Annotated in this window: 104 protein-coding genes, 1 other RNA gene, 4 pseudogenes and 1 riboswitch (2 of these 110 running past the window's edge); of the genes and pseudogenes, 39 read left to right on the forward strand and 70 right to left on the reverse strand. The window is 67.1% G+C overall.

The genetic code is table 11. The annotated features are described in order from the left end of the window. From pilB to HIV01_RS09820, 3 genes are all read left to right on the forward strand, one after another. Positions 1-1,672 carry the 3' portion of a type IV-A pilus assembly ATPase PilB gene (gene pilB / locus HIV01_RS09810; RefSeq protein ID WP_200606762.1) on the forward strand. The gene continues 53 nt to the left of window position 1, outside the view, so 1,672 of the gene's 1,725 nt are visible here — the last part of the coding sequence; its start codon lies beyond the left edge, outside the window; its stop codon occupies positions 1,670-1,672. Between the two features lie 141 nt (positions 1,673-1,813). Further along, on the forward strand, positions 1,814-3,070 hold the full coding sequence (locus tag HIV01_RS09815) for a type II secretion system F family protein (RefSeq protein WP_200606764.1): 1,257 nt from the start codon (positions 1,814-1,816) through the stop codon (positions 3,068-3,070). A gap of 37 nt (positions 3,071-3,107) precedes the next feature. Next, on the forward strand, positions 3,108-3,971 hold the full coding sequence (locus HIV01_RS09820) for a prepilin peptidase (RefSeq protein WP_200606766.1): 864 nt from the start codon (positions 3,108-3,110) through the stop codon (positions 3,969-3,971). 28 nt (positions 3,972-3,999) lie between these two features. Here HIV01_RS09820 and HIV01_RS09825 read toward each other — a convergent pair whose 3' ends face one another. Further along, positions 4,000-4,749: a class I SAM-dependent methyltransferase gene (locus HIV01_RS09825; protein WP_200606767.1), complete on the reverse strand. Its 750-nt coding sequence runs from the start codon at positions 4,747-4,749 to the stop codon at positions 4,000-4,002. A 153-nt stretch (positions 4,750-4,902) separates the two neighbouring features. On the opposite strand from HIV01_RS09825, the gene coaE reads away from it, so the two are divergent. Continuing rightward, the gene (gene coaE, locus HIV01_RS09830; RefSeq protein WP_200606768.1) at positions 4,903-5,526 is read left to right on the forward strand and encodes a dephospho-CoA kinase; all 624 of its coding nucleotides are present in this window, start codon (positions 4,903-4,905) and stop codon (positions 5,524-5,526) included. Here coaE and HIV01_RS09835 read toward each other — a convergent pair whose 3' ends face one another. From HIV01_RS09835 to HIV01_RS09845, 3 genes are all read right to left on the reverse strand, one after another. Continuing rightward, the gene (locus tag HIV01_RS09835; RefSeq protein WP_200606769.1) at positions 5,527-6,528 is read right to left on the reverse strand and encodes a Nudix family hydrolase; all 1,002 of its coding nucleotides are present in this window, start codon (positions 6,526-6,528) and stop codon (positions 5,527-5,529) included. 159 nt (positions 6,529-6,687) lie between these two features. Next, the gene (secA, locus tag HIV01_RS09840; RefSeq protein ID WP_200606770.1) at positions 6,688-9,420 is read right to left on the reverse strand and encodes a preprotein translocase subunit SecA; all 2,733 of its coding nucleotides are present in this window, start codon (positions 9,418-9,420) and stop codon (positions 6,688-6,690) included. Between the two features lie 260 nt (positions 9,421-9,680). Next, a complete protein-coding gene (locus tag HIV01_RS09845; RefSeq protein ID WP_200606771.1) occupies positions 9,681-10,604 on the reverse strand; it encodes a M23 family metallopeptidase in 924 nt (307 codons plus the stop codon). A 5-nt stretch (positions 10,605-10,609) separates the two neighbouring features. On the opposite strand from HIV01_RS09845, the gene HIV01_RS09850 reads away from it, so the two are divergent. After that, entirely contained in the window at positions 10,610-11,047 is a 438-nt protein-coding gene (locus tag HIV01_RS09850; RefSeq protein WP_245156769.1) for a DciA family protein, read from the forward strand. A 236-nt stretch (positions 11,048-11,283) separates the two neighbouring features. Here the strand turns inward: HIV01_RS09850 and lpxC are convergent, their stop codons facing one another. The 18 genes and pseudogenes from lpxC to rsmI form a co-directional block, all read right to left on the reverse strand. After that, complete coding sequence (gene lpxC / locus HIV01_RS09855) at positions 11,284-12,198, reverse strand: UDP-3-O-acyl-N-acetylglucosamine deacetylase (protein WP_200606773.1); 915 nt, start codon at positions 12,196-12,198, stop codon at positions 11,284-11,286. A gap of 350 nt (positions 12,199-12,548) precedes the next feature. Next, a pseudogene (gene ftsZ, locus HIV01_RS09860) lies at positions 12,549-13,777 on the reverse strand (cell division protein FtsZ). A 13-nt stretch (positions 13,778-13,790) separates the two neighbouring features. Next, on the reverse strand, positions 13,791-14,723 hold the full coding sequence (gene ftsA / locus HIV01_RS18365) for a cell division protein FtsA (RefSeq protein ID WP_425600276.1): 933 nt from the start codon (positions 14,721-14,723) through the stop codon (positions 13,791-13,793). Positions 14,724-14,772: 49 nt separating this feature from the next. After that, positions 14,773-15,195, reverse strand: a pseudogene (gene ftsA / locus HIV01_RS18370) (cell division protein FtsA); the annotation flags it as partial. Beyond that, positions 15,192-15,932 (reverse strand): cell division protein FtsQ/DivIB, encoded by a 741-nt coding sequence (locus tag HIV01_RS09870; protein ID WP_200606780.1) that lies wholly within the window; start codon positions 15,930-15,932, stop codon positions 15,192-15,194. The pseudogene ftsA (HIV01_RS18370) and the gene HIV01_RS09870, both read right to left, overlap by 4 nt. Further along, on the reverse strand, positions 15,929-16,930 hold the full coding sequence (locus HIV01_RS09875; RefSeq protein WP_200606782.1) for a D-alanine--D-alanine ligase: 1,002 nt from the start codon (positions 16,928-16,930) through the stop codon (positions 15,929-15,931). Before HIV01_RS09875 ends, HIV01_RS09870 begins: the two co-directional genes overlap by 4 nt. After that, the gene (gene murC / locus HIV01_RS09880) at positions 16,927-18,420 is read right to left on the reverse strand and encodes a UDP-N-acetylmuramate--L-alanine ligase (protein ID WP_425600224.1); all 1,494 of its coding nucleotides are present in this window, start codon (positions 18,418-18,420) and stop codon (positions 16,927-16,929) included. The genes HIV01_RS09875 and murC overlap by 4 nt, the downstream gene beginning before the upstream one ends. Positions 18,421-18,490: 70 nt before the next feature. Next, positions 18,491-19,591, reverse strand: a complete 1,101-nt coding sequence (gene murG, locus HIV01_RS09885; protein WP_245156770.1) for an undecaprenyldiphospho-muramoylpentapeptide beta-N-acetylglucosaminyltransferase — start codon at positions 19,589-19,591, stop codon at positions 18,491-18,493. Beyond that, the gene (gene ftsW, locus HIV01_RS09890) at positions 19,588-20,907 is read right to left on the reverse strand and encodes a putative lipid II flippase FtsW (protein WP_200606784.1); all 1,320 of its coding nucleotides are present in this window, start codon (positions 20,905-20,907) and stop codon (positions 19,588-19,590) included. The genes murG and ftsW overlap by 4 nt, the downstream gene beginning before the upstream one ends. Beyond that, positions 20,907-21,992, reverse strand: coding sequence for a phospho-N-acetylmuramoyl-pentapeptide-transferase (mraY, locus tag HIV01_RS09895; RefSeq protein ID WP_158733401.1), 1,086 nt, complete (start codon positions 21,990-21,992; stop codon positions 20,907-20,909). Before mraY ends, ftsW begins: the two co-directional genes overlap by 1 nt. Further along, entirely contained in the window at positions 21,982-23,376 is a 1,395-nt protein-coding gene (locus HIV01_RS09900) for a UDP-N-acetylmuramoyl-tripeptide--D-alanyl-D-alanine ligase (RefSeq protein ID WP_200606785.1), read from the reverse strand. The genes mraY and HIV01_RS09900 overlap by 11 nt, the downstream gene beginning before the upstream one ends. After that, positions 23,373-24,845, reverse strand: a complete 1,473-nt coding sequence (locus HIV01_RS09905; RefSeq protein ID WP_200606787.1) for a UDP-N-acetylmuramoyl-L-alanyl-D-glutamate--2,6-diaminopimelate ligase — start codon at positions 24,843-24,845, stop codon at positions 23,373-23,375. Before HIV01_RS09905 ends, HIV01_RS09900 begins: the two co-directional genes overlap by 4 nt. Then, positions 24,842-26,776, reverse strand: a complete 1,935-nt coding sequence (locus tag HIV01_RS09910; protein ID WP_200606789.1) for a peptidoglycan D,D-transpeptidase FtsI family protein — start codon at positions 26,774-26,776, stop codon at positions 24,842-24,844. The genes HIV01_RS09905 and HIV01_RS09910 overlap by 4 nt, the downstream gene beginning before the upstream one ends. Continuing rightward, complete coding sequence (gene ftsL / locus HIV01_RS09915) at positions 26,773-27,036, reverse strand: cell division protein FtsL (protein ID WP_200608443.1); 264 nt, start codon at positions 27,034-27,036, stop codon at positions 26,773-26,775. The genes HIV01_RS09910 and ftsL overlap by 4 nt, the downstream gene beginning before the upstream one ends. A gap of 2 nt (positions 27,037-27,038) precedes the next feature. Then, positions 27,039-27,980, reverse strand: coding sequence for a 16S rRNA (cytosine(1402)-N(4))-methyltransferase RsmH (gene rsmH, locus HIV01_RS09920; RefSeq protein WP_200606791.1), 942 nt, complete (start codon positions 27,978-27,980; stop codon positions 27,039-27,041). Between the two features lie 11 nt (positions 27,981-27,991). Next, the gene (mraZ, locus tag HIV01_RS09925) at positions 27,992-28,438 is read right to left on the reverse strand and encodes a division/cell wall cluster transcriptional repressor MraZ (RefSeq protein WP_200606793.1); all 447 of its coding nucleotides are present in this window, start codon (positions 28,436-28,438) and stop codon (positions 27,992-27,994) included. A gap of 510 nt (positions 28,439-28,948) precedes the next feature. Continuing rightward, an RNA gene (gene rnpB, locus HIV01_RS09930) (RNase P RNA component class A) lies at positions 28,949-29,304 on the reverse strand. A gap of 207 nt (positions 29,305-29,511) precedes the next feature. After that, positions 29,512-30,366: a 16S rRNA (cytidine(1402)-2'-O)-methyltransferase gene (gene rsmI / locus HIV01_RS09935; protein WP_200606795.1), complete on the reverse strand. Its 855-nt coding sequence runs from the start codon at positions 30,364-30,366 to the stop codon at positions 29,512-29,514. A 213-nt stretch (positions 30,367-30,579) separates the two neighbouring features. On the opposite strand from rsmI, the pseudogene HIV01_RS09940 reads away from it, so the two are divergent. After that, positions 30,580-31,827 (forward strand): annotated as a pseudogene (locus HIV01_RS09940) (penicillin-binding protein activator); the annotation flags it as partial. After that, entirely contained in the window at positions 31,811-32,191 is a 381-nt protein-coding gene (locus tag HIV01_RS09945) for a YraN family protein (RefSeq protein WP_200606799.1), read from the forward strand. The pseudogene HIV01_RS09940 and the gene HIV01_RS09945, both read left to right, overlap by 17 nt. Positions 32,192-32,198: 7 nt before the next feature. Here the strand turns inward: HIV01_RS09945 and HIV01_RS09950 are convergent, their stop codons facing one another. Genes HIV01_RS09950 through HIV01_RS09960 form a run of 3 tightly spaced genes read right to left on the reverse strand, consistent with a single transcriptional unit; the run spans position 32,199 to position 34,892 of the window. Continuing rightward, complete coding sequence (locus HIV01_RS09950) at positions 32,199-32,657, reverse strand: response regulator (protein ID WP_200606801.1); 459 nt, start codon at positions 32,655-32,657, stop codon at positions 32,199-32,201. 1 nt (position 32,658) lies between these two features. Beyond that, the gene (locus HIV01_RS09955; RefSeq protein ID WP_200606802.1) at positions 32,659-33,099 is read right to left on the reverse strand and encodes a response regulator; all 441 of its coding nucleotides are present in this window, start codon (positions 33,097-33,099) and stop codon (positions 32,659-32,661) included. Further along, entirely contained in the window at positions 33,096-34,892 is a 1,797-nt protein-coding gene (locus HIV01_RS09960) for a sensor histidine kinase (protein ID WP_200606803.1), read from the reverse strand. Before HIV01_RS09960 ends, HIV01_RS09955 begins: the two co-directional genes overlap by 4 nt. 212 nt (positions 34,893-35,104) lie before the next feature. Between HIV01_RS09960 and HIV01_RS09965 the strand changes: the two genes are divergently transcribed. Continuing rightward, complete coding sequence (locus HIV01_RS09965; protein WP_200606804.1) at positions 35,105-36,076, forward strand: MBL fold metallo-hydrolase; 972 nt, start codon at positions 35,105-35,107, stop codon at positions 36,074-36,076. Positions 36,077-36,094: 18 nt separating this feature from the next. Here the strand turns inward: HIV01_RS09965 and HIV01_RS09970 are convergent, their stop codons facing one another. Continuing rightward, positions 36,095-36,367 (reverse strand): hypothetical protein, encoded by a 273-nt coding sequence (locus HIV01_RS09970; protein WP_200606805.1) that lies wholly within the window; start codon positions 36,365-36,367, stop codon positions 36,095-36,097. Positions 36,368-36,440: 73 nt separating this feature from the next. Next, entirely contained in the window at positions 36,441-36,881 is a 441-nt protein-coding gene (locus HIV01_RS09975) for an Ohr family peroxiredoxin (RefSeq protein ID WP_200606806.1), read from the reverse strand. 475 nt (positions 36,882-37,356) lie between these two features. Between HIV01_RS09975 and HIV01_RS09980 the strand changes: the two genes are divergently transcribed. Further along, the gene (locus HIV01_RS09980; RefSeq protein WP_200606807.1) at positions 37,357-38,076 is read left to right on the forward strand and encodes a phosphatase PAP2 family protein; all 720 of its coding nucleotides are present in this window, start codon (positions 37,357-37,359) and stop codon (positions 38,074-38,076) included. Positions 38,077-38,100: 24 nt separating this feature from the next. On the opposite strand, the gene HIV01_RS09985 is transcribed toward HIV01_RS09980, so the two are convergent. Both HIV01_RS09985 and HIV01_RS09990 read right to left on the reverse strand, forming a co-directional pair. Continuing rightward, complete coding sequence (locus HIV01_RS09985; RefSeq protein WP_200606808.1) at positions 38,101-38,535, reverse strand: EamA family transporter; 435 nt, start codon at positions 38,533-38,535, stop codon at positions 38,101-38,103. A gap of 53 nt (positions 38,536-38,588) precedes the next feature. After that, positions 38,589-38,852: a hypothetical protein gene (locus HIV01_RS09990; protein WP_200606809.1), complete on the reverse strand. Its 264-nt coding sequence runs from the start codon at positions 38,850-38,852 to the stop codon at positions 38,589-38,591. Between the two features lie 127 nt (positions 38,853-38,979). Between HIV01_RS09990 and HIV01_RS09995 the strand changes: the two genes are divergently transcribed. From HIV01_RS09995 to HIV01_RS10015, 5 genes are all read left to right on the forward strand, one after another. Next, positions 38,980-39,345 carry a hypothetical protein gene (locus HIV01_RS09995; RefSeq protein WP_200606810.1) on the forward strand — a complete coding sequence of 122 codons (366 nt, stop codon included), beginning with the start codon at positions 38,980-38,982 and terminating at the stop codon, positions 39,343-39,345. A 126-nt stretch (positions 39,346-39,471) separates the two neighbouring features. After that, positions 39,472-40,842 (forward strand): DUF3300 domain-containing protein, encoded by a 1,371-nt coding sequence (locus HIV01_RS10000; RefSeq protein ID WP_200606811.1) that lies wholly within the window; start codon positions 39,472-39,474, stop codon positions 40,840-40,842. Positions 40,843-40,854: 12 nt separating this feature from the next. Beyond that, complete coding sequence (locus HIV01_RS10005) at positions 40,855-41,769, forward strand: DUF2950 domain-containing protein (RefSeq protein WP_200606813.1); 915 nt, start codon at positions 40,855-40,857, stop codon at positions 41,767-41,769. Positions 41,770-41,818: 49 nt separating this feature from the next. Beyond that, positions 41,819-42,274, forward strand: a complete 456-nt coding sequence (locus HIV01_RS10010) for a hypothetical protein (RefSeq protein WP_200606815.1) — start codon at positions 41,819-41,821, stop codon at positions 42,272-42,274. A gap of 43 nt (positions 42,275-42,317) precedes the next feature. Then, a complete protein-coding gene (locus HIV01_RS10015) occupies positions 42,318-43,712 on the forward strand; it encodes an FAD-binding oxidoreductase (protein ID WP_200606817.1) in 1,395 nt (464 codons plus the stop codon). Positions 43,713-43,718: 6 nt separating this feature from the next. Here the strand turns inward: HIV01_RS10015 and thiL are convergent, their stop codons facing one another. The 9 genes from thiL to glyA form a co-directional block, all read right to left on the reverse strand. Next, a complete protein-coding gene (gene thiL, locus HIV01_RS10020; protein ID WP_200606819.1) occupies positions 43,719-44,678 on the reverse strand; it encodes a thiamine-phosphate kinase in 960 nt (319 codons plus the stop codon). A 57-nt stretch (positions 44,679-44,735) separates the two neighbouring features. Beyond that, the gene (nusB, locus tag HIV01_RS10025) at positions 44,736-45,197 is read right to left on the reverse strand and encodes a transcription antitermination factor NusB (RefSeq protein WP_200606821.1); all 462 of its coding nucleotides are present in this window, start codon (positions 45,195-45,197) and stop codon (positions 44,736-44,738) included. Continuing rightward, entirely contained in the window at positions 45,194-45,661 is a 468-nt protein-coding gene (gene ribH / locus HIV01_RS10030; protein WP_158733423.1) for a 6,7-dimethyl-8-ribityllumazine synthase, read from the reverse strand. The genes nusB and ribH overlap by 4 nt, the downstream gene beginning before the upstream one ends. A 79-nt stretch (positions 45,662-45,740) precedes the next feature. Then, positions 45,741-46,865: a 3,4-dihydroxy-2-butanone-4-phosphate synthase gene (gene ribB / locus HIV01_RS10035; protein WP_200606823.1), complete on the reverse strand. Its 1,125-nt coding sequence runs from the start codon at positions 46,863-46,865 to the stop codon at positions 45,741-45,743. 9 nt (positions 46,866-46,874) lie between these two features. Continuing rightward, on the reverse strand, positions 46,875-47,465 hold the full coding sequence (locus HIV01_RS10040) for a riboflavin synthase (RefSeq protein ID WP_200606824.1): 591 nt from the start codon (positions 47,463-47,465) through the stop codon (positions 46,875-46,877). Between the two features lie 124 nt (positions 47,466-47,589). Then, positions 47,590-47,777: riboswitch (FMN riboswitch) on the reverse strand. Between the two features lie 110 nt (positions 47,778-47,887). Beyond that, entirely contained in the window at positions 47,888-48,667 is a 780-nt protein-coding gene (locus tag HIV01_RS10045) for a class I SAM-dependent methyltransferase (protein ID WP_200606825.1), read from the reverse strand. Between the two features lie 28 nt (positions 48,668-48,695). Further along, positions 48,696-49,817, reverse strand: a complete 1,122-nt coding sequence (gene ribD / locus HIV01_RS10050; RefSeq protein WP_200606826.1) for a bifunctional diaminohydroxyphosphoribosylaminopyrimidine deaminase/5-amino-6-(5-phosphoribosylamino)uracil reductase RibD — start codon at positions 49,815-49,817, stop codon at positions 48,696-48,698. Continuing rightward, positions 49,817-50,338 (reverse strand): transcriptional regulator NrdR, encoded by a 522-nt coding sequence (gene nrdR, locus HIV01_RS10055; RefSeq protein ID WP_207526916.1) that lies wholly within the window; start codon positions 50,336-50,338, stop codon positions 49,817-49,819. The genes ribD and nrdR overlap by 1 nt, the downstream gene beginning before the upstream one ends. A 72-nt stretch (positions 50,339-50,410) precedes the next feature. Next, positions 50,411-51,664 (reverse strand): serine hydroxymethyltransferase, encoded by a 1,254-nt coding sequence (gene glyA, locus HIV01_RS10060; protein WP_207526917.1) that lies wholly within the window; start codon positions 51,662-51,664, stop codon positions 50,411-50,413. A gap of 145 nt (positions 51,665-51,809) precedes the next feature. On the opposite strand from glyA, the gene lpxO reads away from it, so the two are divergent. From lpxO to HIV01_RS10080, 4 genes are all read left to right on the forward strand, one after another. Continuing rightward, positions 51,810-52,718 (forward strand): lipid A hydroxylase LpxO, encoded by a 909-nt coding sequence (gene lpxO / locus HIV01_RS10065; RefSeq protein ID WP_200608445.1) that lies wholly within the window; start codon positions 51,810-51,812, stop codon positions 52,716-52,718. A gap of 123 nt (positions 52,719-52,841) precedes the next feature. Beyond that, positions 52,842-54,506 carry an energy-dependent translational throttle protein EttA gene (ettA, locus tag HIV01_RS10070; RefSeq protein ID WP_200606829.1) on the forward strand — a complete coding sequence of 555 codons (1,665 nt, stop codon included), beginning with the start codon at positions 52,842-52,844 and terminating at the stop codon, positions 54,504-54,506. Positions 54,507-54,665: 159 nt separating this feature from the next. Beyond that, complete coding sequence (gene pyrF / locus HIV01_RS10075) at positions 54,666-55,481, forward strand: orotidine-5'-phosphate decarboxylase (protein ID WP_200606830.1); 816 nt, start codon at positions 54,666-54,668, stop codon at positions 55,479-55,481. A gap of 62 nt (positions 55,482-55,543) precedes the next feature. Then, positions 55,544-56,878: an NCS2 family permease gene (locus tag HIV01_RS10080; protein ID WP_200606831.1), complete on the forward strand. Its 1,335-nt coding sequence runs from the start codon at positions 55,544-55,546 to the stop codon at positions 56,876-56,878. 3 nt (positions 56,879-56,881) lie between these two features. Here the strand turns inward: HIV01_RS10080 and HIV01_RS10085 are convergent, their stop codons facing one another. The 16 genes from HIV01_RS10085 to xerD all read right to left on the reverse strand — a co-directional run bounded on the left by HIV01_RS10085 (position 56,882) and on the right by xerD (position 75,641). Beyond that, a complete protein-coding gene (locus HIV01_RS10085; RefSeq protein ID WP_245156994.1) occupies positions 56,882-57,769 on the reverse strand; it encodes a glycosyltransferase family 2 protein in 888 nt (295 codons plus the stop codon). Beyond that, complete coding sequence (locus tag HIV01_RS10090; protein ID WP_200608449.1) at positions 57,756-58,592, reverse strand: glycosyltransferase family 2 protein; 837 nt, start codon at positions 58,590-58,592, stop codon at positions 57,756-57,758. Before HIV01_RS10090 ends, HIV01_RS10085 begins: the two co-directional genes overlap by 14 nt. A 5-nt stretch (positions 58,593-58,597) precedes the next feature. After that, complete coding sequence (gspD, locus tag HIV01_RS10095) at positions 58,598-60,847, reverse strand: type II secretion system secretin GspD (protein ID WP_200606833.1); 2,250 nt, start codon at positions 60,845-60,847, stop codon at positions 58,598-58,600. Between the two features lie 9 nt (positions 60,848-60,856). Beyond that, on the reverse strand, positions 60,857-61,681 hold the full coding sequence (locus HIV01_RS10100) for a general secretion pathway protein GspN (protein ID WP_200606835.1): 825 nt from the start codon (positions 61,679-61,681) through the stop codon (positions 60,857-60,859). After that, positions 61,671-62,306, reverse strand: a complete 636-nt coding sequence (gspM, locus tag HIV01_RS10105) for a type II secretion system protein GspM (RefSeq protein ID WP_200608451.1) — start codon at positions 62,304-62,306, stop codon at positions 61,671-61,673. The genes HIV01_RS10100 and gspM overlap by 11 nt, the downstream gene beginning before the upstream one ends. A 10-nt stretch (positions 62,307-62,316) precedes the next feature. Then, the gene (locus HIV01_RS10110; RefSeq protein WP_200606836.1) at positions 62,317-63,510 is read right to left on the reverse strand and encodes a PilN domain-containing protein; all 1,194 of its coding nucleotides are present in this window, start codon (positions 63,508-63,510) and stop codon (positions 62,317-62,319) included. Beyond that, positions 63,507-64,430, reverse strand: coding sequence for a type II secretion system minor pseudopilin (locus tag HIV01_RS10115; protein ID WP_245156772.1), 924 nt, complete (start codon positions 64,428-64,430; stop codon positions 63,507-63,509). Before HIV01_RS10115 ends, HIV01_RS10110 begins: the two co-directional genes overlap by 4 nt. Continuing rightward, entirely contained in the window at positions 64,427-65,080 is a 654-nt protein-coding gene (locus HIV01_RS10120; RefSeq protein ID WP_200608455.1) for a prepilin-type N-terminal cleavage/methylation domain-containing protein, read from the reverse strand. Before HIV01_RS10120 ends, HIV01_RS10115 begins: the two co-directional genes overlap by 4 nt. Beyond that, the gene (gene xpsI, locus HIV01_RS10125) at positions 65,071-65,493 is read right to left on the reverse strand and encodes a type II secretion system protein XpsI (RefSeq protein WP_200606837.1); all 423 of its coding nucleotides are present in this window, start codon (positions 65,491-65,493) and stop codon (positions 65,071-65,073) included. Before xpsI ends, HIV01_RS10120 begins: the two co-directional genes overlap by 10 nt. Further along, positions 65,490-65,951, reverse strand: a complete 462-nt coding sequence (gene xpsH, locus HIV01_RS10130; protein ID WP_245156773.1) for a type II secretion system protein XpsH — start codon at positions 65,949-65,951, stop codon at positions 65,490-65,492. Before xpsH ends, xpsI begins: the two co-directional genes overlap by 4 nt. A gap of 43 nt (positions 65,952-65,994) precedes the next feature. Then, positions 65,995-66,429, reverse strand: a complete 435-nt coding sequence (gspG, locus tag HIV01_RS10135) for a type II secretion system major pseudopilin GspG (protein ID WP_200606838.1) — start codon at positions 66,427-66,429, stop codon at positions 65,995-65,997. A gap of 100 nt (positions 66,430-66,529) precedes the next feature. Next, positions 66,530-67,747 carry a type II secretion system protein XpsF gene (gene xpsF / locus HIV01_RS10140; RefSeq protein WP_200606839.1) on the reverse strand — a complete coding sequence of 406 codons (1,218 nt, stop codon included), beginning with the start codon at positions 67,745-67,747 and terminating at the stop codon, positions 66,530-66,532. A 102-nt stretch (positions 67,748-67,849) separates the two neighbouring features. Further along, on the reverse strand, positions 67,850-69,565 hold the full coding sequence (gene gspE, locus HIV01_RS10145) for a type II secretion system ATPase GspE (protein ID WP_200606840.1): 1,716 nt from the start codon (positions 69,563-69,565) through the stop codon (positions 67,850-67,852). A 109-nt stretch (positions 69,566-69,674) separates the two neighbouring features. Next, the gene (gene purL, locus HIV01_RS10150) at positions 69,675-73,604 is read right to left on the reverse strand and encodes a phosphoribosylformylglycinamidine synthase (RefSeq protein ID WP_200606841.1); all 3,930 of its coding nucleotides are present in this window, start codon (positions 73,602-73,604) and stop codon (positions 69,675-69,677) included. 95 nt (positions 73,605-73,699) lie between these two features. Next, a complete protein-coding gene (locus tag HIV01_RS10155; RefSeq protein WP_200606842.1) occupies positions 73,700-74,539 on the reverse strand; it encodes a DsbC family protein in 840 nt (279 codons plus the stop codon). Positions 74,540-74,687: 148 nt separating this feature from the next. Then, positions 74,688-75,641 carry a site-specific tyrosine recombinase XerD gene (xerD, locus tag HIV01_RS10160; RefSeq protein ID WP_200606843.1) on the reverse strand — a complete coding sequence of 318 codons (954 nt, stop codon included), beginning with the start codon at positions 75,639-75,641 and terminating at the stop codon, positions 74,688-74,690. A 45-nt stretch (positions 75,642-75,686) separates the two neighbouring features. On the opposite strand from xerD, the gene HIV01_RS10165 reads away from it, so the two are divergent. Further along, complete coding sequence (locus HIV01_RS10165; protein WP_200606844.1) at positions 75,687-76,157, forward strand: RDD family protein; 471 nt, start codon at positions 75,687-75,689, stop codon at positions 76,155-76,157. Positions 76,158-76,222: 65 nt separating this feature from the next. On the opposite strand, the gene lptG is transcribed toward HIV01_RS10165, so the two are convergent. Beyond that, positions 76,223-77,323 (reverse strand): LPS export ABC transporter permease LptG, encoded by a 1,101-nt coding sequence (gene lptG / locus HIV01_RS10170; RefSeq protein WP_200606846.1) that lies wholly within the window; start codon positions 77,321-77,323, stop codon positions 76,223-76,225. Next, positions 77,320-78,426: an LPS export ABC transporter permease LptF gene (lptF, locus tag HIV01_RS10175; protein ID WP_200606848.1), complete on the reverse strand. Its 1,107-nt coding sequence runs from the start codon at positions 78,424-78,426 to the stop codon at positions 77,320-77,322. Before lptF ends, lptG begins: the two co-directional genes overlap by 4 nt. Positions 78,427-78,641: 215 nt before the next feature. On the opposite strand from lptF, the gene HIV01_RS10180 reads away from it, so the two are divergent. From HIV01_RS10180 to HIV01_RS10190, 3 genes are all read left to right on the forward strand, one after another. Beyond that, positions 78,642-80,120 carry a leucyl aminopeptidase gene (locus tag HIV01_RS10180; protein WP_207526918.1) on the forward strand — a complete coding sequence of 493 codons (1,479 nt, stop codon included), beginning with the start codon at positions 78,642-78,644 and terminating at the stop codon, positions 80,118-80,120. Between the two features lie 4 nt (positions 80,121-80,124). Next, complete coding sequence (locus tag HIV01_RS10185) at positions 80,125-80,547, forward strand: DNA polymerase III subunit chi (protein ID WP_200606850.1); 423 nt, start codon at positions 80,125-80,127, stop codon at positions 80,545-80,547. 146 nt (positions 80,548-80,693) lie between these two features. Next, positions 80,694-83,471: a valine--tRNA ligase gene (locus HIV01_RS10190; RefSeq protein WP_200606853.1), complete on the forward strand. Its 2,778-nt coding sequence runs from the start codon at positions 80,694-80,696 to the stop codon at positions 83,469-83,471. Between the two features lie 52 nt (positions 83,472-83,523). On the opposite strand, the gene HIV01_RS10195 is transcribed toward HIV01_RS10190, so the two are convergent. The 4 genes from HIV01_RS10195 to pssA all read right to left on the reverse strand — a co-directional run bounded on the left by HIV01_RS10195 (position 83,524) and on the right by pssA (position 85,819). After that, positions 83,524-84,051, reverse strand: a complete 528-nt coding sequence (locus HIV01_RS10195; protein ID WP_200606855.1) for a hypothetical protein — start codon at positions 84,049-84,051, stop codon at positions 83,524-83,526. Positions 84,052-84,159: 108 nt separating this feature from the next. After that, positions 84,160-84,597, reverse strand: coding sequence for a ribosomal protein S18-alanine N-acetyltransferase (gene rimI / locus HIV01_RS10200; RefSeq protein WP_200608459.1), 438 nt, complete (start codon positions 84,595-84,597; stop codon positions 84,160-84,162). Between the two features lie 53 nt (positions 84,598-84,650). Beyond that, entirely contained in the window at positions 84,651-85,046 is a 396-nt protein-coding gene (locus HIV01_RS10205) for an alanine acetyltransferase (RefSeq protein ID WP_200606856.1), read from the reverse strand. Then, a complete protein-coding gene (pssA, locus tag HIV01_RS10210) occupies positions 85,043-85,819 on the reverse strand; it encodes a CDP-diacylglycerol--serine O-phosphatidyltransferase (RefSeq protein WP_207526919.1) in 777 nt (258 codons plus the stop codon). Before pssA ends, HIV01_RS10205 begins: the two co-directional genes overlap by 4 nt. A gap of 82 nt (positions 85,820-85,901) precedes the next feature. On the opposite strand from pssA, the gene HIV01_RS10215 reads away from it, so the two are divergent. The 3 genes and pseudogenes from HIV01_RS10215 to HIV01_RS10225 form a co-directional block, all read left to right on the forward strand. Continuing rightward, the gene (locus HIV01_RS10215; RefSeq protein ID WP_200606860.1) at positions 85,902-86,312 is read left to right on the forward strand and encodes a DUF4124 domain-containing protein; all 411 of its coding nucleotides are present in this window, start codon (positions 85,902-85,904) and stop codon (positions 86,310-86,312) included. Between the two features lie 82 nt (positions 86,313-86,394). Further along, on the forward strand, positions 86,395-88,107 hold the full coding sequence (locus HIV01_RS10220; RefSeq protein ID WP_200606862.1) for a proline--tRNA ligase: 1,713 nt from the start codon (positions 86,395-86,397) through the stop codon (positions 88,105-88,107). Positions 88,108-88,388: 281 nt separating this feature from the next. After that, positions 88,389-88,751, forward strand: a pseudogene (locus HIV01_RS10225) (H-NS histone family protein); the annotation flags it as partial. Between the two features lie 94 nt (positions 88,752-88,845). Here the strand turns inward: HIV01_RS10225 and HIV01_RS10230 are convergent. Next, positions 88,846-90,096 carry a threonine/serine exporter family protein gene (locus tag HIV01_RS10230; RefSeq protein ID WP_200606866.1) on the reverse strand — a complete coding sequence of 417 codons (1,251 nt, stop codon included), beginning with the start codon at positions 90,094-90,096 and terminating at the stop codon, positions 88,846-88,848. On the opposite strand from HIV01_RS10230, the gene HIV01_RS10235 reads away from it, so the two are divergent. The 4 genes from HIV01_RS10235 to HIV01_RS10250 are packed head-to-tail and all read left to right on the forward strand — an operon-like array spanning position 90,095 to position 93,785. Beyond that, the gene (locus HIV01_RS10235; RefSeq protein ID WP_425600225.1) at positions 90,095-91,333 is read left to right on the forward strand and encodes an ABC transporter permease; all 1,239 of its coding nucleotides are present in this window, start codon (positions 90,095-90,097) and stop codon (positions 91,331-91,333) included. The genes HIV01_RS10230 and HIV01_RS10235 overlap by 2 nt on opposite strands. 2 nt (positions 91,334-91,335) lie before the next feature. Then, positions 91,336-92,160, forward strand: coding sequence for an ABC transporter ATP-binding protein (locus tag HIV01_RS10240; RefSeq protein ID WP_200606868.1), 825 nt, complete (start codon positions 91,336-91,338; stop codon positions 92,158-92,160). A 45-nt stretch (positions 92,161-92,205) separates the two neighbouring features. Continuing rightward, positions 92,206-93,132: an MlaD family protein gene (locus HIV01_RS10245; protein WP_200606870.1), complete on the forward strand. Its 927-nt coding sequence runs from the start codon at positions 92,206-92,208 to the stop codon at positions 93,130-93,132. Beyond that, positions 93,129-93,785: an ABC-type transport auxiliary lipoprotein family protein gene (locus HIV01_RS10250; RefSeq protein ID WP_200606872.1), complete on the forward strand. Its 657-nt coding sequence runs from the start codon at positions 93,129-93,131 to the stop codon at positions 93,783-93,785. Before HIV01_RS10245 ends, HIV01_RS10250 begins: the two co-directional genes overlap by 4 nt. 15 nt (positions 93,786-93,800) lie before the next feature. Here HIV01_RS10250 and HIV01_RS10255 read toward each other — a convergent pair whose 3' ends face one another. Further along, a complete protein-coding gene (locus HIV01_RS10255; RefSeq protein ID WP_200606874.1) occupies positions 93,801-94,391 on the reverse strand; it encodes an alpha-ketoglutarate-dependent dioxygenase AlkB family protein in 591 nt (196 codons plus the stop codon). Positions 94,392-94,505: 114 nt separating this feature from the next. Here HIV01_RS10255 and HIV01_RS10260 point away from each other — a divergent pair, with 114 nt between their 5' ends. Then, positions 94,506-96,134 carry an electron transfer flavoprotein-ubiquinone oxidoreductase gene (locus tag HIV01_RS10260; protein WP_200606876.1) on the forward strand — a complete coding sequence of 543 codons (1,629 nt, stop codon included), beginning with the start codon at positions 94,506-94,508 and terminating at the stop codon, positions 96,132-96,134. Between the two features lie 60 nt (positions 96,135-96,194). On the opposite strand, the gene HIV01_RS10265 is transcribed toward HIV01_RS10260, so the two are convergent. Both HIV01_RS10265 and HIV01_RS10270 read right to left on the reverse strand, forming a co-directional pair. Beyond that, a complete protein-coding gene (locus HIV01_RS10265) occupies positions 96,195-96,821 on the reverse strand; it encodes a CoA transferase subunit B (RefSeq protein WP_200606878.1) in 627 nt (208 codons plus the stop codon). Between the two features lie 27 nt (positions 96,822-96,848). Continuing rightward, positions 96,849-97,577, reverse strand: coding sequence for a CoA transferase subunit A (locus HIV01_RS10270; RefSeq protein WP_200606880.1), 729 nt, complete (start codon positions 97,575-97,577; stop codon positions 96,849-96,851). Between the two features lie 130 nt (positions 97,578-97,707). Between HIV01_RS10270 and HIV01_RS10275 the strand changes: the two genes are divergently transcribed. Further along, positions 97,708-98,628 carry an ATP-grasp domain-containing protein gene (locus tag HIV01_RS10275; RefSeq protein ID WP_200606882.1) on the forward strand — a complete coding sequence of 307 codons (921 nt, stop codon included), beginning with the start codon at positions 97,708-97,710 and terminating at the stop codon, positions 98,626-98,628. Positions 98,629-98,646: 18 nt separating this feature from the next. On the opposite strand, the gene HIV01_RS10280 is transcribed toward HIV01_RS10275, so the two are convergent. Continuing rightward, the gene (locus HIV01_RS10280) at positions 98,647-100,059 is read right to left on the reverse strand and encodes a mannose-1-phosphate guanylyltransferase/mannose-6-phosphate isomerase (protein WP_200606884.1); all 1,413 of its coding nucleotides are present in this window, start codon (positions 100,057-100,059) and stop codon (positions 98,647-98,649) included. A gap of 218 nt (positions 100,060-100,277) precedes the next feature. Here HIV01_RS10280 and HIV01_RS10285 point away from each other — a divergent pair, with 218 nt between their 5' ends. Genes HIV01_RS10285 through HIV01_RS10320 form a run of 8 tightly spaced genes read left to right on the forward strand, consistent with a single transcriptional unit; the run spans position 100,278 to position 108,585 of the window. Continuing rightward, positions 100,278-101,024, forward strand: a complete 747-nt coding sequence (locus HIV01_RS10285) for an electron transfer flavoprotein subunit beta/FixA family protein (protein ID WP_158733478.1) — start codon at positions 100,278-100,280, stop codon at positions 101,022-101,024. Continuing rightward, entirely contained in the window at positions 101,024-101,965 is a 942-nt protein-coding gene (locus HIV01_RS10290) for an electron transfer flavoprotein subunit alpha/FixB family protein (RefSeq protein WP_200606886.1), read from the forward strand. The genes HIV01_RS10285 and HIV01_RS10290 overlap by 1 nt, the downstream gene beginning before the upstream one ends. A gap of 17 nt (positions 101,966-101,982) precedes the next feature. Then, positions 101,983-103,329 carry a phosphohexomutase domain-containing protein gene (locus tag HIV01_RS10295; RefSeq protein WP_200606887.1) on the forward strand — a complete coding sequence of 449 codons (1,347 nt, stop codon included), beginning with the start codon at positions 101,983-101,985 and terminating at the stop codon, positions 103,327-103,329. Between the two features lie 51 nt (positions 103,330-103,380). Continuing rightward, on the forward strand, positions 103,381-103,998 hold the full coding sequence (locus HIV01_RS10300) for a NeuD/PglB/VioB family sugar acetyltransferase (RefSeq protein WP_200606895.1): 618 nt from the start codon (positions 103,381-103,383) through the stop codon (positions 103,996-103,998). Beyond that, on the forward strand, positions 103,998-104,423 hold the full coding sequence (locus tag HIV01_RS10305) for a GtrA family protein (RefSeq protein ID WP_200606897.1): 426 nt from the start codon (positions 103,998-104,000) through the stop codon (positions 104,421-104,423). The genes HIV01_RS10300 and HIV01_RS10305 overlap by 1 nt, the downstream gene beginning before the upstream one ends. A 3-nt stretch (positions 104,424-104,426) precedes the next feature. After that, a complete protein-coding gene (locus HIV01_RS10310; RefSeq protein ID WP_200606898.1) occupies positions 104,427-105,548 on the forward strand; it encodes a DegT/DnrJ/EryC1/StrS family aminotransferase in 1,122 nt (373 codons plus the stop codon). Continuing rightward, entirely contained in the window at positions 105,545-106,465 is a 921-nt protein-coding gene (locus HIV01_RS10315; protein WP_200606899.1) for a glycosyltransferase family 2 protein, read from the forward strand. Before HIV01_RS10310 ends, HIV01_RS10315 begins: the two co-directional genes overlap by 4 nt. Positions 106,466-106,506: 41 nt before the next feature. Beyond that, positions 106,507-108,585, forward strand: coding sequence for a hypothetical protein (locus HIV01_RS10320; protein WP_207526920.1), 2,079 nt, complete (start codon positions 106,507-106,509; stop codon positions 108,583-108,585). A gap of 48 nt (positions 108,586-108,633) precedes the next feature. Here the strand turns inward: HIV01_RS10320 and HIV01_RS10325 are convergent, their stop codons facing one another. The 5 genes from HIV01_RS10325 to HIV01_RS10345 all read right to left on the reverse strand — a co-directional run. Then, positions 108,634-110,427 (reverse strand): DUF4214 domain-containing protein, encoded by a 1,794-nt coding sequence (locus tag HIV01_RS10325; RefSeq protein ID WP_200606901.1) that lies wholly within the window; start codon positions 110,425-110,427, stop codon positions 108,634-108,636. Positions 110,428-110,945: 518 nt separating this feature from the next. Beyond that, positions 110,946-112,112 (reverse strand): nucleotide sugar dehydrogenase, encoded by a 1,167-nt coding sequence (locus HIV01_RS10330; RefSeq protein ID WP_200606902.1) that lies wholly within the window; start codon positions 112,110-112,112, stop codon positions 110,946-110,948. Positions 112,113-112,366: 254 nt separating this feature from the next. After that, the gene (locus HIV01_RS10335) at positions 112,367-112,966 is read right to left on the reverse strand and encodes a hypothetical protein (protein ID WP_200606903.1); all 600 of its coding nucleotides are present in this window, start codon (positions 112,964-112,966) and stop codon (positions 112,367-112,369) included. After that, positions 112,963-113,340: a GtrA family protein gene (locus HIV01_RS10340; RefSeq protein ID WP_245156775.1), complete on the reverse strand. Its 378-nt coding sequence runs from the start codon at positions 113,338-113,340 to the stop codon at positions 112,963-112,965. The genes HIV01_RS10335 and HIV01_RS10340 overlap by 4 nt, the downstream gene beginning before the upstream one ends. Before the next feature lie 4 nt (positions 113,341-113,344). After that, on the reverse strand, positions 113,345-113,349 hold the end of the coding sequence (locus HIV01_RS10345; protein WP_200606906.1) for a glycosyltransferase. It continues 949 nt past the right edge of the window; the window shows 5 of its 954 coding nt (coding positions 950-954); its start codon lies off the right edge, out of view; the stop codon is at positions 113,345-113,347.

The raw sequence follows: 113,349 nt of genomic DNA on the forward strand, positions 1-113,349 counted from the left end.
CCTTGTGCTGGACGGCGTGCTGGACGATTCGGCCGCCCGCCAGGCCTTGGCTTCCGCCACCGGTCTGAAGCAGCCTATTGCCGCCTATCTGGCGGAGAAGCGCCTGGTGACGCCGGCGCAGTTGGCCGCCGCCAACTCGATCGAGTTCGGCGTGCCGCTTCTGGATGCGTCTGCCTTCGACCCCAGGCAAACCGCGATCAAGATCGTCAACGAAGCCCTGGTCCGCAAGCATTCGGTGCTGCCGCTATTCAAACGCGGCAATCGCCTTTTCATTGGCATCGCCGATCCGACCAACAACCAGGCCCTGGAAGAGATCAAGTTCCAGACCAACCTGGCGATCGAGCCGATCCTGGTCGACGAAGAGCGGATCAAGCGCTGCATCGAAACCTGGCTGGAGGCCAGTGATGCACTTGGCGATGCGGTCGGCGATTCGGAGGGCCTGGAGTCCCTCGACGTCTCTGGCGGCGAAGCCGACCTGGCCAACGAAAGCGGCGTGGACGTCAAGACCGACGACACGCCCGTGGTCAAGTTCGTCAACAAGGTGCTGGTGGATGCGATCCGCAAGGGCGCGTCCGACATCCACTTCGAGCCCTACGAAACGGAATACCGCGTGCGCCTGCGCATCGACGGCCTGCTCAAGCAGGTGGCCAAGGTGCCGCCGAGCCTGCAGGCCCGTATCGCCGCGCGCGTGAAGGTGATGGCGCAGCTCGACATCGCCGAGAAGCGCGTGCCGCAGGACGGCCGCATCAAGCTCAACATCTCCAAGACCAAGCAGGTCGACTTCCGCGTCAGCACCCTGCCGACCCTGTTCGGCGAGAAGGTGGTGATGCGTATCCTCGACGGCAGCGCGGCCAAGCTGGGCATCGACAAGCTCGGCTATGAAGACGCACAGCGCGCGCTCTACGAGCAGGCGCTGGCCAAGCCCTACGGCATGGTGCTGGTGACCGGCCCGACCGGCTCGGGCAAGACGGTTTCGCTCTACACCGGCCTGAACATCCTCAACGACGAACAGCGCAACATCTCCACCGTCGAGGACCCGGTCGAAATCCGCGTACCGGGCATCAACCAGGTGCAGATGAACGTCAAGCGCGGCATGACCTTCGCCGCTGCGCTGCGAAGCTTCCTGCGCCAGGACCCGGACGTGATCATGGTCGGCGAAATCCGCGACCTCGAAACGGCCGAGATCGCCATCAAGGCCGCGCAGACCGGCCACATGGTGCTGTCCACCCTGCACACCAACGACGCCCCGCAGACCATCGCACGCTTGATGAACATGGGCGTGGCGCCGTTCAACATCACTTCGTCAGTGACCCTGGTCATTGCCCAGCGACTCGCGCGCCGTCTGCATGACTGCAAACGGGAAGTGACTCTGCCCGAGCACGCGCTCCTCGCAGAAGGGTTCAAGGCCGAGGAAATCGCCGATGGCATGAAGATATTCGAAGCCGTCGGCTGCTCCGACTGCACCGAGGGCTACAAGGGCCGAACCGGTATCTATCAGGTCATGCCCATGACCGACGAGATCCAGGCGATCGTGCTGGCAGGCGGCAACGCGATGCAGATCGCGGAGGCGGCCCGCCGCTCAGGCGTCAATGACCTGCGTCAGTCGGCGCTGCTGAAAGTCAGGAATGGCGTCACCAGTCTGGCGGAGATCAACCGCGTGACGAAGGACTGACCATGTCGACCTTGAACGCCAATCCAGGAACGGCCGTCCCAGGCGAAAGCAAGGGAGTGGCTGTGGCTTCCCCCACTCGGTACGTAGCGAACGGCAAGATCTTCGCTGCGCTCGGAATGACAACGACAAAGGACTAGACCCATGTCCGCGACCCGCACCGCCACCAAGCCCGCCACCGTGCGCCGCACCGATGCCATGCCCTTGTTCGTCTGGCAGGGCGCGGACAAGCGCGGCAAGATCATGAAGGGCGAAACACCGGCCAAGAATGCCAACTCGCTGCGCGCCGAACTGCGCAAGCAAGGCATCACCCCGAAGGTGGTCAAGCCCAAGGGCAAGCCGCTGTTCGGCGCCGCCGGCAAGCGCATCACCCCGCTCGACATCGCGATCTTCAGTCGTCAGATCGCCACGATGATGAAGTCCGGCGTGCCCATCGTCGGCGCCATGGAAATCATCGCCAACGGCAACAAGAATCCCCGCATGGTGACGCTGGTCAATGCGGTGCGCGCCGATGTCGAAAGCGGCTCCTCGCTGTATGAAGCCCTGTGCAAGCATCCGGTCCAGTTCGACGAGCTGTACCGCAACCTGGTCAGGGCCGGCGAAGCAGCCGGTGTGCTCGAGACGGTTCTCGATACGGTCGCGACCTACAAGGAAAACATCGAAGCCCTGAAGGGCAAGATCAAGAAGGCGATGTTCTATCCGGCAATGGTCATGGCCGTTGCGATGATCGTCAGTTCGATCCTCCTTGTCTTCGTGGTGCCGCAATTCGAGGAAGTCTTCAAGGGTTTCGGCGCGGACCTGCCGGCCTTCACCAAGATGATCGTGGCGCTCAGCCGCTTCATGGTTGCCTGGTGGTTCGTGGTACTGCTGATCGTCGTGGGAACGATCGTCGCGTTCATCATGGCCAAGAACCGCTCGGTGGCCTTTGCGCGGCTGCTCGACCGCCTGATCCTGAAGTTGCCGGTCATCGGCCAGATCATGCATAACTCGGCGATCGCGCGTTTCTCGCGCACGCTGGCCGTCACCTTCAAGGCCGGCGTGCCGCTGGTCGAGGCGCTGGACACTGTCGCAGGCGCCACCGGCAACGTCCTGTACGAGGACGCCGTGCGCAATATTCGCGATGACGTCGCGGTCGGCTACCCGGTCAACGTGGCGATGAAGCAGGTCAACCTGTTCCCGCACATGGTCACCCAGATGACCGCGATCGGCGAAGAGGCCGGCGCGCTCGATGCCATGTTGTTCAAGGTCGCCGAGTTCTACGAGCAGGAGGTCAACAACGCGGTCGACGCACTGGCGAGCCTGCTGGAACCGCTGATCATGGTGTTCCTGGGCGTGATCGTCGGCGGCATGGTCATCGCGATGTACCTTCCGATCTTCAAACTGGCGGCGGCGGTCGGCTGATCGCCAGCCGAGCACTACTTAGGCCACAATCCGACGCATGGCATTCCTAGATCAGAACCCCGCCATCGGTTTTCCGCTGGCGGCCGGGCTCGGCCTGTTGGTCGGCAGCTTCCTCAACGTGGTGATCCTGCGGCTGCCCAAGCGGCTGGAGTGGCAGTGGCGGCGTGACAGCCGCGAGGTCCTCGGCGAGCCGGAGACCTACGATCCGCCACCGCCAGGCATCGTGATCGAGAGATCGCACTGCCCGCATTGCAAGCACCAGCTGTCCTGGTACGAGAACATTCCGGTGTTCAGCTACCTGGCGCTGCGCGGCCGTTGCCGCAGCTGCAAGACGCCGATCTCGCCGCAGTACCCGCTGGTCGAGTTGCTGACCATGCTGCTGGTGGTCGCCTGCGTCTGGCGTTTCGGCTTCGGCTGGCAGGGCTTCGGTGCAATCGTCTTCACCTGCTTCCTGATCGTGCTGTCGGGCATCGACCTGCGCACGCAGCTATTGCCCGACCAGCTGACATTGCCGTTGATGTGGCTGGGGTTGATAGCCGCTTCGGACAATCTCTATTTCCCCGCCAAGCCGGCCCTGCTCGGCGCGGTTGCGGGCTACCTGAGCCTTTGGACCGTCTGGTGGCTGTTCAAGCAGCTCACCGGCAAGGAAGGCATGGGCCACGGCGACTTCAAGCTGCTGGCCGCCATTGGTGCCTGGACCGGCCTCAAGGGCATCCTGCCGACCATCCTGCTCTCATCGCTGGTTGGCGCGATCATCGGCTCGATCTGGCTGGCGATGAAGGGGCGCGATCGCGCCACGCCGATTCCGTTCGGCCCCTACCTGGCCATTGCCGGCTGGATCGCCTTCTTCTGGGGCGAGCAGATCGTCGGGACCTACATGCGGGTTTCAGGCCTCCGCTAGGGCCGGGCGAAGTTCGAGCGCGTCTGCGCTAGGCAGTTTCGCGATGGGCGTACAGGAATGTGTTCCGGAACTCCGCCCACGGTTCGTCGTGGTGGCGACAACTGAACCCACGTGCCTCAAGATCGCGGAGCACGACGTCGAGGTGGTAGACGTGCAGTTGCATGGCCGGTTCGAAGACCGGTCGCCCGCGAAGGATGTTGCGCAACCAGTTCGCCGGCGGAAACGCATAGCGAAGCCGTACGAGACCGCGGACGATCGGCGAATCGTTATGACCAGTCAGTATCTGCACCGCCAGGCAGCCTCCAGGACTGACCCGATCTGCAAGGGACTGCAGGATCACACGACCGCGGCGCCAGGGAATGTGCTGCAGAACGATATGCGAATGCACCAGGTCGAATTCGCCCGAGGCGCGGGACAAGCCGTCGTCGGATTCAATGAAGGTGACATTCGACACCCCGGCTGCGTCGCAGTTGCGCCGTGCTTCGGCAATCATGGACGGCGAGATGTCGACAGCGGTGACGCGATCAGCACGCCGGGCCAACGGGATGACCAGACGACCGACGCCGCACCCGAAATCCAGGGCCGATCCTGGCTCGAATCCGGAGCCGAATGCATCTTTGAGGTTCCGCACGGTCCTGGCGATGTGCTCCTCGCCGGACGCGAAAAACTCACTCTTGGCCTCGCCGGTCATCGAATCCGTACGAAAGCGTTCGCTGCTGCACACTCCGAAATACGGGTCGGCTGCGCCCCATTGCTCCCAGTCTCGATCCGTACCCATGTGGTGACTCCCCTTCAGCAAGGCTCCATCTTACCCGGACGCCGCCGCCCGCCGAACCGCATCCGGGCATCGCTGGACCGTGTCATAGGCGGACTCTGACCGCCTTCACTGTTCGCATGTAGCGTCAGCGGAGCTTGCCTATATGATCCGCGCATGAGCGATTTCATCATTGGCGTCACCGGCGGCGTCGCCTCAGGCAAGAGCGTCGTCACGCGCCGGTTCGAGGAACTTGGGGTGGTCGTGGCCGATGCCGATGTCGCCGCCCGCGCCGCGGTGGCGCCCGGGTCGGCCGGGCTGGCCGAAGTCGTTGCCGCGTTCGGGGTCGAGGTCCTGGCTGCCGACGGGGGCCTTGATCGCGCGGCCATGCGCAAGCGGGCCTTTGGCGACGAGGCCGCGCGGCGACGACTGGAAGCGATCATCCACCCGCGCGTGCGGATCGCACTGCATGAAGCCTGCCTCGCGGCCCCTGGACCTTATGCAATCGCCGCCATCCCGCTGCTGACCGAGGGCGGTGGCCGCGAAGCTTATCCCTGGCTGGCGCGGATCCTGGTGGTCGACGTGCCGGTCGCCGTGCAGCGTGCGCGGTTGATGGCGCGCGACGGTGTCGATGCCGGGCTGGCTGAGCGGATGATCGCGGCGCAGGCGACGCGTTCGCAGCGCCTGGCTGTTGCCGATGATGTACTGGTCAATGACGGCGCGCTGGACGCGCTCGACGGGCCCATCGCGGCCCTTGATCGCTGCTATCGCGCCCTGGCCGCGGTCGTCGACCGCAGCTGATCACGCCGGCCAGAGGCTGCGAATCGCGGCCACGCCCTGTGCGCCGTGCGCACGGGCTTCATCGAGGTCTTCAGGGGTCAGCCCGCCGATCGCATAGATCGGCAGCGACACATGCTCGCGCAAGGCGGCGAACGCGTCCCAGCCGATGCCGGCAATTCCCGGATGGCTGGGCGTCGCCCTGACACTGCCCAGCACCGCGAAGTCGCAGGCCAATGCCTCTGCCGCTATCAGGTCCTCGAGGACATGGCAGGACGCCGCGAGCGGCAGCCCGGGCGGTAGCGGCCGCTCACGCTGTGCGTGCAGAAGCGTGGACGGGAGGTGCAGGCCGGTACCCAGTTCCCGGGCGAGATCGGCATCGGCATTGATCAGTACTTCGGCACCGGCGTGCCGGCACCGCTGCACTGCCTGGGTCGCGAGCGATCGCCAGCGTGCCGGATCCAGCCCGGGCGCACGCAGCTGGACGCGGCGAACACCGGCCGCCAGCGCGGCTTCCAGCTGCAGCAACCAGAGTGCATCGTCGTCTTCGGGTGTCGGAGTGACCAGGTAGTGTGATGGCTGCAACAGCGCGGCCACCACCGGCCGATCCGCCGGCGGCATCGCATAACTGGCGAGCTTGTGCGGCGGCACCCACACCAGCGCCTGCCCCTCGCGTCCACGCGCGTTGCCGCGCCATTGGGCGACGATGCGCACGTCCAGGCGAAGGCGCTTGTCCGGATAGAGCTGCGGCACCGTGATCAGGGGCGCGCCCAGTTCGACGTCGATGCCGAGTTCTTCGTGGAGTTCGCGCACCAGCGCGTCCTCGGCCGACTCGCCGGGTTCGTGTTTGCCGCCGGGGAATTCCCACAGACCTGCCAGGTCGCGGCCTTCGGTGCGTCGCGCCAGCAGGATGCGGCCGCGGGCGTCGCGGATGACGCCGGCCATGACTTCGACGATACGGGTCGGCGCCGACCGCTCAGGGCCAGGCGGATGGGTAGAAACGGCTGGAGGGGGGTGGCCGGTCATGGTGTGCGCGCTTTTGGCGCCCTGCCCTCACCCCAACCCGCACTCCGGCCCGAGCGCATAGCGCTCGGGCGTTCGAGGACACGCGAGCCAATGGCTCGCAAGCTGTGTCCTCTCACCCCGCATTCGGGAGAGGGACTTTTTGAGCAATGCAACCGAAGGTCAGGCGATCTGCCCATGGCAGTGCTTGTACTTCTTGCCGCTGCCGCACGGGCACGGATCGTTGCGACCGACATTGGCGAAGGCATCGTTGCCACCGGTCAGCGCGCGCGCCTGCGCGGCTTCCTCGTCGGCACCGTAGCCGCCGACATCGGCGTGCTGGAACTGCATCTGCCGGGCCTGGGCCTCGGCGGCGGCGCGTTCCTGCGCTTCCAGCGCGGCGACTTCGTCCTCGCTGCGGATGCGCACGCGCGCCAGCAGGGTCACCACTTCGCGCTTGACCTTCTCCAGCATCTCGCTGAACAGCTCGAACGCTTCCTTCTTGTACTCCTGCTTGGGCTGCTTCTGCGCGTAACCGCGCAGGTGGATGCCCTGGCGCAGGTAGTCCATGCGCGCCAGATGCTCCTTCCAGTTCTGGTCGAGCACGTTGAGCATGATGTGCTTTTCCAGCATGCGCATGGTCTCGGCGCCGAGCTGGGTCTCGCGCTCGGAGAAGTGGCCCAGCACGGCCTGCTGCACGCGCTCCTCGATGGTCTCGGCGTCGAGCTCGTCGCTCTCCTTCGCCATCGCCACCAGCGGCACGGCCACGCCGAAGTCCTGCTCCAGCGTCGCTTCCAGGCCCGGCAGGTCCCACTGTTCGTCGATCGAGTTGAGCGGGACGAAGCGTGCGACGGTGTCGGCGACGACGTCGCTGCGCAGGCCTTCGATGTTCTCTTCGACGTTCTCGGCTTCGAGCAGTTCGTCGCGCTGGGCGTAGATCACCTTGCGCTGATCGTTGTTGACGTCATCGAAGTCGAGCAGGTTCTTGCGGATGTCGAAGTTGTGGGCCTCGACCTTGCGCTGCGCGTTGGCGATCTGCTTGGACACCAGCGGGCTTTCGATGATGTCGTCTTCCTTCAGGCCCATGCGCGCCATCACGCGCTGCACCCAGTCGGCAGCGAAGATGCGCATCAGGTTGTCTTCGAGCGACAGGTAGAAGCGGCTCGAACCCGGGTCGCCCTGGCGACCGGCGCGACCGCGCAGCTGGTTGTCGATGCGGCGGCTCTCGTGACGCTCGGTGCCGACGATGTGCAGGCCACCGGCGGCCTTCACGGCCTCGTGGCGTGCCTGCCATTCCGACTTCAGGCGTGCCTTGGTGACTTCGTCCAGCTCGCCGCCGTTGCTGGCTTCGAGCAGGGCCACTTCGTTCTCGAGCGAACCGCCGAGCACGATGTCGGTACCGCGGCCGGCCATGTTGGTGGCGATGGTGATCGCACCCGGGCGTCCGGCCTGCGCCACGATCTGGGCTTCGCGCTCGTGCTGCTTGGCGTTGAGCACTTCGTGGTGGATGCCGGCGTCGCGCAGCTGCTGGCTGAGCATTTCCGACACTTCGATCGAGGTGGTACCCACCAGCACCGGCTGCTTGCGCTCGTTGGCGTCCTTGATCTCGGCCAGCACCGCGCGGTACTTGCCGGCGCGGTTGAGGAACACCGCGTCGGCGTGGTCTTTGCGCTGCACCGGCTTGTGGGTCGGGATCACGATGACTTCCAGGCCGTAGATGCTCTGGAACTCGTACGCCTCGGTGTCGGCCGTACCGGTCATGCCCGACAGCTTGTTGTACATGCGGAACAGGTTCTGGAAGGTGATGCTCGCCAGCGTCTGGTTCTCGCGCTGGACCGGCACGCCTTCCTTCGCCTCGACCGCCTGGTGCAGGCCGTCGGACCAGCGACGACCGGCCAGGGTACGGCCGGTGAATTCATCGACGATCACCACTTCACCGTCGCGGACGATGTAATCGACGTCGCGCTGGTAGATGGCGTGCGCGCGCATGGCGGCGTTGAGGTGGTGGACGACGCCCAGGTTCTGCGCGCCGTACAGCGAATCGTCTTCGCCCTGCAGGATGCCGGCCTGGCGCAGCAGTGCCTCGGCGTGCTCCTGGCCGGATTCCGACAGGTGCACCTGCTTGCTCTTCTCGTCGACCCAGTAGTCGCCCTCGCCTTCTTCCGTGGTCTGGCGGACCAGGTTCGGGACGAGGCGGTTGACCTTGATGTACAGCTCCGGCGATTCGTCGGCCGGGCCGGAGATGATCAGCGGCGTGCGTGCCTCGTCGATCAGGATCGAGTCGACCTCGTCGACGATCGCGTAGTTGAGGCCGCGCTGGAAACGGTCTTCCTTCGACAGCGCCATGTTGTCGCGCAGGTAGTCGAAGCCGAACTCGTTGTTGGTGCCGTAGGTGATGTCGCAGCCATAGGCCGCGTGCTTGTCGCCGTGCGGCATGCCCGGGTAGACCACGCCGACCGACAGGCCCAGCCAGTTGTACACGCGCCCCATCCACGCCGAGTCGCGGCGGGCGAGGTAGTCGTTGACGGTGACGACGTGGACGCCCTTGCCTTCCAGGGCGTTGAGGTAGACCGGCAGCGTTGCCACCAGGGTCTTGCCTTCACCGGTGCGCATCTCGGCGATCTTGCCCAGGTGCAGGACCATGCCGCCGATCAGCTGGACGTCGTAATGGCGCATGCCCAGCACGCGGCGCGAGGCCTCGCGGCAGACGGCGAACGCCTCCGGCAGCAGCTTGTCGAGCGACTCGCCGTCGGCGATGCGCTTCTGGAACTCGGCAGTCTTGGCCTGCAGCTCAGCATCGCTGAGCTTCTCCATCTGCGGCTCGAGGGCGTTGATCTTGAGGACGGAGCGTTGCAGTTGACGCAGCAGGCGATCGTTGCGACTACCGAAAACGCGGGTAAGCAGGCTGTTGAGCATGTACGGGTCCGGAAAGCGGAACAGGGGAACCAGCAGGCAGGACGCACTCAGAGTGCGCGTCCGCCAGCAAGTTCCCCGGAAGGAGGTCGGCTTGAAATGGAATCGGGGCGCCGAGCGCCCCGATCGCATCGAGCCTGAACTGTGGCCAGTCCGATTGTACCGTGGGGGCGCCTTGGCGTGCTTGCAAGGCAAACCTGCGTCAGGCGCTTCAGCCCGGCAGGCTCACATCGGGGCCGGAGCCCCTCCCACGATCGCCGGAATCAACCCTTGATCTGGACCTTCAGCGGCGACTGCTGGCTGAGGAAATTGCGCGGATTGACCACGCGACCGTTCTCCCACACCTCGAAGTGCACGTGGGCACCGGTGGAGCGGCCCGTCGAACCGGCCTTGGCGATTTCCTGGCCGGCACGCACCAGCTCGCCGACCTTGTGGGTCAGGCGCGAGTTGTGGGCGTAACGGGTGACGTAGCCATTGCCATGATCGACCTCGATCACGTTGCCGTAGCCCGAGCGCACGCCCGAGTAGCTGACCACGCCATCGGCCACGGCCAGGACCGGGTCACCGACGTTGGCCTTGAAGTCCAGGCCCTTGTGGTTGGCGTGACCGCCGCTGAACGGATCGGCGCGACCGCCGAAGCCGGAGGTGATGTAGCTGCCGGCGATCGGCTCGCGGCCCGGGACCGCGTTCATGTCGAGCTGGCGGTTGAACAGCAGCGACTCGAGCACCGAGAGCTGCTCGCCCGAGGCCTGGAACTGCTGGCCCAGGGTGGCCATGCCTTCGTCGAGCTCGGACTTGGTCATGTCGCGGACCGGGCCGACACCACCGACGCCGACCGGCTTGTCGAAATCGAACTCGCCGTCCTGGAGCTGGCCGATGCGGGTCAGGCGCTCACCGAGGGCGTTGAGGCGGTTGGCCTCGGCCTGCAGCTCGCCCATGCGGGCGGCCAGGGCATTGATCTCGCGCTGGGCGTCACGGCGGGTGGCCGCGATCAGCGCTTCCTGGTTGTCGGCCTTGCTGCGCAGCAGGGCGTTGTCGGCAATGCCGGCGCCAGCACCGATCGCCGCGCCGCCGCCGAGTAGAAGGGCGATGGCCAGGGCGGGACGCTGCGCTCCCCAGTAACCGGCCTGCTGCAACCAATGCGACAGCTGGGCGCGGGTTTTGTTTACGATGGATGGATAGGTCATGTCTTATGTCTGATTCCAAGCCCAGGAACCCCAAGAGAGGTCCATCGACTCCGCAAGCCGCGCTTGATGCGCTGCTGGCCGAGCCCGCTGGTGGCCCAATTCGTCGAGCCTTGTGGCTCGAACAACTGGACCTACGGTTACGCCCACACCTGCCCCCGTCTCTGGCCGCGCACGCGCGGCTGGCCAATTACGAACGAGGCAGGCTCGTGTTTGTCGTCGATGCCCCGGTATGGCGTGCCAAGTTGCGGCTCGCTGCCCCGGAACTGCTCGACGCGGCCCGTTCCGTCGGGCTGGATGCGGCTGAACTGATCGTCAAAACGACAACTCCGACGACTGCCTCCCCACAATCGGATCGGAAAGCCAAACCCATCTCAGCGACTGCACTGCTAGCACTGCAGGCCGCTCTGGCCCTCCTGAAAGACCCGGACTCTGCCGGTTCTTAAGGGGGGCCGCCGAACCCGATGGACTTCGTGGAGACCTTGGCAAACTTGTTGCCGGGGTCCATCGATTGGCTGCGGTCGGGGCATGCTAAAGGCCCAACCCTTTGAATTTGTTAAAGGGTTAGAAACAATTTGCTAGGTTTCCGTTAAATAATTGTTAAAGCGTCACGTGATGTTCACGTCTGTGACGCCCTTCCAATTCATGTAACCGTTTGCCGCATCGGGCGGCAGACCAGGCCTCAGGCGGTGGCGGGCACGCCGTAGGCGACCGGTGCCGGCGTGGCATCGGTTTCACTGAACGTAACTTCGTCCCAGGCTGAACGCTCGGCGAGCAGCGCGCGGACCAGCTTGTTGTTGAGCGCGTGGCCCGACTTGAAGCCGACATAGGTGCCGATGACCGGGTGACCGGCCAGGTAAAGGTCGCCTACGGCGTCGAGGATCTTGTGGCGGACGAACTCGTCGGCGTAGCGCAGGCCGTCGTCGTTGAGGACGCGGAATTCGTCGAGGACGATCGCGTTGTCCATCGAGCCGCCCAGGCCGAGGTTGCGCTCGCGCATGTATTCCAAGTCGCGCATGAAGCCGAACGTGCGGGCGCGGCTGACTTCCTGGATGTAGTTGGCGGTGGAGAACTCCACGACCGCGCGCGACTGCGAGGCCGGGATGGCCGGGTGGTCGAACTGCACGGTGAAGTCCAGGCGGAAGCCGTCGTAGGGCTCGAAACGCGCGACCTTGTCACCGTCGCGCACTTCCACCGCACGCTTGATGCGGATGAAACGCTTGGGTGCTTCCTGCTCGGCGATTCCCGCCGACTGCAGCAGGAACACGAACGGACCGGAGGAGCCGTCCATGATCGGCACTTCGGCCGCGGACAGCTCCACATAGATATTGTCGATGCCCAGCCCGGCCAGGGCCGACAGCAGGTGCTCGACGGTCTGGATCTTGGCGGGTCCGCAGCTCAGGCCGGTGCACAGCGTGGTCTCGGTGACCAGTTCGGCGCTGGCAGGCACTTCCACCACCGGGTCGAGATCGACGCGGCGGAACACGATGCCGGTATCGACCGGGGCCGGACGCAGGGTAAGGAAGACCTTCTCACCGCTGTGCAGGCCCACGCCGGTGGCGCGGATCACGTTCTTGAGGGTGCGCTGGCGCAGCATCTGGGCAAACCTGTCGGGGGCAGACCTGTTACGTGGACTGGAGCGCATCCATACGCGTCCGGGATATGTAGGGCCGCGAGCAGGCAGATGCAAATCGTTCTCGCCTGAACGGCGCGAAAGAATACCACCGGGCAGCCTGAACCTTAACGGAAATCGGTCACTGTCCGGCCTTATGGGCCGGGCAAGATGGCCGGTCGGCCCGCTTCTGCGGGACCGACCGGCCTAAAGCCCCGGGACGAAGGCCCAGGGACTACCAGGGGACGACGACGGTGATGCCCTCTCCCTGTCGCCAGGGCGAGGTCCTGCCTTTCCCCTCCCCTTCGCTGAGCGAAAGGGAGGGAGCTAAACCATCAGTCTGCCTGGCGGCGCAGGAACGCCGGGATGTCCACAGGTAGCTGCTGTCGCTGCCGAAGTCGGCCACGGCCGGCGACGACGACGGTTCGACCGAGCGGCCGCTGGTGTTGCCGCGCAGGCTGTTGCCGAAGCTCGGGCGCACCGGGGCGGCCATGTCTTCCATCGCTCCGAACTCCGGCTGGCCGGTGGTGGCATTGCGCACCAGGGTGATCGGGGCGCGCAGTGCTTCCTTCTCGCTGCCGCGAACGGACTGGCGGGAGACGGCACGGTTGAGGCCGGTGGCGACCACGGTGACCTTGACCTCGTCCTGCATGTCCGGGTCGAGCACGGTGCCGATGACGACGGTGGCGTCTTCGGAAGCGAAGTTCTCGATGGTGCGACCGACCTCGTCGAACTCGGCCATCGTGAAATCCGGACCGGCGGTGATGTTGACCAGGATGCCGTTGGCGCCGGACAGGTTGACGTCGTCGAGCAGCGGGTTCTGGATCGCCGACTCGGCGGCGGCCTGCGCGCGGTCGTCGCCGCGTGCCGAGCCGGTGCCCATCATCGCCAGGCCCATCTCGCTCATCACGGTGCGCACGTCGGCGAAGTCGACGTTGATCAGGCCCGGGCGGACGATCAGGTCGGCGATGCCCTGCACGGCGCCGAGCAGCACGTCATTGGCGGCGCGGAAGGCCTGGATCATCGTGGCGTTGCGGCCGAGGACGGTGATCAGCTTTTCGTTCGGGATGGTGATCAGCGAGTCGCAGTGGTGGCTCAGTTCCTCGATGCCCTTGAGCGCGACCTGCATGCGGCGGCGACCCTCGAACGGGAACGGCTTGGTGACCACTGCGACGGTCAGGATGCCCATCTCCTTGGCCAGCTGTGCCACCACCGGCGCGGCGCCGGTACCGGTGCCACCGCCCATTCCGGCGGTGATGAACACCATGTCGGCACCGGTCAGTGCATCCATGATGCGCTCGCGGTCTTCCAGGGCAGCCTGGCGACCGACTTCGGGATTGGCGCCGGCACCGAGACCCTTGGTCACGTTGCTGCCGAGCTGCAGCTGCAGCTTGGCGCCACAGTTCTTGATCGCCTGCGCGTCGGTGTTGGCGGTGATGAACTCCACGCCATCGACATTGCCGCTGACCATGTGCGCAACAGCGTTGCCGCCGCCGCCGCCCACGCCAACAACCTTGATCACCGCGTTCGGGGCCATTTTTTCAACCAGTTCGAAATGTGCCATGTCGTCGTCCTCGTTATGTGTTGCTAGTTATGTGTCGTGTTGCTTTCGAATTACTGGTGCTGCCTGCCGCTCTTCGCCGTCGCCTCGCCTGCCCTCTTGGCCCGGGCTCCCTGCCCGGACCAGGAACCGGCGCCGGCATCCGCCGCGTCGATTCCGTATGTGCAGCGTTTCTGACCATCGTCAGAACTCGCCGCGATACCAGTTCTTGAGCTTGCTGAAGAAGCTGCCGGCGCGACCGGTGGAGATCACCGGACGACGCGGGTGCTCGATCTGGCTGCCCATCAACAGAAGACCCACGCCGGTGGCATGCACCGGGTTGCCGACCACTTCGCCAAGACCGGTGACGTGCTGCGGGATGCCCACGCGCACCGGCATCTGCAGCATTTCCTCGGCCAGCTCGACCACGCCTTCCATCTTTGCCGCGCCGCCGGTGAGGACCATGCCGGCGCGGACGTGGTGCTCGAAGCCGCTGCGGCGCAGTTCGGCCCTGGATCATTTCGAAGATTTCCTCGTAGCGTGCCTGCACTGCCTGCGCCAGCGAGGCGCGCGGCATGCGCCGCGGCGGACGGTCGCCGACGCTGGGCACCTGGATCGATTCCTCGGCGGTCGCCATCTGCGCCAGCGCGCAGGCGTAGCGGACCTTGATCTGCTCGGCCTCCGGCGTCGGCGTGCGCAGCATGTGGGCGATGTCCTCGGTGACCTTGTCGCCGGCGATCGGCAGGCTCGCGCTGTGCGCGATCGCGCCGCCGACGAACACGGCGATGTCGGTGGTGCCCGCGCCGATGTCGACCAGGATCACGCCAAGCTCGCGCTCGTCGGAGGTCAGCACGGCCTGGCTGGAGGCCAGCACGCTCAGGACCAGGTCGTCGATCTGCAAACCGCAGCGCTGCACGCACTTGCTGATGTTGGCCGCGGCCGACTGCGCGCACACCACCAAGGTGCGCATGCACCTCCAGGCGCACGCCGGTCATGCCGACGGGATTGCGGATGCCGTCCTGCGAATCGTCGAGCACGTAGTCGCGCGGGATCGCGTGCAGGATCTTCTGGTCGGCGGGGATGGCCACGGCCTTGGCCGCTTCGAGCACGCGGTCGAGGTCGCCGTAGGTCACTTCGCCGTCGCGGATCGGGGCGATGCCCTGCGAGTTGCGGCACTGCACGTGGTTGCCGGAGATCGAGGCGTAGACCGAGCGGATCTCGCAGCCGGCCATCAGCTCGGCTTCCTCGATCGCGCGCTGGATCGACTGCACCGTCGACTCGATGTCCACCACCACGCCGCGCTTGAGTCCGCGCGATTCGTGCGAGCCGATGCCGATCACCTCGATCGGGTTGCCCGGCGAATACTCGCCGACCAGCGCCACCACCTTCGAGGTGCCGATGTCGAGACCAACGATCAGCGACTTGTCGCCCTTACGATTCATGACTGTCCTTGCGGTTGTTGCGGCACGGCCGCCGGCGCCGGGACCGGCGCCCACGTCAGTGCAAAACCATTGGTGTAGCGAAGGTCGGCGCGCTTGAGCACCTGCGCCTGCTGCGCCAGCAGCTGCGGCATCAGGCGCACGAAGCGGCCGATGCGTGCGCGTGCCTCGCTGCGGCCGACCACGATCTGCGCGCCGTTGTCGAGCCCGAGCGTCCAGCTGCCGCGCGGATCCAGCGACACTTCCTTGACGTCCAGTCCGATCGGCGCGAACTGCGCGCGCGATTCGTTGTAGAGCGTCACCACGTCGGCCACGCGTGCTTGCGGACCGCCCAGCTGCGGCAGACCCGGCGGAACTTCCACGCCCTTGGCCGGGAACAGCTTGCCCTGCTGCGACAGCAGCAGGTCCTTGTCCCAGCGCGCGAACGGGCGGTGTTCGACCACGATCACTTCCAGCACGTCCGGCCAGCGCTTGCGCACTTGCGCATGCTCGACCCACGGCAGCTTCGACACCGCGGCCTGCGCCGCGGCAAGATCGACGGCAAAGAATCCACGCTGCGCATACGGCATCACCGTGCGACGCAGCAACGCCTCGTCGACGCGCTCGAACTGGCCGGTCGCGCGCAGCTTCTGCAGCGGCCACTGGCTCGCGCCGATCCAGCCGTTGAGCACGGCCACGATCGGCAGCGCCACCAGCGCCAGCGCGAGGATCCAGCCGACGATGCGAAGCATGGCGTTCACGCCGGCGCACCTCCAGTGGTTTGAGCGGCCGGGGCGAGGCTCGACTCGAGCACGCGCCAGCACAGTTCATCGAATTCGATACCGACCTGGCGCGCGGCCTTGGGCACCAGCGAGTGGCTGGTCATGCCCGGGGCGGTGTTCACTTCGAGCAGGTAGAGCGCGCCGGTGCTGCGGTCGCGCATGAAGTCGACGCGGCCCCAGCCGTGGCAACCAGCGGACACGAACGCTTCCCGCGCCAGGTGGCGGATGGTGTCTTCCTCTGCGCCTTCCAGGCCCGGGCACAGGTACTGCGTGTCGTCGGAGATGTACTTGGCGTGGTAGTCGTACCACTCGCCCTTGGGCACGATGCGGATCGACGGCAGCGCAACGTGCTTGCCGCCGATGAGCAGCATCGGCACGGTCAGTTCCTCGCCATCGATCAGCTGCTCCATCAGCAGCTCGCCCGGGTAGTGGGCGGCATGCTCGACGGCCGCATCGAGGTCGGACTCGGCGAGCACGCGCGACACGCCGACGCTGGAGCCTTCGCTCGACGGCTTGATGAAGACCGGCAGGCCCAGTTCTCGCGCGGCGGCATGCACGTCGGCGCCCGGCGCCAGGCGCACGTAGCGCGGCGTCGGCAGGCCTTCGCTCAGCCACACCTGCTTGGTGCGGATCTTGTCCATGGTCAGCGCCGAGCCGAGCACGTTGGAGCCGGTGTACGGCACGCCCAGCGCTTCGCACAGGCCCTGCAGGACGCCGTCTTCGCCGCCGCCCTTGTTGCCGTGCAGGATGTTGAACACGCGGTCGACACTGCCGGCGCGGATCGCGTCGACCAGTGCCGGCACGCCATCGACGGCGAACGCGTCGATGCCGCGAGAGCGCAGTGCTTCGAGAACGTTTCGACCGGAGTCGAGCGAGACCTCACGTTCGGCGCTGGTGCCGCCCATCAGCACGGCGACGCGGCCGAACACGGCGGGATCACTGACCTGGGCCGGGCCGATCGGGAACTGCGCGCTCACTTCCTGTCTCCGTTGGTGGATCCATTGGTGGATCCATTGGTGGAACCGTTCGAGGTTCCGTTGAATCCGTTGGCTGCGATCTGCTGCGCGGCGTAGCCGATGTCGCCGGCGCCCATCATCAGCAGCAGGTCACCGTCATTGAGCACGTCCGGCAGCAGCCGGGCGAGATCGCCGGCGCCGTTGACGACGATGGGATCGATGCGGCCACGCGCACGGATCGCGCGCGCCAGCGACTTGGCATCGGCGCCCGCAATCGGCGCTTCGCCGGCGGGATAGACCTCGGTCAGCACCAGCACGTCGACGCTGGACAGCACCGCGGCGAACTCGTCGAACAGGTCGCGGGTGCGGCTGTAGCGGTGCGGCTGAAACGCCACGACCAGGCGCTTGTCGGCCCAGCCGCCACGCGCGGCGGCGAACACCGCCTCGAGCTCCTTCGGGTGGTGGCCATAGTCGTCCACCAGTTGCACCTTCGCGCCCTTGGCGGTGGTCGGGCTGCCCAGCAGGTTGAAGCGGCGGCCGACGCCGGCGAATCCAGCCAGTGCCCGCGCGATCGCTTCCGCGCTGACGCCCAGCTGCCACGCCACCGATGCGGCGGCCAGCGCGTTCTGCACGTTGTGCCGGCCCGGCAGCGCCAGCGTCACCGGCGTGCGCGTCGCATCGGGCAGGCACAGGGTGAAGCGCATGTTCGGGCCGTCCTGCTCGACGTCCTCGGCGCGCACGTCGGCCACTTCGCTGAAGCCGTAGGTCATGACGTGGCGCGGCGTCTTCGCCGCCAGCGCCGCCACTTCCGGGTCGTCGATGCACAGCACGGCCAGGCCGTAGAACGGCAGGCGGTGCATGAATTCCTCGAATGCCGACTGGACGTTGGCGAAGTCGCCGCCGTAGTTCTCCAGATGATCGGCGTCGATATTGGTGACGATGGCGATCTGCGGATTCAGGCGCAGGAAGCTGCCATCGCTTTCGTCGGCCTCGGCGACCAGCCAGTCGCCGGTGCCCAGGCGTGCGTTGGCACCGGCGGCAAGCAGCTGGCCACCGATCACGAACGTCGGATCGATGCCGCCTTCGGCGAGCACGCTGGCCGCCAGCGAGGTGGTGGTGGTCTTGCCGTGCGTGCCGGCCACCGCGATGCCGCGCTTGAAGCGCATCAGCTCGGCCAGCATCTCGGCGCGCGGCACCACCGGGATGCGCTGCGCGCGCGCTTCCATCAATTCCGGGTTGTCGGCGCGGATCGCGCTGGACACCACGACACAGTCGGCGCCGAGCACGTTCGCCGCGGCATGGCCGCGCTGGACGGTGATGCCTAGCCCCGCAAGGCGGCGAGTCACGGCATTGTCGGCGTTGTCCGAACCGGAGACCTGGTAGCCCAGCGTGCCCATCACCTCGGCAATGCCGCTCATGCCGACGCCGCCGATGCCGACGAAGTGCACGCGCGGGAAGGCTTTGGCGAGGTCGCCGGTGTGCTGCAGGCGGCGGCGCAGGGCGGTACTCATGGCGTGTTTCCGGAGAACTTGATGGGTGTGAACTGGACGGGGGTGGAGGAACTGGCGCAGGTCACAGCGATCACGGCACGACCTCCATGACGGCATCGGCGACGCGCTTGGCGGCGTCTGGCCTGGCGATCGCGTGCGCGCTTTGCGCCAGCTGCAGCAATGCGCCGCGCTCACCGAGGATTTCGATCGTGGCCGAGATGCGGTCGCCCAGGTCGTTGCCGATGCCCTGCGGCACCAGGAATGCGGCGCCGCGATCGACCAGGTACTGCGCGTTCTTGGTCTGGTGGTCGTCGACCGCCTGCGGGAACGGCACCAGCACGCTGCCGACACCGACCGCGCACAGCTCGGCCAGCGTCAGTGCACCAGCGCGGCAGATCACCAGGTCGGCCCAGGCATAGGCCTCAGCCATGTCGGCGATGAACGGTTCCACCGAGGCGTGGACGCCGGCCTTGGCGTACGCCTGCTCGGCTTCCTCGCGCATCTTCTCGCCGCTCTGATGGCGCACTTCGCAGGCCAGGCGACCGCGCAGGCCGGCGACGGCCTTGGGCATCGCCGTGTTCAATGCGCGGGCGCCCTGGCTGCCGCCGAGCACGAGCAGGCGGATCGGACCGGTGCGCGCAGCGAAGCGACCGCTCGGCGGCATCACCGCGGCGATCTCGTTGCGAACCGGATTGCCGACCACTTCTTCGTTGAGGTTCGGGAACGTACCCGGGAATCCCGTCAGCACGTGGCGCGCGAAACGCGCCAGCACGCGGTTGGTCAGGCCGGGGGCACGGTTCTGTTCGTGCACGAGCAGCGGAATGCCGGCGATGCGTGCTGCTATGCCACCGGGACCTGCGGCATAGCCACCAAAACTGACGACGGCGCGCGGCTGGCGCTCGCGCAATGTCTGCAGCGCGGCGCGCACGGCGCCGATCAGGCGGAAAGGCGTCGCCAGCAACGTGCCGATGCCCTTGCCACGCATGCCGCTGACCGCGATCGTGTCGATGGCGATGTCGTGCTGCGGCACCAGGCGCGTTTCCATGCCGCCTTCGGCACCGAGCCACAGCACCGGAACGCCGCGCTCCTTGAGTTCGCGCGCGACCGCCAGCCCCGGGAAGATGTGCCCACCGGTGCCACCGGCGAGGATCATCACCGGGTGCAGGTCGGAGTCGGTCGCGGCAACCTTCATGCGATCCTCCCGAGGGTGGGTTCGACGCGCTGGCGCAGGCGGCTGGTGCCGCGCACGGCGTCCGCCGGACGCTTGGACTGCGGCGTCGCGATCGGTGCCGAAGTGGCCAGCGGCGCCGAAGCAGCCGGCGGCGGCGTGGTTTCGTTGCGCACGCGGGCGACCTGGCGCTGGGCGCGATCGAGTTCGTAGGACACGCGCAGCAGCAGGCCCAGCGCGGCGCAGGTCATGATCACGCTCGAGCCGCCGTAGGAGATCATCGGCAACGTCAGGCCCTTGGTCGGCAGCAGGCCGAGGTTGACGCCGATCGAGACGAAGCTCTGCAGGCTCATCCACAACGCGATGCCGAAGGCGCAGTAGCCGGCGAAGTGGCGGCGCATCTCGACGCACTTCAGGCCCAGCCAGAAGGCGCGACCGGCCAGGCCGGCGTACAGCGCGACCACGGTGCACACGCCGAGGAAACCGAACTCTTCGGCAATCACCGCCATGATGAAGTCGGTGTGCGCCTCGGGCAGGTACGACAGCTTCTGCACCGATGCGCCGAGGCCGACGCCCAGCCACTCGCCGCGACCGACCGCCATCAGTGCGTTGGTCAGCTGGTAGCCGGTCTTGAACGGGTCCTGCCAGGGATCGAGGAACGAGGTCAGTCGCGTGACGCGGTAGGGCTCGGCGATGGCCACGATCGCCAGCAGCGGCAAGCCGACCAGCACAGGGCCGAACATGCGCGGCATGTTGACGCCACCCAGCACCAGCATGCCGGCGGTGATGGCCAGGATCAGCGACGACGAACCGAAGTCCGGCTGCAGCAGCAACAGCACCACCAGGCCGACGGCGACGCCGATCGGCTTGAGCATCGCGCCCCAGGTCGCGGTCACTTCCTCGCTGTAACGCTTGAGGTAGCTTGCCAGCCAGACGATGTAGAGCAGCTTGACCGCTTCCACCGCCTGGAAGTTGGACACACCCAAGTTGAGCCAGCGCCGCGCGCCGTTGACGCTCTTGCCGATGCCGGGCACGAACACGGCGATCAGCAGCAGGAAGCAGACCAGCAGCAGCCACTGGTTGTGCTGCTCGATGGTCTTGAGCTCGGTACGCATCACCCACAGCGCCATGACCAGGCCGATGGCGAGGAACACGACATGGCGGCCGAGGAAGTAGAACGCTCCGACGTCGTGGCCGTCGGCGACGCCGATCGAAGCCGAACCGACCATGACCACACCCAGGCAGGCGAGCGCGCACGAAATTCCCAGCAGCCACGGATCAAAGTGGCCGCCGATGGCATCGAGGCGGGTTGCCTGGCGAGTGGTCGAAAGGTCGGTCATCAGCGCACCTTCAACGTCGCCAGGCCGACCAGGACCAGGATCACCGAGATGATCCAGAAGCGCACGATCACGCGCGGCTCCGGCCAGCCCTTCAGTTCGAAGTGGTGGTGGATCGGCGCCATCCGGAACACGCGCTTGCCGGTGAGCTTGAACGAGCCCACCTGGATCATCACCGACAGCGTCTCGATCACGAAGATGCCGCCCATGATCACCAGCACCAGTTCCTGGCGGACGATGACGGCGATCGTGCCGAGTACGGCGCCCAGCGCGAGCGCGCCGATGTCGCCCATGAACACCATCGCCGGGTAGGTGTTGAACCACAGGAAGCCCAGGCCGGCACCGGCAATGGCCGCGCAGATGATCACCAGTTCACCGGCGCCCGGCACGGCCGGAATCTGCAGGTACTTGGAGAACTCGGCGTGGCCGGAGGCATAGGCGAAGATGCCCAGTGCGCAGGCGACCAGCACGGTCGGCATGATCGCCAGGCCATCGAGGCCGTCGGTCAGGTTGACCGCGTTGGAGAAGCCGACGATCCAGAAGTAGGCGATGGCGACGAAGCCAATCCCGGCCAGCGGCAACGCGATCGACTTGAAGAACGGCACGTAGAAGGTCGTCGCCGCCGGCACGTCGGCGTACAGATAGAGGTACAGGCCGGCAGCGAGGCCGAACACCGACTGGGCCAGGTACTTCCAGCGGGACTTCAGTCCGTTCGGATCGCGGCGGACGATCTTGATCCAGTCGTCGTACCAGCCGATCGCGCCGAAGGCGAGCATGACCAGCAGCACCGTCCACACATACTTGTTGCGCAGGTCGCCCCACAGCAGCACTGAGGCCATCACGGTGATCAGGATCAGCGCGCCACCCATGGTCGGCGTGCCGGCCTTGGAGAAGTGCGACTGTGGGCCGTCCTTGCGGATCGGCTGGCCGCCCTTGAGCTGGCCCAGGCGACGGATCACCGCCGGCCCCCACCACAGCGACAGCGCCAATGCGGTCAGCGCGCTGAGGATGCCGCGGAAGGTCAGGTAACTGAAAAGACCGAACAGGCTCTGCAGTTGTTCCAGCCAGCGAGTGAGTTCAAGCAGCATCGGGATTCCCCTTCTTATCCGAGCGCGTCGCCAGCGCGGTGACGATCCGGTCCATCGCGCTGCCGCGCGAGCCCTTCACCAGCACGCGGACGCCTTCGTGCAGTTGCGCGCGCAGTGCGTCGGCCAGTGCGTCATGAGTTTCAAAATGCGTGGCGCCTTCGCCGAAGGTCGCGGCCGCTGCGGCGCTGAACTGGCCCAGCGTGAACAGCCGGGCGATGCGCGCACTGCGGGCACGGCGTCCGGCCTCGGCGTGCATCGCTTCGGCATCGGCACCCAGTTCGCGCATGTCGCCCAGCACCAGCCAGGCTTCGCCGCCGCCTTCAGACAAGGTGTCGATGGCGGCCGCAAGCGAGCCGGGATTGGCGTTGTAGCTGTCGTCGATCAGCACCGCGCCGTTTTCCAGGCGGTAGGAGATCAGGCGACCGGGCACCGAGCGGGCGGCATTGAGGCCTTCGGCCACTTTCTCCAGCGGCGCCCCAACGCCAAGCGCGAGCGCAGCGGCGGCCAGTGCGTTGCGAACGTTGTGGCGGCCGGGCAACGCGAGCGTGACCGCGGCTTCGCCCTGCGGCGTGACCAGCATGAAGCTCGAGCTGTCCGCCGCAGGCTTGATGTCGCGCGCGGTGATGTCGGCGCTGGCATCCAGACCGAAGCGGACCAGACGGCGACCGTGGGCGCGCTCAGCGAAATACGGTGCGAAGGCATCGTCGGCGTTGATCACCGCCACGCCCTCTGCCGGCAGCGAGTCGTAGATCGCTGCCTTGGTGTCGGCCACGCCCAGCAGGCTGCCCATGCGCTCCAGGTGACCGGGCGCGATGTTGTTGACCACGGAGACGTCGGGACGCACGACCGCGGTCAGATAAGCGATGTCGCCCGGCTGGCCCGCGCCCATCTCGTAGATCGAGAACTGCACGCCTTCGGGCGCATCGAGCACGGCCAGCGGCAGGCCGATCTCGTTGTTGCGGTTGCCCGGCGTAGCGTAGGTCGGGCCGACCCGCTCGAGGATCGCCAGGGTCAGTGCCTTGACGCTGGTCTTGCCGTTGCTGCCGGTGATGGCGACGATCTTCTCGCCCTTGCCGCTGTCGATGCGGGCGCGCTGCACGGCGGCGGCGAGGTCGGCCAGCGCACGCTGGGTATCGGCGACGATCACCTGCGCAATCGCGGTATCGAGCTGGCGCGACACCAGCACTGCGGCGACCTTGTCTGCCGGCAATGCGGCGACGTGGTCGTGGGCGTCGAAGCGCTCGCCCTTGAGTGCGATGAACAGCACCGCCCCGCCCTGCGGCAGCGCGCGGGTGTCGGTGGCGACGGTTGCCACGACGGCGTCGGCGCCGTGCAGGCGGCCGCCGGTCATGCGTGCGATCTGCGACAGATGCAACGGCGTCATGACCGCGCCTCCAGCGCCGCACGGGCGACCTGGGTATCGTCGAACGGGTATTGCACGCCCTGGATGTCCTGGTAAGGCTCGTGGCCCTTGCCGGCCACCAGCACGATGTCGTCCGCTCCGGCCATGCCGACCGCACGCGCGATCGCGGCGGCGCGGTCGCGCTGCACGCTGACCTGCGCCGGATTGGCGAAGCCGGTCATGATGTCGTCGACAATAACGTCGCCATTCTCGAAACGCGGGTTGTCGTCGGTGACGATCACCACGTCGGCATGGCGCTCGGCGATCTGCGCCATCTGCGGGCGCTTGCCACGATCACGATCGCCGCCGCAGCCGAACACGCACAGCAGGCGCGCCTGCACATGCGCTCGCAGCGACGTCAGCGCCTGTTCGAGGGCATCGGGCGTGTGGGCGTAGTCGATGACCACCAGCGGCAATTCGCCATCACCGCCGAGGCGGTTCATGCGGCCGTGGATCGGCTGCAGTTGCGACAGCAGTTGCGCGATCCGCGCCGGCTGCTCGCCCAGCGCCAGCAGCGTGCCGGCCACGGCCAGCAGGTTGTCGACGTTGAAGCGGCCCAGCAGCGGCGAACTGACCGGGTGCGCTTCACCTTCGTGCACCAGGTCGAAGCCGATCCCGGCATTGTCGAAGCGCAGCGACTGCGCCTGCAGCGTCGCGTCCTGCGCGCCGCGCGAGCTCAGGCCGATGGCACGAACGCCTTGCGGCAGAGTTGCGATCAGCTCGCGGCCGAACTCGTCGTCGAGATTGATGACCGCCGCCGACAGGCCCGGCCAGGCGAACAGCCGCGCCTTGGCTGCGCCGTAAGTGGCCATGTCGCCGTGGTAGTCGAGGTGGTCACGCGTCAGGTTGGTGAACACCGCGACATCGAAATGCACGCCATCGACGCGGCCCTGGTCGAGCGCGTGCGAGCTGGCTTCCATGGCGATGGCGTGCGCACCCTGGTCGCGCATCTGCGCGAGCAGTTCATGCGTCTGCAGCACCAGCGGCGTGGTGAAACCGGTCGGGACGACTTCGCCGTAGAGACCGGCGCCGAGCGTACCGACGCTGCCGCTGCTGATGCCGGAAAGGTGCCAGGCCTGCGTCAGCAGTTGCACCGTCGACGTCTTGCCGTTGGTGCCGGTGACACCGACCACATCCATGGCCGCGGTGGCGCGACCGTGGAAGGCATCACCCATCTCGCCCAGGCGCGAACGCAGGCCCGGCACGGCGATGGCATCGGCGGGCGCCGGCAGGTCTTCCGGTGCCGGCGGCTCGAACAGGATGGCGCTCGCACCGGCGGCGCGCGCCTGCTCGACGAAGCGCAGGCCGTGCGCGCCGAAGCCGGCGATGGCGACGAAGGCGTAGCCTGGCCTGACCGCGCGCGAGTCGAGCACCAGCCCGCTGATCTGCAACTGCGGCGGGATGCCCACAACGTCGGGCAGCAGTTCGGCAAGCGCCATGAGGCGGCTCATCGGCCACCTCCGGGCGTGGTTACCACTCCGGTCGACACCGGCATCGCTGCCACGTGCACCGGTGCCGGCAGCACCGCGCCGGAAGGCTTGCCACCGTTGGACTTGGCACGCTTGGCCTCGGCCTCGGCTTGCGCGGCCATCCAGGTGTCGATGTCGTCGGGCGCGACGTCCATCAGGCGCAGGGCGCCTTCCATGACGCTCTTGAACACCGGACCAGACACGAAGCCGCCGTAATAGCCCTTCGCCGGATCGGGATCGTTGACGACCACCACCATCGAGAAGCGCGGATTGTTGACCGGGACGACGCCGGCGAAGAACGACACATAGCGGCGCGAGTAGCCGCCGGTGTCGTTGAACTTGCGCGCGGTGCCGGTCTTGCCTGCGACGTGGTAGCCGAGGATCGCCGCCTGCGTGGCGGTGCCACCGGGCTCGGTCACGGTCTGCATCATGCGCATGATCTGGCCGGAGATCGCCGGATCGAGCACCTGCACCGGCTCGTGCTGCTGCCCGCCCTTGACGTACGTCGGCGTGATCAGGCGGCCGCCGTTGCCGAGCGCGGCATAGGCCTGCGCGATCTGCAGCGGCGTCGCCGACAGGCCGTAACCGTAGGACATGGTTTGCTTGGTCGTGCCGCTCCAGCGCGACGGCGGCGCCAGCACGCCCGAGGACTCGCCCGGGAAGCCGCTGTTGGTCTTGCGGCCGTATCCGAAGCGATGCAGGAACTCGTAGTACTGCTGGCTCGGGATCCGCGCCACGATCTTGGCCGCGCCGATGTTCGAGCTCTTGGTGATCACGCCGGTCGTGTCGAGCACACCGTAGTTGCGGTGGTCGGTGGTGCGATAACGGCCGTTCGGCATCCAGCCCGGGTTGGTGTCGAAGGTCGAATGCGCGGTGATCACGCCGGCCTCGAGCGCGGCGGCGACGGTCAGCGGCTTCATCGTCGAGCCGGGCTCGATCACGTCCGTGACGGCGCGGTTGCGGTGCGTGTCGGGGTTGCCGACGCTGAGCGCATTGGGGTTGTAGGTCGGCAGGTTGGCCATCGCCAGCACTTCGCCGGTGGCAATGTCGAGCACCACCACCGAACCGCTGCTCGCGCCGGTGCGCTGCAGCGTGGCGCGCAGTTCGCGGAACGCCAGGTACTGGACCCGGCGATCGATGGTCAGGGTCAGGTCGTGGCCCGGCTCGGCCGGCTTGACCAGGTCGACGCTCTCGACGATGCGACCGGCACCGTCGCGGATCACGCGCTTGGCGCCGGGCTTGCCGCGCAGCCAGTCGTCGAACGCCAGCTCCAGGCCTTCCTGGCCGAGGTCGTCGATGTTGGTGAAGCCCAGGATGTGCGACATCGCCTCCCCTTGCGGGTAGAAGCGACGGAACTCGCGCTGCGAGAACACGCCCGGGGTCTTGTAGGCCAGGATCCGGCGCGCCTCGTCCGGATTGATCCGGCGCTTGAGGTAGACGAATTCCTTGTCGGCGCGCTGGCTGAGCTTGCGCGTCAGCGCTTCGCGCGACACGCCCAGCGCCTTGGCCAGCTGCGGGATGCGGGTCGGGTTGGCCAGCAGTTCCTGCGGGTTGGCCCAGATCGACTCGACCGGCGTCGACACCGCCAGCGGCTCGCCGTTGCGGTCGGTGATCATGCCGCGCGAGGTCGGGATCGGGATCTCGCGCAGCGAACGGGCATCGCCCTGCTGGCGGTAGAAGTCGTTGCTGATGACCTGCAGGTCGAGCGCACGCGCGACCAGCGCGATCGAGCACACGCCCAGCGCGCTGCCGACGATCAGCAGGCGGTTGCGCAGGTTGAACGAGGCGCGGCCGCGGCCCTTGCCGGCGACGCGGTCACGCTCGCGCTCGCCGCCGCCGAACTTCTCGCGCAGTGCGAGCAGCCGTTCGAGCGGGCTGGTGCGGCCGGAGGGCTTGGCGTTGCGACCGGTCATGGACGGATCACCACGGTTTCGACGCCTTCCGGAAACTTCATGCCCAAACGATCACGCGCGACCTGGTCGATGCGGTTGCTTTCGGCCCAGGTCGCCTGCTCGAGTTGCAGCCGGCCGAACTCGATGTTGAGTTCGTCGCGGGCACGTTCCAGGCGGCTGAGCTGGACGAACAGCTGGCGGTGCTGGTGACGCGCCTCCACCACTGCCAGCGCCGAGACGACGTTGGCCACCACCAGCACGCTCAGCAGCAGGCGGGCGATGCTCATGCCGCCTCCTGGTCGAGCTTCTCGGCCACGCGCAGCACCGCACTGCGGGCGCGCGGGTTGACCGAGGTCTCTTCGTCGAAGGCCTTCTGCGCACCACCGATCGCCATCAGTAGCGGCGTGAACGCCACCTCGATCGGCATGCGTCGATTCGCCGGAGGCGCCTTGCTGTGGCGAAGGATGAACTGCTTGACGATGCGGTCTTCCAGCGAGTGGAAGCTGATCACCGCCAGGCGGCCGCCGGGCTTGAGGCGCGCCAGCGCCGCGTCGAGGCCGATCTCCAGATCGGCCAGCTCGCGGTTGATGAAGATGCGGATCGCCTGGAAGCTGCGCGTGGCCGGATGGATCTTGCTGTCGCCGCGCGGCATCACCGAGGCGATCAGGTCGGCCAGCTGCGCGGTGCGCAGCAGCGGCTGCTCGGCACGGCGGGCGACAATCGTGCGGGCGATCTTGCGGCTCATGCGCTCTTCGCCGTAGGTCCACAACACGTCGGCGATATCGCGCTCGTCGGCCTGGGCCAGCCACTGCGCCGCGCTCAATCCGCTGTCGGGATCCATGCGCATGTCGAGCGGGCCGTCCTTGCCGAAGCTGAAGCCGCGCTCGGCAACATCGAGCTGCGGCGACGACACGCCCAGGTCGAACAGGATGCCGTCCAGGCCCGCAGCGGTTTCATTCCACTGCGCCAGCTCGGCGAAGCTGCCACGGTAGATCGCCACGCGCGGGTCCGCGGCGAACTCGCGTTCGGCAACGGCAATCGCTTCGGGATCCTTGTCCATGACCAGCAGCCGGCCTCCGGGGCCGAGTTGTTCCAGCACGCCACGCGCATGGCCGCCGCGCCCGAACGTGCCATCCAGGTACGTTCCGTTCCCGCGCACGTTCAGGCCGTCGAGCACCTGCGCGTACATCACGGGAAGGTGGCCGGAAAGCGCGCCGCGCCCCATGCCACCCACCGTCACAGCTGCAGATCGAGAAGCTCCTCGCTCAGATCGTCGTCAGAAATCGTCTGACGGATCTGTGCGTGGTGCGCTTGCTCGCTCCACAGTTCGAACTTGTCGCCCATGCCCAGCAACACGGCCTTCTTCTCGATGCCGACGGCGGCGCGGTGGCTGGCGGGGATGCTGATGCGGCCGTTGCCGTCGAGCTCGACGAACGTCGCCGCGCCGACCAGCTTCAGCTGCATGCTGCGATTGACCTTCTTGGCCTTGGGCAGGGCGTTGACCTGGTCGCGGACGCGTTCCCAGATGGCCTGCGGGTAGAGGTACAGCGAACCCGACTCGAACGGGTTGTAGGTGATGACCATACGGTTGCCGCATTCACGCGCGACAGCGTCACGGTAGACGGTGGGCACCGCCAGCCGGCCCTTGTCGTCAATCGTGATGGCGGTCTCACCCTGGAACATTCAGCACCTGGTTGGGGCCACCTCTAAGCGGGCGGCTTGGTCACTGAAAAACCACAAAAAACCCGGTTTTCCCTCAGATGCCCACCTTAGGCACGCCCCACAGGGTTGTCAACAAGTTTGGCGACGCAATTTCACCTGTCGCATCAAGGGCTTGCAGCGAACTTCACAGTCTTATTCAAGACTTATCCACTAGCCCTTGTTTAGTCTCATTTTTTGAGACTGGAAGGGCCCGAGGCGCCACCCCGCGCAAAGTCGACCCCAGGCACTTTGCCCATGCTGCTCCGCAGCACCGACCGCCTCATTTGCGACACCGATCACATTCCGAGAATGAATATGCGATGTCTATGGGAATCTCAGGCCCCCACTTCGCCAGCCAAACCAAAGCCACAGCCCCCCCCTTTAGTAAAGGGGGCGCCGCGGCAGCGGCGGGGAATTGGAAGCTAAAAGCCTGGGACCCGAGTTGCGCAGCAACTTGGGGCTCTTCTGAGCGCGAAGCGCCAGAAGAGCAGGTGGCGGAGCCGGCCGATAAGCCGGGTTCTGTCTAGGACAGTCATTCCTCTAGGCGCAGCGTCGCCGCTACGCTCAAGCAACCTACCCGGAGACACCGCGGGCCGCGGCATTGCCTCCCTATTTGGTCTTGCTCCCGGTGGGGTTTGCCGTGCCGGTCTGTTGCCAGACTCGCGGTGCGCTCTTACCGCACCGTTTCACCCTTACCACGCACGTCTTGCGACGCCGTTCGGCGGTCTACTCTCTGTTGCACTTTCCGTCGGCTTGCGCCGCCCAGGCGTTACCTGGCACCGTGCCCTGTGGAGCCCGGACTTTCCTCGGCATCCCCGAAGGGATGACGCGACTGCCTGGCCGACTCCGCCGGTGGTAATTCTACTGCCTTCGCAGTGAATACCCCCAAAGTTTGCTGTGCAAACTTCGGGCCCCAGCGAATGGCCTCCAACTCCCTGCCGCTGCCGCGGCGCCCCCTTTACTAAAGGGGGCTGTGGCTTCGACCTGCGCCGCGACCGCTGCATCACTCTCTCACCGTCATTCCCGCAAAGGCGGGAACCCAGTGGCGTTGGCCTTCAACCTTCGTCGGAGTTGTACAGGGCCTTGCGCGGGGCGCCGCTCAGTTCGGCGGCCAGCTTGGCGGCCTGCGAGGGCTTGAGGTGTTCGCTAAGCTTGGCGTACAGGCGCCTGCCCTCGGCGATGCTGGCATCGGCGTCGTCGCCAGCGCCCTCCACTATCACGACGAACTCGCCCTTGCGCTGGTTGGGGTCGGCTGCCACGCGCGCCTTCAACTCGCCCAGGCTGCCGTCGAGGACGGTTTCGAACAACTTGGTCAGTTCACGCCCCACCACCGCCACGCGCTCATTGCCGAACGCCGTCGCCAGGTCCTCGAGCGATTCCTCGATGCGGTGCGCCGACTCATAGAAGATGAGTGTGCGCGGTTCTCCAACCAGGCGCGACAGCCGCTCGCGCCGTGCCGATGCCTTCGCCGGCAGGAATCCTTCGAACACGAAACGATCGCTGGGCACGCCGGCGACGCTGAGCGCGGCGATCGCAGCACAGGCACCGGGCACCGGCGAGACTCGGATTCCGGCCGCGCGCGCGGCACGGACCAGGCGGAATCCCGGATCGCTCACCAGAGGCGTGCCCGCATCCGACACCAGCGCCAGCGACTCACCGGCACGCAGCCGCGCCACCAGTTGCGCCGCCTGCGCGTCCTCGTTGTGCTGGTGCAAGGCCAGCAACGGCCGGTCCAGGCCGAAATGCGACAGCAACTGGCGGGTGTGACGGGTGTCCTCCGCGCAGATCGCGCTCACCGTCTTCAGGGTCTCCAGCGCGCGCGCCGACAGATCGCCAAGGTTGCCGATCGGCGTAGCCACGACATGGAGGATTCCCGGAGGTGGGAGATTTGCTGCTTGGGACGTAGGCATCGTGCGTCTGCGGTGGGGCCGGGTAGAATCCTAACCGGTCCCTCAGGAACGCCGCGTCGCGGCGAATGCATGCCGATGAGCCTAGCTTCGAATCGATGGGCGATGAAATGGATCTTCGCCGCGGCAATGAGCACCGCCCTGCTCGGCGGTTGCGCCACGGTGAGCCATACCGGCACGACCTCGCAGGCCAGCCGCAACGCCACGATCATGGAGGCTGGCGAACTGGCCCGCAGCGGCGCCGCCCTGGTCGGACCGGCCCGCAGCGCCAATGATCGCCAGATCGAGCGCCTGCTCGCACAGCTCGACAACCCCACCCTCACCCGTGAAGCCGCCGCCCTTGCTGCCGGCGACCCGCTCTACAACTACGTCGGGCAGGCGCTGCTGCGCCGCGGCCTGCCGCTGCCGCGCCCGTTCGATCGCAGTGCATGGCACTTCGATGCCGCCAACCGCCCGCCGGCCGACAGCGACGGCTACCGCCCGCCGGTGAAGCTGGCGGTGCTGCTGCCGATGTCGGGCACCCTCGCCGTCCCGGCCACGCCGGTGCGCGACGGGCTCCTCGCCGGCTACTACGGCGAAACCCGCCGCCGCCCCGACATCAGCTTCTACGACACCGCTGGCACCACCGGCGGCGCACTGGCCGCCTACGACCAGGCCGCCGCCGAAGGCAACGACTTCGTGGTCGGCCCGCTCGGCCGCGACGAAGTCAACGCGCTGTTCGGCAAGGCCTCGCTGCCGGTCCCGGTGCTCGCGCTCAATCGCGGTGATGCCTCCCCGCCCGGCGGCAATGCCAGCTTCTCGCTGTCGCCGGAAGACGAAGGGATCGCCGCCGCCGAATACCTGCTCGGCCGCGGCGCACACCGCGTGCTGGTGATCGCCAGCAGCGACGACACGCAGCAGCGCGCCGTCACCAGCCTGCGCGATCGCCTCGCCGAACGCGGCGGCGAAGTCACCGACGTGGTCAGCGAAGGCATCGCCGACCTTGGCCCGTATGCGCAGAAGGCTGGCGGCGTCGACGCCGTATTCCTGGCAATCAAGGGCAGCAATGCGCGCACGCTGATGCCGAAGCTCGCCCTGGCAGGTCTCGCCGGCAAGCCGCGCGTTGCCACCTCGCAGGTGTTGTCGGGTACCGGCAAGCCGGAAGAGGATCGCATCCTCGACGGCATCGCCTTCCCGAGCGACGTGTGGTCCATGCGCGGTGTCGCGGGCCTGCCGCCTGCCAGCAACGTCGGCGCGCAACTGAACAGCGCCAAGGGTCCTGCGGCGCGACTGTTCGCCTTCGGCTTCGACGCATGGCAGATCACCGCCTACTTGCAGCGCCTTGCGACCAGTGCCGACGGCAAGATCGATGGCGCGACCGGCACGCTGCGCCTGGACGGCTTCGGCAACGTGCTGCGCACGCCGGCGTGGTCGACATTCAGCGCCGGCGTCGCCGTGCCGCTGCTTAATGCCGCCCAGCGTTGACCAGCGCAGCCGTGGCGCGGCGGTGGAAGCCGCCGCGCGCCAGTACCTGATCGATGCCGGGCTGCGCGACGTAGCCGCGAACGCCAACTACCGAGTTGGCGAACTCGACCTGGTGATGCTCGATGGCAGCACGCTGGTGTTCGTCGAAGTCCGGTTCCGGCGCAACTCCCGCTTCGGCGGCGGCGCCGACTCGGTCGACGTGCACAAGCGCCGCAAGCTCGTTCGCGCGGCGATGGCCTTCCTTGTCCGCAACCGGCGCTTTGCCGATGGCGCCTGTCGCTTCGATGTGATCGAAGCCGAGGGCGATCCACACGCACCGACGTTCAACTGGTTGCGCGACGCATTTCGCGCCGACGATTGCTGAGCGACTGCTAGTTTTCCAAGGCCGGACGCTCGCACGCGGCGGCGGCGACTTCACGGTGCGATGGCGATGGCGATCGCGCCTGCCGGACTGCATGCAGCAGGCCAGGCACATCCTCTTTCAGCAGATAGGCGTGCACGCCCGACGCGGCTGCACGCGCTGCCACTTCTTCTTCATGCGTACCCGACACCAGAACGAACGGGATCGTCGCGTCGAACTCGTGGACGATGGCCAGGGCATCGAATCCGTTGAATGCCGGCATCGACATGTCGGACACGACCAGGTCCGTGCCAGCCTCCATCGCCGTGCGCAGTTCCGACGCCGACTGCACGAGCAGGAACCGTGCGCGGATGCCCGCGTCGGTCAGCTGCAGCGACAACAGTTCGGCGTCGTCGGCATCGTCCTCCACCAGGACGATGCGCAATGCGTCGGCCTGTGGATTGGCGTGGGGATCGGCGGCCGATCCCACGTCAGTCCATCGCCGGCGGTTCGTTGATCACCGCCCAGAACTTGCCCAGCACCTTCACTGCCTGGAAGAACTGGTCACCGTCGACCGGCTTGACCACGTAGGCGTTGACGCCCAGGTTCCAGCCGGCGGCCAGGTCGCTTTCCTCGCGCGAGGACGACAGGATCACCACCGGCAGGTTCCTGAGCTTGTCGTCGCCGCGGATCTGCTGCAGCACTTCCAGTCCATCCATGCGCGGCATCTTGATGTCCAGCAGTAGCACCGCCGGATGGCCTTCGGCCCGGTCGGCGAATCGGCCGCGCCGTTGCAGGTAGTCCATCGCCTCGACGCCATCCTCGACATGGACGATGGGGTTGACGAGCTTGGCGTCGCGCAGCGCGTCGATGGCCATTTCGGCATCGGCGTGGCTGTCTTCTGCAAGCAGGATGGTTCGGAACTCGGTCATTGCATCGGTCCGGTGGTGGACGGCAACGCATCGAGCGAGGCCGGCAGGGTGAATCGGAAGATCGCGCCCTGGTCGGGCTCGGATTCGGCGCTGATGCTGCCGCCGTGCCGTGCCAGTACGCGCTTGACGCTGGCCAGGCCGATGCCCGTGCCGGGAAAGTCGCTGGACTTGTGCAGCCGCTGAAACACACCGAACAGCTTGCCGGCGTATGCCATGTCGAAGCCGGCGCCGTTGTCGCGCACGCAGAACTCGTGGCCGCCATCGTCCAGGCGCCGGTGCGATACCTCGACCTGGCTGCGCTCGCGGTTGCTGCTGTACTTGACTGCATTGCCAAGCAGGTTGAGCCAGACCTGGCGCATCATGTTCTCGTCGGCGACCACGATCGGCAGCGGCTCGATCTTCCAGGCGACCTGCTGCGGACTGCCGTCCGCGGCCAGGTTCGCATCGAGCATCGCCCGCGTCTCGGCGACCGTCGACTGCATGTCGACCGGTTGCAGGCGCAGTGCGCTGCGGCCCAGGCGCGAATACACGAGCAGGTCGTCGATCAGCTGCGACATGCGCTTGGCCGAATTGCCGATGATGCCCAGGTAATGCAGGCTCTTTTCGTCGGCGTCCTCGCCGAGATGGCGGGCCAGCTTGTCGGAGAAGCCGGACACGTGGCGCAGCGGCGCGCGCAGGTCGTGCGAAACCGAGTAGCTGAAGGCCTCAAGTTCGCGGTTGACTTCCGAAACCTGGTCGACCTTGCCTTCGAGCTGGCGGTTGAGCTCGTTGATCCTGCGCTGCGTCGCCTTCTGCGCCGATACGTCGCTGACGGTCAACAGTGCGACTTCATCGTCGCGGTCCGGCAGGGACATCCGGCTGGCATTGATCAGCACGGTGCGCTCGATGCCATCGGCGGTGGTCTGCGCCTGCTCGAAATCCCACAGCTCGCGCCCGCGCGAAAGCACGTCGCCCAGGCGCTGCTGCAGGATGACATCGGTCCATGCGGCATTGGTTGTCAGCTTCTGGCCGTCGCCTGTCTTGCCGTAGAGCTGCTCGAATGCGGTGTTGTGCATGACCACGCGCTGGTCTGCGTCGATCAATGCGATGGGTTCGCGAACCGTCTGCAACACCGCCAGGGCGCGTGCACTGGCCTGGCGCGACTGCCGCTCGGCGGTTATCCGCTTGGCAACCTGTCGCCCGAGCAACCAGGTCACCAGGACGAGCAGCAGCAGTTGCACCAGCATCGAGCCCCAGCCCAGCCAGCGCGCCCAGGCACGCTGGCGCTCGGCGTCCCTGATGCGCTTGTCGAGCAGCACCTGCTCGTTGGCGAGCAACTCGCGAATGACGTTGCGGATGGGAAAGCGCGTGACCAGCGGCGTGATGACCGGGCCGGCATCGGCGGCGCCGGTCTTGAGCAACTGGTCGACCACTTCCAGGCGACGTTCGATCAACTCGCCCAGGCGGCCGATAAGCAATTGCTGACGGGGATTGTCGGCGGTCAGTGCAGTCAGTGTCCGCAACTGTTCGGGAATCCGCGCGCGCCCCTGGACAATGCGTTGCCGGGTCAGTGGCAAGTCGGCACCAAGCACCACCACCATCGACGCCGATTCCACCTCGCGCACATTCAGCGCCAGGCCGGTGACGGCCGACTCCACTTCATGCGTGTGCGCCACGGCATCGGCTGCCTCGAGGTTATCCCGCGACAGGTTCTGCAGGAACAGGAACGGGACGACCACGATCACAAGAATGCCCGCGGCGATGGCGGGCACCCGCCAACGTCCCAAGCTTTCCCGGGTATCGGAAACGTCCATTTACCCCCTGACCAGTAGCGCGATGGCTGGCGCTTCCACCATGTGGCGGCAGCCGCCCCCGACTCAGCGGCCGATCCTATCCGATTTGCCGCGGAGGCAGCGAGCGCTAACATCAACATGAACGGTTCAGCAGGACGGGCAGGCAGGGCCTGGGGCGTAGGCTCCACACTAAAAGGCCGCCGGTCCTCCCCTACCCACTCGCAGGCATCCGCATGATCCGAATCCAGCTTGCCAGCCTCACCGCCGCACTCACTTCTGTCTTGCTGCTCGCCGGATGCTCCAGGCCGCAGCCGGCCACGACCGACACCGCTGCAGCTGCCGCAGCTGCCGCGCCCGATGCCGCCGCCGCAGCAGCTGCCCAGCCCGAGGCAAGCCCGGATGTCTTCCGCTTCAAGATCGGCGCGCTCGATGCGGTCGCACTGAAGGACGGCGACATCGACGTTGCCAACGACGGCAAGACGTTCGCTGTTGGCCAGGCGAGTGCCGAGGTCGCCGCGCTGCTGACCGCGGCGGGCGTGCCGGCCGACACGCTGCACCTGAGCATCCAACCGCTGCTGGTTCGCAGCGATGCACGTGTCCTGCTGTTCGACACTGGCGCCGGTGACGTGTCCTGGGCGCGGGCGGGACGTCTGCCGGCTTCGCTGCGCGCAGCGGGCGTCGAGCCTTCGCAGGTCACCGACATTTTTCTTTCGCACCAGCACCAGGACCATAGCGGTGGCCTGCTGGCGCGTGATGGCAAGCTGGCCTTCCCCAACGCTGCCATTCACCTCTCGGCTGCCGAGTGGGAATCGCTGAAAAAGGACAAGGATGCGGCCGCGCTGGTGGCGGCGATGACGCCGAAGGTCACTACCTTCGTGCCAGGTGCCGCAGTCGTGCCGGGCGTGGTCACCGCCGTGGAGGTCGCCGGCCACACGCCGGGGCATAGCGCCTACGAGATCCAGTCAGGCAACGAGCGGCTGCTCTATATAGGCGATGCCGCGCATCACTACGTGATCTCGGTACAGCGACCGGAATGGACGGTGCAGTACGACCAGGACGCGCCAGCGGCGCAGGCCAGCCGGCGTGCACTGCTTCAGCGCGCCGCCGCCGGCAACCTGCGGATCTATTCGGTGCATTTCCCCTTCCCGGGGCTGGGCCACTTCAAGGCCCAGGGCGACAGCTTCGTCTGGGTGCCCGAAGGCTGAGCCTGTTACGACCAGTCATCAAAGCTGGCACGACGACCCGTCGTAATCGGCAAGTCGCGCGCCGTCCACTTCGACCAGCCGATCCAGGCGCAGCAGCTCACCGCTGCTGATCGACAGGAATTCCTCGCCGTTGCGCGCGAACACATCGGTGATGACGTCATCGCGCTGCTGATCGGCGCCGCCCTCGTCGCGAAAGCGGATGTGCACGTTCCTGCGCAGGGTCGCGAGGTCCTCGAGCCGGTCGTGGAACTCGCAGCTGATGGGGTGATAGCGGGTGTGGTCGTTGCTCATGGCGGTTGCCTCGAACGAATGGGGATGCCGGGCACGGCCGACCCGATGCAGGGTCGGCCGGCCGGGCGGTGGGTCACGAAGTGATGACGTTCACGACGACTTCGATGTTGCCGTGCGTTGCCTTCGAATACGGGCAGATCTCATGGGCGGTGTGCGCAAGCTTCTCGGCAACATCCTGCGCCAGGCCCGGGATGCGGACATCGAAGCGGGCACCGAGCAGCCAGGCAGCGCCGGTCTGTCCGAGGATGATCTCGATGTCGACCGACAAGTCCTCCGGCAGCTTGACGCGCTTCTGCGCGGCCACCAGGCCAATGGCGGTGATGTAGCAGGACGACCACGCACCGGCGAACAGCTGCTCGGCGGTCGGGTGCGGAGCGACGTCGGGAAACTCGAAGCCGGGGTGGCCCGGAGACGTCAGCGCCAGGTTGACGCTGCCGTGGTCGGCACCGGCGGTCGGCGGGTTGACGGTGGTGTGGGTCTTGCCGGTGAAGAGGACCTTGTCGATCTTGCTCATGGTGATTGCTCTCGTTCTGGATGAGGGAGGGGTATCAACTGCATGCGTCCAGAGCGCATGCGCCGTATAAAGAAGGAATCTCGTCGAGCTGGTGAACTGCCGCGGGGAAGTTCGCCTCGCATTCGATTACATCGCATGCGATGGAGCGCACTCTAGGGAGGCGGGTCGGGGGAGTCAATCGACCAGGGAGGCGCGGTTCAGCCCTCATTTATCGTATGCGCTTTGATCGCATCCGCTGCCATCCAGCCACCTCCCCTCGACTTGCGTTCCGGATACCGGGCCAATACCGTCGGCAAAGCCTCCGGGCGCCGCTCCAACCTATTTCCGACAATCCGCTGGCGAACATTCCGCCGATTACGAACCGACTCGACAGTGCCCTCGCGGCCGAATGAAGCTCCGCTCCCCCCTATTCAGCCGCACTCGCGGCACCGCCAGCCCGGCCACATCCCGACCGCGTCGCCGGCACAAGGGGCGCGTGGGCGAGCGCGAACCTGGTTTGCCCCGCGACAGGCACTTCTTCCTGACCCATGCCTGGCTCCCCCTCCTGACATTTGCCGTGCTGGTACCCGTGCTGATGGGCTGCGGCGGAGACCAGTGGATCGCCGACCATGTGTATGCCTGGCAGGGCCACACATGGGCGCTGCGCCGGGGATTCGTCACTGATCGCCTGATCCACCAGGTCGGACGCAACCTGAGCCTCGTGGCGTGGCTGGGCGTGGCGGTTGCCTGGCTGGTGGCCCGCAAGCGAGCGCAATGGTCAGCACTGCGGCGGCCGCTGGCGTACTTGCTGCTCTGCGTCGCGGTCACGGCAGTCGTCGTCGCCTGGGTGAAGTCCTGGTCCAACATGGATTGCCCGTGGGACCTGATCCGTTACGGCGGCACGCGCGAGTATGTCCGGCTCCTGGAGTTGCGGCCGATCGGCCTGTCGCGCGGCGTCTGCTTCCCCGCCGGAGGGGCCAGCGGCGGCTACGCCTGGGTGGCGCTGTACTTCTTCTTCGCCGCGATCCGCCCGGGTTGGCGATGGGCGGGGCTGGCCGTCGGCCTGGGCGCCGGATTGGTCTTCGGCATCGCCCAGCAACTGCGCGGCGCGCACTTCCTGTCGCACGACGTGTGGACGCTTGCCATCAGCTGGGCGGTGGCACTGGGCCTCTACCTCGCCTTCTGGGAAGCCGACGACGCGGCCGCGGGCAGCTGACACTCACTCGCAATCCGGTCGCGGCTAGCGTCGGAATACCAGAAGCACCAATCCCGCAGTAACCAGGCTGATGCCCGCCCATTCGCGTGCCGCCGGGCGCTCGCCGAGGAAGGTGAATGCGAAGAGCGCCACGAGCACCACGCTGAACTTGTCCACCGGCGCCACCATCGAGACAGGTCCGGCCTGAAGCGCGCGGAAATAGCAGAACCACGATGCTCCCGTCGCCAACGCCGACGCAGTGAGCAACGCCAAGGTGCTTGCCTGCAATGAAAGCGGGTTGGACCACTTGCCCGCCATCATCACGAACGGAACGATGACCGCCGCCACGATCACCGTGCGGACCGCCATCGCAAAGTCCGAGTCGACGTTCTCGACGCCTGCCTTGGCGAGGATCGCCGTCATCGCGGCGAATACGGCCGACATGAGGGCCCAGAAGACCCAGCTGTTCGGGATCACCATGGCAACGGCTCCTTTGAGGCGCGGGCGGTGCGGGTTTGACGATCGCTCAACCATCAACGACCCGGCAAGGGTGCATGCAATGACGATCCCGATGCCACTTCGTCACGCGGCAGTACCTCGAAGATGACCCGCCCGTGGTACGGCGCCCCGAGGGCACGCGTGCGGTAGCCATACTGGGCAATCTGCCGTTCGAGCGTTGGCCACAGGCCTGTTTTCGTCACGAACACCAGGCCGTGCTCATGGCCGACTTCCTCCACCTCGCGCAGCAGCGGTTCGTCGTATTCCGGATTGAAACGCGGCTGGGGGACAGGCGCCATCGAAAGCTTCTCTTCATGAATGCCAGCGACGGGTCCTTTCGCGCCCCGGCCTCCGTTCCGACTAGTCTCTGACATCGCCGACCGCAGACTTCGTGGTTTGGAATAGCGTCTGTAGGCGATTGCAGCAGTGGTTTCCTGGACTTCGTTCGATCTGGCGCGGTACATCGCGACTACCGTGTTCCTTGCCTGGATCGCGTTTGCCATCGTGCGATCGCAAAAGAGCCTGCTGGTCTCCGGCCATGGTTGGCTGTGGGTGACGCTTACGGCCGCGGCGGGGCTGTGCCACTGGCCGATCAACTTCTGGCTGAGCAATCCGCTGATCTGTCCGATCGTCGTGTCACTGCTTTACCTGGTGTCGCTCGTCGGCCTGGCGCCCGACGACACGGTGATGACCACAGGCGCGACGCCTGTTTCGCGGTGGTTCCAGCGCGGCCTGGTAGCCGCCATGGTCGGGACGGTCAGCGGCGTAATGATCTGGACGCTGCTGCTCTAGGCCCGCTGCCACCGTGTTGGCGGTGTGAACGTCGCCGCCTGGACGAAGCCTATGATGGCGGCCAGCTACCCGCACCGGCCGCCATGGCCGGCGCGAACCCGGACGTCTTGCGATTGGAGTACCCCAATGCGCATTTCCGCACGTCACCTTCCTGTCGCCTTGCTGCTGTTCGTGGCCGCCGCCGGGGCCACGCCGCAAGCCGCTGCGCCAGGTGCGGAGTCGGCAGCCTCCACGCCTTCCTCCGATGCGTTCAGCCCCGAAGAACTCGACCAGATGATGGCGCCGATGGCGCTGTATCCGGATTCGCTGCTCGCGCAGGTGCTGATGGCGTCCACCTATCCCGGCGACGTCGCCGATGCGGTCAAGTGGGCCAAGGCGCATCCCGACGCCAAGGGCGATGAGGCAGTGCGCCAGGTCGCCAGCCAGTCCTGGGACCCGAGCGTGCAGTCGCTGGTGGCGTTCCCGCAGGTGCTGGACCTGCTGGGCAAGGATCCGGCCTGGGTGCAGCGGATGGGCGATGCCTTCCTGGCCCAGCCCGACGCGGTGATGGACTCGGTACAGCGCCTGCGGCGACAAGCGCAGTCCGCCGGCAACCTGACGTCGAACGAACAACTCAAGGTCAGTACCGAGCCGGCCGCAGGCGCGACCACGACGGTGGCTCCGGCCGAATCGACGATCATCATCGAATCGGCCGACCCGCAGGTCGTGTACGTGCCTGCGTACAACCCGACCACGGTGTACGGCCCCTGGCCCTACCCTGCCTACCCGCCGTACTACTACCCGCCTTCGCCGTACTACTACCCGGGCGGCGCCCTGTGGGCAGGCCTCGCCTTCGGCACCGGCGTGGCCATCACTGCCTCGCTCTGGGGTGACATCAACTGGGGCCATGGCGACATCGACATCAATGTCGACCGCTACAACAACATCAATTCCAACCGCCAGATCAATCGCGGCGACAACACCTGGCGCCACAACGCCGCCAACCGCGACGGCGTGCCTTACCGCGACCGCGCCAGCCGCGAGCAGTTCGGCCGGCAGAAGGATGGCGCCGGGCAGCGCGACAACTTCCGCGGCCACGATCCGGCACGCTCCGCCGACCGCGAACGTGCGCGCCAGTCGATGTCGCAGCGCGGCTTCGACACGCCGGCGGCGAGCAACCGCGAGGCACGCGATCGCGCGGGACAGGCCTCGCGACAGATGGACCGGCAGCAGGCAGGCGGGCGTGACGTTGCATCGGCACGCCAGGGCGCGCAGGGCAATTCGCAGCGTAATGCGCAGGCACGCGATGGCACGCGCCAGCAATACCAGGGCAACCGCGGTGGGCAGAACAACGCATTCGCGGGCGCCGGCAATCCCGGCCAGGCACGCGCGTCGTCCAATCGTGGCCACGGCAGTTATTCCGCATCGCAACGACCGGCCAGTGCACGTGGCGGTGGCCGGCAGATGCAGCGTCCGTCGCGCCCGCCGCGCTCGGGCGGCGGCGCCCGGCGTCGTTGAGAGGAGACGAAGATGATCACCGCCGTCCGCATGTTCGCGATGACCTGCCTCGCCCTGATCGCTCCGCTGGCCGCTGCGCAGGAGGCGTTCCCGACACAGGAGGCCGCCGCGGAGGCGCTGGTCGCCGCACTGGGCACCACCCAGGCCGACGACGCCCGCCTTGGCGAAATCCTCGGCCCCGACTGGAAGACCTTCGTCCCCACCGGCAGCGTCGATCGCAGCGACGTCGATGCCTTCCTCGCCCGCTATGGCGAGAAGCATTCATTCCAGAGGTCATCTGCCGGCGGCGCCGTCCTTGCCGTCGGCAAGGACACCTGGACGCTGCCGGTGCCGCTGGAGAAGACACCGACGGGCTGGGCGTTCAACGTCAAGGCCGGCGAGCCGGAGATCCGCGCGCGCAGGATCGGTCGCAACGAACTCGACGCGGTCCAGGCGGTGCTCGCCTATCACGACGCGCAGATGGACTATGCCTCGGTCGACCGCGATGGCGACGGCGCGCTCGCCTACGCACAGAAGTTCCTCAGCAGCGACGGCCTGCACGACGGCCTGTACTGGCCGGAAGAGGACGGCGTCGACGACAGTCCGCTCGGGCCGCTGTTCGGCGACGACACGCCCGACGGCGAATGGCACGGCTACAAGTACCGGATCCTGACCGCGCAGGGCCCTTCCGCGCCTGGTGGCGAATACGACTATCTGCTGGGCAAGGCAATGAGCCGCGGTTTCGCCCTGATCGCATGGCCGGCGAAGTACGCCGACACCGGCGTGATGAGCTTCATGATCAGCCACGAGGGCGAAGTGTTCGAGAAGGACATGGGTCCCGAGAGCGAGCAGCTGGCCGAGGCGATGACACGCTTCGATCCCGACAGCAGCTGGAAGGAAGTGCCGACCGATGAACCGTCGGGTGCGCCGCGGTCGAAAAACCGGTGAAATGACGGGCACGTAGCCCGCGACCAGGAGGGTCGCGATGAGGATAGGGATGAGGACCGCGTTCGCCGCCGCGGTGCTGCTCATCGCAGCGTGCAGCTCCACGCCGTCCAGAGTGGAGCCGCCGGCGGCGCCCACGCCATCGGAAGCGGACAAGGCCGTGGATGCCGGCCGCGGCGAGTTCACCGTCGCCGCCGGAATGAACGACACATGGAATGCGGTCGGACAGATCCTGATCCGCCTCGAGGGTGTCAGCTACGAGATGCGTGCGCAGATGCTGGGCATCTACACCGTGCGCTACCGCGGCGAGCGTTTCATCATCCTCACCCGGGCACTGCTGGCGAACAACGAGCGCAAGGGTCTCGCGACCGAGGTCGGCGCGCTCTGGCTGGACGGCAAACCCAACAACAGCGCCGCAGCGCTCGACCTGCTCAGGCAGCTTGAGAAGCGACTGCCGGACGAACTGGCGCTGATCGCAGCCGGTGGCCGTGGCAAGCCGAAGCACTGATGGTGCCCGTTCCGGCTCGGCGGCCGCGCTATCCTTCGCAGCGATGAGCACCCTTCCAACGAGCGTTGTCGGCCTCGATGCCGAAATGTCTGCGCTGCTCGGCGACGGCTGGCGCACCGATGCCAGCGAACGCCTTGCCTACGCCTACGACAATTCGCGGCGGCAATCCTTGCCGGATGCGGTCGCGCTACCGACGACGCGCGAGCAGGTCGTTGCGCTGGTACGCGCCTGCCGTGCCCACGGCGTGCCGGTGGTCGCGCGCGGACGCGGCACCAACACCACCGGCGCTGCAGTGCCGGTCGCAGCGGGCGTCGTGGTTTCGTTCGAGCGCATGAACCGCATTGTCGACATCCGTCCCGGCGATCGTTGCGCGGTGGTGGAACCCGGCGTGCTCAACGGCGATCTGCAGGCGGCGTTGAAGGCACATGGCCTGTTCTGGCCACCCGATCCCACCAGTGCCGGCTACAGCACCGTCGGCGGCAACCTCGCCTGCAATGCCGGCGGTCCGCGCGCGGTGAAGTACGGGGCCAGCCGCGACAACGTGCTGGCACTCACCGCGGTGACGGGTACGGGCGAGCTGATCCACTGCGGCACGGCCACCACCAAGGGCGCGACCGGATACGACCTGCAACGCCTGCTGGTCGGCAGTGAAGGAACACTGGCGCTGATCGTCGAGGCCAGCCTGCGCCTGACGCCGGCACCGAAGGCGCGACGGGCATTGCGTGCGATCTACCGCGACGTATCGAGCGCGGCGCAGGCTGTTGCGCGACTGATGGCGCAACCGGTGACGCCTTCGATGCTCGAGTTCATGGATGCCGATGCGGTGCGGCTGGCGCGCGATGTCGGTGGCGCCGACCTGCCGCACGAGGCCGGCGCGCTGTTGATGGTCGAGGCCGATGGCGATGCGCAGACATTGCCGCACGACATCGAAGCCCTGATGCGCGCCGCCGAAGGCGACGGGCTGATCGCGATCGACGATGCCGCCGACGAGGCTGCGCGCGAGAAGCTGTGGGCCGCGCGCAAGGCGCTATCGCCGTCGCTGCGCACGCTGGCGCCGGGCAAGATCAATGAGGACGTCGTCGTGCCGGTGTCACGCATCCCGCAACTGGTCGATGGCGTGCAGGCGCTGTCGCGCGAGTTTGCATTGCCGATCGTCTGCTTCGGCCATGCCGGCAACGGCAACCTGCACGTCAACCTGCTCTACGATCCCGCCGACGCGTCGCAGAACGAACGCGCGCACGCGGCGATGGGTCGCGTGTTCGCGCTCACGCTTTCGCTGGGCGGCACCTTGTCGGGTGAGCACGGCATCGGCCTGGCCAAGCGCGAGTTCATGCCGCAGGCGATCGATGCGCCGACGCTGACGATGATGCGGGCGGTGAAGGCGGCGTTCGATCCGGACGGGATACTGAATCCGGGGAAGTTGTTGCCGGACGAGTGACAAGCGTCAGCCGAAGTGCTCGTAGCCCTTACGCGGCGGCTGCCATTCCAGTGCGTCCGCGTCGAAGGCGCGCACGCCTTGCTTGGCGGTGATGCGGCCGACCCAGCTGAGCTGCACGCCGACGCTGTCGGCCAGGCGCTGGACGTCTTCGAGGCGGTTGGACGGCGCGGTGAAGCACAGCTCGTAGTCGTCGCCACCGGCCACCTGCAGCGACCTGCGTGCGTCACCGTTGGCGAATGCCATCAGTGCGTCGGAGGCGGGCAGCGAATCCAGGTCGAGGTCGGAACCGGTGCCACTGCCGCGGCAGACATGGCCCAGATCGGCAAGCAGTCCGTCGGACAGATCGATGCAGGCATGCGCCATGCCGACCAGTGCCCGGCCCAGCGCGACGCGCGGTACCGGGCGGTCGAGCCGCGTGCGCAGTCGTGCATCGCCAGTTTCGCCTGCGCGCCATTGCTCCAGTGCCGCGGCGGCATCGCCGAGCGTGCCGCTGACCCAGACGTCGTCGCCGACGCGCGCGGCGTCACGGCGCAGTGCGCTTCCCGGCGCGACAAAGCCGTGCACGGTCACGCTGATCGAGAGCGGGCCGCGCGTGGTATCGCCTCCGACGAGTGCGATGCGGTGCTGCGAGGCCAGGCCGAGGAAACCGTCGAGGAAAGCGTCGAGCCAGGCTTCATCGTTGTCCGGCAGCGACAGCGACAGCGTGCACCAGGCCGGCTCGGCGCCCATTGCCGCCAGATCGGAGAGATTGACAGCGAGCGCCTTCCAGCCGATGTCGGCCGGCGCGGATTCAGGCGGGAAGTGCACGCCAGCGTTGAGCGTGTCGGTGGCAACGACCAGCTGCATGCCGGCCGGCACCTGCAGCACGGCGGCATCGTCGCCAATGCCGACGATCACGTCGTCGCGGCGCGTGACACGATCCGCGACGCGCGACTGGATGCGGGCAATCAGGTCGAACTCGGCCATGGTGTTGTCCCTGCCCTCACCCAAGCCCTCTCCCGCATGCGGGAGAGGGAGCAAAACTCACTTGCCGCGCGGCGCCTGCACTTCGGTCGCGCGCCATGCCGCGGCGGCATGGTCGAGCACGCCGTTGACGTAGGTATGGCCGTGTTCGGCGCCGAAGCGCTTGACCGACTCGATGGCCTCGTTGATGACCACGCGGTACGGCACGTCCGGACGCAGGCGCAGCTCGTAGGCGGCGATGCGCAGGGCGGCGCGCTCGATCGCGTCGACCTGGTCGATCTCGCGGTCGAGGAACGGCTGCAGCGCTTCGTCGAGGTCGTTGCAGTGCTGGTCGACGCCGCGCACCAGGTCCTCGAAGTACTCCAGGTCGGCGACTTCGTGCGCCTGCTCGTGGGCGAACTGCGAGATCACGTCCGGCGCGGTGGCGCCCGACATCTGCCAGGCATACACGGCCTGCAGCGCGCGGCGACGCGCACGCGAGCGGGCTACGGGGTCGATTCCATCGTTGCGACGGCGGTTCATGGCAGTTGTCCCAGCAGGTGACTCATTTCCAACGCGGCCAGTGCCGCCTCTTCGCCCTTGTTGCCGTGGCTGCCGCCTGCGCGGGCCTCGGCATCTTCGTGGCGCTCGACCGCGAGCACGCCGTTGGCCACGGGCAGGCCGTAGTCCAGCGATACACGCATCAGGCCATCGGAGCATCCGTCGGCGACCTGTTCGTAATGACGGGTGTCGCCGCGCACGACGCAACCCAGCGCGACCACGGCGGCATGCTGGCCGGCGGCGCCAAGGCGCGCGGCGACGAGCGGGATCTCCCATGCGCCGGGGACGCGGATCACGTCGACCGCCGTTTCGGCCACGCCGTTGTCGGTGAACGTCTTGCGCGCGCCGGCCACCAGCGTATCGGTGATGCGCGGGTTCCAGCGACTGGCGATGATCGCGAAGCGCGCGCCCTCGGGGCTGCGCAGGTCGCCTTCGTAATGGGGCATGGGGGATTGTCCGGAGTGGGCGGGCATTTTAGCGCGTTAAGGGGAGATCCCCCTGCGAGCAGGGGGAGGAGCCGGTGTGTCAGTGCGGCAGCTCGACGTACTCGACCACTTCCAGGCCGAAGCCGGCCAAGCCGACCTGCCGGCGCGGGGTGCCGAGCACGCGCAGCTTGCCCAGGCCCAGATCGGCCAGGATCTGGCCGCCGGCGCCATTGCGACGCCATTCGGCGAGGGCGTGGCCCGGGGTCGCCGCGACCGGCGTGGCGTCAGCGTCGGCATGCAAGGGCGCGCGCACGCGCGCCAGCATCGCCTCGGCGTCGGCACCGTCTGCCAGCAGCACCAGCGCGCCGCTGCCCTGGTTGGCGATCGCCTTGAGCACGTCGCCGACCGCCGGGCCGAAATCCGGGCGACGCCAGTGCAAAGCATCTGCCAGCGGGCTGAGCATGTGCACGCGCACCAGCGTCGGCTCTGCCGGATCGGGTTCGCCGCGGCGCATCGCGAAATGCAGGCCGTGGCTGAGGCGGTCGCGGTAGGTGAACAACTGGAACGGGCCGTGCTCGGTCTCGATCTCGCGCTCGTCGATGCGCTCGACCGTGTGCTCGGTCTCGAGACGGTAGCGGATCAGTTCCTCGATCGAGCCGATCTTCAGGCCGTGCTCGGCGGCGAATTCTTCCAGCTGCGGGCGACGGGCCATGCCGCCGTCGGGGTTGAGGATTTCGACGAGCACGCCAGCCGGCTCCATGCCGGCCAGCAGCGCCAGGTCGGCAGCCGCCTCGGTGTGGCCGGCGCGGTTGAGCACGCCGCCGGGCTGGGCCTGCAGCGGGAAGATGTGGCCGGGCTGCGAAAGATCGCTCGGCGCCGCGTCCGGCCGAACCGCGGTGCGGATGGTATGGGCGCGGTCGTAGGCGGAGATGCCGGTGGTGACGCCTTCGGCCGCCTCGATGCTGACGGTGAAGTTGGTGTGGTGGGGCGAGGTGTTGTCGCGGACCATCGGCGGCAGGCCGAGCTGGCGGCAGCGTTCGCGCGTGAGCGACAGGCAGACCAGGCCGCGTGCGTGCGTGACCATGAAGTTGATGTCCTGCGGGCGCACCAGTTCGGCGGCCATGATCAGGTCGCCTTCGTTCTCGCGGTCTTCGTCATCGACGATGACGACCATGCGGCCGTTGCGGATCTCTTCGAGCAGTTCGGGGATGGGGCTGAAAGGCATGGGTGTTCCTTATTTCGCCAGCAGGCGCTCGACGTAGCGCGCGACCAAGTCGATCTCGAGATTGACGGCATCACCGACGCCGGTTTGTGCGAACGCGGTGTTGGCGACGGTGTGCGGGATAAGGGCGACTTCGAAGCCTTCGGCATCGACTTCGTTGACGGTCAGGCTGACGCCGTCGACGCAGATCGATCCCTTCTTGGCGATGTAGCGCAGCAGCGGCGCCGGTGCGTTGAAGCGCCAGCGCTGCGCACGCGCATCCTCGGTGACGGAGGCGACGCTGCCCAGCCCGTCGACGTGGCCACTGACCAGGTGACCGCCGAGGCGATCGGTCGGGCGCATCGCCCGCTCCAGGTTCAGCACCGCGCCCGTCTCGAGCGCGCCGAGCGTGGTCAGCGACAGGGTTTCGTTGGAGGCGTCGGCGGCGAACGAGCTCGCGTCGAACTCGACCACGGTCAGGCACACGCCGTTGACGGCGATGCTTTCACCGAGCTTGACCGAATCGAACGCCAGCGTGCCGACGTCGACGGTGAGGCGAACGTCGCCGCCGCGGCTCTCGGTATGTGCGAGGCGGCCGACGCCTTCGATGATGCCGGTGAACATCAGCGCACCTCCGGCAGGGAGGCGACGCAGGCAGAAATGACGATGGACATGAAACGTTTCCCGCAAAGGTGAGCGAAAAACGCCTCAAGGCATGAGGCAGGCACACGGCCGCGAGGCCGTGCGCAGCTGTCTTCTTTCATCCGGACTGTGAGCGGCGCCATTGCTGGCTCCGCTGGACCGTCGGCTCCGGCATCTGACCGGATCTGCTGACCCTCCGGCGTGGCCGGAGGCGCTCGCGGGCTCGTGCAGACTGGCCTGGGCTGGCCTGCACCTACCGCCGGTGGGGAATTTCGCCCCGCCCTGAAGACGTCGTGTTGTGGTTGCCGGTGGATTGGCGCGGCGATTCTAGCATCCGGGTCCGGGACGGCCTCCGGGCCGGGCGGCGGACGCAGTGTTCCACCGGTCCGGCTTGGGGCGCCCGGTCAGGGCTTGCGGCGCAGGTGCAGGAACAGCGGCCACTGGATCAGGCGGGTGTCGCCCTCAGCGCCCCAGGCCGCGGCCAGCGCCGGGCCGTGGCTGGCGACCGGATCCTCGCCGGTGTCGGCGGCGCAGCGGGCCACCGCCGACATGCTCGACAGGTAGCGCAGGAACTGGCCCAGGCCCCATTCGGCCTCGAGCCACAGGTCCGCCGCCGGCAGCGCCGGGAACGGCCAGTCGTAACCGGCGTAACGGGCATCGATCTGCGCGCGTTCCGGCGGCCAGTAGGGTTCGATGCGGGCGCGGAAGGCTTCCACGGCCTCGATCATCCCTTCCGGCGCGATGAAGTCGCCGTAGCCCCAGGCCGCGAGCACGCCACCAGACGTGAGCACGCGTTCGCATTCGCGGAAAAAGGACTCGCGATCGAACCAGTGCAGCGCCTGCGCGACCGCGACCAGCTGCACTCTGCCGTCGTCGAGCGTGGTGCGTTCGCCGGGCTCGACCGCGAGGCTGACATTGCCATGCCCGCCCTGCGCCCAGTGCTGGGCCAGCTGCCTGGCGCTGGGTTCGGTGGCATGCACGTGGGCGAAGCGGGCCGCCAGACCGCGCGTGGCCTGGCCGCTGCCGCAGCCCGGCTCCCAGACGTTGGCGCTGGCGGGAACCACCGCGGCGATCGCGTCGAACAACGCATCGGGGTATTCCGGGCGCGCTTGCGCATAGGCGTCGGCGACGCCGGAGAAGTGGTCCTTGAAGGTGGATTGCGTCGATGCCGGGTCCGTGGTCATGACTGCCTCCTTCGCGTGGATTGCCTGGCTAGCCGCCTGCTGCGGCCGCCGTCTTTGCGGGCACATCTTGCGGCCGCATCAGCAACCGCACGTCCTGGCCAATGTATCGCGACTCGACAATGGCCATGTTGAGCTTCTGTGACATCGTGTCGATCGCGAGGCCGTCGAACATCGGTCGCGCGCGCTCGCCCAGCAACACCGGCGCAACGTACAGCAGCACTTCGTCGACCAGTCCCGCAGCGAGGAAGGCGCCTGCGAGCGTGGCACCGGCTTCGAGCTGGATCTCGTTGACGCCGCGCTCTGCAAGCAGGCGCAGCACTGCTTCGAGGTCGAAGCGGCCTTCGCGCACGGTCACGGCCGCCAACTGGGCCTGGATGCCGCGCGGCGGTTTGGCATCGGGCGCGTGGATGTAGAGCGTCGGCGCATCGCCTTCGCGGACGCGACCGCGTGCGACCGTGGCCAGGCCCGGGTCGAGCACCACGCGCAGCGGTGCCACGAACGGCGTGTCGTCTTCCAGCCGCACGGTCAGCGACGGGTCGTCGGCGAGCACGGTGCCGGCGCCGGTCACGATCGCGCCGGCGCGGGCGCGCCAGTGCTGCACGTCCAGGCGCGAGGCGTCGCCGCTGATCCACTTCGACTCGCCACTGGCCAGCGCACTGCGCCCGTCGAGGCTGGTCGCCAGCTTCACCCGCAGCCAGGGACGCCCGCGTTCCACCCGCGACAGGAAGCCGCGGTTGCGCGCGCGCGCCTGGGTTTCCATCAAGCCCGATTCAACCGCTATCCCGGCGGCCTTCAGTCGCTCGAAACCGGCACCGTCAACCTGCGGGAACGGATCGCGCATCGCCGCCACGACGCGCGCGACGCCTGCGGCAATCAACGCATCGGCACACGGACCGGTGCGGCCGGTGTGCGCGCACGGTTCCAGCGTTACATAGGCGGTCGCACCACGGGCGCGATCGCCGGCCGCACGCAAGGCGAATACTTCGGCGTGCGGCTCGCCGGCGCGCTGGTGCCAGCCTTCGCCGACAATTTCGTCGCCATGCGCGATCACGCAACCCACCATCGGGTTGGGCCGGGTGGTGTAGGCGCCGCGTTCGGCCAGGCGCAGGGCCTGGGCCATCATCGCGTGGTCGGTCGCGGTGAATGCCATCAGCGTTTCCTGCCGCGTGGCGCGGGCTCGGGTTCGCCTTCCAGCAATGGCAACTGGCCTTCGGCGGAGCTGTCGCTTTCTAGACGGTCGAGTTCCTCGCGGAAATCGGCCACGTCCTCGAATGCACGGTAGACCGAGGCGAATCGCACGTAGGCGACGTGGTCGAGCTTGCGCATCTCGGCCATGACGAACTCGCCGACCCGGCGCGACTGCAACTCGCGCTCGGCGGTCATGCGCAGCTGGTGCACCACCGCGCGCACCGCCGCTTCGATCTGCTCTTCCGCCACCGGGCGCTTCTGCAGCGCGCGGTCGAAACTGGCGCGCAGCTTGCGTGCGTCGAACGCCTCGCGGCGGCCGTCGCTCTTGATCACCAGCGGCAGCTTCAGCTCGATGGTTTCCAGCGTGGAAAAGCGCTCGCCGCAGGCTTCGCAGACCCGGCGGCGACGAATCGTGGCGCCATCGTCGGACACGCGCGAGTCGATCACGCGGGTGTCGTTGTGTTGGCAGAAGGGGCAATGCATCGTGCTATTGCCCCTGCTCGCAGCGCAGGATCACGCGCCGCAAAACCACGAGCGCCGCCGGCGTGGCCATCCTCAGCCGTAGACCGGGAACTTGCGGCACTGCTGGGTGACCTTCTCGCGCACTTCGGCGATGACCTTGTCGTCGCCGGTTGCATCGAGCACGTCGCAGATCCAGTTGGCCAGTTCGACGCAGTCGGCTTCCTGGTAGCCGCGGGTGGTGACGGCCGGGGTGCCGATGCGCAGGCCCGAGGTCACGAACGGCTTTTGCGGGTCGTTCGGCACGGCGTTCTTGTTGACCGTGATGTGGGCCTTGCCGAGCGCGGCCTCCGCGTCCTTGCCGGTGACGCCCTTGCCGATCATGTCGATCAGCATCAGGTGGTTCTGGGTGCCGCCGGAAACGATCTTGTAGCCGCGCTTGATGATGGTCTGCGCCATCGCCTGGGCGTTCTTCACGACCTGCTGCTGGTAGGTGGTGAACTCCGGTTCCAGCGCTTCCTTGAAGGCGACCGCCTTGGCCGCGATCACGTGCATCAGCGGACCGCCCTCGATGCCCGGGAAGACGATGCTCTGCAGCTTCTTGACCAGGTCCTCGGACGGGTCCTTGGCAACGATGATGCCGCCGCGCGGACCGCGCAGCGTCTTGTGCGTGGTCGAGGTGACCACGTGCGCGTGCGGCAGCGGGTTCGGGTAGACGCCGGCGGCGACCAGGCCGGCGACGTGGGCCATGTCGACGAACAGGAACGCACCGACCTTGTCGGCGATGGCGCGGAAGCGCGCCCAGTCGATGTGCTGCGAGTAGGCCGAGAAGCCGGCGACGACCATCTTCGGCTTGTGCTCGACGGCGAGCTTCTCGACTTCATCGTAGTCGATCATGCCCTGGTCGTTGACGCCGTACTGGACGGCGTTGAAGAGCTTGCCGCTGGCATTGACCTTGGCGCCGTGGGTGAGGTGGCCGCCGTGGGCCAGCGACATGCCCAGGATCGTGTCGCCCGGGTTGAGCAGGGCGAAATACACGGCCTGGTTGGCCTGCGAGCCCGAATGCGGCTGGACGTTGGCATAGTCGGCGCCAAACAGCTGCTTGAGGCGGTCGATGGCGAGCTGCTCGGCCACGTCGACGTATTCGCAGCCGCCGTAGTAGCGCTTGCCCGGGTAGCCTTCGGCGTACTTGTTGGTCAGGACGCTGCCCTGGGCCTCCATCACGCGCGGGCTGGCGTAGTTCTCCGAGGCGATCAGTTCGACGTGATCCTCCTGGCGGCGGGCCTCATTGGCGATGGCCTGGGCCAGTTCATCGTCGTAACCGGCGATACGGGCAGAGCTGGGGAACATTCGCGAAAACCTCGAACGGTGGGGTCAGGGACCAGGGAGGGGTGGCGCAATCAGACCCCGGATGGTAGCCCAGGGCTTAAAATGCGGCCAGCAATGTGCCCCCCTGGACCCCAGGCGGCCCATTTCCCACCCCACAGGGAACCCGATCGTGAAATGGCTTTTTGTCTTCCTTTTCCTCGCCAGCGCGGTCTACGTGCACTTCCGCGGCAAGGTACGGCACCGTCTGGGCCGGCAGCTGCTGGACCATTCCACGTTCATGGCGCCGGTCAACGTGCTCATGTACGCGTTCTCGCGCGTGCCGACCACGGCCTTCATCCCTGAACCGGGCGACCACTTCCCCGAGCTGGAGCCGCTGCGCGCCAACTGGCAAGTGATCCGCGAAGAAGCCCGCCGCCTGCGCGAGCTGCAGCACATCAAGGCCGCCGAGGGCTACAACGACGTCGGCTTCAACTCGTTCTTCCGCCGTGGCTGGAAGCGCTTCTACCTGAAGTGGTACGACGACGCCCACCCGTCCGCCGCCGAGCTGTGCCCGCAGACCACGGCCCTGCTGCGGCAGATCCCCAGCGTCAAGGCGGCGATGTTCACCGAACTGCCGCCGGGCGGCGAGCTGCGCCCGCACCGCGACCCCTTCGCCGGCTCGCTGCGCCTGCACCTGGGGCTGGAGACGCCCAACGACGACGCCTGCTTCATCGAGGTCGACGGCAACCGCTACAGCTGGCGCGACGGCCAGTGGACGATGTTCGACGAAACCTTCATCCACAGTGCCCGCAACGATACCCAGAGCAACCGGATCATCCTGTTCTGCGACGTCGAGCGGCCGATGAAGTACCGCTGGGCGCAGGCGCTGAACCGCTTCATCGCGCGCAACCTGATCGCCGCCGGCGCCTCGCCGAACATGGAAGGCGACAAGACCGGCGGCATCAACCGGCTGTTCAAGTACTTCTACGTGCTGCGCCTGAAGGCCAAGGGGCTGCGGGAGCGCAACAAGAACCTCTATTACGGCCTGAAGTACCTGGCGGTGGTGCTGGTGGTGGCGTTCATCGTCTGGATCTGAGCCGCTGGTTCTGAACCCGGCGCCCCCTGAACCGCCCCGCCCCAAACCCGTATAATCGCCGCTTCCCCGCCCTGCCCCAGGCCTCCCGGCCCGGCTCGGCGCGTCCTGCGTTCCGGAGTGCCCATGTCGCAATACATCTACACCATGAACGGTGTCAGCAAGACCGTTCCGCCGAAGCGCCAGATCATCAAGGACATCTCGCTGTCCTTCTTCCCTGGCGCGAAGATCGGCCTGCTCGGCCTCAACGGCGCGGGCAAGTCGACGGTGCTCAAGATCATGGCCGGCGTCGACACCGATTTCGTCGGCGAAGCGCGTCCGCAGCCGGGCATCAAGGTCGGTTACCTCGCCCAGGAGCCGCAGCTCGATCCGACGCACACCGTGCGCCAGGCCGTCGAAGTCGGCGTCGGTGACGTGCTCAGCGCGCAGGCCGCGCTCGATGCCGTCTACGCCGCCTACGCCGAGGAAGGTGCCGATTTCGACAAGCTCGCCGCCGAGCAGCAGCGCCTGGAGGCGATCCTCGCCACCGGCGACGCGCACATGCTCGAGCAGCAGCTGGAAGTGGCCGCCGACGCGCTGCGCCTGCCGCCGTGGGACGCGGTGGTCGGCAAGCTGTCGGGCGGTGAGAAGCGCCGCGTCGCACTGTGCCAGCTGCTGCTGCAGAAGCCGGACATGCTGCTGCTCGACGAACCGACCAACCACCTCGACGCCGAGTCGGTGGAATGGCTGGAGCAGTTCCTCGCGCGCTACACCGGCACCGTGGTGGCCGTCACCCACGATCGCTACTTCCTCGACAACGCCGCCGAGTGGATCCTCGAGCTCGACCGCGGCCGCGGCATTCCGTGGAAGGGCAACTACACCGACTGGCTGACCCAGAAGGAAGAGCGCCTCAAGCAGGAAGAAGGCCAGGAGAAGGCGCGCCAGAAGGCGATCCACAAGGAACTCGAGTGGGCCCGCCAGAACGCCAAGGGCGGCCGCTCCAAGGGCAAGGCGCGCCTTGCCCGCCTCGACGAGCTGCAGTCGGTCGACTACCAGCGCCGCAACGAGACCAACGAAATCTTCATCCCGCCGGGCGAGCGCCTGGGCAACTCGGTGGTCGAGTTCAAGAACGTCAGCAAGAAGTTCGGCGATCGCCTGCTGATCGACAACCTCAGCTTCCTCGTGCCGGCTGGCGCGATCGTCGGCATCATCGGCCCGAACGGCGCCGGCAAGTCGACGCTGTTCAAGATGATCACCGGCCAGGAAAAGCCGGACTCCGGCGAGATCACGATGGGCTCGACGGTCAAGCTGGCCTATGTCGACCAGAGCCGCGACAAGCTCGAAGGCAACCACAACGTCTTCCAGGAAGTCTCCGGCGGCCTGGACATCCTCAACATCAACGGCGTCGAGATCCAGTCGCGCGCCTACATCGGCCGCTTCAACTTCAAGGGCCAGGACCAGCAGAAGCTGGTCGGCACGCTGTCGGGTGGTGAGCGCGGTCGCCTGCACATGGCCAAGACCCTGCTGCAGGGCGGCAACGTGCTGCTGCTCGACGAACCGTCCAACGACCTCGACATCGAGACCCTGCGTGCGCTGGAAGACGCGCTGCTGGAGTTCCCGGGCAACACCTTCGTCATTTCGCATGACCGCTGGTTCCTGGACCGCATCGCCACGCACATCCTCGCCTTCGAAGGCGACTCGCACGTGGAGTTCTTCCAGGGCAACTATCGCGAGTACGAGGAAGACAAGAAGCGTCGCCTCGGTGCCGAGGGTGCGCAGCCGCATCGCCTGAGGTTCAAGGCGCTGAAGTGACGCACGGCCCGGCCGCGCCTTGCGCGGCCGGCTTTGCCGGTGCGTCATCCCGGCGAAAGCCGGGATCCAGTTTGATCCTGATGTTGTCGATGCTGCCGCAGCAGCACGTCCATGGATTCCCGCCTTCGCGGGAATGACGGCTTGAAGACGGAGAACCGCGTGACCTTCATTACGTCCCTGAAGCAACGCTGGACCCAGGCCGACTCCCTCGTCTGCGTCGGCCTCGATCCGGAACCGGCAAAGTTCCCGGCGCGCTTCAAGGGCGACCCGGATTCGGTGTTCAACTTCTGCCGCGCGATAGTCGATGCGACCGCGCAGTACGCCTGCGCGTTCAAACCGCAGATCGCCCACTTCGCCGCACTGGGTGCCGAAGACGCCTTGCAGCGACTGGTTGCGCACATCCATGTCGCGCACCCCGGTATCCCGGTGATCCTCGACAGCAAGCGCGGCGACATCGGCAGCACGGCGCAGCACTACGCCAGCGAAGCCTTCGACCGCTACGCCGCCGACGCCGTTACCGCCAATCCGTACCTCGGCCGCGATTCGCTGCAGCCGTTCCTCGACCGTGCCGACCGCGGCGTGGTGATCCTGTGCCGCACCTCCAACCCGGGCGCCGCAGACCTGCAGGACCTTGTGGTCGCCGACGGCCGTCCGCTCTACCAGCACGTCGCCGAGAAAGTTGCGCGCGAGTGGGACAGCCATGGCAACTGCGCGCTCGTCGTCGGCGCGACCTGGCCGCAGCAGCTGCGCGAAGTGCGCGCGATCGTCGGTGACATGCCGTTCCTGGTGCCCGGTGTCGGTGCCCAGGGCGGCGATGTCGAGGCGGTGGTGAGCAATGCCAGGACCGCCGACGGCACCGGCCTGATGGTCAGCAGTTCGCGCGCGATCCTGTACGCCTCGTCCGGCGATGACTTTGCCGATGCGTCGGCGCACGCGGCGCGCGAACTGCGCGATGAGATCAATCGCCACCGCTGATCGTCATCGGTGATCTCCACCATGTGGCCTTCACGATGTGATCTCCACAATGTGACCCCGTCATGCCCACTCGCGCCCTCGAATCCCTGTTCAAGCTGCGCGAGCACGGCAGCGATGTCCGCACCGAGCTCGTCGCGGGCCTGACCACGTTCCTGACGATGTCCTACATCGTCTTCGTCAATCCCAGCATCCTCGGCGACACCGGCATGGACGTCGGCGCGGTGTTCGTAGCGACCTGCCTGGCTGCGGCGATCGGCTCGCTGGTCATGGCCTTCGCCGCCAACTACCCGGTCGGCATGGCGCCGGGCATGGGTCTCAACGCGTTCTTCGCCTTCACCGTCGTCGGCGCGATGGGCTACAGCTGGCAACAGGCGCTCGGCGCGGTGTTCATCTCCGGCATCGTGTTCCTGTTGCTCACCATCACCGGTGCGCGCGCGTGGCTGATCGCCGGCATACCGCATTCGCTGCGCAGTGCGATCACCGCCGGCATCGGCCTGTTCCTGGCGATCATCGCGCTGCAGAAGTCCGGCGTGATCGTCGGCAACCCGGACACGCTGGTGTCGCTGGGCGACCTGCGCGAACCCGAGCCGCTGCTGGCCGTCGCCGGCTTCCTGCTGATCGCGGTGCTGGAAGCCTGGCGCGTGCGCGGCGCCATTCTGATCGGCGTGCTCGTGGTCACGGCCGCGGCGCTGCTGCTCGGCCTGGTCCAGTACAACGGCCTGATCGACCTGCCGCCGAGCCTGGCGCCGACCTTCATGCAGCTCGACATCCGCGGCGCCCTCGGCGGCGGCGCCGGATTGTCGCTGTCGGCGATGCTGCACGTGGTGATCGTGTTCGTGCTGGTCGAGGTGTTCGACGCCACCGGCACGCTGATGGGCGTCGCCCGCCGTGCCGGCCTGCTGCCGACCGACGATGCCACGCCGGCACAGCAGAAGCGCTTTGGTCGCGCCCTGTTCGCCGACAGCAGTGCGATCCTGGCCGGGTCCCTGCTTGGCACCAGCAGCACCACGGCCTACATCGAAAGCGCATCGGGCGTGCAGGCCGGCGGTCGCACCGGGCTGACCGCGCTGGTGATCGCGGCGCTGTTCCTGCTGGCGCTGCTGTTCTCGCCGCTGGCGTCGATCGTGCCGCCGTACGCGACCGCGCCGGCGCTGCTGTTCGTGGCCGGCCTGATGCTGCGCGAACTGGGCGACGTGCATTGGGATGACCTCAGCGAGTCGGTCCCGGCAGCGCTGTGCACGCTGGCGATGCCGTTCACCTACTCCATCGCCAACGGCCTGGCGTTCGGCTTCATCGCCTATGCGGTGCTGAAGCTGTTCACCGGGCGCGCACGCGAGGTGCACTCGGCGGTGTGGGTGGTGGCGGTGTTGTTCGTGCTGCGCTTCGCGCTGGCCTGAGCGCTACCAGGTGCGCAGGCGCGCACGCACATAGGCAACCGGGAAGCGCAGCCAGATCGCCGTGAACACGCCGATGCCGACCCACAGGCTGCGCCGGGGCGCCTCGAACTTGCGGAAGTAACGCCACAGGCCGCGGTGCTTGTGCCACTCCACGAAAAACGGACGCGAGCGGCTCGATACGCCGCGCACGTGCAGCACGCGGATGTGGTTGGCGACCGCGATCATCGCCCCACCCTCGCGCGCGCGGCGGCACAGGTCCAGGTCCTCGGCGTGCAGCCGATAACCCTCGTCGAAGCCACCGATGCGCATGAACAACGTACGCGGCATGAGCATCAATGCGCCGGAAATCGCCTCGACCGGCTGCAGCGCCTGCGTGTCGTCGATCGGCAGTTCGAGTTTCGCCGCCGGCGTGCCGCCGAGCGCACCGGCAAGCATCGCCGAGAAATCCGGATCGCGACGTCGCGCGGCGCCGTCGCGATGACCCTGCTCGTCGATCAGGTCGGTGCCGAGCAGGATGTCGCCACGCCCCTGCGCCAGCGCGCGCAGCCGCGACAGCGTGTCGCGTTCGACCAGGCAATCGGGATTGACGAAGGCCAGCCACGCCGCATCGCCGTTGGCATCGCGTGCACCCTGGTTGCAGGCGACGGCGAAGCCGGGATTGTCCGGGTTGGCGATGAAGCGAACGCGCGCATCGGCCATGGCATGGCGCTGGACGATCTCCAGGGTGTCGTCGTCGGACTGGTTGTCGACCACGCGGATCGCCGCCACGTCGTCGGCGCCGCGCAGGCGCTGCAGGCAGTCGTCGATGGTCTCCGCGCTGCGGTAGGTCACCACCACGACGGCGATACCGTCCTGGCTGGTTGCGGCGACGGAGGAGTCAGGCGAAGAGATCACGTTGCGGTTCCGGAGGGCCGATGCTGTCGAGCAGTACTGCCAGTTGCGTGCGCGACGCCCGTAGCGGGTCCTGCATGAGGAAGTTTGCCAGCCGCGGGTGCCAATCGGGCCAGCGCGCCGCCAATGCGTCCATGTCGCCATCGAACGGCACGCCTTCGCCGCGGCGGCCGACGAAGGCGGTATCACACAGCACGTTGCGCCAGCCCAGCCCGGCCAGGCGCAACGACAGGTCGATCAGCGCCGCGTACCACGATCCATAACTGCTCGCGTCCAGGCCACCGACGCGGCGGCGGGCGCTGCCGCGGATCAGCACCGCATGGGTCACCGCCGCCGGCAGTTCCGGATGCAGCGCCGGCATGCCGGCCGCCGCGCGCGCGAGCCGCTCGAGGTCATTGGGGATCGCGTCGATCTCGCCGATGCGTGGCCAGGCAGCCGCCTCGCCGGCGTTGCTCCAGGGCGTCGCCGTGGCGATGGCACCGTCGCTGGCGAGACCGGCGGACAGGCGCGCCAGCCAGCCCGGCGATGGCGCCGCGTCGGGCGCGAGCACGGCGACATCGGCATCGCCGCACGCCACCAGCACTTCATCCAGGTGCGCCACTTCGCCGACGCTGCGCTGGCGGCGCGTGTAGTCGGCCTTCAGCGCGGTGCGCGCGACCCAGCGTTCGATGATGGCGTAGGCACGGGGACCGGCCTGGGCATCGTCGGCCAGCCATACCTGCGTACCAGGTGCGGTGGCGGCATCGAGCGCGGCCAGACAGCCATCGAGCGCTTCGTCGTCGCTGCCAACCGGCACCACGACGATTGGCGACGCACCCTGCACTGACGTCACTGCTGTCCGGGCCTGCGCGGTTTGCTCTGCAGCGGCTCCATGCCACGGAACCGGCGGCCGTACTCGTCGGTGAGGTCGCGGGCTTCCTGTGGGTTCTGCACGATGGTCGGCGTCAGCAGGATGATGACTTCGTTGCGGGTCGTGCGTGAGCTCTGCGTGCCAAACAGCGCACCGATCACCGGAATCCGGCTCAGGCCCGGCAGGCCCGAGGCTCCGCGCGTGACGCCATCACTGATCAGACCGGCAAGCATCACCGTGTCGCCGCTCTGCACCGCAGCCTCGGTCTTGAGCCTGCGCGTGTCGATGCGCACGTTGCCGTTGCGATCTTCCTCGGTGCCGGGCGTGCTGACTTCCTGGACGATGTCCAGGAACACCACGCCGTCCTTGGCCACGCGCGGGCGAACCTTGAGGATGGTGCCGGTGTCGAGATACTGGACCTGGCTGTAGGTGTTGCTGGTATCGACGCCCGGGTTGACCGTCACCGACGAGATCGGAATGCGGCTGCCGACATTGAGCGTGGCCTCGGCGTTGTTTCGCACCATCACCGACGGCGTCTGCAACAGTTGCAGGTCGGTGATGCTGTCGAGCGCGCTGATCACGGCGGCCGCATCGTTCTTGAAGAGCGACCAGACCAGGCCGCTGCCGCTGACGCCGCCGATGCTTGCGCCCAGCGTGCTCCATTTCGGCGGGATACCGGTACCGGGCGTGGTTACGTCGGGAAAACCATTCTCGACTGCGGCATTCTCAAGGAACCAGCTCACGCCGTAGCGCAGCTCGCCTTGTAACTGCACTTCCACCACCTGCGCCTCGATGTGCACCTGCATCGGCATCACGTCGAGCCGCTCGATCACGTCGCGGATCGACTTCCACGCCGACGGGCTGCTGCGCACGATCAGCGAGTTGGTTTCCTCCACCGCCGACACGCCGACACGGTCGCCATCGACCTCGAGGGTCAGCGCGGCATTGCCAGCCTGCCTGGCGTTGAGCGAGAGCGAACCCTCACCGAGACCGCCGCTACCTCCATTGCTGCCAGAGTCGCCAGTGTCGCCGCCACCGAGGGTCGCGGTGCTGCCGTAACCGCTGTCCTGGAGCTCCACCGACTCCAGCCCAGGCATCAGCGATGGCGCACCGTTGCCACCGCCGCCACTGCTGCCGCGACCGCTGCCGAAGACATCGCCGAGGCGATCGGCTAGGTCCTTGGCCTTGATGTACTTCAGTTCGTACGAATACAGCTGCACGCTGCCGCCGGCGTTGTCGATCCGGTCGAGCCACTGCTGGATGTCGTCGAGGTAATTGGCCTGCGAGGTGATCACCAGGACGGCATTGGCGCCTTCCAGCGGCATGAAGCGGAACATGCCCGCCACCGGCGACTTGCTCTGCTCGCCGAACACCTTCTCCAGGTCGGCCACGACCTTGGTCGCCTTGCCCGACTGCAACGGGAACACGCCCACCGACATGCCGGCCAGCCAGTCGACGTCGAACACCTGGATGGTGCGCAGGTAGTTCTCGAGCTCGGCGCGGCTGCCGCCGACGGTGATGACGTTGCGGGAGTTGTCGACGTTCACTATCGCGTTGGGCCGCGCATACGGCTTGAGGATCTTTTCCATCTCGGTGGCCGAGACGTACTTCAACGGCACCGTGCGCACTTCGAAGCCGCGCGCGTTGGCGGCGCCGCCGGTGCGGGCAGCCACGTTGCCGGCCAGGGCCTGGTCGGCCGCCACCACGTTGTAGCGTCCGCCGCTGTAGACCAGGCGCGCGTTGTTCCAGCCCAGCACCATCTCCAGCAGGTTCAGCGCCTCGGCCGGACTGACCGGCTTGGGCGTGGCGAGGGTGACGGTGCCCTGCACGCCCGGGGCGATGACGTAGTTCTGGCCGAGCATGTCACCGAGGATGGCCTTGACCACCGCGTGCAGCGATTCGCCTTCGAAGTTGAAGGTCGCCGAGCCGCTGGTCGCGCCCAGGTTCGGCGGCGGCGCCGAGCCGGCGCTCTGGTTGATGACCTGGCCGGTACCGCGGCGGATCTGCGGACGGGCATCGCCACCGGTGGTCGATTCGGGCAGCGGCTGCGCGGTGGTGCCGGCTGCGCCGGCGCCGGCGGTTTGCTGCGCGGGAGAGGGTTGGCCGTCGCGCCTGACCTTTGGCACCGGCGCGCTCGCGCAGGCGGCCAGCAGGCTGGCAATGGTGGTGGTGACGATCGCCTGGGTGGCGAATCGGCGAGCGGCGAGCTTCCGGGCGCTGGGCTTCATGCGTTCACTCTAAGGCGTCTTGGCCGGGGGTTGCGCGGCCTGCTGCTGCCGCATCTGCGCACGTCGCGCTTCGATCCGCTTGCGGATCGCTTCCATCTGCGCGTCGGGTGTCATCGGCGCATCGTCATTGTCCGGTTCCGACGGTCGCGTCGTCGCCTGACCGGGGGCAGTGGCACCGGATGTGGCGCGGGCCGGGTTGGCGGGCGGTCGCGCAGCCGGTGGGATCTTCGCTTGCGGCGCTGCCTGCAGCGACGTGCCGACCGGTTGCTGCAGGCCCGCCGGCAACGGTTGCGGCGGCAACGCATTGAGCGCGGTCGGCGGTTGCCCGCCTTGTCCGTCGAACACGCGCAAGGTCATTTCGCGCCGCCCTTCCGGACCTTCGAAAACGGCGCTGCGCGCATCGAGCGCGGTCAGTCGCCACGCCGGATGCGAATCGGGCACCTCGCCCAGCTTCACCCGCACCGACTCGCTGCCGTCTGCCGGCTGCAGTATCGCCATGTGCAGGTTGGGCGTGATGAGCACGCTGGTCAGCAGGTAGTCGAATGCGTTGTTCTTGCTCTCGCCCTCGCCCTGCCCCTGCAGGAAAAATGGTTTGGGCTGGCGATCGGTCGAGAACAACGGGCGCGCGCCGATCTGCGTGTATTGCGCAAGCGGGCCCAGTCGCTCGGCCGCTTGCGCGCGCGTGGTCGGCAGCGGCCGCAGCAGGCTCGGGTCGGCGTCGAGTTCCGGCGCATGCCGGCCCATGCCGGCCAGCGCCAGCAGCCAGGTCAGCACGGCCCAACCGGCGACGGTGGCGAGCAGCCAGGTGCGCGGGCCGGCGTCGTCAAGGCGCACGCGTCACCTCCGTGGCTGCGGCACCCGGTCGCAGGTACCCGGACAGGTCGAAGCTGACATCGAGACCACCGTCGCCGCCGGGCTGCGCGTTGCCGGGCAGGAAGTAGCCGCGCGACGACAGAATGTTGAGATTGTTGACGAACAGTCGCGGCGCGCCGCTTTCCAGCGCATGCAGCACCGCGGCCAGTTCAGGACTGCCGCAGCGCATGCGCACCTGCACCACCACCCGCGCGTAGCGATCACGCCTGGGCTCGCTCAGCGGCGAGCGGTTGCTGATCGCGCAACTGCGATTGCCCGGGCTGGCCTGGGCGACGACGGCCTCCAGTCGCTGCACCAGTCCGGCGGTGGCCAGTTCGGCGCTGCTCTCGGGCAGGAAGCCCGGCTGGCCCGCTTGCCGTGTGCGCAACTGCTGCAGTCGCTGCGCCACCAGCGGCGCCTGCTGCAACTGCATGCGCTGGCGCAGCTCGCGTTCCTGCAGTGTCTGCAGGCGCTCACCGGCTTCGATCATTGGCACCGTCCACCACGGATGCACCAGCACCAGGTAGGCCAGCGCGAGCGCCGCCAGGAACAGCCCCAGCGCCAGCCAGCGATCGCGGTCGATGCGGGCCGCGCCGGTGCGCGGGATTGCCTTCGCGTCATTGGCCATCATCGGCCTCCGCTCGCGGCGCAGCCGCAGGACGTGGCGCCGCCGCCGGCCCCAGCTCGGCCGTCAGCGTGAAACGGTCGCGGCCGCTGGCCGGGTCCGGCATCAGCGCGCCGGTCAGTGCCGGCGCGCGCCACAGCGGCGAGCCCTGCAGGCGCTGGATCAGCGATGGCGCCTCGCGGCTGAGGCCGATCATGGTGAGGCTGGTGTCCTCGATGGCGAGCTTTTCCAGGTACGTGTTGTCAGGCAGTCGACGGGTCAGTTCGTCGATGACTTCCAGCGAGGTCGGGCGCTGCGCGCGCGCACGGTCGATGAAGGCCTGGCCTTCGGTGAGTTCGATGAGCGCCTGCCGCTGCGTCGCCGCGGCACGCGCGGCGGCGGCATGGCGGGCGATGGTCTGTTCGAGGTCGTCGGCGGCGGCGCGACGGTTGCCCAGCAGTTGCCACATCGTCGCGGCCACGGCCAGCAGGGCGATGGCGATCAATGCCAGGTTCCAGTAGCGGAACGGGTCGCCGTGGTGCCGGCGCTGCTGCGCTGACAGCAGGTTGACGCCGAGCGGGACGCCGCCGCTGCCGGCGACATCGATGCCGGCCAGCGTCCGCGCCAGCGGGCCGAGTGCGGCCAGTTGCGGATCCAGCCCCTGACGCGGCACCACCACCAACTCGGTATCGAGCATGCCGTCGCTTTCGCGCCGGCCGAGCACGCGCGCGTCGAAGGCGACGGTGTCGGCGGTGAATGGGGTCTGGCGGTCGATCTCGAAGCCGACCACATCGCGCAGGCGATCGGCGGCCGCGGCGGGAAGCGCCAGGCGGCGGCGCAGTCCGGCCGTCGCCGGCAGCAGCAGCCAGCGCGGCAGGTCGGCCAATCGCGGCGGCAACAGAGGCGCCAGCGGATCGGTCCCCGATTCGGGGGCGGACGCCAGGGCCAGCGCCGGAACCGAACCCAGGTCACGCAGTTGACCGCCCTGTTGCAGGCGCAGCTGCAAGGTCTGGTCGTGCAGTTGCAGGAGCAGGCGACCGCGGTCGAAACCGAGCACGCGACGCACGCGCATCGGCAACCAGGCGGCGAGGTTTTGCCCCCACCAGCCCAGAAAGCCGCCCGCACCCGGGGCCAGCCGCGCGCCTATGCGCCGCAACCGGTCCTGCGCCCAGTCGGCTCCCTGCCGTGTCTGGCTGCCTGCATTCATCGTGGTGAAGCTCCCTCCTCCCAGCGCAGCGGAGTGTAGGCCATGCCGGGCAAAGCCCCACCCCCGGCGCGGACAACGACCCGCAACAACGACTCGCGACCATCGGCGAGTCGAGCACGGCTGTCGATACTATAGGTGCCACTGCCGCCCCCGGCCACGCCGACGATGTCGCCCGGCACGCCCTGCGCCAGGCCGCTGGCATCGCCGCCCCGTCGCTGTGCGAGCAGATCGTTGCCATTGAGCCCCATCGCATCGAGCACCGGCCCGGCGGCGTAGGCCGCGTCCGGGCGTGCGCGACCGCTGTAGACGGTCAGGTAGGGTTCCAGCCGCGCGTACAGCGGCGGGGTGAATCCGATCACCTGTTCGAGTTCGGCGACGCTTTCGAACTCGGCATCCTTGGCGCCGTAGGGAAGCCCGGCCGAGGCGTAGTCGGCGTCTTCGCCGCCGCCGGCGGGTTGCGTCAACGGGTCGGGGTCGCGCCAGTCGAGGATCGCCGCCGCCAGCCGCGCCGCCTGCGAGGGGTCCATGCGTGCGCCGCCGGGCATTGAACCAGGTTCGGCCGAGGCCACGCGCTGGATCAGCGCGGCCAGCATCTGCGCATCAGCCTGGTTGAGGTCGACCTTGCCGCTCTCGTCGGTCATGTGGACCTCGACATCGGCATCGCCGTAGCGCCAGCGATAGGCGCGTCCGTCCGGCCGCCATTTCAGTCGCGGGTCGCTGAGGGCGACGCGGGTCAGTGCGTATTCCACGCCGGCACGCGCTGCGCCTGAGGCGACCAGGCCGCGCACGAGCACGCGCCCCTGCATGCTTTCGATGCGCGCCAGCAGGGCGAACGCGCCGATCACCGAGGTCAGCAGCACGATCAGCCACAGCACCAGGATCAACGCTGTCCCGCGCATGCCCGGACGAAGCACCGTCATAGCTGCTGCACCGTCAAGCCGGCGCCGTCGACCTGCGCGGCCAAGGGCAACGACACCACCAGCGGCGGCCAGGCGCGTCCGTCGCGATCGACCAGCGTCACCTCCACCAGCAGCGGGAGTCGCTCGCTGACTTCCCACTTGTCCTGCCAGTCGCCCAGGCGACCTTCCTCGTTCAACGCCCGATAGCGGAATCGCGCTTCGCGCAGGCCCTCCACCAGCAGCTCCGGCGGGCGCGGCTGCGGCTCCTCGATGGTCTGGCCGGCGAGCACCATGCTCAGCGCGAGCGAGATGCGCGCGTCGTCGCCGGCGCCCTCGATCGTCAGGTCATGCAGGTACGGGCCGCCACGACCGAGGTAGTCCGGCAGGTCGGCGACGAAGCGCAGGCGGTCGGGCTCGCCGACGAAACGGATCGGCGTGCCCTTGCTTTCATCGAAGGCGAACGCGACCGGACGCGTCGCCGTCAGGCGACTGCGCAGGAAGCCGGCGACGGCGCGCATGTGCTCGCTGCTATCGGCCATCGCTTCGCCGCGGATCGCCGTGCGGTTGGCGGCGCCGAGCGTGGTGAACGCCAGCGCCAGGCCGGCCACCAGCAGCACCGTCGCCAGCAGCACTTCGATCAGGGTGAAACCGCGCGCGCGCCTCATGGCAATGGCGCCTCGCCGCCTGCAGCGACCGTGCGCAGGGAACGCAGTTGCAGGCGCTGGCCAGGCCCGGCGTCGCCCCACTGCACCGCCAGCGTGACCTCGAACAGGCCCGCGGCATTGGGGTCGACCTGCTGCCTGGCCGCCGCGATGCTGGCGTCGCGCCATGGCGCGATGCGCAGTTGCCAGCGGTAACGGCCGTCCTCGAACTCGCCGTCGCGCTGGCCGGGCGCGATCACCTCGCCCGCGCCGACTTGGGCCAGCAACGACTGCGCGTACAACGCCGCGCGCGCGGCATCGCTGGAGCCGCGCACCTGTCGCGCGGCGCCGGAAAGAATGCCGAGCAGCAAAGTCAGCGCCAGCGCCAGCAAGGCGAAGGCGACGATGACCTCGAGCAGGGTGTAGCCGCGCTGGCGCTTCATGGCGGCGGCGCTCCCGCGGCACGGCGCAACCGCACTTCGCCGGTGAGCCAGGCCACGTCGATGTTCCATGCCGCGCTGCGGGCACTGAGCTGGACGCGGCCGCCGGTGCTGGCGCCGTCGGCGAAGAACACGATCGCACCCTCGCCGCGTCGCGGCTGCACCTCGCGCGCACCGGTGAAGGTCACGCGCAGGGCCGGAGAGATCTCGCCCTTGCGTCCGTTGGGAGCGGTCCAGGCGTGCGCGGCCGGATCGAGGGTGAAGCGTTGCGGCTTGCCGGTGGCGATGGCGTGCGTGCGCGTGTAGCGCAGTTGCGCCGCCACCGACTTGGCGGCCGAGCGCAACTGCATGCCCTGGATGCCGCCGCCCAGCGCCGCCGCGGCAAGCACGCTGATCGCAGCGATCAGCGCGATCACCAGCAGCATCTCCAGCAAGGATGCGCCGCGGGCAGGATGCTGCATTGGGCCAGGTCCCCGATGGCTGCCTTGTGCGCTTACCCGGCCGTCACTCGTACTTGATGTCGGCGTCGACGCTGGTGCCGCCGACCTTGCCGTCCTTGCCCAGCACGACCAGGTCGAACGGGCCGCCCTCGCCCGGCGCGCGGTACTCGATCGGGTGACCCCACGGATCCTTCAGCTCGGCCGGCTTCGCGTACGGGCCGAGCCAGCCGTTGACGTCGGTGGGCTGGGTGACCAGTTCCTCCAGCGAGGTCGGCAGGCGGCCGGTGTCCATCTGGAACGCCTCGACCTTGCCCGCCATCGTCTGCACCTGCGCCTTCGCGATGTTGTAGTCGCCGCGGTCCTTGCCACCGAGCACGCGGCTGCCGACGAAGGCCAGCACCGCACCGATGAGCACGATCACGATGATGATCTCGATCAGGCTCATGCCGCGCTGGCGGGCAGCGGAAGGAGACCTGTTCAACGAACGACGGTTACGCATGTGGGGGATCCTTGTCGAGTGCGGTGACGATGACGGGATGTTTACCCGAAATTGGCGGCAAAAGGGCTGACTGCGCGAGGCTGCATTCAGTTCCCTGCCGTCAGCCGATCGCGTTGGTCAGGTCATACAGCGGTGTCAGCACCGCCAGCACGACCATGCCCACGACCGTGGCCAGCACCACCGTCACCAGCGGCACCATCGCCGCCAGCATCCGGTCCAGCGCCAGCGCTGTTTCCTGTTCGAACGTTTCGGCGGTCTTGACCAGCATCGTATCGAGCGTCCCCGACTCCTCGCCGACCTGGATCATCTGCAACGCCAGCCGCGGGAAGCGCTTGCCGCGCCCCAGCGCGGTCGACAACGCGACGCCGTTCTTGACCTCTTCGGCGGCAGCGGCGACATCGGCGGCGAGCACGCGGTTGCCGAGCACGTTGCGGCCGATGCCGAGCGCGGCCATCAGCGGCACGCCGTTGCGCACCAGCGTGCCGAGGGTGCGTGCAAGGCGCGCGGTCTCGACCTTGGCCACCAGCGCGCCGGCGAAGCGGCGCTGCAGCAGCCAGGCATCGAAAGCCTCGCGGAACACCGGATCGCGGCGCTTGCGATCGAACCACCACAGCGCCAGCGCCGGTACCACCAGCAGCACGATCCACCAGTCGCGCACGAACAGGCCCACGCCGAGCACGATCTGGGTGAACAGCGGCAGCTGCGCATCGAGGCTCTCGTACATCGCCGCGAACTGCGGAACCACGTAGCCGAGCAGGAACAGCAGGCTCAGGCCGACCATCACCAGCAGGATCGCCGGGTAGATCAGCGCGTTGATGACGCGGCCCTGCAGCGCGCGCGTGCGTTCCATGTAGTCGGCCAGCCGCGCCAGCGTCTCGTGCAGGCTGCCGCCGGCCTCACCGGCGCGGACCATGTTGACGTACAGGCGCGAGAACGTGCCGTGCTGGCGCTCCAGCGCCGACGACAGCGAACTGCCGCCGCGCACGGCATCGCGCACGTCGCCGATCGTGCGGCGCGCCAGTTCGTCTTCGGGCAGTTCCAGCAGGATGGTCAGGGCGCGATCGAGCGGCTGCCCGGCGCCGAGCAGCGTCGCCAGCTGCTGGGTGAACTGCACCAGGCGCGCGCCGGCAAACGGCCGGGTCTTGAACAGCCCCTTCCACACCGACGCCCCGGACGCCTCGCTGGCCAGCTTGGCCTCGACCGGCAGATGCCCCTGTTCCTGCAGGCGCGCGACCACCTCGGCGTTGCTGGCGGCTTCCATCTGGCCGTCGAGCAGCTCACCGCGGGGGTTGAGGGCTTTGTAGTGGTAGAGAGGCATCGTTACTCGTCATTCCCGCGAAGGCGGGAATCCATGGACGTCGTTTGAATCGAACGGCGGTGAATCATGAAGTAACCCGACATTCCCGAGCGCCGGGAATGGTCACGCATCCTCCGTCACCCGCAGCACTTCCTCGATCGTCGTCTCCCCCGCCAGCGCCTTGATGATGCCGTCCTCGTACATCGTGCGCATGCCCGACTGGCGCGCGATCTGTTCGATCTCGCCCATGCCGGCGTGGCGCATCACCGCGCGGCGCAACTCGTCGTTCATCACCAGGAACTCCATGATCGTGGTGCGGCCGAGGTAGCCGTTCGGCGCGATCGCCGACGGGCGCGGATGGTAGAGATAGATGTCGCCGGTTGGCTGGTAACGGCGCAGGTTGAACTTCTCGATCTCCTCCGGCGACGCCAGGTACTTCTCGGCATGGGTCAGCTCCAGCTTGCGCACCAGGCGCTGGCCGAGGATGCCGTTGATGGTGGACGTCAGCAGGTAGTCCTCCACGCCCATGTCGAGCAGGCGGGTGATGCCGCCGGCGGCGTTGTTGGTGTGCAGCGTCGACAGCACCAGGTGACCGGTGAGCGCCGACTGGATCGCGATGCGGCAGGTCTCCAGGTCGCGCATTTCGCCGATCATGATGATGTCGGGGTCCTGGCGGACGATGCTGCGCAGCGCATGGGCGAAATCCAGGCCGATCTGCGGCTTGGCCTGGATCTGGTTGATGCCCTCGATCTGGTACTCGACCGGGTCCTCGACCGTGATGATCTTGACGTCGGTGGTGTTGAGCTTGCTCAGCGCGGTGTACAGCGTGGTGGTCTTGCCCGAGCCGGTCGGGCCGGTCACCAGCAGGATGCCGTGCGGCTGGTCGAGCACCTTCTGGAACTGCGGCAGGAAGGCGTCGGTGAAACCCAGGCGCTTGAAGTCGAACACCACCGTCTCGCGGTCGAGCAGACGCATCACCACGCTCTCGCCGTGCGCGGTTGGCACCGTGCTCACGCGCAGGTCGAGTTCCTTGCCCTGCACGCGCAGCATGATGCGGCCGTCCTGCGGCAGGCGGCGCTCGGCGATGTTGAGCTTGGCCATGATCTTGACGCGGCTGATCACCGCCGCGGTGAGATTGGCCGGCGGGCTTTCGCCTTCGGTCAGCACGCCGTCGACGCGGTAGCGCACCTTCAGGCGGCTCTCGAACGGTTCGATGTGGATGTCGGACGCGCGCAATTCGACGGCGCGCTGGATGATCAGGTTGACCAGTCGTATGACCGGCGCTTCCGAGGCCAGGTCGCGCAGGTGCTCGACGTCGTCCAGGTCGCCACCGCCCTCGCCTTCGGCAGTCTCCACGATCGCGCCCATCGCGCTGCGGCCCTGGCCGTACCAGCGTTCGACCAGGTCGCCGATCTCCGAGCGCAGCGCCACCGCCGGGCGGATGTCGCGGCCGGTCGCCAGGCGCAGGGCGTCGATGGTGTACAGGTCCTGCGGGTCGGCCATCAGCACGTCGACCGCGGTCTCGCTTTCGCCGACCGGGCAGACCGCGAACTGCTTCATGAAGCGCGCCGACATCGCCACGCCCTCGGGCGGCAGCTCGGGCGCATCCTTGACGTTGACCAGCGGCAGGCCGAGCACTTCGGCGCAGGTTTCGGCGTGGTCGCGCTCGGACACCAGGCCCAGGCGCGCCAGCAGGGCCAGCAGGCCGCCGCCGGTTTCCTCCTGCAGGCGGCGGGCGCGCGCCAGGTCGGCATCCTTCAGCCGGCCCTTGGCCAGCAGGGCCGCGACGATGCGGTCATCGAGACTGGCTTGGCCGGTGTCGTTGGCGACTGCGTTCACGCCGTCCTCCGTGGCTGTCAGGCCATGGACTTTAGCAGCTTGCCCGCGGCGTTTCGGCAACCGCCAGGCCTTCCCCTCTCCATGTGGGGAGGGGGGAGGAGGTGCGGCGTCAGCCCACCCAGATCCGCGCGTTGCGGAACATCCGCAGCCACGGCGAATCCTCGCCCCACTCGGCCGGTGCCCAGCTCAGGTTGGCGCTGCGCAGGGTGCGCTCGGGGTGCGGCATCAGGATCGTGGCGCGACCGTCGTCGCTGGTCAGGCCGGTGATGCCGTCGGGCGAGCCGTTCGGGTTCAGCGGATAGCGCGTGGCGACGGCACCGTTGCCGTCGACATAACGCAGCGAGACATGCGCCGCGTTCTGGTCCAGAGCGCTGTCGAACTCGGCGCGGCCTTCGCCGTGCGCAACCGCGACCGGGATGCGCGAGCCGGCCATGCCGCGGAAGAACAGCGACGGCGACTCGACCACTTCCAGCAGGCCCAGGCGCGCTTCGAACTGCTCGCTGGCGTTGCGCAGGAACTTCGGCCAATGGGTCGCGCCGGGGATGATCGGCTTGAGCTGCGACAGCATCTGGCAACCGTTGCACACGCCCAGCGAGAAGCTGTCCTCGCGGGCGAAGAACTGTGCAAACGCATCACGCAGCGCGCTGCGCTCCAGCACCGAAGTCGCCCAGCCGCGGCCGGCACCGAGCACGTCGCCGTAGCTGAAGCCACCGCAGGCGGCGATGCCCTTGAAGTCGGCCAGCGAGACATTGCCGGCGATGAGGTCGCTCATGTGCACGTCGAAGGCTTCGAAACCGGCGCGGTCGAACGCCGCCGCCATCTCGATCTGGCCGTTGACACCCTGCTCGCGCAGGATCGCCACCTTCGGCCGGGCGCCAGTGTTGATGAACGGCGCGGCGACATCCTCGGACGGATCGAACGACAGGCGCGGCTTCAGGCCCGGCGCGTTGAAGTCGCGTGCCAGCGCGCGTTCCTGGTCGGCACATTCGGGGTTGTCGCGCAGCTTCTGCAGGGCATGGCTGGTCGACCACCAGGCGTCGAAGAGTTCGTCCCAGCGCCATTCGGCCAGGGTCTGCCCTTCGTCGCGGACACGGATCGCCGGTGCCGTGGTCGGACGCGCGATGCGTTGCGCGCAGTCGATCAGGCCGTGGCGGGAAACCATGTCGGCGAAGATGGCGCGGTCCTCGTCGGCAACCTGCACGATCGCGCCGAGTTCCTCGTTGAACAGCGTGCGGAACGGGTCGTGGCCCCAGCCGTCGAGGGTGATGTCCAGGCCCAGTCGCGAGCAGAACGCCATCTCGCACAGCGCAGCCCATGCACCGCCGTCGGAACGGTCGTGGTATGCGCGCAGCAGGCCGGCTTCACGCGCATCACGGATGAGCTCGAAGAAATCACGCAGGCGCTGCGGGTTGTCGAGGTCGGGCACGCCGAGCGAACCGGCGAATGCCGGCAGCGGCGAGTCATTGCTCTTCGATACGGCGTCCGGATGGCACTGCGCCAGCACCGAACCGCCCAGGCGCTGCTTGCCGGCACCCAGGCCGATCAGCCACAGCTCCGACTCCTCGTTGCGATCGAGCAGCGGGGTCAGCTGCTGGCGCACATCGACCACCGGCGCGAACGCGGTGACGATCAGCGACACCGGCGACACCGACTTCGACGCGACGCCGTCGCTGTGCCACTGCGCCTGCATCGACAGCGAATCCTTGCCGACCGGGATGCTCAGCTCCAGCTCCGGACACAGCTCCATGCCGACGGCCTTGACCGCGTCGAACAGTCGCGCGTCCTCGCCCGGATGGCCGGCGGCGGCCATCCAGTTGGCCGACAGCTTGATGCGGTTGAGCGATTCGACCGGTGCGGCGCACAGGTTGGTGATGGCTTCACCCACCGCCATGCGCGCGGCGGCGGCGGCGTCGATCAGCGCCAGCGGCGTGCGCTCGCCGAGCGACATCGCCTCGCCGACGAAACCGTCGAAGCCCGACAGCGTGATCGCGCAATCGGACATCGGCAGCTGCCACGGACCGATCATCTGGTCGCGCGCGGTCAGGCCACCGACGGTGCGGTCACCAATGGTGACCAGGAAATTCTTCGAAGCGACCGACGGATGGGCCAGCACGCGCAGTGCGGCGTCGCGCAGGTCCAGGCCGTTCCATTCCAGCGACGGCCACGGCGCCGGCGGCGGACGACGCGCGTCGCGGTGCATCTTCGGCGGCTTGCCGAACAGCACGTCCATCGGCAGGTCGATCGGCCAGTCGTGGCCGGGCTGGCGCGCGTTGTCGACGGTGGCGCCGTAGCCGACCACCAGGTGTTCCTCGGCGGTGGCATAGCCGACCACCGCGAACGGGCAACGCTCGCGCGCGCAGATCTGCGCGAATTCGTCGACGCGGTCGGCCGGCAGGCCGAGCACGTAGCGCTCCTGCGATTCGTTGCACCACAGCTGCATCGGCGACAGCGACGGGTCGTCGCTGGGCACCTTGGCCAAGTCAATCACGCCGCCCAGGCCGGAGTCGTGCAGCAACTCGGGGATGGCGTTGGACAGGCCGCCTGCGCCGACGTCGTGCGCGGTCGCGATCGGGTTGTCGAGGCCGCGGGCGATGCAGCGGTCGATCACTTCCTGGCAGCGACGCTCCATTTCCGGGTTGTCGCGCTGGACGCTGGCGAAATCGAGTTCTTCGTGGCTGTCGCCGGACGCGACCGAGCTGGCGGCACCGCCACCCAGGCCGATCAGCATCGCCGGACCGCCGAGCACGATCACCGCATCGCCGGGCTTCATGCCCAGCTTGGTGACCTGCACGCGATCGATCGCACCCAGGCCGCCGGCGAGCATGATCGGCTTGTCGTAGGCGCGCGCAAGCGTGCTGTTCGAGTTCTTGCCTTCGTCGAGCTCGAAGCTGCGGAAGTAGCCGGTCAGGTTGGGGCGACCGAATTCGTTGTTGAAAGCGGCCGCGCCGATCGGGCCTTCGAGCATGATTTCCAGGGCCGAGGCCATGCGCGGGTTGAGCGAGCGCTCGCGCTCCCACGGCTGCGGCAAGGTCGGGATGCGCAGGTGCGAGACGCTGAAACCGCACAGGCCGGCCTTGGGACGGCCACCGCGGCCGGTCGCGCCTTCGTCGCGGATCTCGCCGCCGTTGCCGGTCGATGCGCCCGGGAACGGCGCGATCGCGGTCGGATGGTTGTGCGTCTCGACCTTGATCGCGAACGCCGAGTCGACCTGCGTCTCGGCGCGATAGCCGCGGGTGATCGGGTCGGGGCGGAAGCGTCGGCTGGCATAGCCTTCGACCACCGCCGCGTTGTCGCTGTACGCCGAGAGCGTGTGCTCGGGCGTGGTCGCGTGGGTGTGCTTGATCATCTTGAACAGCGATTGCTGCTGCTCGGCGCCATCGAGCGTCCACGAGGCGTTGAAGATCTTGTGCCGGCAGTGCTCGGAGTTGGCCTGGGCGAACATCATCAGTTCGACGTCGGCCGGCTCGCGGCCGAGCACGCTGAAGCGTTCGCGCAGGTAGGCGATCTCGTCCTCGGCCAGGGCCAGGCCGAGGCGGACGTTGGCGTTCTCGAGGTCGGCCAGCGCAATGCGTTCGAGCTGGCCGCGCGCGGGCGTGGCGAACAACGCCGCGGCGTCGTCGCGCGTTTCCAGCAGCGACTGCGTCATCGGATCGTGCAGGACCTTGGCCAGCGCGCCCTGGGTCGGGGCATCGGCCGGCCATCCGGTCAGGTCGTAGCGGGTTCCGCGCTCGACGCGCTTGATCGGCAGGCCGGCGCCGCGAAGCAGCTCTGTCGCCTTGCTCGCCCACGGCGACAGGGTGCCCAGTCGCGGCGTGACAAAACGGGAGACGGCGCCATCCGCGCGCGCAGCCTCACCCGGCTCGGCCTGGAGGATGCGGCGCAGTGCGTCGGGGTCCGGCGTCGCACCAGTCTCGGGCTCGACCCAGTAAACGGGCCAAGCGCCAAGGACGCGGACGGACGGATGGAGGGCTTGCAGGCGGGCTTGGAGCCGCTCGCGGCGGAACGGCGACAGGGCGGATGCGCCCTCGAGGACGATCATGTCCGGGGAACCGTGCAACGTCGGGCCGGACATTGTAGCCGAGCCGCGCAACCCATGCCCGTACCCCTACTGTCCCGGAAGCAGCGAGGGCGCCATCAGGCGCCCGGCTTCACCGCGGCAGTCTGCGCATTCTCGGCCGCCAGCTTGTCCAGCGCGTCGCGCAGGGCTGCCGGCGGGACATAGCCACCGAGCTGGATGCCTTCGGCACTGAGGATCATCGGCGTACCGGTGAGGCCGACCCGCTGGCCGACGTCGTACTGCTGGTTCACCGAGGTCTTGCAGTTGGTGTACTTGGGCGTGCGGTCGTTCTTGGCGTCGGTCAGCGCCTTGCGGCGGTCCGGCGAGCACCACACCGCCACCATCTTCTTGTAGTCGTCGCTGCCCAGGCCCATGCGCGGGAAGGCCAGGTACTCGATCGCGATGCCCTGGCGGTTGTACTCGGCGATCTCGCTGTGCAGCTTGCGGCAGTAGCCACACTCCACGTCGGTAAAGACCGTGACCGTGTACTTGGGCTTGGCCGGGGCGAAGACGATGCGTTCGCTGACCGGGATGGTGTCGATCAGCTGCTTGCGCACCGCCGCCATCGCATCTTCGCTGAGGTTCTTCCTGGCGTTGACGTCGAACAGGGCGCCGCCGGAACCGGGCAGGAACAGGTATTTGCCGTCATCGCTGACATAGACCACCTGCCCGGCCACGATCGCCTCGCGGAAGCCCGGAAGCGGCGCCGCGCCGACCCGATCCACCTGGACCTGCGGATTGAGCAGGCGCACCGCCTCGATCGCGCGCGCATCGGCGGTGCCGGCCTTGGGCTTGGCGGCAGCCAGGGCGGCTACGGCCGGCTTGGCGCTGCCTTGCGCCTGCGCGGCGCCGTCGGGCGCTTGCGCACAGGCGGAAAGGCTGATGGCGCCGAGCGCGGCGAGGAGAATTCGCTTCATCTGTGATTCCTGACAGGGGCCACCGAGCGGCGGCCCATATTGGGGGGATGCCCGGATTGTGGCACGAGACCCGGTCGCGGCCAGTGCCCTTGGTCCCGAAAGGATTCACCTTGCGTTGCCTGCTGTTCCCGCCCCTGGCGGGTTTGCCCTACCCGCGCGGGTGGTGCCTTGAGTGGAGCTGCTTGAGCTGCTCGCGTGCCACCAGGGTGTAGATCTGCGTGGTCGAAAGTGAACTGTGGCCCAGCAGCATCTGCAGCGCGCGCAGGTCAGCACCGTGATTGAGCAGGTGGGTGGCGAAGCTGTGGCGCAGGCCATGCGGGCTGATCCGGGCCGGATCGATGCCTGCGAACCCCGCATAGCGCTTCACCAGCACCCAGAATTGCTGGCGCGTCGGCGCTTCGCCGGCAGAGGTGAGGAACAACGGCGCCAGCGCGCGCTTTCCCGCCAGCTGCGGGCGCGCCGTGGCGAGGTACCGCTCCAGCCAGTGCTGCGCTTCCTCGCCCAGCGGCACCAGCCGCTCCTTGCTGCCCTTGCCCATCACCCGCAGCACGCCCTGGCGGAGGTTGACCGCCGTCGCCGGCAGATTGACCAGTTCGCTCACGCGCAAGCCGGCCGCATACATCAGCTCGAGCATGGCGCGATCGCGCAGGCCGTTGGCATCGTCGATGTCCGGGGCCTTGAGCAGGGCTTCGATCTGGCTCTCGGCCAGCGCCTTGGGCAGGGAGCGTGGCAGCTTGGGCGGTTCCAGCAGCGCAGTCGGATCGTCACTGCGCTCGCCGCGGCGCACCTGCCAGGCATAGAACGCGCGCAACGCCGACAGTAACCGCGCATTGCTGCGCGGCGAGTAGCCGTGCTGCGAGCGCCAGGCCAGGTAGTCGAAAAGGACGGCGCGATCGGCGCCGGCCAGGCCGCCGCCACGGCCGTCGCGCCAGCGCGCGAGCAGTTCCAGGTCGCGGCGGTAGCTGTCGAGCGTCGGCTGGGCCAGGCCATTCTCGGCCCAGATCGCATCCAGGAAAGCGGCAATCGCGCCGCCATCGGCGTCGCGCAATTGCGGCAGGGCCATCGCCACGCCACGGCGATCAGCAGGCGTTCGAACACTCATGCACGCAGCTTAGCGGCCGTGCAGCGCAGCGGCTATCCTGATGCGATGGCATCGACCTCGCCCACACCCCGCCCCACCGCACTGATCGGCTGGCGCCTGCTCGCACTGCTCTACGACCTGTGGCCTGTGGTTGCACTGTGGATGCTGGCCTCGGCGGTCTTCACCTTCGCCTATACGTTCAGCGGCCATGACAGCCACGAGAACATCCCGCCTTTCAGCCTGCTGCAGTGGTTGCTGTGGCTGGTGTGCTGGCTGATCGGCGCCGTCTACGCGGTGCTGAGCTGGCGGCGCGGCGGACAGACGCTGGGCATGCGGCCGTGGCGACTGCAGGTGACCGGCGCCGATGGCAGTGCACCGTCATGGCGCGCATTGCTGATGCGTTACTCGGTAGGCACGCTGTCGCTGCTGCTGGCAGGCCTGGGGTTCTGGTGGGCCTGGTTCGACCGCGACCGGCTGACGTGGCACGACCGCGCCAGCGGGACGCGCATGGTGCGGCTGCCGAAGCGGCCGAAGTAAACGGCGAACGCAAAGTCGCCAAGGTCAGGCTGGATCCCGGCGTTCGCCGGGATGCCGGGGCCGCGCTAGCCGCTGCGCTTCTTGAACAGGAATGCCGACACGGCAAGCATGATCAACGTCGGCAGCAGGTAAGCGATGCGGTAGTCGAACTTGTACACCGTCGCCAGCTTCACGAACTGCGTCTGCAACAACCAGAAGCCCAGCGCGAACACGATGCCGATGAACAGACGCTTGCCCATGCCGCCACTGCGCAGCGTGCCGAAAGCGAATGGCACCGCCGCCAGGCACAACGCCAGCACGTTGATCGAATAGAACCACCGCCCCCAGTAGTGCTCCTCGAACTCCGAAGCATCCAGGCCATTGCGCTCGCGGTACTGGATCGCGGTGCGCAGGTCCATGGCCGACAGGTAGCGCGGCCGCTCGGTGCCTGCCGACAACGCCGCCGAATCAAGCTGCGAATTCCAGCGCTCCATCGGCACCTGCTCGCGACGCACCGAACGGTCATTGAAATACGTTCGCGTCACATCGCGCAGCAACCAGCCACCGGGGCGGTGCTCGGCCTTCTTGACGAAGGCGAGCGACTTCAAGCGGCCATCGTCGGCGAACTGGTACAGCGTGACGTCGCGCAGTTCGAGCCAGCGGTCGCCGTTGAGCTCGCGCTCCTGCCCGCCCTGGGCATTGAGGATGGTCTCGCCTTCGCGCGCCCATAGACCGCTGTACTGCGCGACCACCGCATTGCCGGACTTCGCCGAGGACTTGAGGGCATCGGCGCGCTGCTGTGTCCACGGCGACAGGCTCTCGCCGCTCAGCACCATCAGCGCGGTGAGGATCGCCAGCGCACCGGCGACGGCCAGGCCGAGACGGCGGCGCGACAGGCCCACGGCACGCAGCGCGGTCAGCTCGGAGGTCGCCGCCAGTTGCCCCAGCGCCATCAGCGAGCCGATCACGGCCGCGTACGGGAACAGGTAGTACATGCGCCGCGGCACACTCAGGCCGATGTACGCGAAGGCCTCGACCAGGCCGTACTTGCCCTTGCCGATGTCGCCGAACTCGCTCACCAGGGCCAGCATGACGTCCAGACCGCCCAGCACCGCCCAAGTCAGCAGCACCGTGGCGAGCACGGTCTTGCCTACATATATGTCGTGGATCTTGGGGATCAGTCTCATGACCTAAGCCTCGCCGTCGCGAACGCCTGCCGTGGTCGTCCCAGGCGGCCGTCGCTGAAGTACATCCAGCAGGCCACGGCCATCACCGGCAGCACCAGCCACCACAGGCCCAGCCATATGGCGATCTTGCCGCTCTCCAGCCAGCCCAGGCCGGCGGTCATCAGGTTCTGGCCAATCAGATAGGCCAGGAAGCCGACCAGGATCGGGCCATAGCGCGCCTGCCGCGGCATGCTGCGCGCGAGCGGCACCGCCATCAGGGCGAACGCCAGCGCCAGCAGCGGCGGCGCCAGGCGGTAGTGCAACTGGGCCCGGGCCTCGCGCCGGTCGTCGCCGAGCAGGGCCAGCGTGGTCTGCATTTCAGGCGCATCAGGGTCGAACTTGAGGTCATTGGCGGGCAGCAGGATCTCGTTGCGGGCATAGCGCAGCAGGCGGAAATCCTTGGCACCTGCGCGTTCGCCTTCGATCTGGAAGCCATCGGACAGGGTCAGGTAGCGGTCGCCACCCGGATCGACCATCAGTTCGCCACGACTGGACGTGGTGACGTCCATCCGCCCCTCGCCGGCGTCGCGGTAGACGAACACGCGCTGCAGCTGGCTGCCGTCCTTGGACATGTTGGCCACGTAGATCACGCCGCCGCCGTTGGGGATGCCGACGAAGGCACCCGGCTCCAGCCCGGCCATCAGCAGGTTGCGGTTGGCGTCGTTGATCATCTGCTTGGACAGGCGGTCCGCCCAGGGCCCCAGCCACAGCGAGCAGGCCGCCACGACCAGCACCAGCGGCCCGACCACCAGCATCAGCGGCTTGAGCATGCGCCTGGGTCCGACCCCGATGGAGGAGATGACGGGCATTTCCGAGTCCCGGTACAGGCGCCCGACGCCCATCATCAGGCCGAGCATCAGCGCCAGGGGCAGGATCAGCGGCAGCCACTTGATCAGCACCAGGCCCAGCTGGGCCAGCATCAGGCCGGCCGGAACCCGGCCCCGGGCGATGTCCTGGAGCACGTCGGTGAAGGCGCCACCGACCATGACGATCAGCAATACCACCAGGGTGGCGAAGATCGCCTGGGCGAATTCGCTCAGCAGGTAACGGTCAAGCTTGGGCATCGATTTAGGCTTCGGGGCGGCTTGATCTGGGAAGTTGATCTAAAATCGGGAAATTCGTCCGAGGGCGTGAGGTGGCTGCGCGATGCGCGGCCGGGGACATTGCATCCCCCCTCACAGCCTCTCGATTGTACGGAGTTTGGTTGGTCGTCTGCCCACTGTTTCCGGCAGACGCTCCTGACCGGCTCCTTTTTTGGACTGCTCTGGGAATCTGTTGGATGGCCCTCGAATTCGACCTGAACCGCGACGCGCCTGCCGCCGCCCTCACTGATTGCATTGTTGTCGGCGCCTTTGCCGACAACACTCTCACGCCCGCCGGCAAGGCCCTGGACGAAGCCAGCGGCGGTCGCCTGGCGGCGCTGCTCGAGCGCGGCGACGCCAGCGGCAAGACCGGCAAGACCGCCATCCTGCACGACGTTCCGGGCGTCACCGCACCGCGCGTGCTGATCATCGGCCTGGGCGATGCCGGCAAGTTCGGCGTGCCGCAGTACCTCAAGGCGGTCGGCGATGCCGCCCGCGCGCTGCGCAACGGCCCGGTTACCAACGCCTTGTTCACCCTGTCGGAAGTGCCGGTCGCCGGCCGCGACACCGCCTGGGCGATCCGCCAGGCCGCCATCGCCGCCGACCACGCCTGCTACCGCTACACCGCCACGCTCGGCACCAGCAAGAAGAAGGAAGAGCCGGGCCTGCGCAAGCTGGGCATCCACGGTGACGACACCGTCGCTTTGGCCCATGGCCAGCAGGCAATCGCCGCCGGCGTGCAGTTCTCGCGCGAGCTGGGCAACCTGCCGCCGAACGTCTGCAACCCGGCTTACCTCGCCCAACAGGCGCAGGAATTCGCCGGCCGCTTCGACACCACCTCGTGCGAAGTGCTCGACGTAGCGCAGATGACCGAACTGGGCATGGGCTCGCTGCTCGCGGTCGGCCGCGGCTCGGCCAATCCGCCCAAGCTCATCGTCCTGAAGTACAGCAACGGCGGCGACGCCAAGCCTTACGTGCTGGTCGGCAAGGGCATCACCTTCGACACCGGCGGCATCAACCTCAAGACCCAGGGCGGCATCGAGGAGATGAAGTACGACATGTGCGGTGGCGCCACCGTCATGGGTACGTTCGTCGCCGCCGTCGGCATGCAGTTGCCGATCAACCTCGTCGTGGTGGTGCCGGCCGTGGAGAACATGCCCGACGCTGACGCCTACCGCCCGTCCGACGTGCTGACCAGCATGTCCGGCAAGACCATCGAAGTAGGCAACACCGACGCCGAAGGCCGCCTGATCCTGTGCGACGCGCTGACCTACGCGCAGCGTTTCGAGCCGCAGGCACTGGTCGACGTCGCCACGCTTACCGGCGCCTGCATGGTCGCCCTGGGCAAGTTCGCCTCGGGCCTGATGAGCAAGCACGACGACCTCGCCGCCGAACTGATCGATGCCGGCGAGAACGTGTTCGACCGCGCCTGGCGCCTGCCGCTGTGGGACGAGTACCAGACCCTGCTGGAGTCGAGCTTCGCCGACGTCTACAACATCGGCGGCCGCTGGGCCGGCGCGATCACCGCTGGCTGCTTCCTCGGCCGCTTCGCCGAAGGCCAGCGCTGGGCGCACCTGGACATCGCCGGCAGCGCGTCGGACGAAGGTAAGCGCGGCATGGCCACCGGTCGCCCGGTCGGCCTGCTGAGCCAGTGGTTGCTGGACCGCGCGGCCTGATCGCGTGGCGCGCGCCGATTTCTACCTGATCCAGAAGGAGCGGTTCCGCGAGGAACCGCTGCTGCTGGTATGCGAGCTCGCGCGCAAGGCGCACGACGCCAACCTGTGGACGCTGGTGCTGGTGCGCGACGAGGAACAGGCGCAACGCCTGGACGAGTTGCTGTGGGAGTTCGACGAGAACGCCTACATCCCGCACCAGATCGCCGGCGACGACGAGGACGAACTGGCGCCGGTGCTGATCGCCACGCCCGATTCGGACACGCCCTTGCGTCCGGTGGTGATCAACCTGCGCGACGCGCCGGTGGCGGGCAGCTTCGAGCGCGTGCTCGAAGTGGTGCCGGCCGACGACTCGGCGCGCGGCCCGCTGCGCGAGCGCTGGAAGCAGTACCAGGCGCGCGGACTGGATCTGAAGAAGCACGATATGTAACTGCGCCCACCAGTGCGCGCCGTCATCCCGGCGAAAGCCGGGACCCATTTTGACGTTGACGTCCGCGTCGGCGTCACCGGCAACATCAAGGTGGATCCCGGCTTTCGCCGGGACGACGCCAAGACGCCAAATCGAAGACACGACCCATGACCGACACCCTCGCTTCCAGCTACGACCCCAAGCAGTTCGAAACCCGCCTGTACGAAGAGTGGGAGCGCAGCGGTGTATTCAAGCCCAGCGGCAAGGGCGAGCCCTATACCATCCTGCTGCCGCCGCCGAACGTCACCGGCACGCTGCACATGGGCCACGCGTTCCAGCACACGCTGCAGGACGCGCTGATCCGCTACCACCGCATGCGTGGCTACGACACGCTGTGGCAGATGGGCACCGACCACGCCGGCATCGCCACCGAGATGGTGGTTGCGCGCAACCTCGGTCGCGATGGCCTCACCCGCGACGATCTCGGTCGCGACGGCTTCATCGAGAAGGTGTGGGAGTGGAAGCAGCACTCCGGCGACACAATCGAGCGGCAGATGCGCCGCCTGGGCACGTCCGGCGACTGGTCGCGCAGCGTCTTCACGATGGACCCGATGGCCGCGCAGGCGGTGATCGAGGCGTTCGTGCGCCTGCACGAGGAAGGCCTGATCTACCGCGGCCAGCGCCTGGTCAACTGGGACCCGGTGCTGAAGACGGCGATCTCCGACCTGGAAGTGGTCAACGAAGAAGAAGACGGCTTCCTGTGGTCGATCAGCTACCCGCTGAGCGACGGTAGCGGTGAACTGACCGTGGCTACCACGCGTCCGGAAACCATGCTCGGCGACGTCGCGGTGATGGTGCATCCGCTCGACGAGCGCTACACCCACCTGATCGGCAAGACCGTCACGCTGCCGCTGAGCGAGCGCGAGATTCCGATCATCGCCGACGACTACGTCGACCGCGAGTTCGGCACCGGCGTGGTCAAGGTCACGCCCGCGCACGACTTCAACGACTACGCCGTCGGCCAGCGCCACGGCCTGCCGCTGATCAACATCTTCACCCACGTCGCGGCGGTCAACGGCAATGCGCCGGAGAAGTACCGCGGCCTGGACCGTTACGAGGCGCGCAAGGTCGTGCTCGCCGACCTGGAAGCCGCCGGCCGCCTGGTCGAGACCAAGCCGCACAAGCTGCAGGTGCCGCGCGGCGATCGCACCGGCCAGGTGATCGAGCCGTACCTGACCGACCAGTGGTTCGTGAAGATGGACACGCTGGCCGCGCGCGGCCTGGAGCTGGTCGAGCAAGGCGACGTCAAGCTCGTCCCCTCCAACTGGATCAGCACCTACCGCCACTGGATGGAGAACATCCAGGACTGGTGCATCAGCCGCCAGCTGTGGTGGGGCCATCGCATCCCGGCGTGGTACGACGACGACGGCAACATCTTCGTCGGCCGCAACGAGGACGAAGTGCGCGCGCGCCATTCGCTCGACCACACCGTCAAGCTGTCGCAGGACAGCGACGTCCTCGAGACCTGGTTCTCCTCGCAGCTTTGGCCGTTCAGCACCATGGGCTGGCCGAACGAGGAGGCCATGGCCGAGCGCGGGTTCGACCGCTACGTGCCGTCGAGCGTGCTGGTCACCGGCTTCGACATCATCTTCTTCTGGGTGGCGCGCATGATCATGGCGACCGACCACTTCACCGGTCGCGTCCCGTTCAAGGACGTCTACATCACCGGCCTGGTCCGCGACAAGGACGGCCAGAAGATGTCGAAGTCGAAGGGCAACATCCTCGATCCGCTCGACCTGATCGACGGCATCTCGCTCGACGACCTGCTGGCAAAGCGCACCGCCGGCCTGATGCAGCCGAAGATGGCCGAGAAGATCGGGAAGGCCACGCGCAAGGAATTCCCCGACGGCATCCCGGCGTTCGGCGCCGACGCGCTGCGTTTCACCATCGCCGCACTCGCCACCCACGGCCGCGACATCCGCTTCGACCTCGGCCGCGCCGAGGGCTACAAGAACTTCTGCAACAAGCTGTGGAACGCCACGCGCTTCGTGCTGATGAACACCGAGGGCGCCAGCTTCAGCGGCGCGCCGCAGCCGAAGACGGACCCCGAGCGCTGGATCCTCTCGCGCCTGGCCAAGGTCGCCGCCGAGGCCGAGACGCACTTCGCCAGCTACCGCTTCGACCTGCTCGCGCAGGCGCTGTACGAGTTCGCCTGGAACGAGTTCTGCGACTGGTTCGTCGAGCTGGCCAAGCCGGCGCTGCAGGGTGACGACGCGGCCGCGGCGGAAAGCACGCGCCACACCCTGCTGTTCGTGCTCGAACGGCTGCTGTCGCTGCTGCACCCGCTGGTGCCGTTCGTCAGCGAGGAGCTGTGGCAGCAGGTCGCTCCGAAGCTCGGTCTCGCCGACACCACCATCATGCTGCGCCCGTACCCGCAGGCATCGGACTTCGCCGCGCAGGATTACACCGCCGCCGAGGCCGACGTCGAATGGCTCAAGTCGATGGTCAGCGCGCTGCGCAGGATCCGCAGCGAACTCAACGTCGCGCCGTCGAAGACTATCCCGTTGCTGCTGGCCGGCTGCACCGCGGCCGATCGCGACCGTGCCACCCGCTTCGACTCGCAGCTGCGCTTCCTGACCCGCCTGGAATCCATCGCCATCCTCGACGACGCTGCCGCCGCGCCCGCCGCGGCGACCGCGCTGGTCGGCGAACTCAAGCTGCTGGTGCCGCTGGAAGGCCTGGTCGACCTGGGTGCCGAGCGCACGCGCCTGGACAAGGAGATCAAGCGCGTCGAAGGCGAGATCGGCAAGTGCCACAACAAGCTGGCCAGCGAGACCTTCGTCGCCAATGCACCGCCGGCCGTGGTCGAGCAGGAGCGCAAGCGCCTGGCCGACTGGAACCTGCAGCGCGAGGCACTGGCTTCGCAGCGGGCCAAGCTGGGCTGATCGGCCGGCAGACAGCGTTCAATCCCGGCGGCGCACGCCGCCGGGACGACTTTCAATCCTTGGCGAACACGTCGCGCGCATAAGCGTTGACCGGCTTTCCGTTGCGCGAGCGGTCTTCCAGATCGGCCACCGAGACCGGTTCGAGCGGGCACTGCGCCAGCGCCTCCGGCGACAAATGGATCGCGGCACCGCGCAACTTCACGAACACCGGCTTGCGGCTCTTCCTGCCGTTGTGGGTGAAGTACACGCCCTGGTGCCAGCGCAACACGACCGCATTGGCGCCCTTCTCGCGGGCGGCCTTGGCGAGCCTGGCCATGGCGAGGCCGTATTCGACGGTGGGCACGTTCGGATCCTGGGTGATCTCGCTGACACGCTCGCCAGCGGTGACCTCCACCGAGCCGAGCTTGTCGTGCTCGCATCCCGGCGATTCCAGGACCACCGGCACGTACCGCTCAGCCGGATCGGTAGTGACGGGCACGCCGTCCAGCGTGGTTATCTCGCCGGCCTGCAGCTCACCGGAATGAAGTGGCGCGACCAGCGCCAGAGCAAACAACAACGACCCGTACGACAGCACGCGCATGACCCGCTCCTTGTGGTGTGTTGCCGTGTCCCCGGGCGACCCCCAAACTCTGCGACCGCCCCCCCTGTCGCGAGCATGCCAGTCCTCGCCATGCGCGCATAGCCAAGGTCACTGCTCCGGCGGGAGAAGCTCGATCGCCATCACCAGCGCATCCTCGCGGCCATCGCGCGCCGGGTAGTAGCGCGGGCGGCGACCGATCTCGTTGAAGCCTTCGGAATGGTAGAGCGCGATCGCCCCGGCATTGGAGGGCCGTACTTCCAGGAACACGCGCTCGGCGCCGCGACCGCGTGCGACATGCATCATCGCCCGCAGCAGGTGGCGGCCGTGACCTCGCCCCTGGCGCGCCGGGTCGATGCAGATATTGAGCACGTGCGCCTCGCCGGCGGCGATGCTCATCAGGAAGTAGCCGACGATCTCGCCGCCCTGCTGCAGCAGCCAGGCCGGGTAGTCGGCGCGCAGGCAGTCGCGGAAGATGCCGACTGTCCATGGAAATTCGTAGGCGCGGATCTCGACCGCGTGCACCGCGTCGAGGTCGTCCTCGCGCATGGGCCGCAGCGTGCCGGCGGGCGACGCCTGGCCGGTATCGACGGCCAGCGCGCTCACGCCGAGCCACTCCGTCGGCGCAACGCCCGCAGGTGGGGCCACAGCGCGCGCTTGGCCGCGGCATTGCCGCGCAGCGAAGCGAGGTCGGTAACCAGTACAGCCACATCGGCATCGCCACTGTCGCGTCCGGCCGCACGCAGCACCGCCAGCATCAGGCGATCAGCCCGGGCCGGTTCGCGCGGCGCCGGGGCCGGTGCCGCCGGTCGCGCCCGCACAGCACCCTCGCCCTTCAACAGTGCTGCGGCTTCACGGCGGGCATCGGCCGGAGCGTCCTGCGCGTTGGAAACGGCCTGCGAACCGGACTCGACCGACTGCGCGCCGCCCAGGGCCCACACCTGGTGGCCCATGGCCTGCAGCCATTCGTGCTGCTGCGGGCTCCACAGCGCGCTCATGTGCCCGCCTCGGCCGCTGCCGGCCGCCGCAGCTTGCGCCAGGCCGCATAGCCCGGGCCCGACAGTGCGTACAGGCCACCGATCACCAGCAACACCCGCGGCGGATCGATGGCAATGGCCACCAGCACCGCCAGCACCACCACGATCGCCAGGAACGGCACACGGTCGTGGCGCGGACCGCCGCCCTTGAAGCTGAAATAGCGTAGGCGGCTGACCATGAGGAGGCCGGCGACCACGGTCACCGCCAGCGCGGCGTACCTCAATTGCTCGCCGCTGTAGCCCATGTCGTCACAGGTCCAGACGAAGCTGGCAACCAGCCCGGCCGCCGCCGGACTGGCCAGGCCGATGAACCAGCGCTTGTCGACCTCGCCCACCTGGGAATTGAAGCGCGCCAGCCGCAGTGCCGCGCAGGCGGCATAGAGGAAGGCCGCGACCCAGCCGATCTTGCCGGGAATCGGCCCGTCGAGCCGGGTCGCCGAGAGCGCCCAGTGGTACATCACCAGCGCCGGAGCCAGGCCGAAGCTGACCAGATCGGCCAGCGAGTCGTACTGCACCCCGAACTCGCTCTGGGTGTTGGTCAGGCGCGCCACCCGGCCGTCCAGGCCGTCGAGGATGCCGGCCACGAATACGGCGATGCAGGCGTCGTCGAACCGGCCCTCGGTGGCGGCGATGATCGCGTAGAAGCCGGCAAACAGGCCGCCGGTGGTGAAAAGGTTCGGCAGCAGGTAGATGCCGCGACCGCGCGGCCGCGGGGTTTGTTGCAATTCGTCCATGTTTGGAAGTGTAGCGCTTGCCTGCGCCCCGGCGCGGTGATGCAATCGGACCTTCTTCCGCTCCCAACCGCCTGGAGCCACCATGCCCCGCCAGTCCGTCCGTCTGCTGCCCGGCCTCGTCGCCGGCCTGTGCCTGGTCGTCGCACTGCCCGTCAGTGCGGCCAAGGTCTACCAGTGGAAAGACGCCCAGGGCGTCACCCACTACTCCGATGCGCCTCCGGCGGGCCAGGAGTACAAGAACCGCGGCCAACACGAGGACACCGGCAAGCCGGCACCCACTGCCGCCGCCAAACCGGTGGTCAATTCCAACTGCAGCAACGCGCGCAGCAACCTGACCATTCTCCAGGGCAACCAGCCGGTCGCCGTCGACGAGGACAAGGACGGCAAGCCCGACCGCAGCCTCAACGACAGCGAGCGCGCAAACCGCACCCAGCTGGCCGAAGCGCAGATCAAGACCTATTGCGAGGGCGGTGCCGTCACCAGCGGCGGCTGACCGGGCCCCTCTGTGCTGCCATGCCCGGCACTGGTCCGGCGCATGGCAAAATGGCCGCTTCCCTACGTCCGAAGCCGAGCCGATGCGCCTGTCGCAGTTCCACCTCCACACCAGCAAGGAAACGCCCGCCGAGGCCGAGATCGTCAGTCACAAGCTGATGCTCAAGGCCGGCATGATCCGCAAGCTTGCCGCTGGCCTGTACACGTGGTCGCCGCTGGGCCTGCGCGTGCTGCGCAAGGTGGAGCGCGCCGTGCGCGAGGAAATGAACGCAAGCGGTGCGATCGAAGTGCTGATGCCTTCGGTGCAGCCCAGGGAGCTGTGGGAGGAAACCGGGCGCTGGGAGAAGTTCGGCGGCCAGCTGCTGAAGATCCAGGACCGCAAGGAAGCCTGGTACTGCTACGGCCCCACGCACGAGGAGGTCATCACCGACTTCGCGCGCCAGGAGCTGTCGAGCTACAAGCAGCTGCCGGTCAACTTCTACCAGATCCAGACCAAGTTCCGCGACGAGATCCGCCCGCGCTTCGGCGTGATGCGCGCGCGCGAGTTCCTGATGAAGGACGCCTACTCCTTCCACCTCAGCGACGAGGACCTGGGCGTCGAGTACAAGAACATGTACGACACCTACGGCCGCATCTTCACGCGCCTGGGCCTTAAGTTCCGCGCCGTCTCGGCCGACTCCGGCGCCATCGGCGGCGCGGTGTCGCACGAGTTCCACGTGCTGGCCGAGTCGGGCGAGGATGCGCTCGCGTTCCACAGCGGCTCGGACTATGCCGCCAACGTCGAACTCGCGCAGGCCGCCGAACCCGCTCCGCGCGCGGCCGCAAGCGAAGCGATGCGCAAGGTCGACACGCCGACGCAGAAGACCTGCGAGGACGTCGCCGCGCTGATGGGCATCGCGCTGCAGCGCACGGTGAAGTCGGTGGCGATCATCGGCGCCGACGCCGACGGCAACGCCCAGTTCGTGCTCGCGCTGGTGCGCGGCGACCACGTGGTCAACGAAATCAAGCTGTCGAAGCTGGCCGGCCTGGGCGAGTACCGCCTGGCCACGGAGGCCGAGATCGTGGCCCACCTGGGCAGCGAACCCGGTTTCCTCGGCCCGGTTGCGCCGCGCAAGGCCATCCGCGTGATCGCCGATCGCAGCGTCGCCGCCATGGCTGACTTCGTCGTCGGCGCCAACGAGGCTGGCTATCACCTGGCCGGCATCAACTGGGGCCGCGACCTTGCCGAGCCGGACGTCGTCGCCGACATCCGTAACGTGGTCGAGGGTGACATCGCGCCGGATGGCGAGGGCACGATCGGCCTGGCCCGCGGCATCGAGGTCGGCCATGTATTCCAGCTCGGCCGCAAGTACGCCGAAGCAATGAAGCTGACCGTGCTCGACGCCAACGGCAAGGCGGCAACGCCGGCGATGGGCTGCTACGGCATCGGCGTGTCGCGGATCGTGGCGGCCGCCATCGAGCAGAACAACGACGACAACGGCATCATCTGGCCCGAGGCGATGGCGCCGTGGCAGGCAGTGGTGTGCGTGATCAACCCCAAGGGCGACGCAACCGTCGCGCAGGCCGCCCAGGACCTCTACGCCGAGCTCAACGCCGCCGGCATCGAGACCGCGCTCGACGACCGTGGCCTGCGCCCGGGCGCGATGTTCGCCGACATGGAACTGATCGGCATCCCGCACCGGATCGTCGTGTCCGAACGCGGCCTTGCCTCGGGCACGTTCGAGTACCGCCACCGTCGCGCCAGCGAGGCGGAGAATCTCGACCGCGCCGCACTCCTGGCCAGACTCGGCAAGTAAATCGCCATATCCGGCGCGGTCGCGATGACCGCGCCGGATAATCGGTGATATTCACCTGATTTACTTGGCGGGCGCCGCGGGATTATCATCCTGCGCTGCCTGAACGGTTTCGGCTGCCTCGTTTTTACCGGCGCCGCGCCGTTTCCACCGCTACATCCCCCGCGGCCCCTGCCGCTGCCGGCCCCTGCTCCCGGTCACTGCTCCCGGTATCGGCCCGGCATACCAACGGATCCATCCAAGCCTGACATTCCGCCCGTAATTCCACCCTTACCGGAGGTTTCATGTCGATCGATATCACCTCGCTGTCGGCGAAAGAGCTCGACGCGCTGATCAACCAGGCCAGAAAGCGCAAGACCACGCTGAACAAGCGCAAGCCGATTGCCACGGTCCGCAACAAACTCACCCAGCTGGCGAAGGCCGAGGGTTACAGCATCGCCGAGCTGTTCGGCGGCGGCGCCCCGGCCCGCACCGCCAAACCGGCAAGCAAGGCCGCCCCGAAGAAGGCGCGCAAGGCGATGGGGAAGGTCGCGCCCAAATACCGCAACCCGGCCGACCCCGGTGAAACCTGGACCGGCCGTGGCAAGCAGCCGCGCTGGCTGGCCGCGCATACCGCGGCCGGGCGCAGGCTCGAAGAGTTTCTGATCAAGTAAACCGCCGGATTACCCGGGCACGATTACCCGGGCACGCATCCGGCAGTTTTCAATCCCGATGGCGGGAGCGGGTCCGCTCGCCCTGCCCTTACAGATTGCGTCGCGCCGGCAGCAGCAGGTTGCCGAACAGCAGGCCGGCGACCAGGGCCAGCAGGATATTCAGCACGGCCAGCAGCGCGGCCTGGCCGGCATCGACGTCCTGCTGCTGGATCAGCGTGAGGAAGCCGCGCAGGCTGGCGCTGCCCGGAACCAGCATGATGATGCCGGGCACGCGCAGGATGGCGCCGGGCCGGTTCCACCAGCGCGCATAGGCATTGCCGGCGGCGGTCAGCACGAGCGCGGCCAGGAAGATGCCGGCCGGGCTGCCGAAGGCCTGTCCGCCGAATCTGGAAATCAGGTAGCCGCTGGCCGCTGCCGCCATCACCTTCGGGTAATCGCGACGGTTGGCCCGGAACAGCACCGCGAAGGCGAAGGACGCCAGCGCCAGCGCCGCCCACTCCACCCATTCCGGCTGCGGCCGCGACGCCCGTACCTGCGCATCGAGTCCGATCATCTCGGCCAGGTACAGCGCGATCACGGTGCCGATGGCGAGCTTGAGCACCGTCGTCAACGCACCGGCGAAGCGGGCCGTGCCCGACACCAGGTGCTGGCTGGTGAGCTCGTTGACGGCGTTGGTCAGCGCCATGCCGGGCAGCAGCACGATCAGCGACGCGATGATGACCGTGTTCTGGTTCAACGGCGCCACGTACGCGGCGACCAGCAGGGTCACGCTCGCGGCGAACATCGCGGCGACCGCTTCGAGCGGTTCCTTGAAACGCGGTTGCGCTTCCGACACCTGCACGAACAGACCAATCAGCAGGCCGTTGGCACCCGCTACGCAGATGTCCAGCCACGGCAGGCGCAGCACGCCGGCGATCGCCGTCGCCGCCAGGCAGTAGCCAAGCACCTGCATCGCGCGCGAGCGCCACGTCGGCGGGCGGTCGAGCGCGCTCATCTGCGCGTGCGCCTCGGCCAGGCCGAGGCGACCGGCGACGACGTCTTCGGCGATGCGGTCGGTTTCGGCCAGGCGGTACAGATCGTTCTCACCCGGCGGCAGGCGGATCACGCGCGTGGTGTCGCTGTCGCCCGGCGGACGCTGCGGGTCGCTGAAGGTCAGGATCATGCCGGTCGGATTCGACCAGGGTTCGCACTCCAGCCGAAGCTGCTGCGCGACCGCGCTGATCGCCCCCTCGAGCCTTTGCGCGGTGGTGCCGTAGGCATGCAGTCGCTCGGCCAGCTCGATCACGAAATTGATGCGGGCGGCGTAGCTGGCGGCGCTCAGGGGAGACGGATTCGACATGGCGCGAAGGATGGCATGCGAGGGCCGGATGCGGGAGCACCCACGTGCGGGCATGACGGCCCGGCCGCGCCTTCGCCAACCGCCGGCTCCGACTCAGGTATCCTCGCGCCGAGGCTCCATGACCGATACGTCCGCGCACCCGCCGCTGATCGCCGCCGATGGCCACACGCCGTCGCGTCTTCGCCTGAGCGGCAGCTGGACCCTCGACTACGCGACCCAGATCGGCGAGGCACTGTTGGATGCGCCCGACGCCATCGACGCCGTCGATGCCACCGGCGTCGACCGCATGGACTCGGTGGGCGTGCTGCAGCTGCTGCGCTTCGCCCGCCGCCACGGCATCGAGTTCGATGCCTTCACTTTCCACGACGACCATCGCGCGCTGGTAACGGCGATCGAGGACGTCGCCGACGATCGCCCGCGCCGCAAGCGCGAGTACGGTGTCAGCGCGGCACTGGCGCGCCTTGGCTTCGCGGTGAGCGACAACTACCGCGAGGCGCGCGCGCTGATCGGCTTCTTTGGCGAGACCCAGCTGAAGCTGCTGCGCATGTTCAAGGAGCCTTCGCGCTTCCGCCCCACCGCGACCGTGCACCACATGGAGCAGGTCGGCCTCGACGCGGTGCCGCTGATCGCCCTGCTGTGCTTCCTGGTCGGCGCGGTGGTCGCCTTCCTCGGCGCCAACATCCTCGCCGACTTCGGTGCGCAGATCTATGTGGTCGAACTGGTCAGCATTGCGTTCCTGCGCGAGTTCGGCGTTTTGCTGACCGCGATCGTGCTGGCCGGCCGCACCGCCAGCGCCTTCACCGCGCAGATCGGCGCGATGGTCAGTCGCGAGGAGGTCGATGCGATCCGCACGCTCGGCATGGACCCGGTCGACCTGCTGGTGATCCCGCGCATGCTGGCGCTGCTGGTGATGCTGCCGCTGCTGACCTTCATCGCGATGGTCTTCGGCCTCATCGGCGGCCTGACCGTCGGCGCCTACAACCTCGACATCCCGCCGCAGCAATACCTGGCCCGCATGCACGAGACGATGGAGCTGCGGCATTTCCTGGTCGGCCTGTCGAAGGCGCCGGTGTTCGCGCTGCTGATCAGCCTGATCGGTTGCCTGGAAGGGCTGCAGGTCGAAGGCACGGCGCAGTCGGTCGGTGAACGCACCACCTCCAGCGTCGTTCAGTCGATCTCGATGGTGATCGTGCTCGATGCGTTCTTCGCCATCTGGTTCATGGAAATGGGCATCTGACCATGGCGCAGACCATCCACTGCCTGCCTGACCACGAAGAGCCGATCGTGCGCGTGCGCGGCCTGACCAACCGCTTCGGCGAGCAGGTCGTGCACGAGGGCCTGGACCTGGACGTGCTCCCCGGCGAGATCCTCGGCGTGGTCGGCGGCTCCGGCGCCGGCAAGTCGGTACTGATGCGATCGATCCTTGGCCTGCGCCGGCCCGATGCCGGCGAGATCGAAGTGCTCGGCCTCGACGCGCGCAGCGAAGACCCGGACCTGCGCCGCGCGATCGAGCGCAACACCGGCGTGCTGTTCCAGGACGGTGCGCTGTTCTCGTCGCTGACCGTGGGCGAGAACGTGCAGGTGCCGCTGAAGGAGTACCACAGCGACCTGCCCGACTCGCTGCGCTACGAACTGGCGCTGCTCAAGGTCAAGCTCGCCGGCCTGCCTGCCGATGCGCTCAACAAGCTGCCGTCGCAGCTGTCAGGCGGCATGCGCAAGCGCGCCGGCCTGGCGCGTGCACTGGCGCTGGATCCGCCGCTGCTGTTCCTCGACGAACCCACTGCCGGCCTCGACCCGATCGGCGCGGCCGCGTTCGACCGCCTGATCCGCACGCTGCAGCAGGCACTGGGCCTGACCGTATTCCTGATCACACACGACCTCGACACCCTTTACGCTATCTGTGACCGCATCGCGGTGATCGCTGATCGCAAGGTGATCGCCTGCGCGCCGCTGGCCGAGGTCGAACAGTTGGATCATCCGTGGGTGAGGGAGTACTTCCATGGTCCGCGCGCGCGTGCCGCGCAGCAGACCCGGCAACGCGACCTGGAGGTCGGCGCAAGATGACGCACCTGAAGCACTCCATCACGAATACAGCCCTGCGGTCCTGACATGGAAACCAAGGCCAATTACGTCCTCATCGGCGCGTTCACCATCGTGGTGACGTTGCTGTTGCTGCTGTTCGCCTTGTGGGCGGCCAAGTACACCTCGGAGAAGGACTGGCGCAACTACGCCGTGCTCTTTACCGAACCGGTAACCGGCCTGACCGAAGGCAGTTCGGTGCAGTACAACGGCATTTCGGTCGGCACCGTCGAGACACTCCGGCTTGCACCCGACGACCCGCGCCGCGTGATCGCGCTGCTGCGCCTGCAGGCCAGTGCGCCGATCAAGACCGACACGCGCGCCAAGCTGTCTATCCAGGGCATCACCGGCAGTCCCTTCATCCAGCTCACCGGCGGCAACCCGGGCAGCCCGGCGCTGGCCGACGTCGACCGGCGCGAAACGCCGGTGATCCAGACCGAGGCATCGGCGCTGCAGAACATCGCCGACACCGCCAACCGCCTGGTCGCGCGCATGGACCAGGTGCTCAGCGACGAGAACGTCAAGCGCGTCTCCAACACGCTGGCCAACATCGAGTCGGCGACCAGTGCCATCGCCGACCAGCGCGAGGACCTGCGCACGCTGATCACCAGCGCGCGCAAGTCCAGCGAACAGTTGTCGGTGACCCTGACGACCACCAACCGCGCCGTCGAGAGCGTCGACCGCGAACTCGTTGCCAAGCTGCCCGGCCTGATCGCCAAGCTCGACAGCACGCTCACGCGCCTGGATTCGGCCGCCAACAACGCCAACGGCGTGCTCGCCGACAACCGCACCGCGATCAACAGCTTTGCCAACGACGGCCTGGCCCAGCTCGGTCCGACGCTGGGCGAGCTGCGGCTGCTGGTGCGCGACCTGCGCCGCATCTCCGACCGTCTCGACAGCAACCCGACCCGCTACCTGCTTGGCCGCGACGCGCCCAAGGAGTTCGAACCCAAATGACGACGCGAGCGAACCTGGCGCCTGCCCTGGTGCGAACCCTTTCACTGGGCCTTGTCCTCGCCCTGCTTTCCGGCTGCTCGATCCTGAGCGAAAAGCCAAAGGGCTCCTCGACCATCTACGCTCCCGAGCCGCATGTGCAGCCCGACCCGAGCTGGCCAACGGTGACCTGGCAGCTGGCGCTGTCGCCACCGGTGGGCGCGCGCGTGATCGAAAGCCTGCGTATCGCGGTGCGGCCGACACCCGGCGAGATCCAGATCTACAGCGGCGCGCAATGGGCACGACCCCCCTCGGAGATGCTGTCTGACACCCTGCTGCGGACCTTCGAGGACTCCGGGCGCATCGCCGCGGTCGCGCGCCAGGGCAGCGGCATAGCGGCGGACTTCAGGCTGATACTGGAGATTCGACGCTTCGAATCGGACTACGCCGGGCAGGCCGTGCCGTCTGCAACCATCGAGGTTGCCGCCAAGCTGCTGCACACGCATGACCAGAAGATCGTCGCCGCGCGCACCTTCCTGCAGGCGCAACCGGCGACGAGCACCGCCGTCGCCGACGTCGCCCGCGCGTTCGAGCAGTCGCTGGTCGTCGTCGGCCACGACATCGCCGGCTGGACGCTGGTCAGCGGCCAGAACTACAAGCCGGCGAATCGCTCCTGAGGTTGCGGGAGGGGTTCAGGCTCCGAGGATCTGGCGGAACGTCAGGTTGATGCGAGCGCCGATTGGCCGCGCCGTGCGCGGCAGCGCGTGCCGGTAGTTGCGCTGGGTCGGGCCGGACATCACCAGCAGGCTGCCGTGGGGCAGTTCCAGCGTCAGCCGCTGCTGCGGCTGCGCGCGTGACTTGAGGGCAAAACGCCGCGCCGCCCCCAGGCTGACCGAGGCGATGACCGGGGCGGCCCCCAGTTCGGGTTCGGCATCGCTGTGCCAGCCCATGGCGTCGTGGCCATCGCGGTAGAGATTGGCCAGCACGCTGTTGAAGTCCAGGCCCAGCTCCTTGCACAGCCGCTCGCGCACCGGCAACAGCGCCGCAGGCCATGGCCGGGGTTCGAAACGGACGCCGGAGTAGCGGTAGCCGGTGCCGGCATCGCCGATCCAGCAGCTCAGCCGCGGCGAATCGACCTCGCGGCCGAACAGCCGGATCCGGTGCACTTCCCAGGCCACGTGCTCGCGCAGTGCCGCGAACAGCGCATCGGCCTGGCCGGGGTCCAGCCAGTGCCGGTCCAGGCGAACTTCGGCATCGGCCAGGGGTAAAGGGGACAGGGGCATGCGCCAACGCTATCACCCCCACCTTGGCCTCCCCTTCGGCGTCGATTTGCCCGCCCCTGCGCAAAACCGCGACAATCCACGGTTGTAAAGCCAGCCGCACGCGGAGCCGCCAGCATGAGCCAACACGACACCACAGCCGACACGGTCGAGCGCGACGTCATGGAGTACGACGTCGTCACCGTCGGCGCCGGTCCGTCCGGCCTGGCGTTCGCGATCCGCCTGAAGCAGCTCAATCCCGAGATCTCGGTGTGCGTGATCGAGAAGGCTTCGACGATTGGCGCCCAGATCATCTCCGGCGCGGTGATCGAGCCCGGTCCGCTCGACGCGTTGCTGCCGGGCTGGCGCGACAACCCGCCGCCGATCTGCGTGCCGGCGGTCAAGGACGAGTTCTGGCTGCTCAGCAAGACCGGCCACACCCCGCTGCCGATCCCGCCGGGCATGCACAACCGCGGCAATTTCATCGTCAGCCTCGGCGCGATGTGCGCCTGGCTGGCGCCGCAGGCAGAAGCCCTGGGCGTCGAGATCTACCCCGGCTTCGCCGCCTCCGAGACCCTGCATGACGCCGACGGCACCGTCGTCGGCGTGCGCATCGGCGACATGGGCGTGGCCAAGGACGGTTCGCACAAGCCCGGCTACACCGCCGGCATCGACATCCGCGCCAAGGTCACGGTGCTCGCCGAGGGCGCGCGCGGGCATCTCACCAAGCGTCTGGTCAAGCAGTTCAAGCTCGACGCCGACAGCGACCCGCAGTGTTATTCGATTGGCCTGAAGGAGCTGTGGCAGGTACCGGAAGACCGCGTCGAGCCGGGCAAGATCGTGCACAGCTTCGGCTGGCCGGCCGACAACCAGACCTACGGTGGCAGCTTCCTCTACCACCTGGACAAGGGCCGCATCGCCCTGGGCTACGTCAGCGGCCTCGACTACCCGGATCCGGAGTACAAGCCGTGGGAAGCCTTCCAGCAATGGAAGAACCACCCCTCGGTCAAGCCGCTGCTGGAAGGCGGCAGCATCCTCTCGGCCGGCGCGCGCGCGATCGCCTGCGGTGGCTGGCAGTCGCTGCCGAAGGTCGAGATGCCGGGCGCGCTGCTGATCGGCGACACCGCCGGCCTGCTCAACGTTCCCAAGATCAAGGGCACGCACCAGGCAATCCGCTCGGGCATGCTCGCCGCCGAGCACCTGGCCGCCTCGCAGCTGGCGCCGCAGGGCTTCGACGCGAAGCTTCGCGCTTCCGAAGCGATGGCCGAGCTGAAGAAGGTCCGCAACATCAAGCCCGGCTTCAAGCGCGGCCTGTGGTTCGGCATCCTCAACTCCGCGTGGGAGACGATCACGGCCGGCCTGTCGCCGTGGACCTTGAAGGTCAAGCCCGACTGGTCGTCGCTGGACAAGGTCGGCGAACACGAATCGCCCAGGCGTGATTACGTCAACCGCGACCTCGCCCCGCGTGACCGCCTGCAGTCGGTGTATTACGCCGCGACCGAACACGACGAAGACCAGCCGGTGCACCTGAAGGTGCGCGACACCTCGATCTGCGTCACCCGCTGCGTCGAGGAGTACGACAACCCTTGCACGCGATTCTGCCCGGCCAATGTCTACGAGATCGTCAGCGACGAGGCTGGAAAGCGACTGCAGATCAACGCCGCCAACTGCGTGCACTGCAAGACCTGCGACATCAAGGACCCGTACGAGATCATCGACTGGGTAACGCCGGAAGGCGGCTCGGGTCCGAACTACCAGAATCTGTAAGGGTCTGTAACCGGGACAAAAAAAGGCCGCCTCGAGGGCGGCCTTTCTCATTGCTGATGGTCAGGACAACGCTACGCCGGTCTTCTCACGCAGCTCGGCCTCGCTGACACCCGGCGCCAGCTCCACCAGCTTCAATCCCTGCGGCGTCACGTCCATCACGGCCAGCTCGGTGATGATTCGATTGACCACGCCCACGCCGGTCAGCGGCAGCGTGCACTGCGGGAGGATCTTGTGCTCGCCACTCTTGGCGGTGTGCTCCATCAGCACGACCACGCGCTTGACGCCGGCGACCAGGTCCATCGCGCCGCCCATGCCCTTGACCATCTTGCCCGGCACCATCCAGTTGGCCAGGTCGCCCTGGTCGGTGACCTGCATCGCGCCGAGGATCGCCAGGTCGATGTGTCCACCGCGGATCATCGCGAACGAGTCGTGGCTGCCGAAGTAGCTCGCGCCCGGGCGTGCGGTCACGGTCTGCTTGCCGGCGTTGATCAGGTCGGCGTCGACTTCGGCCTCGGTCGGGAACGGGCCGATGCCGAGCAGGCCGTTCTCGCTCTGCAACCACACGTCCATCCCGTCGGGAATGAAGTTGGCCACCAGCGTCGGCAAGCCGATGCCGAGGTTGACGTATGCACCGTCGGTGAGTTCCTGCGCGGCGCGCTGCGCCATCTGGTCGCGGGTCCAGGCCATGGGTTTGTATCCTCTGATTTCGTGGTGTCAGCCGGCGCGCACGGTGCGCTGCTCGATCCGCTTTTCGGGGCTCGGGTTGTGGACGATGCGGTCCACGTAGATGCCCGGCAGGTGGACCTGGTCGGGGTCGATCTCACCGACCTCGACTAGCTGCTCCACTTCGACGATGCAGACCTTGCCGGCCATTGCGCAGGCCGGATTGAAGTTGCGCGCGGTCTTGCGGAACACCAGGTTGCCGGACTTGTCGGCCTTCCAGGCCTTCACCAGCGACACGTCCGCCTTGAGCGCGGTTTCCATCACGTAGTGCTGGCCGTCGAACTCGCGCGTTTCCTTGCCGTCGGCGACGATCGTGCCGTAGCCGGTGCGGGTGAAGAAGGCCGGAATGCCGGCGCCGCCCGCACGCAGCCGTTCTGCCAGCGTGCCCTGCGGGTTGAACTCGAGCTCGAGTTCGCCCGAAAGGAACTGGCGCTCGAACTCCTTGTTCTCGCCAACGTACGACGAGATCATCTTCTTGATCTGCCGAGTCGTCAGCAGCAGGCCGAGGCCGAAGCCGTCAACGCCGGCGTTGTTCGAAATCGCCGTCAGGCCCTTGACCCCACTGTCGCGCAGGGCCTCGATCAATGCCTCGGGAATGCCGCACAGGCCAAAACCGCCGACCGCGAGGGTCTGGTCATCGGCGACCACGCCGGCGAGGGCGCTGCGGGCATCGGGAAATACCTTGGACTTGCTGCTGGCGCCGGCTTGCGTCGCGGCCATGGGGTGACTCCGGTTCGGGTCTGCGAATCCCGGCAGTTTACCCCGCCGCCCCGCTGCGACCACCGTACCTTCGGGCATGGCACAGGGCCGACTTCCACCGCCCCCCGCTCCTGCCATTAGACTTCAGCCCATGCCCCGCCTCGCCCTGGTCACCGCGATAGCCGCCGCCGCCCTCGACGACGACCTCGTGCCGCTGCTCGACGCGTGCGCACGCGCCGGCATCGCCACGCACGTCCGCGCCTGGGACGACCCTACCGTCACCTGGTCGCGATTCGACGCAGTCCTGCTGCGCTCGCCCTGGGACTACACCGAACGGCTGAGCGAGTTCCTGGGCTGGTGCCGGCACGTGTCGACGCGCAGCAACCTGCTCAATCCGTTGCCGGTTGTCGTGTGGAACACCGACAAACACTACCTCGCCACGCTGGCGGACCTCGGCGTGCCGGTGGTTGCCACGCGTTTCGTCGAGCCGGAGATGGAGCCGCTGCCGACCCTGCAGGCCTTCCTGGCCGAACATCCCGATGCCGCGGAGTTCGTGGTCAAACCCGCGGTCGGCGCCGGCTCGCGCGACGCGCAGCGCTATTCGCGCGACCAGGAATTCGCCGCGGCCAACCACATCGCGCGCCTGCTCGAGGCCGATCGCAGCGCGATGCTGCAGCCGTACCTGGCATCGGTCGACCGCGACGGCGAAACCGCGCTGATGTTTTTCGAAGGCCGCTTCAGCCACGCCATCCGCAAGGGGCCGCTGCTGCAGCGCGACGAAGGGCCGACCGAACATCTGTTCGCGGCCGAGGAGATCACCGCTCGCATCCCGGGCAAGGATGAGCTCGCGCTGGCGGACAAGGTCCTCGCCGCGGCAACCGAATGTGTGCACCTGCAATCGCCGTTGACGTACGCGCGCGTCGACCTGATCCGCGACGACGACGGCCATGCGCGCCTGCTCGAACTGGAGTTGTGCGAGCCGTCGTTGTTCTTCCTGCACGCGGCCGGCAGCGCCGACCGCTTCGCAACGTTGATGGCGGACACGCTGCGCCGCAGCGCGTCCGCCTCCTGAGGGCTCAGGACGCCAGGTTCACGAGCGCCCGTACACGTCCTCGAGACGGACGATGTCGTCCTCGCCGAGGTAGCTGCCGGACTGCACTTCGATCAGCTCTACCGGCTCGGTGCCGCGATTGCGCAGGCGGTGGACACTACCGAGCGGGATGTAGGTGCTCTCGTTCTCGTGCAGGTCGAACACCTTGTCGTCGCAGGTGACTTCGGCGACGCCGGAAACGACGATCCAGTGCTCGGCGCGCTTGTGGTGCTTCTGCAGGCTCAGTGCCGCGCCGGGCTTGACCACGATGCGCTTGACCTGGAAACGCTCGCCCATGTCGATCGAGTCGTAGCTGCCCCACGGACGGTAGACCTTGCGGTGGAACAGGTGCTCCTGGCGACCGGCCGCCTTGAGGCGGTCGACAATCGCCTTGACGTCCTGGACGCGGTCCTTGCGTGCCACCAGCGTGGCGTCGGGCGTGTCGATGATGACCAGGTCCTCGACGCCGATGGTCGCGATCATCCGACGGTCGGAGGCGCGCACGAGGCTGCCCTTGGTGTCGATGGAGATGACGTCGCCGTCGTGGCGGTTGTCGTCTTCGTCGCGCTGGGCGACCGACCACAACGACGACCAGGAGCCGATATCGCTCCAGCCACAGCTCACCGGCACGACTGCAGCGCGGTCGGTGCGCTCCATCACGGCATAGTCGATCGAATCGTTGGGGCTGGCCGCGAACTCGTCCTTGCCGACGCGGATGAAATCCAGGTCGGACTCCGATGCTTCGTAGGAGGCCTTGGCGGCGGCGAAGATCGCCGGCGCGTGCTTTGCGAGCTCGTCGAGGTAGCTGCGTGCCTTGAACAGGAACATGCCCGAGTTCCAGGCATAGTTGCCCTGCGCGACGTAACCTTCCGCAGTGGCCAGGTCCGGCTTCTCGACGAAGCGCTCGACCTTGAAGCCGTCGTCGCTGAGTGCTTCGCCGCGCAGGATGTAACCGTAGCCAGTTTCGGCATAGTCCGGCGTGATGCCGAACGTGACCAGCCAGCCAGCGTCGGCCAGGCCGGTGGCCGCAGCCACGGCATTGCGGAATGCCGTTTCGTCCTCGATCAGGTGGTCGGCCGGCATCACCAGCAGCGAAGCGTCCGCGTCGTCGGCGATGACGTGCAGGGCCGCCAGGGCGATGGCCGGCGCGGTGTTGCGCGCCATCGGCTCGAGCAGGATGCCGCCGTTGGCAACACCGACTTCCTGGAGCTGCTCGCCGACCATGAAGCGGTGATCGCCGCTGCACACGGTTACCGGGGCCTGGGCTCCGGGCAACTTCGAGGCACGTATGACGGTCTCCTGATATAGGGAGCGGTCGCCGATCAGGGCCAGGAACTGTTTGGGCTGGTTCTGGCGGGACAGCGGCCACAGGCGCGAACCGCTACCGCCGCTTAGGACAACTGGATGAAGCATCCTGGCTCCGAACTACTTGAAATACGGCCCCCAAGAATAACGGACAGCCCACCCGGCGCGCCAAACACCCAATCGCGACTTTTTCCCAGAATGGACCACCCGTTCATGTGGTATCGGCGCCGGAAGGCCCCGTGCGCCTGCGTGTGGACCGGCAGTCCGTTAGAATTGGGGGTTCTCGGCCCTCATTGGCCGCGCAACCCCACAGGAACCCCCGAACGATGAAGATTCTCGTCGGCTACAAGCGCGTGGTGGACTTCAATGTCCGCATCCAAGTCAAGCCGGACGGCTCCGGCGTGGTCACCGACGGCGTCAAGCTGTCGCCCAACCCGTTTGATGAGATCGCCCTGGAAGAGGCCCTGCGCCTGCGCGACAAGGGCATCGCCACCGAGGTCGTGGTCGCCACGATCGCCCCGGCCGACGCCCAGGCGCACCTGCGCAATGGCCTGGCCATGGGCGCCAACCGCGCCATCCACGTGGTCAGCGATGCCCCGATCCAGCCACTGACCGCCGCCCGCGCCCTGCTCAAGCTGATCGAGAAGGAGCAGCCGGACCTGGTGATCCTGGGCAAGCAGGCCATCGACGACGACGCCAACCAGACCGGACAGATGCTGGCCACGCTGTGGGGCCGCCCGCAGGCCACGTTCGCCTCGAAGCTCGAGGTCGCTGACGGCAAGGCCACGGTCACCCGCGAGGTCGATGCCGGCCTGGAAACGCTGGAAGTCGACCTCCCGGCCGTGGTCACCACCGACCTGCGCCTCAACGAGCCGCGCTTCATCAAGCTGCCCGACATCATGAAGGCCAAGAGCAAGCCGATGGAGTCCATCGCGTTTGCCGACCTCGGCGTCGACACCGGCGACACCCTCAAGACCACCCACTTCGCCGCGCCGGCCAAGCGCAGCAAGGGCGTGATGGTGAAGGACGCGGCCGAACTGGTCGCCGCACTCAAGCAAAAGGGGCTGCTGTAATGAGCAAGGTACTCATCGTCGCCGAACACCTGGACGGAAAGCTCAACGCATCGACCGCCAAGTGCGTGTCCGCCGCGCAGGCGCTCAAGCCCGAGACCATCGACATCCTGGTGCTGGCCGCCGATCCGGCCGCCGTCGCTGCGCAGGCCGCGCAGATCGCCGGCGTCGGCAAGGTCCTGACCGTCGCCAACGCCGCCAACGCCAATGCCATCGCCCAGGTGCTGGCACCGCAGGTGGCCAAGGCCGCCGCAGGCTACAGCCATGTGTTCGGCCCGAGCACGACCTTCGGCAAGGACCTGATGCCTTGTGTCGCCGCGCTGCTCGGCGTGGCCCAGGTGTCGGACGTGATGGCGGTGGAAAGCAGCCATACCTTCAAGCGCCCGATTTACGCCGGCAACGCGATCATCACCGTCGAGGCGCCCAGCGACCACGCCGTGGTCGCGACCGTGCGCACGGCCTCGTGGCCGGAAGCCAGCAAGGGCGGCAGCGCAACGGTCGAGGCGCTCGCTGTCGAGGCCACACTGCCGAGCCACACCCGCTACGTCGGCCTGGCTGCCGGCAAGTCCGACCGCCCTGACCTGCAGAGCGCCAAGCGCGTGGTCTCCGGTGGCCGCGGCGTCGGCTCGGCCGAGAACTTCAAGATCGTCTACGACCTGGCTGACAAGCTCGGTGCCGCGGTCGGCGCCTCGCGCGCGGCGGTCGATGCCGGCTACGTGCCCAACGAGCTCCAGGTTGGCCAGACCGGCAAGATCATCGCGCCGGAGCTGTACATCGCCGTCGGCATCTCGGGCGCCATCCAGCACCTGACAGGCATCAAGGACGCTGGCACGATCGTCGCGATCAACAAGGATGGCGATGCGCCGATCTTCGAGATTGCCGACATCGGGCTGGTCGGGGACCTGTTCGCCCTGCTGCCCGAACTCGAGCGCGCACTGGCCTGACGGGGACATACACACAGATGGAATTGCGCTGCTTCAAGGCATATGACGTACGTGGTCGGGTTCCCGATGAGCTCAACGAGGACCTGGCCCGACGGATTGGCCATGCCACTGCCGACGTGCTCGGGCCCGGACCGGTTGTGCTGGGAAGGGACGTGCGCCTGAGCAGCCCGGGGTTGCAGGCCGCGCTCGCAGAAGGGCTGATGGCGGCTGGCCGGGACGTCATCGACATCGGCCTGGGCGGCACCGAGGAGGTCTACTTCCAGACGTTCCACCTCGGCGCCGCCGGTGGAATCATGGTGACCGCCAGCCACAACCCGATGGATTACAACGGACTGAAACTCGTACGCGAAGGCTCCCGTCCGATCAGTGGCGATTCGGGCTTGTTCGCCATTCGCGACGCCGCCGCGCGGGGCGAGTTCATCGATGCCCCCGTGCGCGGGACCCTGCGCACGAGCGAAGACAAGTCGGCCTACATCGAGCACCTGCTGGGTTATGTCGACCGCTCGAAGTTGAAGCCGTTGAAGATCGTGGTCAACTCCGGCAATGGCGGTGCTGGCCTGGTCATCGACCAGCTTGCCCCGCACCTGCCGTTCGAGTTCATCCGCATCCAGCACGAGCCCGACGGCAGCTTCCCCAACGGCATCCCGAATCCGCTGCTGCCGGAGAACCGCGATGCGACCGCTGTTGCGGTCCGTGAGCACGGCGCCGACTTCGGCATTGCCTGGGACGGCGATTTCGACCGCTGTTTCTTTTTCGATGCGGATGGTCGCTTCATCGAGGGCTACTACCTCGTCGGCCTGCTGGCGACGGCGTTGCTGGCGCGCAATCCGGGCGAAAAGATCATCCACGACCCGCGCCTGACCTGGAACACCATCGAGATGGTGCGCAAGGCCGGTGGCGTCCCGGTGCAGAGCAAGACCGGCCATGCCTTCATCAAGGAACGCATGCGCGCCGAGAACGCCATCTATGGCGGCGAGATGAGCGCGCATCACTACTTCCGCGACTTCGCCTACTGTGATTCGGGGATGATTCCCTGGCTGTTGCTCGCCGACCTGATCTCGCAAACCGGGCAGTCGCTCGCGGACATGGTGGAGGATCGGATGGCAGCCTACCCATGCAGTGGTGAGATCAACTTCAGGGTGGACGATGCGAAGGCCTCGATCGATCGCGTGATGGCACACTTCGCGCCGCTTGCACCCGCTGTCGACCACACCGACGGCACCAGCGCCGATTTCGGTGACTGGCGGTTCAATCTTCGCAGCTCCAACACAGAACCGCTGCTGAGGCTGAACGTCGAAACCAGGCACGCCCCCGAACTGCTGCAGGTGCATACCAATGAGCTGTCCGACTTGATTCGCCGCTGACAGACCAACCAGCAGGTGCAGGACGATCACGGACGGCGCATCAGGAGGGATATGAACAAGATCGCGATCTTCGGTGCAGGGGGCTTCGCACGCGAGGTTCTGGTACTGCTGGAGGACATGGGGTTGGCAGACCGGGTTTCCGCTCTGTTCGAGAGCGACGGCATATGGAAGCCCCGTGATATCTGGGGAATTCCGACGCTTCCAATCAGCAGGTTCGAGCCCACCAGCACCGACCTCGTGCTGGGCGTGGGTGATCCCAACGCGCGAATGGCCATGCGATCCTCGTTGCCGAAGGAGACGCGCTTCCCGACCCTCGTCCATCCTGGCGCGCGGATCCACCGCACCACCTTGGTGGGTAACGGAGTCATCGTCTGCGAGGGATGCATCGTCACCTGCGATATCGAGCTTGGCGATCACGTCAACCTGGATCGCTTGACGACGATTGGTCATGACAGCCGCATCGGCGATTTCGTGACCGCTGCGCCGGCGACCGTGGTCAGCGGAAACTGTCAGATCGGATCACTCACCTACCTTGGAACCAACTCCTGCGTCCGCGAGAAGGTGACGATCGCACCAGGCACGACAGTGGGAATGGGAGCCACCGTGGTATCGAACATCGAGACTCCCGGCATCTATGTCGGAACTCCGGCCAAGCGGCGCCCCGACTGATGCTGCTACTGTCCGGAAATGGATTGATTGCCCGGGGCTGGCAGTTCGCCTCCAGCGAAAAGGGTCGATTCCTCATCGTCGGCGGATGGAACACGTTCGCCGGCTACCTGATTTTCGCCGCGGTGCATCTTCTCGTCGGCGCATCCTTGGGTCCGACCGGGACGCTGGTGCTTGCATATTGCATTGCGCTTCCGCAGTCCTTTATCACGCAACGACTGTTCGTCTTCCGCAAGCGCGGCCAATGGCGCGACCAGTTCGGTCGCTTCGCGCTCAGCAACAGCATCATCTTCGCTTCGAACCTGGCCTTCCTCCCCCCTGCAGTCCGGATGACCGGAACCGACCCATTGGCCGTGCAAGCGGTTTTTGTAGTGGTATCCACGGTCGCAAGCTATTTCATTCACAAACACTATTCTTTCCGCAGGTAACCCATGACTACGATCCCTCTCCTCGTGCCGAGGATGCCGGACACCGATCGCCTGATTCCGTATCTCAGGCAGATTGACCAGAATCGGCTCTATACGAACTTTGGCCCGCTGAGCAGGGAGCTGGAACGTCGATTGGTGGACGACCTCGACGGCGACAGTTCGACCCATGTCACGACCGTATCCAACTGCACGGTCGGCCTTGAACTTGCGCTTCAGGCCTGTGGCCTTGAACAGGGCGCGCGTGTCCTCATCCCCGCCATTACGTTCGTTGCCACTGCAACGGCAGTCATCAGGGTGGGCATGGTCCCGGTCCTGTCCGACGTTGCCACCGACAGCTGGCTGCTCTCTCCGGAACTCGCGCGTCACGCACTCAAGCAGGGCCGCATCGATGCCGTGATGCCTGTAGCCACTTTCGGCTGCCCGCATGACATGGAGCAATGGGATGCCTTCATCCAGGAAACGGGAATCCCGGTGATCATCGATGCTGCGGGCGCATACGGTAACCAGAAGGTCGGCGGCCGAGCGGACGTCGTCTTCAGCTTCCATGCCACCAAGTCGTTCGGGGCTGCAGAAGGCGGCGCAGTATTTTCCAGCGACCCCAAACGCATCCTTGCGATCCGTCAACTCGCCAATTTCGGTATCGACACGTCGATCGCACAGCTCGTGGGCTTCGGTACGAACGGCAAGATGAGCGAGTACCACTGCGCCATCGGCCTGGCTTCTTTTGACGAATGGGAAGAAACCAAGCGCGAGCGCAGGTCACTCCATCGACGCTACTCCGATGCCCTCCATCGGGCCTGCCCGACCGTGCGCTTCCAGAGCAAGCCGTCGGATGGCATCTACCCGCTGTTGCCGGTACTGCTTCCTGAAGGAGTGAGCGCCGCCGACGTTTCGCAGGCACTGTCACGCGCCAAGATCGAAACCCGGCGCTGGTACTCCCCTGGTTTGCATACCCACCCGGCGTTGCGCGACGCGCCCCGTTCGGGCTCGCTGACCGTGGCTGATGATATCGGCACTCGAATCCTGGGCCTCCCTTTCTTCATCAACATCAGTGACGAACAGATCAACCGCGTCTGCAGCGAACTCTCGCAAGCGCTCGCGACGACGACGGAAACCATGCGATGAGCAAGATCTCCTACGTCCTTCCCGTCTACCACAACCAGGGCTCCATCAAGCTCACCTGGCAGGAGATCTCCGCGTTGTTCGCGGGCCCTCTCAGTGCGCATGAGTATGAGGTGATCTTCGTTGACGACGGATCCAAGGATGCGTCCTATGCCGAGATGCTGGAGGTGGCCGCGCTCGACAGCAACGTCCGGACGATCACCTTCAGTCGGAATTTCGGCCAGATCGCCGCAATCGTCGCCGGCTACCGGCATGCCACGGGCGATGCGATCATCAACATGTCGGCCGACCTCCAGGATCCGGTCGAACTGACAGTCGAGATGGTGCGTAAGTGGGAAGCAGGCTCGGACGTCGTGGTAGCCCACCGCGAAGACCGCGAGGACTCAGTCGGTGCTTCGTTGTTCTCCAGGCTCGCGTACGGGGCCCTGCGTGCGTCAAATCCCGCGATTCCTGCTGGCGGCTTCGATTTTGTCCTGATGAGCCGCCGGGCCCTGGACCAGTTCCTCCAGTACAAGGGTCGGAACCGCTTCTTCCAGGGCGACGTGATCTGGGCCGGCTTCGCCACGACCTATCTCCCCTACGTGCGCCGCAAACGGACGATCGGAAAGTCGCAATACAATTTCAGCAAGAAGCTCAAGCTGTTCTTTGACTTCCTGCTGGATGGCTCGTACTTGCCAATCCGCCTGATGTCGCTTTGCGGCGTCATCGTCGCCCTGCTGGGCGCGCTGTATGCGGCAGTGATCGTGGTCGCGTGGGCTCTGGGCAAGACGCCGTTCTCAGGCTGGGCCCCGCTGATGGTCGCCATCCTGCTGGTCGGCGGCATCATCATGCTGATGCTTGGAATCATCGGTGAGTACCTTTGGCGAATCCTCGACGAGATCAAGGAGAAACCGCTCTATGTAATCAAGGAAGAGCAGTGAGGTCTGGCCTTCTGCCGCGGCAACCCGAGGTCGGCGGGTGGTTGCTTGCGTTCGCCGCATGCGCCTACTGCCTTCTGGTGTTCTGGCAGGCCACCGCAATGGGGCAGGTCCCCATTTCTGTACCGCTCACCTATGAAGGCGATGGCCTGCAGTACTCGTTCATCATCGAGGCGTTCTCGTCCCACGACGGTGTTGGCAGGATCATCAACGCAGGCGCACCGTTCGGCACCCAGAACCTGGATTTTCCGAATGCCGACTTCAGCAACCTCCTGCTGGCGTCCCTGGTCGCAGGTGATGGCCATTTCGGCGAGAGGCTCAACCTTTACCTGCTGCTGAGCGTGGCTTTGACTTCGTTCGCCAGCTTCTTCACCGCGCGGCGGTTCGGACTGAGGCCGCTGTGGGCGGCGATCGTTGCAGTCGCTTTCACCTTGCTGCCGTTCCATTTCCTGCGCATTCCGCACTTGTTCTATACGAACTACTCCGCGGCGGCGGTCGCGGTATGGATTGCATTGCAGGTTGCCGCTCCGTCGAATGATGACGACGAAGCGCCGCTCTGGAAGCGACGGCTGCGGCTGGCCGGCTTTGCCTTGGGCTGTGCGTGGTGTGCCAGTACCGGCGTCTACTATGCGTTCTTTTCCTGCATCGTCATCGCCAGCGCAGGCCTGCTGGCCGCCGTACGCGACTCGGCCCTGGCCCCCGTCCGGCGCGCAGCGCTGCCCCTGCTGATCATCGTAGGTACCGTCGGATTGCAGTTGCTTCCGACCCTTGTGTTCGTTCAAGAGCAAGGCATTAACGAGCGCGTTGCCAAACGTTCGTTCCAGGAGTCGGAGGTGTATGGCCTGCGCGTGACTCAGTTGGTTTTGCCAAGCGCCAATCACCGGCTCGGGAGATTGGCCAATATTCGCAATCGCTACGATCAGCAGGCCCCCAACGTCAACGAGAACAGCACCGCGACGCTTGGTGTGTTCGGCGCCTTCGGTTTCGCCGCCGCCATCCTTCTCGTTCTCGCACCTCGCCTGCGCGATCGCCTCCGCTGGCCATACGAACTGAGCGCGGCGTTGCTGTTGATCCTGTTGCTGTTCGCCACGATCGGCGGTTTTGGCACCCTTTTCGCCTTGCTGGTGACGCCGCAGATGCGTGCGTTGAACCGCATATCTCCATTCATAGCGCTACTGGCCGCGCTGATCGCGGCAGGGGTTTTGCAGACGATCATCGATCGTTTCCGCTTCGCCATGGCGCATTCGATCGTTGCGGTGATCGCGCTGATCGGCATTGTCTATGACCAGGTTCCGGTGGGCATGGGCGAACCCAATCCGCGGCGCCAGGCGGATAAGGTGCGCTTCGACGATGACCGCGCATTTGCCCGGATTGTCACTGCCAACCTGGCTGACGGCGCGGCGGTGATGCAGCTGCCATACATCGATTATCCGGAAGCGGGCTCTTCGATTGGCGATTACACCCAGTTCCGCAATCACCTGCATGCTCCGAGCATCCGCTGGACACACGGCGCCATGAAGGGACGACCTGAGGGCAACTGGCTCGCCATGGTCTCTGCGCTGCCCCCTCAACTGTTCGCGCAAACGCTCCGCGCGGCGGGATTTTCAGGCGTGGTCGTTGACGAACGCGGCGGCAATGAGTTCATCAGTAGCCAAGCACAGGCGTTTGCCGCGACGGGCCCTTCAAGGAAGTTCACGTCAAAGGACAAATCGCAAACCGGATACCTGGTCAGTGGCGTTCCAAGCCCCATCGGCGTGGCGATTTCGCCTGCACGGGGTTGGTACGCTCCGGAGCGTTCCGCAGATGCTGTGTGGATCTGGTCGTCGGGTGACGCTTCGTTGCAACTCTCCGAGGCCACGCGCGCACCGTGCACGGCGCGTATCACGCTGACGAGCCTTCGACCGCAACGGGTCTCGGCCAAGGTAGACGGCAGGCTCGTCGGGTTTGTGGAAGTGACCAGCAATACAAACGCTGTCCTTACGATGCCCATTCCCGTCGGCACGCGCACCGTCTTGCTGGGCAGCGACACGCCTGCCGCAAGCGCGGGCACTGACGACCCCCGAGTGTTCGGGTTCCAATGGAAGGTGGTCGACGCTCCGGTCTGCGTACCTGGCGCCGGGTGAGTCGTGGCAGGCCGTTGTGACAAGGGGCTGCAAGCAGCCCCTTGTGGATCAAGGTCCCCGCTTCGCCTTGGCACGAAACTCTTCGCTGTCCATCATGGAGCGAAGCAGTTGTGGGCGGGTTAGCGTGCCCGAGACCAAGAGCTGACAGCCACCCTCAAAACCGGATGGGTCGGGGTTTCTCCCCAACACAGTCTGATAGGCAGAGCGCAAGAAATCCGAATCGAGGGCAGGCTGGGCATCTGACCGGGGAGCCTCGCCGGGGCAGCGTTCGACCGTGGCCTGTTGCTCGCGCAGCGACTGCACCCGCGCAACCGTGTCGCCGTCTTCGGGCCGACGGTGCGGCAGCATCAGCGTCGGCCGCGGCACCAAAGCGACCGCAGTGGCCCCCGTCGCGTCGGCACCCGGTTCTATCGGCAGATCGAATCTCGTCAAGCGCTGCGGGCGATTGAACAGCACGAATGTCGACCCGTCCACCTCGGACACACGGTAGTCGCTTACGGAAGACCAGGTCACGCCGTCGGCGAGCGCCTTGCCATACAACAGAGGCGTAGCGCGACCATTCTCCTTGCGGACGCCGTCAATACGGTAGGCGAGCAGTGACGTTGGCTCGGCGAACTGCAATGAAAGCCTGTCACCGCGCACGGTCACCTGGACCGGAGGCACCTCTCCACGCGCTCGCAGCGAGACAGTCCCAAGCAGAGCGGTTACGACCAGCGCGACCACCGCTGCAGTCCAACGCCGACGCGCAACTGCGTCAGACACAGCGAAAAACGCCAGCAGCAACGCCACCGGAAAAGTCCAGGCGATGTAGTGGATCAGTTTGTATCGCCACATGTTGCCCGGATGGAAATCGGTGAAGGCGAGGTACAGACCGACGCTGGCGATGACGACAATCGAGAGCATCCGGGCTTGGCGACCGAACAGCAGCACATACACCACACCGAACAAGCCTAGGATGGCAAACGGATAGCGCGCGAATATGCCCAGGCCGCTGCCATAGAACTCACGCGGGTCGCCGAAGATCAAGGCGTACTTATAGGGAATCGAGCGGAAATCGAAACCAAGCGCCGAAGCCATTTCCATGTAGGTCGACGGCGACCAGCCATAGATCGCCACGTGCAACGCAGCATACGCGGCAAGACCACCCAGCGCCGTCAACCCACCCCAGGCCGCCACCGACAAGACGGCGCGCTTATCGCCCGTTTGCCATGCGCGTACAAGACCTACTGCGAGGTGAGCCGCCAACGGCACCAGCGGGAAGACGTCCGTCGGGCGCACTGCAATGACCGCCACGAACAGCAGCGCCAGCCCCACCATGCGCCCCCGGGTGAAGCCGTCGCGCATGCAGAGCAGGTACAACAACATGATCCAGCCGTATGCCGCGGCGAGGGGAATCGTGCTCCACGGGATTACATACTGCTCCAGCATCAGCGACGGAAGCACGGCACCGGCAAAGAGTGCAACCACGCCCCAGGCGCGCGCAAGGCCGAGCGCCTTTGCCATATGCACGAGGGATAGGCCGAAGGCCAAGAAACAAAGCAGGTTCGGCACGAAGAAGGCGTGCAAGGGCACCCAGCGAAAGAAAATCGCGCCCAGCAGCGAATAGCCGAGAGGATACCAATGCTCGGATGGATCCAGATTGCCATGCGCCAGGGCATCAGCCGAGCGCAAATACTGTGACTGGTCCCACCATCCCCACCAGCCCAATGGATTGGAAAGCCCCGGCGCAAAGACACTCGAGAAGTACGCAAGCACGTACATCAGCACGGCCAGGCAGAAGAACAGCGACATCGCCGACGTATTCGCGAAATATTTCTGTGTCCGATCCAACAGCAGCCTCATGACCTGTCCTCGTCCCCGCAGGCTTGGGACGTCAAAAATGTTATGCGCCAGAAATCCAGCAACCCCTGGGCCGCCCGCATCAACCCCAGCGGGCAAGCGGGAACGGATGCGGCCACTCACCGTCGGCGGGGCACCAGGCCCGACATGACCATCGGAATAGCCAACGCGAGTATACGATCCCCCGGAGCAGGCCTGGGAGCCGATCGCCAGCGGCCCATCGTCGCGAGGGCGGCGGCATGCCTGACGCCCTGCCCTTGGGCGCTCACCACGGCAGAACTTCGTAGCCTCGGCCCTCGCACATCAAGAGGGCGCACGGCATGCATGGGCTTCCAGAAGATGCGGTGGCCTGGGCTTATCGGATCCTGCTCGACTGCGATATCCAGGGCGGCGAAGCCGACCTGGTGGAGCAGAACATTTCATTGCTCGACCAGAAAGTGGCCCATCTTCTGATCGGCACGCATTCCAAGCAGATCGAGGGCCGGCTCCATCACCGCATTGCTGCCGTCCTGATCGAGGACTCAGCTGTCCCCGAAGAGGTCGCGCGTGTAGACCTTGTCGACCACGTCTTCGAGCGCGGCCGACATCCTGTTGGTGATGATGACATCCGATTCGCGCTTGAACGCGTCGATGTCGTTCACTACGCGAGAGCGGAAAAATTCCGGCTCCGTCAGACACGGCTCATGCACGATCACCTCCACGCCCTTGGCCTTGATCCGCTTCATGACGCCCTGCACGCTCGAGGAGCGGAAATTGTCCGATCCGGCCTTCATGATCAGGCGATGCACGCCGACCACGCGCGGTTTGCGCCTGAGGATGTCGTCGGCAATGAAGTCCTTGCGCGTCGTATTGGAATCGACGATCGCGCGGATCAGGTTCTGCGGAACGCTCTGGTAGTTGGCCAGCAGCTGCTTGGTGTCCTTGGGCAGGCAATAGCCGCCATAACCGAAAGACGGGTTGTTGTACTGCGGCCCGATCCGCGGATCCATGCAGATGCCATTGATGATCTGGCGGCTATCCAGGCCGTGGATCAACGCGTAGGTATCCAGTTCGTTGAAGTAGGAAACGCGCATGGCCAGATAGGTATTGGCAAACAGCTTGATCGCCTCCGCCTCTGTCGGCTCGGTGAACAGCACCGGCACGTCCTCCACAAGCGCGGCCTCCTGGAGAAGTCTGGCGAAGCGCTCGGCGCGCTCGGAACGTTCGCCGACGATGATCCTCGACGGATAGAGGTTGTCGTGCAGGGCGCGTCCTTCGCGCAGGAACTCGGGCGAGAACAGGATACTGTCGACGCCGAAGCGCTCCCGCACACCCATGACGTAACCGACCGGGATCGTGGACTTGATCACCATCGTCGCCTGCGGATTGATGTCCAATACCTGCTGGATCACCGCCTCGATCGACGCGGTATTGAAGTAGTTCGTCTGCGGATCGTAATCCGTCGGCGTGCAGATGATGACGAAATCCGCACCTTCGAATGCTTCTCTCGGCTCCATCGTCGCGCGGAAGTTCAACACCCCGCTCGAGAGGTGCTCCTGCAGCTCGACGTCGACGATCGGCGAGATGCCGCGACGGAGCATGTCGACCTTCCCCGCCACGATATCCAACGCCACCACTTCGTGCTTTCTCGACAACAGCACCCCATTGGAGAGGCCAACATATCCTGTGCCAACGACCGCGATCTTCATTCTTTCACCATTGCTTGTTGGTTCGGTGACGCAGCGACCCGATGCGAGACAGGAAACCAAGGCGGGTCACCGCTGCCAGGGCCAGCGCGTATGGCCCGGCACGCTGGCTCGCCAGGCGTCAGGGCGACCACGCAGCCATTGGGCCAAATCTCCGGATACGCGTACAGCCCAGGCCGCGGGAGAACGTAGCCACCAGGATCGGACAACCATCCCCGGTGATGCGGTCAGTGCGCAACTGGGGCAACGTCAGTTGCTTATCGGCATTGATAATCGACATTTGCGACGCTGTCGCGGAACGGATCGGTAAGGTCATCCGTGTATTCGCCCATGATCAGCCGCTTCTTCGGCAGGAGATGCGTGCGATAGAAGCGCCCGAAGGATGCCATGCGCTCACCCTTCCCGGTCAGGTGGACGCAACCGTTGCTGATCTCGATGGTGCCTGACTGCAGCTGTTCGGTGAGCCGGATGTCGACCAGGCGATGCTCAACCACATACTCGTTGACGAAGACATCCTTCATCCGGTCTTCCCGGATGCCGCCGCCACGCTGCTGCAGCTTTTCCAGGATATAGAACGACAGCGATCGATCGATGACCGTGGGAATGCTGATGGCGAACGCGTAGCCCGCCAGCAGCCATACCGAGGCAAGCAGGACACGTTCGAGAGAACTGAAGTTCTTCAGGAACCCCACCAGCCATAGAAGTGCGAAGGTGGCGCCCGCGGCCAGCACGGCATCGAGCACTGCGGCATACAGCACCACATCCACGCTGAAATACCGCACGTGCACGTAGTGCAGGAGCAGCAGGACGAGCGAGAACACGATGCAGGACAGGATCGCGCGGAGATAGCGATTCATCTGAAGACCAGGAATTTGTTGACCACGAAACTGCAAGCGACCTGCATCCCCGTGGCGACCAGGAAACCCAACGTGTAGTTCAACCCGGCCCGATCCGTCCAGAGGTACAGGATCAGACCATGCAACAGGGCAATCAGCCCGTAGGACAGCAAGAACATCACCCCTTGGCGCGCAATGCCGCCGGAAGAGGCCCGGAAGACGAAATATCGGCTCCCCAGGAACGATACCGCGATGCCGAACATGGCGGCAATCGCGTTTGCCAATCCCGCCGAAGGCACCCCGAGCACTTCGATGTTATAGCGCAGTATCGAATAGTGCACCGCCGTCGCCACGAGGCCGTTGACGATGTAGCGCAGGACTTGTCCGCCGATCAAGGAGCTATT

The organism is Lysobacter arenosi, from assembly GCF_016613475.2.
GTDB lineage: Bacteria > Pseudomonadota > Gammaproteobacteria > Xanthomonadales > Xanthomonadaceae > Lysobacter_J > Lysobacter_J arenosi.

Coding starts and splice junctions, on each gene's coding strand:
- HIV01_RS10245 (WP_200606870.1), top strand. CDS start 92,206: ATGGAAACCAAGGCCAATTACGTCCTCATCGGCGCGTTCACCATCGTG.
- HIV01_RS10280 (WP_200606884.1), bottom strand. CDS start 100,059: ATGCTTCATCCAGTTGTCCTAAGCGGCGGTAGCGGTTCGCGCCTGTGG.
- HIV01_RS10195 (WP_200606855.1), bottom strand. CDS start 84,051: ATGCGCGTGCTGTCGTACGGGTCGTTGTTGTTTGCTCTGGCGCTGGTC.
- HIV01_RS10115 (WP_245156772.1), bottom strand. CDS start 64,430: ATGACGGTGCTTCGTCCGGGCATGCGCGGGACAGCGTTGATCCTGGTG.
- HIV01_RS10240 (WP_200606868.1), top strand. CDS start 91,336: ATGGCGCAGACCATCCACTGCCTGCCTGACCACGAAGAGCCGATCGTG.
- murG (WP_245156770.1), bottom strand. CDS start 19,591: ATGAAGGTTGCCGCGACCGACTCCGACCTGCACCCGGTGATGATCCTC.
- HIV01_RS09965 (WP_200606804.1), top strand. CDS start 35,105: ATGATCCGAATCCAGCTTGCCAGCCTCACCGCCGCACTCACTTCTGTC.
- thiL (WP_200606819.1), bottom strand. CDS start 44,678: ATGGCCGAGTTCGACCTGATTGCCCGCATCCAGTCGCGCGTCGCGGAT.
- HIV01_RS09970 (WP_200606805.1), bottom strand. CDS start 36,367: ATGAGCAACGACCACACCCGCTATCACCCCATCAGCTGCGAGTTCCAC.
- xpsH (WP_245156773.1), bottom strand. CDS start 65,951: ATGCAGCATCCTGCCCGCGGCGCATCCTTGCTGGAGATGCTGCTGGTG.
- gspG (WP_200606838.1), bottom strand. CDS start 66,429: ATGCGTAACCGTCGTTCGTTGAACAGGTCTCCTTCCGCTGCCCGCCAG.
- ribD (WP_200606826.1), bottom strand. CDS start 49,817: ATGGCATTCACCGCGACCGACCACGCGATGATGGCCCAGGCCCTGCGC.
- HIV01_RS10010 (WP_200606815.1), top strand. CDS start 41,819: ATGAGGACCGCGTTCGCCGCCGCGGTGCTGCTCATCGCAGCGTGCAGC.
- HIV01_RS10270 (WP_200606880.1), bottom strand. CDS start 97,577: ATGGCCGCGACGCAAGCCGGCGCCAGCAGCAAGTCCAAGGTATTTCCC.
- glyA (WP_207526917.1), bottom strand. CDS start 51,664: ATGTTCCCCAGCTCTGCCCGTATCGCCGGTTACGACGATGAACTGGCC.
- HIV01_RS09975 (WP_200606806.1), bottom strand. CDS start 36,881: ATGAGCAAGATCGACAAGGTCCTCTTCACCGGCAAGACCCACACCACC.
- mraZ (WP_200606793.1), bottom strand. CDS start 28,438: ATGTTCCAGGGTGAGACCGCCATCACGATTGACGACAAGGGCCGGCTG.
- HIV01_RS10230 (WP_200606866.1), bottom strand. CDS start 90,096: ATGTCGAATCCGTCTCCCCTGAGCGCCGCCAGCTACGCCGCCCGCATC.
- HIV01_RS10335 (WP_200606903.1), bottom strand. CDS start 112,966: ATGAATCGCTATCTCCGCGCGATCCTGTCCTGCATCGTGTTCTCGCTC.
- HIV01_RS09960 (WP_200606803.1), bottom strand. CDS start 34,892: ATGGACGTTTCCGATACCCGGGAAAGCTTGGGACGTTGGCGGGTGCCC.
- HIV01_RS09955 (WP_200606802.1), bottom strand. CDS start 33,099: ATGACCGAGTTCCGAACCATCCTGCTTGCAGAAGACAGCCACGCCGAT.
- lpxC (WP_200606773.1), bottom strand. CDS start 12,198: ATGCTGCGCCAGCGCACCCTCAAGAACGTGATCCGCGCCACCGGCGTG.
- HIV01_RS10295 (WP_200606887.1), top strand. CDS start 101,983: ATGGAATTGCGCTGCTTCAAGGCATATGACGTACGTGGTCGGGTTCCC.
- HIV01_RS09815 (WP_200606764.1), top strand. CDS start 1,814: ATGTCCGCGACCCGCACCGCCACCAAGCCCGCCACCGTGCGCCGCACC.
- HIV01_RS10315 (WP_200606899.1), top strand. CDS start 105,545: ATGAGCAAGATCTCCTACGTCCTTCCCGTCTACCACAACCAGGGCTCC.
- xerD (WP_200606843.1), bottom strand. CDS start 75,641: ATGAGTGTTCGAACGCCTGCTGATCGCCGTGGCGTGGCGATGGCCCTG.
- HIV01_RS10260 (WP_200606876.1), top strand. CDS start 94,506: ATGAGCCAACACGACACCACAGCCGACACGGTCGAGCGCGACGTCATG.
- HIV01_RS10215 (WP_200606860.1), top strand. CDS start 85,902: ATGCCCCGCCAGTCCGTCCGTCTGCTGCCCGGCCTCGTCGCCGGCCTG.
- secA (WP_200606770.1), bottom strand. CDS start 9,420: ATGCTCAACAGCCTGCTTACCCGCGTTTTCGGTAGTCGCAACGATCGC.
- nusB (WP_200606821.1), bottom strand. CDS start 45,197: ATGAACCGCCGTCGCAACGATGGAATCGACCCCGTAGCCCGCTCGCGT.
- HIV01_RS10275 (WP_200606882.1), top strand. CDS start 97,708: ATGCCCCGCCTCGCCCTGGTCACCGCGATAGCCGCCGCCGCCCTCGAC.
- ribH (WP_158733423.1), bottom strand. CDS start 45,661: ATGCCCCATTACGAAGGCGACCTGCGCAGCCCCGAGGGCGCGCGCTTC.
- rsmI (WP_200606795.1), bottom strand. CDS start 30,366: ATGCCTACGTCCCAAGCAGCAAATCTCCCACCTCCGGGAATCCTCCAT.
- HIV01_RS10330 (WP_200606902.1), bottom strand. CDS start 112,112: ATGAAGATCGCGGTCGTTGGCACAGGATATGTTGGCCTCTCCAATGGG.
- HIV01_RS09945 (WP_200606799.1), top strand. CDS start 31,811: ATGCCGCCCAGCGTTGACCAGCGCAGCCGTGGCGCGGCGGTGGAAGCC.
- HIV01_RS10180 (WP_207526918.1), top strand. CDS start 78,642: ATGGCCCTCGAATTCGACCTGAACCGCGACGCGCCTGCCGCCGCCCTC.
- HIV01_RS09910 (WP_200606789.1), bottom strand. CDS start 26,776: ATGACCGGTCGCAACGCCAAGCCCTCCGGCCGCACCAGCCCGCTCGAA.
- xpsI (WP_200606837.1), bottom strand. CDS start 65,493: ATGAAGCGCCAGCGCGGCTACACCCTGCTCGAGGTCATCGTCGCCTTC.
- HIV01_RS10325 (WP_200606901.1), bottom strand. CDS start 110,427: ATGAGGCTGCTGTTGGATCGGACACAGAAATATTTCGCGAATACGTCG.
- pssA (WP_207526919.1), bottom strand. CDS start 85,819: ATGGACGAATTGCAACAAACCCCGCGGCCGCGCGGTCGCGGCATCTAC.
- HIV01_RS10310 (WP_200606898.1), top strand. CDS start 104,427: ATGACTACGATCCCTCTCCTCGTGCCGAGGATGCCGGACACCGATCGC.
- HIV01_RS09850 (WP_245156769.1), top strand. CDS start 10,610: ATGTCTGATTCCAAGCCCAGGAACCCCAAGAGAGGTCCATCGACTCCG.
- HIV01_RS10250 (WP_200606872.1), top strand. CDS start 93,129: ATGACGACGCGAGCGAACCTGGCGCCTGCCCTGGTGCGAACCCTTTCA.
- HIV01_RS10190 (WP_200606853.1), top strand. CDS start 80,694: ATGACCGACACCCTCGCTTCCAGCTACGACCCCAAGCAGTTCGAAACC.
- HIV01_RS10155 (WP_200606842.1), bottom strand. CDS start 74,539: ATGAAGCGAATTCTCCTCGCCGCGCTCGGCGCCATCAGCCTTTCCGCC.
- HIV01_RS10045 (WP_200606825.1), bottom strand. CDS start 48,667: ATGACCACGGACCCGGCATCGACGCAATCCACCTTCAAGGACCACTTC.
- HIV01_RS10220 (WP_200606862.1), top strand. CDS start 86,395: ATGCGCCTGTCGCAGTTCCACCTCCACACCAGCAAGGAAACGCCCGCC.
- HIV01_RS09990 (WP_200606809.1), bottom strand. CDS start 38,852: ATGGCGCCTGTCCCCCAGCCGCGTTTCAATCCGGAATACGACGAACCG.
- rsmH (WP_200606791.1), bottom strand. CDS start 27,980: ATGGGGCGCGGCGCGCTTTCCGGCCACCTTCCCGTGATGTACGCGCAG.
- HIV01_RS10235 (WP_425600225.1), top strand. CDS start 90,095: ATGGCGCGAAGGATGGCATGCGAGGGCCGGATGCGGGAGCACCCACGT.
- HIV01_RS10265 (WP_200606878.1), bottom strand. CDS start 96,821: ATGGCCTGGACCCGCGACCAGATGGCGCAGCGCGCCGCGCAGGAACTC.
- HIV01_RS10165 (WP_200606844.1), top strand. CDS start 75,687: ATGGCATCGACCTCGCCCACACCCCGCCCCACCGCACTGATCGGCTGG.
- coaE (WP_200606768.1), top strand. CDS start 4,903: ATGAGCGATTTCATCATTGGCGTCACCGGCGGCGTCGCCTCAGGCAAG.
- HIV01_RS10285 (WP_158733478.1), top strand. CDS start 100,278: ATGAAGATTCTCGTCGGCTACAAGCGCGTGGTGGACTTCAATGTCCGC.
- ettA (WP_200606829.1), top strand. CDS start 52,842: ATGTCGCAATACATCTACACCATGAACGGTGTCAGCAAGACCGTTCCG.
- HIV01_RS09835 (WP_200606769.1), bottom strand. CDS start 6,528: ATGACCGGCCACCCCCCTCCAGCCGTTTCTACCCATCCGCCTGGCCCT.
- HIV01_RS10290 (WP_200606886.1), top strand. CDS start 101,024: ATGAGCAAGGTACTCATCGTCGCCGAACACCTGGACGGAAAGCTCAAC.
- HIV01_RS09985 (WP_200606808.1), bottom strand. CDS start 38,535: ATGGTGATCCCGAACAGCTGGGTCTTCTGGGCCCTCATGTCGGCCGTA.
- ribB (WP_200606823.1), bottom strand. CDS start 46,865: ATGCCTTTCAGCCCCATCCCCGAACTGCTCGAAGAGATCCGCAACGGC.
- HIV01_RS10205 (WP_200606856.1), bottom strand. CDS start 85,046: ATGAGCGCGCTGTGGAGCCCGCAGCAGCACGAATGGCTGCAGGCCATG.
- HIV01_RS10040 (WP_200606824.1), bottom strand. CDS start 47,465: ATGTTCACCGGCATCATCGAAGGCGTCGGCCGCCTCGCACATACCGAG.
- ftsA (WP_425600276.1), bottom strand. CDS start 14,723: ATGCGCACCTTGGTGGTGTGCGCGCAGTCGGCCGCGGCCAACATCAGC.
- HIV01_RS10015 (WP_200606817.1), top strand. CDS start 42,318: ATGAGCACCCTTCCAACGAGCGTTGTCGGCCTCGATGCCGAAATGTCT.
- HIV01_RS09845 (WP_200606771.1), bottom strand. CDS start 10,604: ATGACCTATCCATCCATCGTAAACAAAACCCGCGCCCAGCTGTCGCAT.
- mraY (WP_158733401.1), bottom strand. CDS start 21,992: ATGCTGCTTGAACTCACTCGCTGGCTGGAACAACTGCAGAGCCTGTTC.
- lptF (WP_200606848.1), bottom strand. CDS start 78,426: ATGCCCAAGCTTGACCGTTACCTGCTGAGCGAATTCGCCCAGGCGATC.
- HIV01_RS10255 (WP_200606874.1), bottom strand. CDS start 94,391: ATGCCCCTGTCCCCTTTACCCCTGGCCGATGCCGAAGTTCGCCTGGAC.
- HIV01_RS10080 (WP_200606831.1), top strand. CDS start 55,544: ATGCCCACTCGCGCCCTCGAATCCCTGTTCAAGCTGCGCGAGCACGGC.
- HIV01_RS09825 (WP_200606767.1), bottom strand. CDS start 4,749: ATGGGTACGGATCGAGACTGGGAGCAATGGGGCGCAGCCGACCCGTAT.
- ftsW (WP_200606784.1), bottom strand. CDS start 20,907: ATGACCGACCTTTCGACCACTCGCCAGGCAACCCGCCTCGATGCCATC.
- HIV01_RS10305 (WP_200606897.1), top strand. CDS start 103,998: ATGCTGCTACTGTCCGGAAATGGATTGATTGCCCGGGGCTGGCAGTTC.
- HIV01_RS09905 (WP_200606787.1), bottom strand. CDS start 24,845: ATGAGCCGCCTCATGGCGCTTGCCGAACTGCTGCCCGACGTTGTGGGC.
- HIV01_RS09820 (WP_200606766.1), top strand. CDS start 3,108: ATGGCATTCCTAGATCAGAACCCCGCCATCGGTTTTCCGCTGGCGGCC.
- HIV01_RS10300 (WP_200606895.1), top strand. CDS start 103,381: ATGAACAAGATCGCGATCTTCGGTGCAGGGGGCTTCGCACGCGAGGTT.
- rimI (WP_200608459.1), bottom strand. CDS start 84,597: ATGCGCGAGGACGACCTCGACGCGGTGCACGCGGTCGAGATCCGCGCC.
- murC (WP_425600224.1), bottom strand. CDS start 18,420: ATGAGTACCGCCCTGCGCCGCCGCCTGCAGCACACCGGCGACCTCGCC.
- HIV01_RS10110 (WP_200606836.1), bottom strand. CDS start 63,510: ATGAATGCAGGCAGCCAGACACGGCAGGGAGCCGACTGGGCGCAGGAC.
- nrdR (WP_207526916.1), bottom strand. CDS start 50,338: ATGCATTGCCCCTTCTGCCAACACAACGACACCCGCGTGATCGACTCG.
- HIV01_RS09900 (WP_200606785.1), bottom strand. CDS start 23,376: ATGACGCCGTTGCATCTGTCGCAGATCGCACGCATGACCGGCGGCCGC.
- purL (WP_200606841.1), bottom strand. CDS start 73,604: ATGATCGTCCTCGAGGGCGCATCCGCCCTGTCGCCGTTCCGCCGCGAG.
- xpsF (WP_200606839.1), bottom strand. CDS start 67,747: ATGCCTCTCTACCACTACAAAGCCCTCAACCCCCGCGGTGAGCTGCTC.
- lptG (WP_200606846.1), bottom strand. CDS start 77,323: ATGAGACTGATCCCCAAGATCCACGACATATATGTAGGCAAGACCGTG.
- HIV01_RS10005 (WP_200606813.1), top strand. CDS start 40,855: ATGATCACCGCCGTCCGCATGTTCGCGATGACCTGCCTCGCCCTGATC.
- gspD (WP_200606833.1), bottom strand. CDS start 60,847: ATGAAGCCCAGCGCCCGGAAGCTCGCCGCTCGCCGATTCGCCACCCAG.
- HIV01_RS10000 (WP_200606811.1), top strand. CDS start 39,472: ATGCGCATTTCCGCACGTCACCTTCCTGTCGCCTTGCTGCTGTTCGTG.